General features: G+C 72.2%; 107 protein-coding genes and 5 pseudogenes (1 of these 112 running past the window's edge). 62 read left to right on the top strand and 50 right to left on the bottom strand.

All coding sequences use genetic code 11. From position 1 onward, the window contains the following. The 4 genes from AB0F18_RS01475 to AB0F18_RS01460 all read left to right on the top strand — a co-directional run. Positions 1 to 265 carry the 3' end of a LuxR family transcriptional regulator gene (locus AB0F18_RS01475; protein WP_362053427.1) on the top strand. The gene continues 719 nt to the left of window position 1, outside the view, so 265 of the gene's 984 nt are visible here — the last part of the coding sequence; its start codon lies off the left edge, out of view; it ends in the stop codon at positions 263 to 265. Between the two features lie 144 nt (positions 266 to 409). Next, positions 410 to 1,714 (top strand): M48 family metallopeptidase, encoded by a 1,305-nt coding sequence (locus AB0F18_RS01470; RefSeq protein ID WP_362053424.1) that lies wholly within the window; start codon positions 410 to 412, stop codon positions 1,712 to 1,714. Positions 1,715 to 1,736: 22 nt separating this feature from the next. After that, positions 1,737 to 2,195, top strand: coding sequence for a hypothetical protein (locus AB0F18_RS01465; RefSeq protein WP_362053421.1), 459 nt, complete (start codon positions 1,737 to 1,739; stop codon positions 2,193 to 2,195). A gap of 206 nt (positions 2,196 to 2,401) precedes the next feature. Further along, the gene (locus AB0F18_RS01460; RefSeq protein ID WP_362053418.1) at positions 2,402 to 2,935 is read left to right on the top strand and encodes a type 1 glutamine amidotransferase domain-containing protein; all 534 of its coding nucleotides are present in this window, start codon (positions 2,402 to 2,404) and stop codon (positions 2,933 to 2,935) included. Between the two features lie 37 nt (positions 2,936 to 2,972). Here the strand turns inward: AB0F18_RS01460 and AB0F18_RS01455 are convergent, their stop codons facing one another. Continuing rightward, positions 2,973 to 3,851, bottom strand: coding sequence for a glutathione S-transferase C-terminal domain-containing protein (locus AB0F18_RS01455; RefSeq protein ID WP_362053415.1), 879 nt, complete (start codon positions 3,849 to 3,851; stop codon positions 2,973 to 2,975). A 488-nt stretch (positions 3,852 to 4,339) separates the two neighbouring features. On the opposite strand from AB0F18_RS01455, the gene AB0F18_RS01450 reads away from it, so the two are divergent. From AB0F18_RS01450 to AB0F18_RS01415, 8 genes are all read left to right on the top strand, one after another. After that, entirely contained in the window at positions 4,340 to 5,299 is a 960-nt protein-coding gene (locus tag AB0F18_RS01450) for an ABC transporter permease subunit (protein ID WP_362053595.1), read from the top strand. Then, a complete protein-coding gene (locus AB0F18_RS01445) occupies positions 5,296 to 6,081 on the top strand; it encodes an amino acid ABC transporter ATP-binding protein (protein WP_362053412.1) in 786 nt (261 codons plus the stop codon). Before AB0F18_RS01450 ends, AB0F18_RS01445 begins: the two co-directional genes overlap by 4 nt. A gap of 62 nt (positions 6,082 to 6,143) precedes the next feature. Beyond that, positions 6,144 to 7,160, top strand: coding sequence for an ABC transporter substrate-binding protein (locus tag AB0F18_RS01440; protein ID WP_362053409.1), 1,017 nt, complete (start codon positions 6,144 to 6,146; stop codon positions 7,158 to 7,160). Between the two features lie 146 nt (positions 7,161 to 7,306). After that, positions 7,307 to 8,440: an LLM class flavin-dependent oxidoreductase gene (locus tag AB0F18_RS01435; protein WP_362053407.1), complete on the top strand. Its 1,134-nt coding sequence runs from the start codon at positions 7,307 to 7,309 to the stop codon at positions 8,438 to 8,440. Between the two features lie 21 nt (positions 8,441 to 8,461). Next, positions 8,462 to 9,847 carry an NtaA/DmoA family FMN-dependent monooxygenase gene (locus AB0F18_RS01430; RefSeq protein WP_362053404.1) on the top strand — a complete coding sequence of 462 codons (1,386 nt, stop codon included), beginning with the start codon at positions 8,462 to 8,464 and terminating at the stop codon, positions 9,845 to 9,847. Positions 9,848 to 9,930: 83 nt separating this feature from the next. Then, positions 9,931 to 11,049, top strand: a complete 1,119-nt coding sequence (locus tag AB0F18_RS01425) for an LLM class flavin-dependent oxidoreductase (protein WP_362053401.1) — start codon at positions 9,931 to 9,933, stop codon at positions 11,047 to 11,049. 76 nt (positions 11,050 to 11,125) lie between these two features. Then, positions 11,126 to 11,620: a hypothetical protein gene (locus AB0F18_RS01420; protein ID WP_362053398.1), complete on the top strand. Its 495-nt coding sequence runs from the start codon at positions 11,126 to 11,128 to the stop codon at positions 11,618 to 11,620. Between the two features lie 77 nt (positions 11,621 to 11,697). Next, a complete protein-coding gene (locus AB0F18_RS01415) occupies positions 11,698 to 12,180 on the top strand; it encodes a hypothetical protein (protein WP_362053395.1) in 483 nt (160 codons plus the stop codon). 138 nt (positions 12,181 to 12,318) lie between these two features. Here AB0F18_RS01415 and AB0F18_RS01410 read toward each other — a convergent pair whose 3' ends face one another. Continuing rightward, entirely contained in the window at positions 12,319 to 12,660 is a 342-nt protein-coding gene (locus AB0F18_RS01410) for a HopJ type III effector protein (protein WP_362053392.1), read from the bottom strand. 549 nt (positions 12,661 to 13,209) lie between these two features. Then, entirely contained in the window at positions 13,210 to 14,430 is a 1,221-nt protein-coding gene (locus AB0F18_RS01405) for a TerD family protein (protein ID WP_362053389.1), read from the bottom strand. A 595-nt stretch (positions 14,431 to 15,025) separates the two neighbouring features. On the opposite strand from AB0F18_RS01405, the gene AB0F18_RS01400 reads away from it, so the two are divergent. Continuing rightward, positions 15,026 to 15,214 (top strand): DUF3117 domain-containing protein, encoded by a 189-nt coding sequence (locus AB0F18_RS01400; protein WP_362053592.1) that lies wholly within the window; start codon positions 15,026 to 15,028, stop codon positions 15,212 to 15,214. A 33-nt stretch (positions 15,215 to 15,247) separates the two neighbouring features. Here the strand turns inward: AB0F18_RS01400 and AB0F18_RS01395 are convergent, their stop codons facing one another. After that, complete coding sequence (locus tag AB0F18_RS01395; protein WP_362053386.1) at positions 15,248 to 15,781, bottom strand: winged helix-turn-helix domain-containing protein; 534 nt, start codon at positions 15,779 to 15,781, stop codon at positions 15,248 to 15,250. Positions 15,782 to 15,907: 126 nt separating this feature from the next. Between AB0F18_RS01395 and AB0F18_RS01390 the strand changes: the two genes are divergently transcribed. The 3 genes from AB0F18_RS01390 (at position 15,908) to AB0F18_RS01380 (ending at position 18,717) form a co-directional block, all read left to right on the top strand. Further along, positions 15,908 to 17,128, top strand: coding sequence for an MFS transporter (locus AB0F18_RS01390; protein WP_362053383.1), 1,221 nt, complete (start codon positions 15,908 to 15,910; stop codon positions 17,126 to 17,128). Positions 17,129 to 17,405: 277 nt separating this feature from the next. Next, on the top strand, positions 17,406 to 17,786 hold the full coding sequence (locus AB0F18_RS01385; protein ID WP_362053380.1) for an SH3 domain-containing protein: 381 nt from the start codon (positions 17,406 to 17,408) through the stop codon (positions 17,784 to 17,786). A gap of 241 nt (positions 17,787 to 18,027) precedes the next feature. After that, the gene (locus AB0F18_RS01380) at positions 18,028 to 18,717 is read left to right on the top strand and encodes an HAD-IA family hydrolase (protein WP_362053589.1); all 690 of its coding nucleotides are present in this window, start codon (positions 18,028 to 18,030) and stop codon (positions 18,715 to 18,717) included. Between the two features lie 79 nt (positions 18,718 to 18,796). On the opposite strand, the gene arsM is transcribed toward AB0F18_RS01380, so the two are convergent. Both arsM and AB0F18_RS01370 read right to left on the bottom strand, forming a co-directional pair. Beyond that, entirely contained in the window at positions 18,797 to 19,660 is an 864-nt protein-coding gene (gene arsM, locus AB0F18_RS01375) for an arsenite methyltransferase (protein ID WP_362053377.1), read from the bottom strand. A 269-nt stretch (positions 19,661 to 19,929) separates the two neighbouring features. Then, positions 19,930 to 20,232: a hypothetical protein gene (locus tag AB0F18_RS01370; protein ID WP_362053374.1), complete on the bottom strand. Its 303-nt coding sequence runs from the start codon at positions 20,230 to 20,232 to the stop codon at positions 19,930 to 19,932. A 554-nt stretch (positions 20,233 to 20,786) separates the two neighbouring features. Between AB0F18_RS01370 and AB0F18_RS01365 the strand changes: the two genes are divergently transcribed. After that, on the top strand, positions 20,787 to 21,143 hold the full coding sequence (locus tag AB0F18_RS01365; protein WP_362053372.1) for a hypothetical protein: 357 nt from the start codon (positions 20,787 to 20,789) through the stop codon (positions 21,141 to 21,143). Positions 21,144 to 21,268: 125 nt separating this feature from the next. Here AB0F18_RS01365 and AB0F18_RS01360 read toward each other — a convergent pair whose 3' ends face one another. Continuing rightward, on the bottom strand, positions 21,269 to 22,786 hold the full coding sequence (locus AB0F18_RS01360) for a protein kinase (protein ID WP_362053369.1): 1,518 nt from the start codon (positions 22,784 to 22,786) through the stop codon (positions 21,269 to 21,271). A gap of 497 nt (positions 22,787 to 23,283) precedes the next feature. Here AB0F18_RS01360 and AB0F18_RS01355 point away from each other — a divergent pair, with 497 nt between their 5' ends. The 4 genes from AB0F18_RS01355 to AB0F18_RS01340 all read left to right on the top strand — a co-directional run bounded on the left by AB0F18_RS01355 (position 23,284) and on the right by AB0F18_RS01340 (position 26,343). Continuing rightward, positions 23,284 to 23,529 carry a hypothetical protein gene (locus AB0F18_RS01355; RefSeq protein WP_362053366.1) on the top strand — a complete coding sequence of 82 codons (246 nt, stop codon included), beginning with the start codon at positions 23,284 to 23,286 and terminating at the stop codon, positions 23,527 to 23,529. A gap of 231 nt (positions 23,530 to 23,760) precedes the next feature. After that, on the top strand, positions 23,761 to 24,675 hold the full coding sequence (locus tag AB0F18_RS01350; protein WP_362053363.1) for a hypothetical protein: 915 nt from the start codon (positions 23,761 to 23,763) through the stop codon (positions 24,673 to 24,675). A 65-nt stretch (positions 24,676 to 24,740) separates the two neighbouring features. Next, positions 24,741 to 24,959: a hypothetical protein gene (locus AB0F18_RS01345; protein WP_362053360.1), complete on the top strand. Its 219-nt coding sequence runs from the start codon at positions 24,741 to 24,743 to the stop codon at positions 24,957 to 24,959. A gap of 97 nt (positions 24,960 to 25,056) precedes the next feature. Further along, positions 25,057 to 26,343 carry an MFS transporter gene (locus AB0F18_RS01340; RefSeq protein ID WP_362053357.1) on the top strand — a complete coding sequence of 429 codons (1,287 nt, stop codon included), beginning with the start codon at positions 25,057 to 25,059 and terminating at the stop codon, positions 26,341 to 26,343. A gap of 101 nt (positions 26,344 to 26,444) precedes the next feature. On the opposite strand, the gene AB0F18_RS01335 is transcribed toward AB0F18_RS01340, so the two are convergent. The 5 genes from AB0F18_RS01335 to AB0F18_RS01315 are packed head-to-tail and all read right to left on the bottom strand — an operon-like array spanning position 26,445 to position 33,868. Continuing rightward, the gene (locus tag AB0F18_RS01335; RefSeq protein ID WP_362053354.1) at positions 26,445 to 29,009 is read right to left on the bottom strand and encodes an acyl-CoA reductase; all 2,565 of its coding nucleotides are present in this window, start codon (positions 29,007 to 29,009) and stop codon (positions 26,445 to 26,447) included. Next, on the bottom strand, positions 29,006 to 30,154 hold the full coding sequence (locus AB0F18_RS01330) for an acyl-protein synthase (protein ID WP_362053351.1): 1,149 nt from the start codon (positions 30,152 to 30,154) through the stop codon (positions 29,006 to 29,008). Before AB0F18_RS01330 ends, AB0F18_RS01335 begins: the two co-directional genes overlap by 4 nt. Further along, positions 30,151 to 31,311, bottom strand: a complete 1,161-nt coding sequence (locus AB0F18_RS01325) for a GNAT family N-acetyltransferase (protein WP_362053348.1) — start codon at positions 31,309 to 31,311, stop codon at positions 30,151 to 30,153. The genes AB0F18_RS01330 and AB0F18_RS01325 overlap by 4 nt, the downstream gene beginning before the upstream one ends. Beyond that, entirely contained in the window at positions 31,308 to 32,606 is a 1,299-nt protein-coding gene (locus AB0F18_RS01320; RefSeq protein ID WP_362053345.1) for an MFS transporter, read from the bottom strand. Before AB0F18_RS01320 ends, AB0F18_RS01325 begins: the two co-directional genes overlap by 4 nt. Further along, a complete protein-coding gene (locus AB0F18_RS01315; protein WP_362053342.1) occupies positions 32,603 to 33,868 on the bottom strand; it encodes a phenylacetate--CoA ligase family protein in 1,266 nt (421 codons plus the stop codon). Before AB0F18_RS01315 ends, AB0F18_RS01320 begins: the two co-directional genes overlap by 4 nt. A 244-nt stretch (positions 33,869 to 34,112) precedes the next feature. Here AB0F18_RS01315 and AB0F18_RS01310 point away from each other — a divergent pair, with 244 nt between their 5' ends. Then, positions 34,113 to 35,018 (top strand): endonuclease/exonuclease/phosphatase family protein, encoded by a 906-nt coding sequence (locus AB0F18_RS01310; protein WP_362053339.1) that lies wholly within the window; start codon positions 34,113 to 34,115, stop codon positions 35,016 to 35,018. Between the two features lie 26 nt (positions 35,019 to 35,044). Here the strand turns inward: AB0F18_RS01310 and AB0F18_RS01305 are convergent, their stop codons facing one another. Genes AB0F18_RS01305 through AB0F18_RS01285 form a run of 5 tightly spaced genes read right to left on the bottom strand, consistent with a single transcriptional unit; the run spans position 35,045 to position 38,841 of the window. Then, positions 35,045 to 35,371, bottom strand: coding sequence for a zinc-binding dehydrogenase (locus AB0F18_RS01305; protein ID WP_362053336.1), 327 nt, complete (start codon positions 35,369 to 35,371; stop codon positions 35,045 to 35,047). Positions 35,372 to 35,378: 7 nt separating this feature from the next. Further along, entirely contained in the window at positions 35,379 to 35,795 is a 417-nt protein-coding gene (locus tag AB0F18_RS01300) for an alcohol dehydrogenase catalytic domain-containing protein (protein ID WP_362053333.1), read from the bottom strand. Then, positions 35,792 to 36,691 (bottom strand): hypothetical protein, encoded by a 900-nt coding sequence (locus AB0F18_RS01295; RefSeq protein WP_362053330.1) that lies wholly within the window; start codon positions 36,689 to 36,691, stop codon positions 35,792 to 35,794. The genes AB0F18_RS01300 and AB0F18_RS01295 overlap by 4 nt, the downstream gene beginning before the upstream one ends. Continuing rightward, a complete protein-coding gene (locus tag AB0F18_RS01290; protein WP_362053328.1) occupies positions 36,688 to 37,701 on the bottom strand; it encodes an SPFH domain-containing protein in 1,014 nt (337 codons plus the stop codon). The genes AB0F18_RS01295 and AB0F18_RS01290 overlap by 4 nt, the downstream gene beginning before the upstream one ends. A gap of 54 nt (positions 37,702 to 37,755) precedes the next feature. Continuing rightward, positions 37,756 to 38,841: an endonuclease/exonuclease/phosphatase family protein gene (locus AB0F18_RS01285; RefSeq protein ID WP_362053325.1), complete on the bottom strand. Its 1,086-nt coding sequence runs from the start codon at positions 38,839 to 38,841 to the stop codon at positions 37,756 to 37,758. 87 nt (positions 38,842 to 38,928) lie between these two features. On the opposite strand from AB0F18_RS01285, the gene AB0F18_RS01280 reads away from it, so the two are divergent. Next, a complete protein-coding gene (locus tag AB0F18_RS01280) occupies positions 38,929 to 39,624 on the top strand; it encodes a response regulator transcription factor (RefSeq protein ID WP_362053322.1) in 696 nt (231 codons plus the stop codon). Continuing rightward, positions 39,617 to 40,726, top strand: coding sequence for a HAMP domain-containing sensor histidine kinase (locus AB0F18_RS01275; RefSeq protein WP_362053319.1), 1,110 nt, complete (start codon positions 39,617 to 39,619; stop codon positions 40,724 to 40,726). Before AB0F18_RS01280 ends, AB0F18_RS01275 begins: the two co-directional genes overlap by 8 nt. Before the next feature lie 43 nt (positions 40,727 to 40,769). Here the strand turns inward: AB0F18_RS01275 and AB0F18_RS01270 are convergent, their stop codons facing one another. Both AB0F18_RS01270 and AB0F18_RS01265 read right to left on the bottom strand, forming a co-directional pair. Beyond that, positions 40,770 to 41,186 (bottom strand): SRPBCC domain-containing protein, encoded by a 417-nt coding sequence (locus tag AB0F18_RS01270; RefSeq protein ID WP_362053316.1) that lies wholly within the window; start codon positions 41,184 to 41,186, stop codon positions 40,770 to 40,772. Beyond that, positions 41,183 to 41,497 carry a metalloregulator ArsR/SmtB family transcription factor gene (locus AB0F18_RS01265; protein WP_362053313.1) on the bottom strand — a complete coding sequence of 105 codons (315 nt, stop codon included), beginning with the start codon at positions 41,495 to 41,497 and terminating at the stop codon, positions 41,183 to 41,185. Before AB0F18_RS01265 ends, AB0F18_RS01270 begins: the two co-directional genes overlap by 4 nt. A gap of 216 nt (positions 41,498 to 41,713) precedes the next feature. Here AB0F18_RS01265 and AB0F18_RS01260 point away from each other — a divergent pair, with 216 nt between their 5' ends. The 3 genes from AB0F18_RS01260 (at position 41,714) to AB0F18_RS01250 (ending at position 45,670) form a co-directional block, all read left to right on the top strand. Then, positions 41,714 to 42,595: a GNAT family N-acetyltransferase gene (locus tag AB0F18_RS01260; RefSeq protein WP_362053310.1), complete on the top strand. Its 882-nt coding sequence runs from the start codon at positions 41,714 to 41,716 to the stop codon at positions 42,593 to 42,595. A 192-nt stretch (positions 42,596 to 42,787) separates the two neighbouring features. Beyond that, positions 42,788 to 44,038 carry a glycosyltransferase family 2 protein gene (locus tag AB0F18_RS01255; protein WP_362053308.1) on the top strand — a complete coding sequence of 417 codons (1,251 nt, stop codon included), beginning with the start codon at positions 42,788 to 42,790 and terminating at the stop codon, positions 44,036 to 44,038. 408 nt (positions 44,039 to 44,446) lie between these two features. Beyond that, complete coding sequence (locus AB0F18_RS01250; RefSeq protein ID WP_362053306.1) at positions 44,447 to 45,670, top strand: glycosyltransferase; 1,224 nt, start codon at positions 44,447 to 44,449, stop codon at positions 45,668 to 45,670. Positions 45,671 to 45,749: 79 nt separating this feature from the next. Here the strand turns inward: AB0F18_RS01250 and pgm are convergent, their stop codons facing one another. Next, positions 45,750 to 47,390, bottom strand: coding sequence for a phosphoglucomutase (alpha-D-glucose-1,6-bisphosphate-dependent) (pgm, locus tag AB0F18_RS01245; protein WP_362053303.1), 1,641 nt, complete (start codon positions 47,388 to 47,390; stop codon positions 45,750 to 45,752). 419 nt (positions 47,391 to 47,809) lie between these two features. Here pgm and AB0F18_RS01240 point away from each other — a divergent pair, with 419 nt between their 5' ends. From AB0F18_RS01240 to AB0F18_RS01225, 4 genes and pseudogenes are all read left to right on the top strand, one after another. Continuing rightward, positions 47,810 to 47,974, top strand: coding sequence for a hypothetical protein (locus tag AB0F18_RS01240; RefSeq protein ID WP_362053300.1), 165 nt, complete (start codon positions 47,810 to 47,812; stop codon positions 47,972 to 47,974). Next, positions 47,931 to 48,029: pseudogene (locus AB0F18_RS01235) on the top strand (lipase family protein); the annotation flags it as partial. The gene AB0F18_RS01240 and the pseudogene AB0F18_RS01235, both read left to right, overlap by 44 nt. Positions 48,030 to 48,175: 146 nt before the next feature. Then, a complete protein-coding gene (locus AB0F18_RS01230) occupies positions 48,176 to 49,228 on the top strand; it encodes a permease (protein ID WP_362053297.1) in 1,053 nt (350 codons plus the stop codon). Continuing rightward, a complete protein-coding gene (locus tag AB0F18_RS01225) occupies positions 49,225 to 50,025 on the top strand; it encodes a TIGR03943 family protein (RefSeq protein ID WP_362053294.1) in 801 nt (266 codons plus the stop codon). Before AB0F18_RS01230 ends, AB0F18_RS01225 begins: the two co-directional genes overlap by 4 nt. Positions 50,026 to 50,063: 38 nt before the next feature. On the opposite strand, the gene AB0F18_RS01220 is transcribed toward AB0F18_RS01225, so the two are convergent. Together AB0F18_RS01220 and AB0F18_RS01215 are read right to left on the bottom strand one after the other, a co-directional pair. Continuing rightward, complete coding sequence (locus AB0F18_RS01220; RefSeq protein WP_362053291.1) at positions 50,064 to 50,786, bottom strand: VOC family protein; 723 nt, start codon at positions 50,784 to 50,786, stop codon at positions 50,064 to 50,066. A 29-nt stretch (positions 50,787 to 50,815) separates the two neighbouring features. Then, positions 50,816 to 51,373, bottom strand: coding sequence for an ester cyclase (locus AB0F18_RS01215; RefSeq protein ID WP_362053288.1), 558 nt, complete (start codon positions 51,371 to 51,373; stop codon positions 50,816 to 50,818). Between the two features lie 126 nt (positions 51,374 to 51,499). Between AB0F18_RS01215 and AB0F18_RS01210 the strand changes: the two genes are divergently transcribed. After that, the gene (locus AB0F18_RS01210) at positions 51,500 to 52,132 is read left to right on the top strand and encodes a helix-turn-helix domain-containing protein (RefSeq protein ID WP_362053285.1); all 633 of its coding nucleotides are present in this window, start codon (positions 51,500 to 51,502) and stop codon (positions 52,130 to 52,132) included. A gap of 6 nt (positions 52,133 to 52,138) precedes the next feature. On the opposite strand, the gene AB0F18_RS01205 is transcribed toward AB0F18_RS01210, so the two are convergent. Then, the gene (locus AB0F18_RS01205) at positions 52,139 to 52,813 is read right to left on the bottom strand and encodes a helix-turn-helix domain-containing protein (RefSeq protein WP_362053282.1); all 675 of its coding nucleotides are present in this window, start codon (positions 52,811 to 52,813) and stop codon (positions 52,139 to 52,141) included. Between the two features lie 75 nt (positions 52,814 to 52,888). Between AB0F18_RS01205 and AB0F18_RS01200 the strand changes: the two genes are divergently transcribed. Further along, positions 52,889 to 53,734, top strand: coding sequence for a class I SAM-dependent methyltransferase (locus AB0F18_RS01200; RefSeq protein WP_362053279.1), 846 nt, complete (start codon positions 52,889 to 52,891; stop codon positions 53,732 to 53,734). A 149-nt stretch (positions 53,735 to 53,883) separates the two neighbouring features. Continuing rightward, positions 53,884 to 54,375 carry an EF-hand domain-containing protein gene (locus AB0F18_RS01195; RefSeq protein WP_362053276.1) on the top strand — a complete coding sequence of 164 codons (492 nt, stop codon included), beginning with the start codon at positions 53,884 to 53,886 and terminating at the stop codon, positions 54,373 to 54,375. A gap of 62 nt (positions 54,376 to 54,437) precedes the next feature. On the opposite strand, the gene AB0F18_RS01190 is transcribed toward AB0F18_RS01195, so the two are convergent. From AB0F18_RS01190 to AB0F18_RS01180, 3 genes are all read right to left on the bottom strand, one after another. Next, on the bottom strand, positions 54,438 to 54,983 hold the full coding sequence (locus AB0F18_RS01190; protein ID WP_362053273.1) for an EF-hand domain-containing protein: 546 nt from the start codon (positions 54,981 to 54,983) through the stop codon (positions 54,438 to 54,440). Positions 54,984 to 55,144: 161 nt separating this feature from the next. Continuing rightward, on the bottom strand, positions 55,145 to 56,533 hold the full coding sequence (locus AB0F18_RS01185; protein WP_362053270.1) for an NAD(P)/FAD-dependent oxidoreductase: 1,389 nt from the start codon (positions 56,531 to 56,533) through the stop codon (positions 55,145 to 55,147). 147 nt (positions 56,534 to 56,680) lie between these two features. Next, entirely contained in the window at positions 56,681 to 57,316 is a 636-nt protein-coding gene (locus tag AB0F18_RS01180; protein ID WP_362053267.1) for a TetR family transcriptional regulator, read from the bottom strand. Positions 57,317 to 57,405: 89 nt separating this feature from the next. On the opposite strand from AB0F18_RS01180, the gene AB0F18_RS01175 reads away from it, so the two are divergent. After that, positions 57,406 to 58,932: an FAD-dependent monooxygenase gene (locus tag AB0F18_RS01175; RefSeq protein WP_362053265.1), complete on the top strand. Its 1,527-nt coding sequence runs from the start codon at positions 57,406 to 57,408 to the stop codon at positions 58,930 to 58,932. A gap of 81 nt (positions 58,933 to 59,013) precedes the next feature. On the opposite strand, the gene AB0F18_RS01170 is transcribed toward AB0F18_RS01175, so the two are convergent. Next, positions 59,014 to 59,958, bottom strand: coding sequence for a LuxR C-terminal-related transcriptional regulator (locus tag AB0F18_RS01170; protein ID WP_362053262.1), 945 nt, complete (start codon positions 59,956 to 59,958; stop codon positions 59,014 to 59,016). A gap of 241 nt (positions 59,959 to 60,199) precedes the next feature. On the opposite strand from AB0F18_RS01170, the gene AB0F18_RS01165 reads away from it, so the two are divergent. The 4 genes from AB0F18_RS01165 to AB0F18_RS01150 all read left to right on the top strand — a co-directional run bounded on the left by AB0F18_RS01165 (position 60,200) and on the right by AB0F18_RS01150 (position 62,647). Then, positions 60,200 to 60,592, top strand: a complete 393-nt coding sequence (locus AB0F18_RS01165) for a hypothetical protein (protein ID WP_362053259.1) — start codon at positions 60,200 to 60,202, stop codon at positions 60,590 to 60,592. Beyond that, a complete protein-coding gene (locus AB0F18_RS01160; protein ID WP_362053586.1) occupies positions 60,570 to 60,779 on the top strand; it encodes a L,D-transpeptidase in 210 nt (69 codons plus the stop codon). Before AB0F18_RS01165 ends, AB0F18_RS01160 begins: the two co-directional genes overlap by 23 nt. Before the next feature lie 273 nt (positions 60,780 to 61,052). Continuing rightward, positions 61,053 to 61,256, top strand: coding sequence for a cold-shock protein (locus tag AB0F18_RS01155; RefSeq protein WP_362053256.1), 204 nt, complete (start codon positions 61,053 to 61,055; stop codon positions 61,254 to 61,256). A 953-nt stretch (positions 61,257 to 62,209) separates the two neighbouring features. Beyond that, positions 62,210 to 62,647 (top strand): ATP-binding protein, encoded by a 438-nt coding sequence (locus AB0F18_RS01150; protein WP_362053253.1) that lies wholly within the window; start codon positions 62,210 to 62,212, stop codon positions 62,645 to 62,647. Positions 62,648 to 62,896: 249 nt separating this feature from the next. Here AB0F18_RS01150 and AB0F18_RS01145 read toward each other — a convergent pair. Next, positions 62,897 to 63,070 (bottom strand): annotated as a pseudogene (locus AB0F18_RS01145) (maleylpyruvate isomerase N-terminal domain-containing protein); the annotation flags it as partial. A gap of 327 nt (positions 63,071 to 63,397) precedes the next feature. Here AB0F18_RS01145 and AB0F18_RS01140 point away from each other — a divergent pair. After that, on the top strand, positions 63,398 to 63,520 hold the full coding sequence (locus AB0F18_RS01140; protein ID WP_362053251.1) for a hypothetical protein: 123 nt from the start codon (positions 63,398 to 63,400) through the stop codon (positions 63,518 to 63,520). Positions 63,521 to 64,256: 736 nt separating this feature from the next. Here the strand turns inward: AB0F18_RS01140 and AB0F18_RS01135 are convergent. Further along, positions 64,257 to 64,925: a TetR/AcrR family transcriptional regulator gene (locus AB0F18_RS01135; RefSeq protein ID WP_362053248.1), complete on the bottom strand. Its 669-nt coding sequence runs from the start codon at positions 64,923 to 64,925 to the stop codon at positions 64,257 to 64,259. Between the two features lie 57 nt (positions 64,926 to 64,982). On the opposite strand from AB0F18_RS01135, the pseudogene AB0F18_RS01130 reads away from it, so the two are divergent. Further along, positions 64,983 to 66,424: pseudogene (locus tag AB0F18_RS01130) on the top strand (MFS transporter). Further along, the gene (locus AB0F18_RS01125) at positions 66,421 to 66,816 is read left to right on the top strand and encodes a cupin domain-containing protein (protein ID WP_362053245.1); all 396 of its coding nucleotides are present in this window, start codon (positions 66,421 to 66,423) and stop codon (positions 66,814 to 66,816) included. Before AB0F18_RS01130 ends, AB0F18_RS01125 begins: the two are co-directional and overlap by 4 nt. A gap of 321 nt (positions 66,817 to 67,137) precedes the next feature. Here AB0F18_RS01125 and AB0F18_RS01120 read toward each other — a convergent pair whose 3' ends face one another. Both AB0F18_RS01120 and AB0F18_RS01115 read right to left on the bottom strand, forming a co-directional pair. Beyond that, positions 67,138 to 67,443: a hypothetical protein gene (locus AB0F18_RS01120; RefSeq protein ID WP_362053610.1), complete on the bottom strand. Its 306-nt coding sequence runs from the start codon at positions 67,441 to 67,443 to the stop codon at positions 67,138 to 67,140. A 49-nt stretch (positions 67,444 to 67,492) separates the two neighbouring features. Next, a pseudogene (locus tag AB0F18_RS01115) lies at positions 67,493 to 68,404 on the bottom strand (MFS transporter); the annotation flags it as partial. A 61-nt stretch (positions 68,405 to 68,465) separates the two neighbouring features. On the opposite strand from AB0F18_RS01115, the gene AB0F18_RS01110 reads away from it, so the two are divergent. Next, positions 68,466 to 69,455 carry a DUF5937 family protein gene (locus AB0F18_RS01110; RefSeq protein WP_362053242.1) on the top strand — a complete coding sequence of 330 codons (990 nt, stop codon included), beginning with the start codon at positions 68,466 to 68,468 and terminating at the stop codon, positions 69,453 to 69,455. Positions 69,456 to 69,553: 98 nt separating this feature from the next. Here AB0F18_RS01110 and AB0F18_RS01105 read toward each other — a convergent pair whose 3' ends face one another. Then, complete coding sequence (locus AB0F18_RS01105) at positions 69,554 to 70,246, bottom strand: hypothetical protein (RefSeq protein WP_362053239.1); 693 nt, start codon at positions 70,244 to 70,246, stop codon at positions 69,554 to 69,556. Between the two features lie 101 nt (positions 70,247 to 70,347). Here AB0F18_RS01105 and AB0F18_RS01100 point away from each other — a divergent pair, with 101 nt between their 5' ends. The 3 genes from AB0F18_RS01100 to AB0F18_RS01090 all read left to right on the top strand — a co-directional run bounded on the left by AB0F18_RS01100 (position 70,348) and on the right by AB0F18_RS01090 (position 71,754). Continuing rightward, a complete protein-coding gene (locus AB0F18_RS01100) occupies positions 70,348 to 70,779 on the top strand; it encodes an Hsp20/alpha crystallin family protein (RefSeq protein WP_362053236.1) in 432 nt (143 codons plus the stop codon). Positions 70,780 to 70,876: 97 nt separating this feature from the next. Beyond that, positions 70,877 to 71,272 (top strand): DUF2267 domain-containing protein, encoded by a 396-nt coding sequence (locus AB0F18_RS01095; protein WP_362053233.1) that lies wholly within the window; start codon positions 70,877 to 70,879, stop codon positions 71,270 to 71,272. Between the two features lie 77 nt (positions 71,273 to 71,349). Then, the gene (locus AB0F18_RS01090; RefSeq protein ID WP_362053583.1) at positions 71,350 to 71,754 is read left to right on the top strand and encodes a DUF2267 domain-containing protein; all 405 of its coding nucleotides are present in this window, start codon (positions 71,350 to 71,352) and stop codon (positions 71,752 to 71,754) included. Positions 71,755 to 71,977: 223 nt separating this feature from the next. Here AB0F18_RS01090 and AB0F18_RS01085 read toward each other — a convergent pair whose 3' ends face one another. The 4 genes from AB0F18_RS01085 to AB0F18_RS01070 are packed head-to-tail and all read right to left on the bottom strand — an operon-like array spanning position 71,978 to position 74,458. Beyond that, a complete protein-coding gene (locus tag AB0F18_RS01085) occupies positions 71,978 to 72,889 on the bottom strand; it encodes a phosphotriesterase (protein WP_362053230.1) in 912 nt (303 codons plus the stop codon). Further along, positions 72,883 to 73,467 (bottom strand): DUF4865 family protein, encoded by a 585-nt coding sequence (locus AB0F18_RS01080; RefSeq protein ID WP_362053227.1) that lies wholly within the window; start codon positions 73,465 to 73,467, stop codon positions 72,883 to 72,885. The genes AB0F18_RS01085 and AB0F18_RS01080 overlap by 7 nt, the downstream gene beginning before the upstream one ends. 14 nt (positions 73,468 to 73,481) lie before the next feature. Next, positions 73,482 to 73,871: a cupin domain-containing protein gene (locus AB0F18_RS01075; RefSeq protein WP_362053224.1), complete on the bottom strand. Its 390-nt coding sequence runs from the start codon at positions 73,869 to 73,871 to the stop codon at positions 73,482 to 73,484. An 11-nt stretch (positions 73,872 to 73,882) separates the two neighbouring features. Then, complete coding sequence (locus AB0F18_RS01070; RefSeq protein WP_362053221.1) at positions 73,883 to 74,458, bottom strand: TetR/AcrR family transcriptional regulator; 576 nt, start codon at positions 74,456 to 74,458, stop codon at positions 73,883 to 73,885. 516 nt (positions 74,459 to 74,974) lie between these two features. On the opposite strand from AB0F18_RS01070, the gene AB0F18_RS01065 reads away from it, so the two are divergent. Further along, positions 74,975 to 75,400 carry a subtilase-type protease inhibitor gene (locus tag AB0F18_RS01065; protein ID WP_362053218.1) on the top strand — a complete coding sequence of 142 codons (426 nt, stop codon included), beginning with the start codon at positions 74,975 to 74,977 and terminating at the stop codon, positions 75,398 to 75,400. A gap of 62 nt (positions 75,401 to 75,462) precedes the next feature. Beyond that, a complete protein-coding gene (locus AB0F18_RS01060) occupies positions 75,463 to 77,514 on the top strand; it encodes a hypothetical protein (protein WP_362053215.1) in 2,052 nt (683 codons plus the stop codon). A 115-nt stretch (positions 77,515 to 77,629) separates the two neighbouring features. Here the strand turns inward: AB0F18_RS01060 and AB0F18_RS01055 are convergent, their stop codons facing one another. Beyond that, a complete protein-coding gene (locus AB0F18_RS01055) occupies positions 77,630 to 78,517 on the bottom strand; it encodes a DUF2268 domain-containing putative Zn-dependent protease (RefSeq protein ID WP_362053212.1) in 888 nt (295 codons plus the stop codon). A gap of 322 nt (positions 78,518 to 78,839) precedes the next feature. Here AB0F18_RS01055 and AB0F18_RS01050 point away from each other — a divergent pair, with 322 nt between their 5' ends. The 3 genes from AB0F18_RS01050 (at position 78,840) to AB0F18_RS01040 (ending at position 79,455) form a co-directional block, all read left to right on the top strand. Further along, positions 78,840 to 79,061 (top strand): hypothetical protein, encoded by a 222-nt coding sequence (locus AB0F18_RS01050; protein WP_362053209.1) that lies wholly within the window; start codon positions 78,840 to 78,842, stop codon positions 79,059 to 79,061. Beyond that, positions 79,048 to 79,209: a type II toxin-antitoxin system RelE/ParE family toxin gene (locus tag AB0F18_RS01045; RefSeq protein WP_362053580.1), complete on the top strand. Its 162-nt coding sequence runs from the start codon at positions 79,048 to 79,050 to the stop codon at positions 79,207 to 79,209. The genes AB0F18_RS01050 and AB0F18_RS01045 overlap by 14 nt, the downstream gene beginning before the upstream one ends. Before the next feature lie 84 nt (positions 79,210 to 79,293). After that, positions 79,294 to 79,455, top strand: coding sequence for a hydrophobic protein (locus tag AB0F18_RS01040; protein WP_362053206.1), 162 nt, complete (start codon positions 79,294 to 79,296; stop codon positions 79,453 to 79,455). Between the two features lie 146 nt (positions 79,456 to 79,601). Here the strand turns inward: AB0F18_RS01040 and AB0F18_RS01035 are convergent, their stop codons facing one another. Further along, positions 79,602 to 80,369 carry a polysaccharide deacetylase family protein gene (locus AB0F18_RS01035; RefSeq protein WP_362053203.1) on the bottom strand — a complete coding sequence of 256 codons (768 nt, stop codon included), beginning with the start codon at positions 80,367 to 80,369 and terminating at the stop codon, positions 79,602 to 79,604. 152 nt (positions 80,370 to 80,521) lie between these two features. Next, positions 80,522 to 81,397 (bottom strand): hypothetical protein, encoded by an 876-nt coding sequence (locus AB0F18_RS01030; RefSeq protein ID WP_362053200.1) that lies wholly within the window; start codon positions 81,395 to 81,397, stop codon positions 80,522 to 80,524. A 359-nt stretch (positions 81,398 to 81,756) separates the two neighbouring features. On the opposite strand from AB0F18_RS01030, the gene AB0F18_RS01025 reads away from it, so the two are divergent. Next, positions 81,757 to 82,173, top strand: coding sequence for a GNAT family N-acetyltransferase (locus AB0F18_RS01025; protein WP_362053197.1), 417 nt, complete (start codon positions 81,757 to 81,759; stop codon positions 82,171 to 82,173). A 24-nt stretch (positions 82,174 to 82,197) separates the two neighbouring features. Here the strand turns inward: AB0F18_RS01025 and AB0F18_RS01020 are convergent, their stop codons facing one another. After that, a complete protein-coding gene (locus tag AB0F18_RS01020) occupies positions 82,198 to 85,059 on the bottom strand; it encodes a peroxidase family protein (RefSeq protein WP_362053194.1) in 2,862 nt (953 codons plus the stop codon). 254 nt (positions 85,060 to 85,313) lie between these two features. Between AB0F18_RS01020 and AB0F18_RS01015 the strand changes: the two genes are divergently transcribed. The 3 genes from AB0F18_RS01015 (at position 85,314) to AB0F18_RS01005 (ending at position 91,708) form a co-directional block, all read left to right on the top strand. Then, entirely contained in the window at positions 85,314 to 87,104 is a 1,791-nt protein-coding gene (locus tag AB0F18_RS01015; RefSeq protein WP_362053191.1) for a thiamine pyrophosphate-binding protein, read from the top strand. Between the two features lie 85 nt (positions 87,105 to 87,189). Further along, the gene (locus tag AB0F18_RS01010) at positions 87,190 to 88,578 is read left to right on the top strand and encodes a hypothetical protein (RefSeq protein WP_362053188.1); all 1,389 of its coding nucleotides are present in this window, start codon (positions 87,190 to 87,192) and stop codon (positions 88,576 to 88,578) included. A 100-nt stretch (positions 88,579 to 88,678) separates the two neighbouring features. Then, positions 88,679 to 91,708 carry a patatin-like phospholipase family protein gene (locus AB0F18_RS01005; RefSeq protein ID WP_362053185.1) on the top strand — a complete coding sequence of 1,010 codons (3,030 nt, stop codon included), beginning with the start codon at positions 88,679 to 88,681 and terminating at the stop codon, positions 91,706 to 91,708. Here the strand turns inward: AB0F18_RS01005 and AB0F18_RS01000 are convergent. After that, positions 91,705 to 93,126 (bottom strand): alpha/beta fold hydrolase, encoded by a 1,422-nt coding sequence (locus AB0F18_RS01000; RefSeq protein ID WP_362053182.1) that lies wholly within the window; start codon positions 93,124 to 93,126, stop codon positions 91,705 to 91,707. The genes AB0F18_RS01005 and AB0F18_RS01000 overlap by 4 nt on opposite strands. Positions 93,127 to 93,220: 94 nt before the next feature. Between AB0F18_RS01000 and AB0F18_RS00995 the strand changes: the two genes are divergently transcribed. Beyond that, the gene (locus tag AB0F18_RS00995) at positions 93,221 to 94,372 is read left to right on the top strand and encodes a YbdK family carboxylate-amine ligase (protein WP_362053179.1); all 1,152 of its coding nucleotides are present in this window, start codon (positions 93,221 to 93,223) and stop codon (positions 94,370 to 94,372) included. A gap of 2 nt (positions 94,373 to 94,374) precedes the next feature. Here the strand turns inward: AB0F18_RS00995 and AB0F18_RS00990 are convergent, their stop codons facing one another. The 6 genes from AB0F18_RS00990 to AB0F18_RS00965 form a co-directional block, all read right to left on the bottom strand. Further along, positions 94,375 to 95,166: a 2OG-Fe dioxygenase family protein gene (locus AB0F18_RS00990; protein WP_362053176.1), complete on the bottom strand. Its 792-nt coding sequence runs from the start codon at positions 95,164 to 95,166 to the stop codon at positions 94,375 to 94,377. A gap of 115 nt (positions 95,167 to 95,281) precedes the next feature. Further along, positions 95,282 to 96,250 carry an ABC transporter substrate-binding protein gene (locus AB0F18_RS00985; RefSeq protein WP_362053173.1) on the bottom strand — a complete coding sequence of 323 codons (969 nt, stop codon included), beginning with the start codon at positions 96,248 to 96,250 and terminating at the stop codon, positions 95,282 to 95,284. A gap of 1 nt (position 96,251) precedes the next feature. After that, entirely contained in the window at positions 96,252 to 98,291 is a 2,040-nt protein-coding gene (locus AB0F18_RS00980; RefSeq protein ID WP_362053170.1) for an ABC transporter permease subunit, read from the bottom strand. Between the two features lie 70 nt (positions 98,292 to 98,361). Further along, entirely contained in the window at positions 98,362 to 99,477 is a 1,116-nt protein-coding gene (locus AB0F18_RS00975; RefSeq protein WP_362053167.1) for a glycine betaine/L-proline ABC transporter ATP-binding protein, read from the bottom strand. Next, complete coding sequence (locus AB0F18_RS00970) at positions 99,474 to 101,006, bottom strand: GMC oxidoreductase (protein ID WP_362053164.1); 1,533 nt, start codon at positions 101,004 to 101,006, stop codon at positions 99,474 to 99,476. Before AB0F18_RS00970 ends, AB0F18_RS00975 begins: the two co-directional genes overlap by 4 nt. Beyond that, a complete protein-coding gene (locus AB0F18_RS00965) occupies positions 101,003 to 102,535 on the bottom strand; it encodes an aldehyde dehydrogenase family protein (protein WP_362053161.1) in 1,533 nt (510 codons plus the stop codon). Before AB0F18_RS00965 ends, AB0F18_RS00970 begins: the two co-directional genes overlap by 4 nt. Before the next feature lie 390 nt (positions 102,536 to 102,925). Here AB0F18_RS00965 and AB0F18_RS00960 point away from each other — a divergent pair, with 390 nt between their 5' ends. Beyond that, positions 102,926 to 103,423 carry a DM13 domain-containing protein gene (locus AB0F18_RS00960; protein WP_362053577.1) on the top strand — a complete coding sequence of 166 codons (498 nt, stop codon included), beginning with the start codon at positions 102,926 to 102,928 and terminating at the stop codon, positions 103,421 to 103,423. Here the strand turns inward: AB0F18_RS00960 and AB0F18_RS00955 are convergent. After that, a pseudogene (locus tag AB0F18_RS00955) lies at positions 103,410 to 103,889 on the bottom strand (response regulator transcription factor); the annotation flags it as partial. The gene AB0F18_RS00960 and the pseudogene AB0F18_RS00955 overlap by 14 nt on opposite strands. A gap of 6 nt (positions 103,890 to 103,895) precedes the next feature. Here AB0F18_RS00955 and AB0F18_RS00950 point away from each other — a divergent pair. Next, a complete protein-coding gene (locus AB0F18_RS00950) occupies positions 103,896 to 104,075 on the top strand; it encodes a DUF6223 family protein (protein ID WP_362053574.1) in 180 nt (59 codons plus the stop codon). 4 nt (positions 104,076 to 104,079) lie between these two features. Here the strand turns inward: AB0F18_RS00950 and AB0F18_RS00945 are convergent, their stop codons facing one another. Both AB0F18_RS00945 and AB0F18_RS00940 read right to left on the bottom strand, forming a co-directional pair. Next, on the bottom strand, positions 104,080 to 105,471 hold the full coding sequence (locus AB0F18_RS00945; protein ID WP_362053158.1) for a Mucin-2: 1,392 nt from the start codon (positions 105,469 to 105,471) through the stop codon (positions 104,080 to 104,082). Between the two features lie 95 nt (positions 105,472 to 105,566). Then, positions 105,567 to 105,782: a hypothetical protein gene (locus AB0F18_RS00940; RefSeq protein ID WP_362053155.1), complete on the bottom strand. Its 216-nt coding sequence runs from the start codon at positions 105,780 to 105,782 to the stop codon at positions 105,567 to 105,569. A 173-nt stretch (positions 105,783 to 105,955) separates the two neighbouring features. Here AB0F18_RS00940 and AB0F18_RS00935 point away from each other — a divergent pair, with 173 nt between their 5' ends. The 4 genes from AB0F18_RS00935 (at position 105,956) to AB0F18_RS00920 (ending at position 110,351) form a co-directional block, all read left to right on the top strand. Next, positions 105,956 to 107,722 carry a diacylglycerol kinase family protein gene (locus AB0F18_RS00935; RefSeq protein WP_362053152.1) on the top strand — a complete coding sequence of 589 codons (1,767 nt, stop codon included), beginning with the start codon at positions 105,956 to 105,958 and terminating at the stop codon, positions 107,720 to 107,722. Positions 107,723 to 107,763: 41 nt separating this feature from the next. Continuing rightward, entirely contained in the window at positions 107,764 to 108,744 is a 981-nt protein-coding gene (locus AB0F18_RS00930) for a YihY/virulence factor BrkB family protein (RefSeq protein WP_362053149.1), read from the top strand. Positions 108,745 to 108,821: 77 nt separating this feature from the next. Continuing rightward, complete coding sequence (locus AB0F18_RS00925) at positions 108,822 to 109,640, top strand: phosphatase PAP2 family protein (protein ID WP_362053146.1); 819 nt, start codon at positions 108,822 to 108,824, stop codon at positions 109,638 to 109,640. Positions 109,641 to 109,871: 231 nt separating this feature from the next. Then, positions 109,872 to 110,351 (top strand): hypothetical protein, encoded by a 480-nt coding sequence (locus tag AB0F18_RS00920; RefSeq protein WP_362053143.1) that lies wholly within the window; start codon positions 109,872 to 109,874, stop codon positions 110,349 to 110,351. Positions 110,352 to 110,471: the final 120 nt, after the last annotated feature.

Below are 110,471 nucleotides of genomic sequence, written 5' to 3'. Positions count from 1 at the left end.
CTCGGCACTGATCGCCCTGTTCGAGCAGACCTGGCAGCAAGCCCTGCCCTTCCACGGCCGCGCCACCCGCCCGGCCGGCCTGCCGCCGGCCGACCGCCGGCTGCTCCGCCTCCTCGCCGGCGGCGCGGGCGATGACGTCATCGCCCGCGAACTGGGCATCAGCCGCCGCACCTTCTTCCGCCGGCTCCAGATCCTCATGGCCCGCCTGGGCGCCGAGAACCGCTTCCAGATGGCCCTCCAGGCCCAGCGCAACGGCTGGCTGTGAGCCACTGCGCCGGGCCGCCCGGACCAGGGCTGCGCCCGGCGGCGATGTGTCAGCCGTCCGTGCGAATACCGCTGTCAGGGCGTCTGGCCGCGTCGGCTACCCTGCCGTAGCCGCGCACCTGGGGAGGCCGCGGGGGAGGGAATCATGGAGCACGACCTGGCCGTCCAGGTAACCGAGAGACAGATGTGTCCCGAGTGCGGGCACGCACTCGTCGCCGGCGACGAGCGGTTTCCTCGCTGGTGCGCGGCCTGCGACTGGAACGTGGACGGCGCAGGCCCGGATGCTGCCGAGCCGGGCCGGCTCGCCGCGGCCAGGCGCCGCCTGGCGCGGCGGCACGGCGAGGAACTGGCGGCCGCCATGTCCGGCGAAGCGACGAACCGGCCGCGGCGAGACGCAGCCTCGCTGCTCGCCCTCGGGCTCGCCCTGCTGGTGCACGGCGTCACCCTGGCGCTGGCGGTGGCCGGGCTGCTGCTGGTCGTACTGGGCTGGGAGACGGTGGTCCAGCCGATCGGCGGCGTCGCACTGATCGTGGTGGCGTTCGTGCTGCGGCCCCGGATGTACCGGATGCCGCAGGACGGGCCCGTGCTGTACCGGGCCGACGCGCCCCGGCTGTTCGAGTTGATCGACGACGTGGCCACCGTCACCGGCACCGCCGGGGTCCATGCCGTGGTGATCGGCGGCGACGTCAACGCCGCGGTGACGGCGTACGGATGGCGCCGGCGCCGCGTGCTGTACCTGGGCCTCGGGCTGTGGGAGGTCCTCGCCCCGCGGGAACGGATCGCTCTGCTGGGCCACGAACTCGGCCACTTCGCCCACGGTGACGTCCGGCACGGGCTGCTCCTCCGCCAGGCACTGCGTTCCCTGGTCCTGTGGGTGGAAACACTGGCCCCCAGCCGCGCGCACACCCTTTGGGACACCCTGTTCAACGTCATGACCTACCTGCCTCGCTACGCGGCGTACGGACTGCTGGTGCTGCTCGACCACCTGACACTGCGCGCTGCTCAGCGCGCCGAGTACCAGGCCGACGTGAGCGCGGCGCGGGCCGGTTCGACCGACGGCGCGGTGGGGCTGATGGACCGGCTCCTCGTCGCCGACTCCGTCCAGATGCTGATGCGTCGGGAGTCGGTGGCCGCCCAGATGACGGGCGGGGCGGCCGGGCGGGCCGCCCGGGAAGCGGCCGAGCGGGGATTGTGGGAGCGGATCACGGCGCACGTGACCTCGATCCCGGCCGATGAGTACGAGCGGCTGCTCCGGGTTTCGGCACGGCGCGGGCACGGCGTGGACGACACCCACCCGCCGACGCACCTGCGCCGCCAGTGCCTGGCGCGGGGCGAACCGCACCCGGGCCACGTCGACTTCGGCGACGAGCGGGCCGCAGCAGTCGCCGCAGAACTGGCCCCGGCCCGAGCCAGGGTGGCCCGGCAGGTCATCCTCAGCCACACATGCTGACGTCGTGAAAGGACGTACACACATGCGCAGGACAACAACCCTCACCATCGGCATGCTCGTAGCCGCTGTGCTGCTGACCGGGTGCGGCAGTGAGAAGAAGGACGCCGGCCCGGCCAAGGCGGGAGGCTCCCCGAGCGCCTCGTCGAGCGGCGGGTCGAAGGGCTCGGCTCCGGACAAGAAGGGCCTGCCGCATCAGGTGGTCTTCGAGGTGGGCGGCACGGGCGCGGCGCAGGTCATGTGGAGCGGGAACACCAACCACTTCGAGCAGGTGACGCTGCCTTGGACCAAGACGGAGCCCATGCAGCTGGTCGACGCCGAGCTCAAGGTCGGCATCACCGTGTCGGTGGTGCCGGGCTCGGTCAAGGGACCGGATGGGATGTTCATGCCGGCCCCGTGCACCATCAAGGTCGACGGCAAGCAGGTCGCCGACAATCAGGACGGCAAGTCGGCCGAACCCTGCACGTACAAGCTCAAGGACTGACGGCCGTCCCAAACCCGCGGAACGTTCGAGAGTCCGATCCGCGTCGCGCCGTATGAGTGGCGTGGCGGCGGGTAGGCGCCGCACAGGCCCACCTCGCCGGCCACGGCAGCCCGTCCCTGCTCACCCGTGGCCACGCACGGCTACCGCCCGTGTTGACGCGTTCGCCCGGGTCTCCCGCAATCCCGCTACGAAAGGACGTGAGCACGATGCGCATCGCATTCCTGACGGCGACCGAAGGCGTCGAGGAAGTCGAGCTGACCCACCCCTGGAAGGCGGTTCTCGGGGCCGGCTGGACCCCGCGACTGGTCTCGACGAAGCCGGGGGAGGTCCAGGCGATGCGTCACCTGGACAAGGCCGGCACCTACCCGGTCGACCGGGTCCTCACCGGCCGTACGGACGAAAGCTTCGACGCACTAGTCCTGCCCGGGGGAGTGGCGAACCCCGACGCGCTGCGGATGAGCAGGACCGCGGTCGACTTCACGCGCGGCTTCTTCGAGGCGGGCCGGCCCGTGGCCGCCATCTGCCATGCGCCCTGGCTGCTGGTGGAGGCCGACGTCGTTCGCGGACGGACGCTGACCTCATGGCCCAGTCTGGCCACCGACATCCGCAACGCGGGCGGTACCTGGGTCGACGAGCAGGTCCACATCTGCCGGGCGGGCGCCGGCCCACTGGTCACCAGCCGCAAGCCGGGCGACCTGGACGCGTTCTGCGAGGCGTTCCTGAAGGTCTTCGAGGGCTGAAGCCGGCTACGGCGGGGCGGACCCCGCCGGGCCGGGGTCAGCTCCCCGTCGTGTTCACGGAGGCGACCGTTCGCGGTACGTGGCTCGCCCAGTCGACGATCCGTACCGCCGCACCGGCGGCCTCCGCGCCCCGGCAGCGCGCGTGGTGCCTGCGGGTGATCCCGTCCAGGTCGAGGTGGGACCCGAAGGCGGGATGCGCCGCCAGCCGTCGTGCGTACGACCACAGGTGCGGGTGGTCGGTGATGATGCGGTAGACCGCTGCCGCGTCCAGATGCCAGCGGTGCACCGTGTCCAGCTGCACCAGCGTCACCCACAACCGGACGTCCGCGGCGGTCGGTTCCCCGCCGAGCACGTGCTGCGCGGATGAGAGGTGCCGCTCCAGTGAGCCCAGCCCGCGCAGCAGGGTGGCCAGAGCCGTGTCGCGCGCCGCTGCGTCGGCCCCGGCCTCTCCGGCGCGCTGCGCCGCTGCGCTGATGTCGTGTTCGCAGAGCCGGCCGATGGCCCCGATCCGTTCGTCGGCGCCCTCGGGGTACAGGCGCGGGCCGGAGGCGCCGAACCGCCGGGCCAGGTCTTCGAGGATGGCCGGCGTGTGCGTGCTGACGATCCGCCCGGTCCAGCTGTCGCTGAGCACCGGCGCCGCCGCGGGTCCCGGATGCTGGTGAGAACTGGCCTCGTACAGCGGGCGCAGGGCCAGGTACCCGCCGCCGGGTGCGTCAGGCACGCCCGGCAGCAAGGTCATCGGGACGATGTCCGCCAGGCCGAGCAGGCTGTGCGTGATGGCGATCTGCAGACAGTGCGGACAGGACAGCGCGAGGTGGAGCCGGTAGCGGTAGGGCACGGCGGGGTAGCCGCTGCGGGCGTCACGGCCGATCCTGCTCGGGAAGCGGGGCACGGCATTCAAGGAACCGGCGGGCATGGGTCTCCCTGGGAGTGTTCGGTCACGGGCATGCGACACGACGGCCCGGGACGCCTCGGCGTCGACCGGGACCCGGCGGGGGACGGCGCGGGGGTCAGGGGCGCGTGGGCGCGGGACCGCCACGGTGCAGGGGATTCGCCGCGCTGCACACGCGGAGCAGGTCGATGTGGCGGCGGGACGTCAGCAGTCGCACCGGCAGGACGGCGAGAAGGACCTCAGCCGTGCCGTGACCCAGCGCAGAGCACCCCATAATTCCCTACCAGTTCAGCAGGATTCGCCGCTCTGGAGTGTCGACGCGCGCCCGGGGCGCTGTCAAGACCGGGCACCGGTTGTTGCCGCCGCATGGCGACTTCATGGCAGTCCCACGGCCTTCCGTCCGGGCGGCCCGGAAGTGCCTAGCATCCCCGGCATACCTCGGCCCCACGGACCCGGAGCCGTGGCCGTCCCGTCCCAGTGACCGAACCTGCGGAGTGCCCTTGACCGAATCGATTCTCCTGACCGCGCCGTCCGGTCCCTCCGGACGTCCCGGCCCGCCCGCTCCGGCAGAGCGGGTGGTGCCGCTGCGGCGGCCCGGCCGGTGGGTCGCCACCGTCGTCGTGCTGGTGCTGGCCTCCCAGGCCGCACACGGGCTGCTGACCAACCCCTTCTACCAGTGGGACCGGTTCGCCTACTGGGTCACCCGGCCGGTGATCCTGGACGGCCTGCTCGTCACGCTCCAGGTGGCCGCGTACAGCGCCGTCCTCGGGCTGCTGGGCGGCATCCTGCTGGCCCTCGGCAGGCTGTCGGCCAGCCCGGTACTGCGGACGGTGAGCTGGACCTACATCTGGCTGCTGCGCTCCGTGCCGCTGATCGTCGTCCTGCTCTTCCTCTACAACCTCAGCGCCCTGTACCCCACGCTGAGCCTCGGGGTGCCGTTCGGCCCGGCCCTCCTCACCTTCGACGAGTCGAAGCTGGCCACGGACATGGCCGTGGCGGTGGCCGGACTGAGCCTGGCCGAAGCGGCGTACGCGGCGGAGGTGGTCCGGGCCGGGCTGCTCTCCGTGGACCAGGGCCAGCACGAGGCGGCGGCCGCGCTCGGGCTGCCCAAGCGGTACCAGTTCACCCGGATCGTGTTCCCGCAGGCCCTGCGCTCCATCGTGCCCGGCTACGTCAACCAGCTGATCGGGCTCGTCAAGGCCACCTCGCTGGTGTTCTACGTGTCACTGCTGGACCTGTTCGGCTCGGTGCAGAGCCTGGGCGCCACCTACCCGGGGGACGTGGTGCCGCTGCTCCTGGTCGCCACCGCCTGGTACGTGGTCCTGACCAGCGTCGTGTCCGTCGTGCAGTTCTACGTGGAGCGGTACTACGCGCGCGGGGCACTGCGGACCATGCCGCCCACCCCCCTGCAGCGGGCCCGGGCGGGCCTGCGCGAGCTGGGGGCACGCTTCCGGAAGGAGACCGCGCGATGACCACCACCGCCACGACGAGCCCGCCCGCCGGCATCGAGGTGCACGACGTGCACAAGTGGTACGGCCACCGGCGGGTCCTGGACGGAGTGAGCCTGCGCGTCCGGCCGGGCACGGTCACCGCGGTGATCGGACGCTCCGGCTCCGGCAAGTCGACCCTGTTGCGGATCGTCAACCATCTGGAGAAGCCCGAGGCCGGGCACGTCAGCGTGGGCGGCGAGCTGATCGGCGTACGGCGGCACGGGAACCGGCTCAAGGAGCTGAGTGAACGCGCGATCCTCGCCCAGCGCGGCCGGATCGGGTTCGTCTTCCAGAACTTCAACCTGTTCCCCCACCTCACCGTCCTCGACAACGTGGCCGCGGCGCCGGTGGCGACCGGGCGGCTGCCCCGGCCGGAGGCCCGGGCGCTCGCCCGGGAACTGCTGGAAAGGGTCGGGCTCGGCGGCTGGGCCGACGCCTACCCGCGACAGCTGTCCGGCGGCCAGCAGCAGCGGGTGGCCATCGCCCGCGCACTCGCGCTGCGGCCCGGCGTCATCCTCTTCGACGAACCGACGTCCGCGCTCGACCCGGAACTGGTCGGCGAGGTGCTGGCCGTCATCAAGGACCTGGCCGTCGGCGGGACCACCCTCCTGATCGTCACGCACGAGATCGGCTTCGCCCGCGAGGTGGCCGACGAGATCGTCTTCCTGGACGACGGCCGGGTCGTCGAACAGGGCCCGCCGGAGCAGGTCCTGGACCACCCGGTCCACCCCCGGACCCGGGAGTACCTGAGCAAGGTGCTCTGACCGCGCACTCCCGTACACCCACGCTCACTTCCCCCCCCGCGAACCGAAGGAACGACACCCCCATGCACCGCCTGAACCCATTCCGCAGGACCCTCACCACCGCGGCCGCCGCCGCGACGCTCGTCACCGGCCTCACCGCCTGCGGCGGCGAGAGCCCGGCCGTCGGCACCGGCGCGCCGGCGGGCCCGGCCACGGTCGCCGTCGGCGCCCTGTCCAACGGCGCCGCGCGGCAGACCGACATCACCGTCCCCGTGGACGAGTCGCTGCGCGCACAACTGCCCCAGGCCGTCCGCGAACGGGGGGAACTGGTCATCGGGGTGGGTGCGCTGCCCGCCGGGTTCCCGCCGCTGGCGTACGTCGGCAGCGACCAGAAGACCCTGACCGGCGCCGAGCCGGACCTCGGACGGCTGGTGGCCGCCACGCTCGGGCTGAAGCCGGTGGTGAAGAACTCCACTTGGGAGAACCTGTTCGTCGGCATCGACAGCGGCCGGGTCGACGTGGCCTTCTCCAACGTCACCGTCACCGAGGAGCGGAAGAAGAAGTACGAGTTCGCTTCGTACCGGCAGGACAACCTGGCCTTCGAGGTGCTGAAGGACAACCCCTGGAACTTCGGCGGCGACTACCGCAACCTCGCCGGGAAGACGGTCGCGGTGGCCCGGGGCACCAACCAGGAGAAGATCCTCCTGGAGTGGCAGGCGAGGCTGCGGTCCGAGGGAAAGGACATCGACGTCAAGTACTTCCCGGACAGCAGCAGCACCTACCTGGCACTCAGCGGCAAGAAGATCGACATCACCTTCGTGCCGAACCCGTCCAGCGCCTACCACGTGACCCAGGCCGCCGGCAGCGGCACGCCGACCCGGAACGCGGGCCGGTTCTCGGGTGCGGGGGAGACCCTCCAGGGGCTGATCGCGGCGACGGCCAAGAAGGACAGCAAGCTGGCCGGGCCCGTCGCGGCGACGATCAACCACCTGATCCGCAACGGGCAGTACGCGAAGCTGCTGGCGGCCTGGAACCTGTCGGAAGAGGCCGTGGAGACCTCCGAGGTCGATCCGCCCGGCCTGCCCCTGACCAACTCCTGAGCCGCCGATGCCACCCCGCTACCGGGCAACAAAGCTGCCAAATTCCCTTAATACTGCGTGCATTGAGCCTCCGTTTCGTGCCACGTAGCGTCTTCCGAAGGCGGTCCCTCCCTTCATCAAGGTCGATCAGAAAGGCCTTCTTCGACGTGTCCGAACTGCACCTCGCCGTCGCGCTCGACGGCGCCGGCTGGCACCCGGCTGCGTGGCGGGAGCCGGGCGCCCGGCCCACGGAACTCTTTACGGCCCGGTACTGGGCCGATGTCGTCGCCGAGGCGGAGGCCGGGCTGCTGGACTTCGTCACCTTCGAGGACGGTCTGGCCCTCCAGTCGTCCCGGGCGGCGGAACCCGACGGCCGCACGGACCGGGTGCGGGGACGGCTGGACGCGGTGCTGACCGCCGCCCGGATCGCACCGCTGACCCGGCACATCGGCCTCGTCCCGAGCGTGACGGCCACCCACACCGAGCCCTTCCACATCTCGAAGGCGATCGCCACGCTCGACTACGTCAGCCGGGGACGGGCGGGCCTGCGCGTGCAGACCTCCGAACTGGCCAACGAAGCACGGCACTTCGGGCGCAGGGAGTTCCCGCCACCGGTGGGCGAACTGGCGGAGGAAGCCGCCGACCACGTCGAGGTGGTGCGGCGGCTCTGGGACAGCTGGGAGGACGACGCGGAGATCCGCTGCACCGCCACCGGCCGGTTCGTCGACCGGGACAAGCTGCACTACATCGACTTCGAGGGACCGCACTTCAGCGTCCGGGGCCCGTCGATCACCCCGCGTCCGCCGCAGGGCCAGCCCCTGGTCACGGCCTCGGCCGGCACGGTCGCCCCCCGCGCCGCCCTGGTCGACCTCGTCTACGTCACCCCGCGCGACCTGGACGAGGCGCGGGCGGCGACCTCGGTTCTGCCCCCGCCGCCCGGCCCCCGGCACGTCTTCGCCGACCTCACCGTGTTCCTGGACGAGGACGGCCCGGCGGCCGCCGCCCGCCGCGAACGGCTGGACGAGCTCGCCGGCGGCCCGGCCCCCGCCGACGCCGCCACGTTCGAAGGGACCCCGGCCGAGCTCGCGGACCTGCTCCAGGAATGGCGGGAGACGGGCCTGACGGGTTTCCGGCTGCGGCCGGGCGTCATCGCCCACGACCTGCCGGCCATCACCCGCCGGCTGGTGCCCGAGCTCCAGCGGCGCGGCGCCTTCCGGAGCACGTACGAGGCCTCCTCGCTGCGCGGGCTGCTGGGCCTGGAACGCCCCGCCAACCGCTACGCCGCCGCCCTCTCGGCCTGACCTCGGATCCGGAAGGACACCATGAGCACCAAGCCGCTCAAGCAGATCCATCTCGCGGCCCACTTCCCCGGCGTCAACAACACCACGGTGTGGAGCGACCCCGCCGCCGGGAGCCACATCGAGTTCGACTCCTTCGTCCGCTTCGCGCAGACCGCCGAACGTGCCAAGTTCGACTTCCTCTTCCTCGCCGAAGGGCTCCGCCTGCGCGAACAAGGCGGGAAGATATACGACTTGGACGTGGTCGGCAGGCCCGACACCTTCACCGTCCTTGCCGCGCTGGCCGCCGTCACCGAGCGTCTCGGCCTGACCGGCACCATCAACTCCACCTTCAACGAACCCTACGAAGTGGCCCGCCAGTTCGCCTCCCTCGACCACCTCTCCGACGGCCGAGCCGCCTGGAACGTGGTCACCTCCTGGGACGCCTTCACCGGAGAGAACTTCCGGCGCGGCGGCTTCCTGCCCCGCGAGGACCGCTACACCCGCGCGCGGGAGTTCCTGGCCACCGCGACCGAGCTGTTCGACTCCTGGGACGGCACCGAGATCACCGCCGACCCCGTATCCGGCACCTTCCTGCGCGACGCGCGCGCCGGAGCCTTCGCCCACCAGGGCCGCCACTTCGACATCGAGGGCCGGTTCAACGTGCCCCGCAGCCCCCAGGGCCGCCCGGTGATCTTCCAGGCCGGCGACTCCGACGAAGGCCGCGAGTTCGCCGCCGCCCGCGCCGACGCCATCTTCGGCCGGTACGGAACCCTGGAGGAGGGCCGGGAGTTCTACGCCGACGTCAAGGGACGCCTGCCCCGCTACGGCCGCCGCCCCGAGGAGCTGCTGATCCTGCCGGCCGCCACCTTCGTCCTGGCCGACACGGACGCCCAGGCCCGCGAACTCGCCCACGAGGTACGCCGCTCCCAGGTCAGCGGGGCCACCGCGATCAAGTACCTGGAGCACGTCTGGAACCGCGACCTGTCCGGCTACGACCCGGACGGACCGCTCCCGGACGTCGACCCCGACCCCGGCGAGAACACCATCGCGCTCGGCCGCGCGAGCGTACGGCAGTTCCGCGACCCGCTGGCCACCGCCCGGCAGTGGCGCGAGCTCGCCGAGGCCAAGAACCTCTCCATCCGCGAGCTGGTGATCGCCACCACCGCCCGGCAGACCTTCGTCGGTTCTCCCGCCACCGTCGCCGACTCCCTCAACAGCCTGGTGCAGGGCGACGCCGCCGACGGTTTCATCCTGGTTCCGCACATCACCCCGGACGGACTGCAGGGCTTCGCCGACACCGTCGTCCCCCTCCTTCAGGAACGGGGCGTCTTCCGCAGCGAGTACACCGGCACCACCCTGCGGGACCACCTCGGACTCGACGTGCCGGCGGCCCGGCCGGCCGACGGCCGGCAGGCCACGGCCTCGTGAAGGCGGTTCCAGTCCGAGACCGCGCCGGTGCCGCGCCGCGAGATCCCCGATCCCCCTTCGCCGACCTGTAAGGAGCCCTGGCCATGTCCGGCATCCCGCTCGGAGTCCTCGATCTCGTCCCCATCACCTCCGGCTCCACCGCGGCCGACGCCCTGCGCAACAGCATCGACCTGGCACGGCAGACGGAACAACTCGGCTACTCCCGTTACTGGTTCGCCGAGCACCACCTCAACCCCGGTGTCGCGGGGACGTCCCCGGCCGTGGTGCTGGCCCTGACCGCCTCCGCCACCTCCACGATCCGGATCGGCTCCGGGGCCGTACAGCTCGGCCACCGCACGGCCCTGTCCACGGTCGAGGAGTTCGGTCTGATCGACGCCCTGCACCCGGGCCGCCTCGACCTGGGCCTGGGCCGCTCCGCCGGCCGGCCGCCCCTGCGGGCCGCGGAAGCGGAGCCCTTCGTCGGACACACCCCGAACGGGCTGCGCATCCCGGAGCCCTTCTCGTTCGCACACTTGGCGGCCCATCCCCGGTTCGTACTCCAGCAGAAGCTGCTGAACCTGCCCGGTGCCCAGCCGCAGGACTACGGGGAGCAGGTCGACGACGTCCTCGCGCTGCTGCGCGGCGAGTACCGGTCGGCGGAGGGCGTCGAGGCGCACGCCGTCCCCGGCGAGGGGGCCGACGTACAGGTGTGGATCCTGGGCAGCAGCGGCGGCCAGAGCGCCGAGACGGCCGGCCGCAACGGCCTGCGGTTCGCGGCGAACTACCACGTCAGCCCGGCCGGCGTGCTGGAAGCGGTCGACGGCTACCGGGCCGCGTTCAAACCCTCCGCCGAACTGGACCGCCCGTACGTGACCGTGTCCGCCGACGTGGTCGTGGCCGAGGACGACGCCACGGCCCGCGTACTGGCCGCCGGATACGCACCCTGGGTACGCAGCATCCGCACGGCCGAAGGCGCCATCCCCTTCCCGTCCCCGGCCGAGGCGGAGGCGCTGACCGGCGCCTGGACGGACGCCGACCGGAAGCTGGTGGCCGACCGGGTGGAGACCCGGTTCGTCGGCTCGCCACGGACCGTGGCCGACCACCTCGAACGACTCCAGGAAGCCACCCGAGCCGACGAACTGCTGATCACCACGATCACGCACGACCACGCCGACCGGGTCCGCTCCTACCGCCTCCTGGCCGAGGAATGGCGCCGCCGCTGACACATCCCCTGACCATCCGCAGCGGAAGCCGCCCGGAAGGTTGGCCTGCCGTGTACCGGTGGTACACGCTGTGCCCATGGCGAGACGATCACAAGTCCGGGCGGGTACGGCGGGCGGCTGCCTCCTCAACGGATGCCTGGCCCTGCTGGGTCTGCTGCTCGTGGCCGCCGTCGGCGGCTGGATCTGGCTGGATGCACAGCCGGCGCGTGACGAGGCCCGGGCGCGCAAGAACCTGCGGGAGAACGTCGAGGCGTTCCGGGACCGGCTGGGCGGGGCAGCGGCCGACGGCAGCCTGCCCGACACGGAGATCGCCCAGGTCTTCCGCCCGTCGAAACCCGCCAGGGGCCTCGTGGGCGTGACGCGGCAGGGCGGGGCCGTCACCGTCACCGCGGAGCTTCTCGGCCAGGGACCGCCGCGGGCCTTCATCTTCGTGTACGAGCGGTCGGTGGCGGGCTGTTACGCCTTCGAGGTACCGCCCCCGGCCGCCGGGGCCCCGCGGCCGTCGGTCCGGGAACTACCACGGACGGCGTGTGCGGCAGACCCGGCCGTGCACCCCGGATCCGATCGCTGAAGGGGCCGCCGGCGATCTCGGCATAGCGCCGCAGGTCGGCGTGGAGGGGGGAGGTACAGTGACCTCGGAGGAAGACTATGCAGAGCCAGCCCATAGCCGAACGGCGCTGGAGGATCGACCGCCTGTGGTTCCTCGCCCCCGCATCAGGGCTGGCAGCCGTCTGGCTCGCGCTCTATGAGCGCGCACCCGCCGCGGTTCCGCCGCTCCAGTTCTACATCCTGTGCCGAACGCCAGGTTCCCTGAGGGCCCTCTCCCTGGGTTCGTTGCTGTTCATCGTCACGGCGGCGGTTTTGTCCGTCACCGCAACGGTCCGCGCCATAAGAACACCTTCCCGCCGCCCCCTGCGACCGATGCTTCACCTGGTCGCCACAATCGTCCTCCTCGTGGGAGCTGACGGCGCGGACTACCTCGGAAGTGGCATCGCCTACCGTACGGCGGTGAACAACGGCGCGGAACTCGCCAGCTGCGAAGGTGCCTACCACGTCACCCCGGGCTGGTTCTTCTTCCTCCCGCCGGAAGCCCGCGGGCAGTGGCCTGGCCACACAGGCCATCCGATGTGAGCCGGCCTGCACCCCTGTAGGCGGGCGACTCGCCCTGGCGCGCCCCGGTGTCGGCTGGCGGCCGCTGACGAAAGCGAGCGGGCCATCGTCAGCGTTCCGTCCGCTGCGGCCGCGCTCAGCCGACCCTCTGCCCGCTGCTCAGCTCTTGCGGGCCAACGGTTGCCCGGCGAAGCTCACCCCAGCCAGGCCGTGCGCCATGAGGTTGCGGATGTTGCCGTGATCAGTGTCGTTCGGCGTCGCCAGCACACTGCGGTAGTGCTCACCGAATGCCAGCAGAGCCTCCTGGTCGCTCAGTCCTTCCAGCAGGGCCAGTCCCAGGGTCTTGCAGGAACCCTCGTTCTCACCCGCGGCGTTTTCCAGTTCACCGTTGCGGAACGCCTGCGGCTGGTACTCGTAATGCGCGGCGATGAAGGCCAAGGTGTCGGCGAACTCGTGCTCACCTGACGCGAGGCTTTTCCGCAGCGAGTTGAGATCAGTCATGTCGGCTCCCCTGGGTTGGACAGACGACCGATTGCCGTCCGTGACCGGACGACAGTACCCCGATTGGGGCGAGCCGCTAAGGATCGCGCCACATGTCGGAACGTGCGGCATCTCCGCAGGTCACGACGTACGACTGTGCGACCCACCGAGAGCCGGTTTCGCTCCGGGCGGTCAGTGGCCCGTCACGATGAGGGGGCGGCCTCGTCGCGGGTCGGTCCGGCCGCGGCAACGTCTCCCCTGAACCGGGCCCCGCGGTAGGCCCGGACGGTGTGCCGGGTGAGGGTGTGGGTGGTCATGCGGTGCTCCGTCGGTTTAGGAGGTGGGCTGGTCGGGCCGGGCCGCGTTCAGGTACCGCTCGATCCGGTGCTGGTTTTCGACCAGCCGCAGGCACAAGTGCCTGAACTGGGCGAGGTCGTCGTCGGTGAAGCCGAGCGAACGGCTGCGGCCGCCTCCAGCGCGAGTGGGTCACCGCCGAGCGCGAAGGCCCCCATCGAGGCCCGGACCCCGGGGTCGTAGAGGAAGCCGCCGGGGTCACGGGGAGCGCCTCGGTCAGTCCTTGCTGGCGGTGTGCCAGCTCATTCCCCAGCCGTATTCGAGGTCCGCGGCCTGCTGCTTGAAGACGCCCGGTGCCAGAACCAGGTACTTCGCCTCCCGCCGCACGATCAGCTCACCGCCCACGTTCTCGATCAGCGCGATCGCGGCGACCGGCGAGGGAACGGTGCATTCGTCCAGGCGCACCTCGATCGGGGGCCCGGCGGGCGGATACAACGTGGCGACACCGTGCAGTCCTGCGAAGCTGGACGCTCCGTCGTAGATGACCACGAACACCAGGAGGCGTTTGATCTCCGCCGTGTGATCAAGATTGATCAGCAGGTTCTCGCCGTCTGCACTGCCGCCGGTCCGGTCGTCCTGGTCGAGCAGCACGTACGGCGCCTGGTCGAACGAGCCGAACTGGTTGTTGATGGGGTGGACGATGCCCTTCGTCCCGTTCTGCAGCTCCCACAGACAGGACAGGTCCAGATCGACGTCCTCAAGCCGGACGGCGTCCTTGCCCTTGTTCATCCAGCCCCGCGGAGGCTTGGGCGCGCTCCACGAGAGGTTGACCCGCATGGACCCCGACGTCGCGCCTTGCTTCGTCAGCGACACCGCGGGCGAGGCCTTCGTCAACGTGATCTTCGACAGTCGCACCGGCTGGGGCGTCGGCGCGGGCGGCGTGTGCCGAACCGGCGGCTCGGGCGGAGTCGCGGGTTCGTCGACGGTGATGCCGAAGTCGGTGGCCAGCCCGGCGAGACCGGAGGCGTAGCCCTGGCCCACCGCGCGGAACTTCCACACACCGTTGCGCCGGTACAGCTCACCGAGCACGAACGCCGTCTCCGACGTGGCGTCCGTGGGGTCGAACCGCGCCGCCTCGGCGCCGCTCTCCGCGTCCAGCACACGCACGAACAGACCGGACACCTGACCGAACGTGCCGTCGGTGGAAGCCGCGAGCACCACGGTCCCGATGTCCTGCTCCACCGCCGACAAGGTGACACCGATCGTCTCGACGGTGCCCGTGCCGTCCTGGCGCTTGCCTTCGTGCCGGACGGCCCCGCTGGGATGCGCGGGCTGGTTGTAGAAGACGAAGTCGTCGTCCGACCGCACCTTGCCGGCTGACGTCAGCAGCAGAGCGGACACGTCCACGTCCGGGGATCCGGGGCCCGCCCGCCACCCCAGCTCCACCCGAACCCTGAGACTCCCCACCGGAACGTTGGCACCCTTTTGCAGACCCATGTGGCTCCCCCTTCCGCGACCGACCCCGACGCCCGCAGCGTACGAGGTTTTCCGGCGCGTCTTCCCCGAAACCGGGATTGCCGCTGCCCGGTTGTCCGGCGGCTCGCCGGGCTGACGTGAAGTCAGTTGACGGACGGCGGCGAGCCGGTGGCGGGGTGGGCAGCTCGGGCGGTCGGCTGGGCCTGTTTGCCGGGACGGCTCACAGGGCCGTCCGGTCGACACCCGGTGCGGGGAGGGGGAGGATGGGTGAGGTGGCGCCTTTGTGATCGTTCCGGCGCCGCCGGGGTGCCGCAGCCGTGCATTCGTTGTCGCGCTGTGGCTGGAGGGGCCATTTCTGGAGCACCGGTGGGGCGGCTTGCCCCCGTGTTTCCACGGCGCCCTCCGCTCATCGCCAGGGAGGAGCCCCATCATGGCTCGGCGCATCCGACGCAGTGCCTCCGTTTCGCTCGTCGCCGCATCGTTCCTTCTGGGAGCCACGGTCGTCCTCACGCCTGCCGCCACGGCGACACCCGCCGCGGGCACGTACGCGGTGAAGACGGAGGGCCAGGCGACGTGGGCAGGGTCCCTTGACGACGGTGGATTCCCTCAGGCCAGGATCAGGCCGCGTACGGGCGACGGCCCGCTCGAGGCCGTCAAGGAAGGGGAGAACATCGTCATGCGGGTACCGCTCGAAGGCGGCGGCCGGCTCGTGGTCGAACTGACCCCGGAAGAGGCCGATGCCCTCGCCGACGCACTCAGCGACGCGGCGGAACCCGAGCAACCTCAGCAACCCGAGGAACCGTAACGGCGAAACCGAGCCCCGCCGGGCTGTGCGGGGTCAGCCGGTCCTGGGCGGGTCCGGACGTGTCGTCGTGTCCTGGAGGGGGAAGGCCATCATGCTAACGCCCAGGGGGATGGTGCCCGGTGCGTGAGGTGGCTGGGCGGCGTCGTGGAGCTCGACGGCGAGCTCGGTGAGTCGTCGTCGGACGTCTTGCCATGTCCGGGGATCCACCCATAGCTCGGCGTCTACGGTCACGCCCTCGCTCGCCTCCAGCCGGCGGCCGGCGCGGTCCCGGAGGGTGTGCGCCATCGTCTCGGCCAGCATCGGGGCCCCGTCGTGCTGGTCGGACAGCGGGGTGCCGCGGACGGTGCGGTAGCGACGCTCCCTGCCACCGCGACGCGTGCGCTCCTCGGCCAGCTCGACCAGGCCCACCGCGTCCAGGCGGCGCAGGTGCTGGCTGGCCAGCGCGTGCGAGACGTCCAGCTCGCGGGCGAGCTCGGCGGCCGACATCGGTCCCGGCCACAAGAGGCTGAGCATCCTCAGCCGCAGCGGATGGGCGAGGGCGCGCAGTACGGGGTCGGTATCGGTCACGTAGGCCAGTAAACCGCAACCGGCGCCATCTTGGCCCTACCCCCAATCAAATGATTGGGGGTAGGGTTCGCGATCAAGCGCACAACACAACGGGGGACGCGGATGAGCTGGCGCACGCTCAAAGTAGTGAGGGACCGCAACGCAGGTCTCTATCTGGGCGGGGTGATCGTCTCCGGGTTCGGCGACTCGGCCATGTCGCTCGCCGCCGGCATCTGGGTCAAGAGCCTCACCGGTTCCAACAGCCTTGCCGCGCTGGTCGGTTTCTGCCTCTGGCTGCCGACCTTCGCGGGCCCGGTGATCGGCACGGTGGCGGACCGGGTGCGCCGCCGTCCGCTCCTGGTCGCCACCAATCTGATCCTGGCCGTCGTCATGACCGCGCCGATCGCCGTGCACTCCGCATCGGACGTCTGGCTGCTGTTCGCGGTACTGACCCTGGTGGGAGCCGGAATGGTGCTCACGGACGCGGCGGCGACCGCGCTCGTGGCCGCTGCCGTTCCCCAGGAGCTGCGCGGCGACTTCAACGGACTGGTGTACACCGCGCTGGAGAGCACCAAGCTGCTCGCCCCACTGGCCGGGGCGGGCCTGTTCACCGTCTTCGGCGGCCCTGTGGTGGCAGTGCTGGACGCGGTCAGCTTCGTACTGGCCGCGGCCGCCTTCCGGTTCATCCGAGCAAAGGAAGCCGTCCCCGCCACCCGTGAGAAGCGGGCATGGACCACCGAGACCGCAGAAGGGGCCCGCTACCTCTGGCGCCACCCGGTGCTGCGTCCACTGGTCCTCACCGGCGGGACGGCCATGGTCCTCTCCAGCCTGAGCAGCACGGCCACCTTCGCCATGCTCGACACCGGGCTTCACCGGTCCCCGGCGTACGCAGGCGTACTGACCACGCTGCAGGGGCTCGGGTCGGTCGTCGGCGGGCTGACCGCCGGCGCGCTGATGCGCCGGATGTCCGAGCGCACCTTCTCGGCGATCGGACTCGCGCTCTTCGCCCTCGGCGTGCTCGCGCGCGCAAGCCCCTGGCTCCCGTTCGTACTCGGCGGCAGCCTGGCCATCGGGCTGGGTCTGCCCTGCGCACTCATCGCGGCCATGACCGCCGTGCAGCGGGAGACCCCCGGCGAACTGCTCGGCCGGGTCGCAGCAACGGCCAACACCCTGATGTTCGCGCCCACTGGGCTTGCCCTGCTGGCCGGCACCGCGATGGTGGCCGGACTCGACTACCGGGTGCAGCTCCTCACCGCCGGGTCCCTGGGTTTGACCTGGGCCGCCGGGCTCGCCCTGGCCGGCCGCCACGGCGGTCTCGGCGACCGGGCCCCGCTCCAGCGCGACCGGCTGCCCGCCAGTGCGGACTGAGGGTCCCCTTTGAGGCGGACGAGTTCGGTCACTGATTCAATTACCACGCCCGCCTCACCTTCCGCTTACTGACTCCGTTATTCGACTGCCGTTTCCACCCCTGCTCCGTCGGTCCGGTGCCGAATTGGCCGATAGGCGACCTTCCGGGGAACGGCGAGTCGTGTAAAGGTCAGACGATCCGGAGCGCCGTGGTGATTCTGAACGCCACGGGACTCCGGGAAAAGGAACGCGCGCACAAGATCCCTACTTGCATCGTCATGCGCGGCATCTGCTGAGCATGACCACGAAGGAGGAAATTTTGCGTCTGTTCAAGGGACTCGGAGTGGCGGTAGCTGCGACTGCGGCAGTCTTCGTGACCGTTTCGCCCACGTCGGCATCCGCTCAGCAGGCGAGCGAGTCGGTCATCCCGGGAGCCGCTGCCTGCGGCGTCACTCCTCACAACCGTGACACCAGGCCTTACGCGCAGTTCTTCACGCAAGACGTGAACCTCCGCAATGGGCCGGCCTGGGGATGCCAGATCGTCGACACCGCCAAGGTGACAAACCAGGTCGACTTATGGTGCACGACTGACGGATTCACCTACGTTCGTACGGCGTCAACGAAATATGGCTGGGTTTCCAACCTCTATCTGTCGGCGGGTAACATCAAGCCCTGCTGATGTGCAGAGTGCGGGAAATACCGCACCGCGGTTTGCAGGGAAGCGCAATCCTGCTTCCCTGTAAACCCTGCCGGGCCGAGCCGGTATCGCCGGCGAAGCGCAGGACGATCCGGAGCAGCCCTGAGACGCGGTGGCAGGAGGCGGCATGGTCTGCCGGCCCAAGGTCTGTCCCCCAAGCTGCCTGTTCAGGGCCTGATGGCATGATCGGCACGTGATCATTGAACCCCGCCTGTCCGGTGCCATGAGGTATGTCCTGTTCGATGTCGATGGCACGTTGATCGATGCCCTGGACAATCAGCGCCTGGTCTGGCGAACGTGGGCAGAGCGATACGGGCTGGACCCTGATGAGGTCTATCGAGTGGCGCTACGAACCCGGCCGATGGAGACGTTCGCGCAGGTCGCTCCGGACCAGGATCCTCAAGAGTGCCTCGCCGCATTGCACGAGCTGGAGGACGAGGACGTCCGCACCGGGGCCTATGCGGCTTTCGAGGGTGCCTCGGAACTGCTCAATGCTTTGCAGCCCGGGACCTGGGCGCTGGTCACGTCCAACTATGAGCACCGAGTGCGTGGTCGTTTCGCACGGACGGACTTGCCGGTTCCGGAGGTCGTGGTGGACGCGGCCGCCGTGGAGGAGGGCAAGCCGTCGCCGGTGCCGTATCTGCAGGCGGCCGCGCGGCTCGGTGCCGAGCCGAAGGACTGCCTGGTCATTGAGGACGCCCCCTCCGGGGTGCAGGCCGGGCTGCGTGCCGGGATGACGGTGTGGGGCGTCAACACCCCCGCAGCGGTGGACGGCGTGCATCGCCACTTCGGCACCTTGCGCGAAGCGGTCGGCGACATCCTCGCCTTCGCTTCGGGATCCTTCCCTCACCGGCTGGAGGGGGCAGCCGCAGTGGAACCGAAGCTGCGGGCCGCACTGGACGCCAGAGCCTAGGACAGCGGCCGACCGCCAAGGCCCGTCCGGCTGACCCCGCGCGGCGAGAACGTCGGCCCTCCACGGTGTTGGCGGGGGCTCAGCTCGTGCAGCCGCAGCCTGCGGCGGTCTTGGCTTCGCTGAGAGTGGTGTCCGGGTCCGTGGCTTCCTCGGTGGGGGTGCAGCAGGCGGTGACGCCGCAGCAGGCGGCCGCGGCGTGGGGCTTGACCGCGCGGACGATGGCGGAGTGCATGCCGTCCGCGACGGGGTGGGTCGGGGTGATCTCGACGCCCGTGAACCCGGCCGCTTCCAGGCCCCGCCGGTACTCCGTGAAGGACAGGGCGCCTGTGATGCACCCGACGTAGTCGCCGCGCTCGGCCCGCTGTTCGGGGGTGAGGGTGTCGTCTGCGACGACGTCGGAGACACCGATGCGGCCGCCGGGCTTGAGGACGCGGAAGATCTCGGCGAAGACGGCCGGCTTGTCGGTGGACAAGTTGATCACACAGTTGGAGATCACCACGTCGATCGTCGCCGCCGGGAGCGGGATGGCCTCGATGGTGCCCTTGAGGAACTCCACATTGCCCGCGCCGGCCTTCGCCGTGTTGGCCAGGGCCAGGGCCAGCATCTCCTCGGTCATGTCCAGCCCGTACGCCCTGCCCGTGGGGCCGACGCGGCGGGCGGACAGGAGTACGTCGATGCCGCCGCCGGACCCGAGGTCCAGGACGCGTTCGCCCTCGTTCAGGTCGGCGACGGCCGTGGGGTTGCCGCAGCCGAGGGAGGCGGCGACGGCCTCGGCGGGCAGGGCGTCGCGGTCACCCCGGGTGTAGAGGGCGGAGCCGAAGTTCTCGTCGACTTCGACCGGCTGCGGCCCGCAGCAGGCGGTGCCGCCTTCGGTGACGGCGGTTGCCGCGGCGGCGTACCGCCGGCGGACGGTCTCGCGCAGATCGGTGGGCTGGTCATTCATGGCGCACTCCATGGCGGACAGGCATCCCGAGCAGGCTGCTTCGATATTCTTCTACTCAAATCTGCGCCCTGGATCGAAAAACGTCAACATAGAAGCATGTCGAAATAAGGGCTCGTGGTCCTCGGCCGGGCACCGGCGACAGCCTTGCCAGAGGCGCGAAACTGAGCACCTCCACGACCGGCGGCAGCCCCGGGCACCAGAGGCGAGTGGCTCGGTCCCCGGCCCATGTGCCGGCCCTCCCCGTTGCAGCACGCGGAGCGGTAGTCGGGTCAGCGGCGGCGGGCGGTCAGCTGGCCTTGGGCGTAGGGATCGGCTTCGGGGGTGTACGGGCCGCCGTGGCCGGCGAGGAGGGCGGTGATCCGATGCCACTCCGTCAGAGCCGCCCGAGTGGGCGCGTCGGCTTCAGCCGCGTCGCCGACGGTGTCCAGGACGCGCGCCAGTGCGGCCGCCGCCTGATGGTGGGTCATTCCATGGGCCTGGGCCCGCACCCGGTTGCGGGCCTCGACCTCGCCGGGCGACGGCTCGTGCGGTTCCAGTTGTGCCTCGACAACGGTCTCGATTTCGTCGGACATGGCCCCCTCTTCCGTTTGCCGTGGACGCCTCTACCCTGAGGCCGGGCCGGTAATCGCCCCGTTTCGGCGCCGGCTCCCCCCTCGCCGGCACCGCGCGGGACGAGTCCCTGGGGGGCGCAGCAGGGTGCGGCGGCGTCGTGCGGCTCCGGGGCAGGGCCGGGTATGCGGCCTGGTGGGGGCCCGGGAAGTCGGGGGACGGCTGCCCGGGCCCGTGTCGCGGTACCGCGGGGGAGCGGTATGCATGTCGTGCGACTCCTGGAGGAACGATTCCCCGGCCGGAAGGTCACGGGATCCTCGGCATCCTCTTGATGCAGCCCGGGCCCGGTCCTGGTTGGCGGCGTGGCTGCGCACAGATCACCCGCCCGGGACGTTTCCGAGTGCCGGCTCACCCCTGAGCGTGACTACGCATCGTGCTAGTTCGCGTGCACCGAGTAGCGTGCGGGCGTGGTGGCGATCTTGAACCCGCTCTCTCCGGACGCGTGGTGCAGCCCAGGCCCGCCACCCTCCCGCACGACCCCCTCGGCGCGAAGACGCCCCACCACCAAGGAGTCCACGTGAACCTGCGCAGGAAGCTCACCGTCCTGGCCATGACCACCGCGCTGACGGCCGGCCTGACCGCGATCGGCTCCCCGGCCTCCGCCGCCGAGTGCGGCGTCCGTTCCGACGGCCGGCTGTACTGCAGCAACAAGGCCGGAGCCAAGGGCTACGCGGACCGCTCCTACCGCTCGGCGACCCGCGGCACGCTCGTGACGACGTTCAGCTGGTTCCAGTGCTGGGGCCACGGCGACCCGCACCCGGGCGGCAACGACATCTGGTACTGGACCCAGCTCGACAACGGCGCCTGGGGGAACGTGCCCGCCGTCGACGTCAGCACCGGCCAGGACCCGGCCCCCGGCCTGCGCGAGTGCTGACCGGCACAGGAGTGCCGCCGGCCCCGTGCTGAGCGGAGTCGCGCGCGGATTGCGGGTGTCGGCACGCCGGAGCGGGGCGGTCGGTGTTCGACCGCCGTTCCGCGCCGCCGCGTGGCGCGGCCGGGTCATTCCCCGTTGAGCCAGCCGCATACGTAGTACTGCTGGTCCGCGTTCCGCTCGATGATCCATTGGTTGAGGACGTCGCCCGCGAGTGCCCCCGTCTCGGGGTCCCGTCGGGTGATCTTCGCTTCCACGCTGAGCTCGTCCCTTCCCGGCGGGATCTCGTAGTGCTGGAGTTCCCAGCGGTCCACGTAGTAGCCGTTGAGGGCGAATCCGAGCAGGGTCGAGCGCAGCCGGGGGCAGGTGCCTTGGCGCAGGGAGGTCATGTCGTGGTCGGCGAGGCCGTTCATGTAGAGCGCGAAGACGCGCTCGATGGCCTGGCGGTCGAGGGGCGTGTGTGTCGGCCTGCGCGTGGGGGTGGGGGTGGGGGTCGGTGTGGGGCTGGTACTGGGTTGGGGGACGGACGGCGTGGGTGCGGCAAGGGGGGAAGACGGGGCCGGGGACTGGTGGTTGGGCGCGGCGGAGTCGGTGGCGCGGGTGCGGCCGGCGTCGTCGGGGGAACCGGATTCCGGTAACCACCAGGGCATCGCGATCAGGGCGGCCACGACCGTCGCCAGCCCGCCCAGCACGTACCGCCGGGCAGGGCGGGCGGGGCCGGGCGCGAGCGGGGTCGGCCGTCCCTCCCCGGGGCCGTCGCCCGGCGCCGAACCCAGCCGTAGCGTGGACCGGGATGCCGGCGCGGGGTCCGGCCGGGAGGGCTCGGCTTCGCCCGCCGGTCCGGCGAGCAGGTCGTACGCCTCCTCGGCGGTGAGGCGTTGCGCCGGGTCCTTGCGGAGGAGGCCCGTCAGTACGGGGGCGAGCTCCCCGGCGCGGACGGCGGGGGCGGGTTCCTCGGTGGCGACGGCGACGAAGACGGCCCAGGAACCGGAGCCGTTGAACGGAGGGTGCCCCTCCACGGCGGTGAACAGCGTCGCGCCCAGGGACCACAGGTCGGTTTCGGCGGTTGCCGGGAGACCGCGCATCTGCTCGGGGGCCATGTAGACCGGGGTCCCCATCAGGGCCCCCGACCGGGTCAGACCGGGCTCGCCCTCCACGGCGGCGATCCCGAAGTCGGTCAGCACCACCCGGTCGCCTTCGAGCAGGACGTTGGCGGGCTTGATGTCCCGGTGGATGACACCCGTTGCGTGCACGGCGCGCAGAGCGTCCAGGACCTGTCGGCCGATCATGGCCACGCGGGCGGGCGGAAGCGGGCCGTCCTCCTTGACCAGGTCGTCCAGGGAGCGGCCGCGGACCAGTTCCATCACGATCCACGGGCGGCCGTCGTCATCGGCTATCCGGTCGTGGACGGTGATCACCCCCGGGTGTTTCAGCCTGGCGGCCGCGCGCGCCTCGCGGTCCAGGCGGTCGATCCATGCCTTCCGCTGGGAAGCGTCGAGGTCGTCGGGGAGCCGGAGCTCCTTGAGCGCGACCTCCCGGCCGAGTTGCTCATCATGGGCCCGCCAGACGGTCCCCATGCCGCCCTGGCCGAGCAGTGCGGCCAGCCGGTACCGGCCCGCCAGCAGTCGTCCGCGATCGTCAGTCACGACCGGAACCTAACCCAACGCCTCTGGTCGCGAGAACGGCCCCCCTGATCATGCGCGGCGCCGGCCTCGCCGCGCAGCCGCGGAGTACCGTCCTGGGCGACGTGGGCCAGGCCGGCAACTCCTGGCTGATACAGGAGCGATGGCAGTCCCAAGCAGAGCCGAGCGGCCCGGGCGTCGGGCCGCCCAGTCGCCGGCCTCGTACGCCTCGACCAGGCGAAGCACACCGGAGCGGACGGTGGGGTGTGCGCGGGCCAGCCGGTCCGCGGTGACGTCCACGTTGTCGGCGACGTCGATGGAGCGGCCGATGTGCGGGGGTCCCCGATCCGGCGGCGGGCCCGGCCGATGCGGGAGTACGCAGACCCGCACCTCGCCCTTCACCGGTCGGCATGCGGATGCGGTTCCGGAGCGGTACGTTCACAGGGACCCCTGCGCGGGATCCGCCCGATCGAGGAGCGCGAGCACGATGATGCGCTCCGCCGTCCGGAGAGGACATACCGATGAAGGGACGACTCGCCTTCGCCGCTCTCGCCACGGCGGTTGTCGCCGTACTTCCCGCCGCCGCGTCGGCTCAGGCCGCCCCGGTCCAGCCCAGCGGGGACTGTGCGGCGCTCATCAGCCTGATCTCCGACCCGAACGTCTCCGTCCAGGAGAAGAAGCAGGCGGGCCGGGACTTCGTGAACACCCACACCAGGGATGAGATCAACGAGTGCCGCCGCAGCTACCAGGGCGGCATCCCGCAATAGCGCGCGACCCCTGGTTGGCCCCTGGGCGCTCCACTTGGCCGGCCTGTTCGGACCGCAGCCAAGGCTCAGGTCGACGCTTTCGTAAACCGCCATTCGGCTGGTACATCCCCGCGCTCGGACGCGTGCGCGCATGATCGGGCCGCCGCTCGGTGAAGCTCGATGGGTCTGGCGGCGGTGGGGAGCCGGAGTGGTTCCGTGCCGCCGCTTTCCCGAGACGGAAGGCCAGCCGCGATGATGCTCATCAACCAGCTCGCGCTCGTACCCGAGACCAAGATCAACCAGATCAGCCCTTCACAGCTCAACCGCGTCGCAGCCGCGCTCCAGAAACAGGCGAGCCGCGACTTCGCACCGCTGTGGCAAGTGAACGCGACAGTGGACGCCTTCGACAGACTGGAGGACGTTCCCGTCGGGTACTGGCCGCTGATCGTGGTCGACGACGTACCCGACGCGGCAGGGTTTCACACGGACGAGAACGGGCAGCCGTTCTCCCTGATCGAGTTCAGCGACAGCTGGTCGCTGACCGCGAGCCACGAGATGCTGGAAATGCTGGCCGACCCGTTCGGGAACCGTCTGGTGTCCGGCAAGTCTCCCCACCCCGACCAGGGACAGGTCGAGTTCCTCGTGGAGGTCGCCGACCCCTCGGAGGCCGAGGAGCTCGGCTACACCGTCAACGGCCAGCTCGTCTCCGACTTCTTCACCCCGCGCTTCTACGACCCGGTCACCGTCGCAGGCGTGCGCTACAGCTTCGGCGGTCACATCAAGGCACCGCGGACGATCCTGCGCGGCGGATACATCAGCTGGCGGGACCCGGTCACGGACGAGTGGTGGCAGCAGACCTGGTTCAAGGGCAAGGAGCCTACGTTCCGCAAACTCGGCAAACTGTCGGGCAGCGGCAGCATCCGCGAGGCCATCGACGCCCAGACCAAGACCGTCAGCCGTTTGGCCGCCAGTGGCCCCTCCTCCCAGCCCTACCGGGCCGCGCAGACCCTCACGGCCCGCGTCAACGAGTCCACCAGCGCCCGGGCCGACGAATGGCGCGCCCAGATGGAGCGGCTGAAGGGGGCGAACCCGGCGGCGAATGCCTTCAAGGGCAAGGGAACGGCCAAGACCAAGGCCAAGGCCAAGACCAAGGCCAAGGGGAAGTAAGCGGGAGCGAGGAGGACAATCGTTCCCGTACGACCCTCAGCCACCTGCCAGGGAGGAGGCCGTGAGTGAGTGAGGACGCCCAGCAACGCAGGGAGCGCGCGGATCGCCTGCGCAAGATGATCCGACGGCCCGAGCGCGAGCCAGAGCCGCCGGAGCAGGAGAGCCTGAAGGTAGGCGTCGAGCGCCGTATGCGAGAGCTCGACGCAGCCGACCGTGAAAACCGCCGGAAACGCCAGGGTGACCACGATCGCCCGGCATCCGGGGGCGAAGACGGCGAGCCCTGAGGACGCCAGGCCTCCGCTGACCCTTCAGTGGTCGAGCCGTGTCCGAAAGGCCGAACCAAGCTCTTTAAGGGCGGCTCCCGGCGGGCAGAGCGTGATCATGACAGAGATCGCGACGCACACCCCCGCTCCACCGCGCCACCCCTTACGCCAACTGCTGGCCGCCTCGGTCGGCAACGCCGTCGAGTGGTACGACTGGTACGCGTACACCTTCCTGGCGACCCACATCGCACGGCAGGTCTTCCCGCCCGGCGCGGGCAACTCCCTCGTCCCCCTGCTCTCCACCTTCGCCGTCTTCGCCGTCGGTTTCTTCATGCGCCCGGTCGGCGGGCTCCTGATGGGCGCGATCGCCGACCGGCGGGGCCGGCGCACCGCGCTGACCGTGACCATCCTGCTCATGGGCGGCAGCAGCCTGCTGGTCGCGCTCACGCCGACGTACACGGCCGTCGGCGTGCTCTCCCCGGTCGTCCTCGTGGCCGCGCGGCTGTTCCAGGGCCTTTCCGTCGGCGGGGAATTCGCCGCGTCCACCACCTTCCTCGTGGAGTCCGCCGGGCCCGGCCGCCGAGGCCTCTTCTCGTCGTTCCAGTACGTCTCCACCTCCCTCGGCCAACTCGCCGCCTCCGGCTCGGCCGCGCTGCTCGTGGCCGTGCTCCCCGAGGACGCCATGAACGGTTGGGGGTGGCGCCTGCCCTTCCTGCTCGGTGCCGTCTTCAGCCTCGCGGGATTCTGGATCCGGCGCGGCGCCGAGGAGACCCTCACCGCCCACCCCGCCGCGGCCCCCCGGCCGCGGCTCTTCGACGCGCTGCGGCACCATCCCCGTGCCTCGCTGCTGATAGGCGGCATCACGGCCGGCGGCACCCTCGCGTACTACACGTGGACCTCGTACCTGCCGATGTACGCCGAGCTGGAGACCGGCATCGCCAAGCGCGACGCCCTGCTCGCCGGGACGCTGTCCCTGGCGTTCTTCGCCCTGCTGCAGCCGGTCGGCGGCCTGCTGTCCGACCGCTTCGGACGCAAACCGTCCCTGCTGTTCTTCGGACTCGGCTTCGCCCTGTCCGTCGTACCGCTGACGCGCGCCCTGGACGGCTCGTTCCTCTCCCTGCTGCTCGTCCAATGCGCCGGCATGGTGCTGCTCACCGGCTTCACCTCGATCTCGGCGGCCGTGAACGCGGAGGTCTTCCCGGCACGGGTACGGGCGGCGGGCATAGGCTTCCCGTACTCGCTGACGGTCGCGCTCTTCGGCGGCACGGCCCCGTACATCGGCACGTTGCTGCAAGAACTGGGCCGGCCGGGCCTGTTCCCCTGGTACGTCGCCGTGCTGTGCCTGTGTTCCTCGGCGGTGTACCTACGGCTGCCGGAGAGCGCCCACCAACCCCTCGACCGCTGACGGCCGCATCACCCCCGGGGTGGAGCATCCGACGCGTGCGAACCCGCTGGACAGGACCCCCCGGCCCCGGTCTTCGGACCAGGGCCGGGGGAGGGCACCGCCTAGCGGCGTGCGTCCACCACCGCGAGGAGTTTGCCGCTCGTCGGGCTGCGGTCCAGCGAGGCGCCGTCGACCGCCTCGACCACCAGGTCCAGCAGCCGCTCCGACACCGCCGAGCGGAGCTCCGGGTAGCCGGACAGGAAGACCTCCCGCAGCCGCTCCGGGTCCGTCGCCGGCGCCTGCTCCACCCGTACGGTCAGCCGCTCGCGCGCCTCCGTACCGTCGAGCCTGATCTGCAACTCGCCGCGGTGACCGCCCCGTTCCTCGGCCAGGGCCAGGAAGCGGCGGTGGTTGAGGAAGTACGTGGCCACGCGCATGACGTCACCGGTGCGCCCCATCAGTTCGAACCGGGGCGCCTGCCGGCCGCAGGGGCAGCGGCCGGGGACCTCCCGGCCGAGGTCGCCTATCAGGTAGCGGCCCAGGTGCTGGCCGCGCCGGGCGTGCGTGGTGAAGACCAGCCGGCCCGTCTCGCCCGGGGCCACGGGCCGGTCCTCGGCCAGGTCCACGATCTCCATGGTGTGGAGGTCGGCGTGCAGGTGGTGGACGCCGCCGGAGCTGTCCGCGCACTGGTAGCCCAGCGGGCCGAGGTCGGTGCTGCCGTAGGTGATCGAGCGGATGACCTCGATGCCGAACCTCACCTTCAGCGTGCGCTGCTGCTCCTCGGTGAAGTGCTCCCCGCCGTAGAAGACCTTGCGCAGGCCCCCGTACGCGCGCAGGGCGTCCGCCTCCGCGTGCAGCAGCTGCCACAGGTAGGAGGGCATGCCGAAGAGGGTGTCGGCCCGGTGTTCGATGAGGGCCTGTGCCGTGGCCCGGTGGTCCGGTCCTGCGGACAGGGGCAGCTGCACCCCGCCGAGCCGTTCGAGTACGGAGAAGAAGCTGATGAAGCTGCCGTACATGCCGCCGCAGTAGAAGAGGTTGGCGGTGCGGCCCCCGACCGGGTCGTAGCCGGCCGCGAGCAGGCCGCGGGCGGCGGCGTGCATCTGGGTGTCGTAGTCGTCGTAACTGAACACCGACAGGGCGGGAGCGCCCGTGCTGCCGCCGCTGCGGAAGTAGAGCTCGGCATCGGCCCGGGCCAGCTCCCGGGCCGGCTCCTGCACGTCCTCCTTGCCCAGCAGGGGCCCCGTCGGCGGCGGCAGGACGACGGGCCGGACCAGGTCGTCGAGGCAGGCGGTGGTGGCGAACCGGCCCGGGTCGGCCTGGACCGCGACGCGGCGGCTGTAGCGCTGGAGTGCGTAGACGCCGTCGTGCGGCTCGCCCGCGTAGCTCTCCAGCATGGCGCCGACGGGCGTGACGCGGGTGACGCCTGCGGCCAGGGTGGTGCGGGAGAGCTCGGCGATGTCGGACCGGCTGCCCGCGAGGCCCGCCGTCTGCAGGTAGCGGCGCATCGGGCGCAGGGTGGCGATCAGCCGCTCGCGGGGCAGCGGCTTGACCCACACGCTGCGGTGCAGCGGCGAGGCCGTGAGCGGCGACCGGCTGTCGGCCATGACCCGCCACGAGCCGTCGGGCGCGGCGAACACACGGGTCAGGCCGAGGTGTTCCTCCAGCCGGGCCATCAGCTCGGTGGTGGTCAGCTCGGCCGCCTCGGCGGGGTCCGGTTCGCCCGCCGAAGCGGCGCCGGCGGCCGGCGGGCGGGCCGCGAGGACCGAGGCGAAACGCTCGGCGAAGGCGAACACCTCCTTCTCGTCCTCGGTGTCGAGGTAGACCACCTGGGGGCTGGAACAGGCCTGCTGCTCGTGCAGGCACACATCGTCCGCGAGGGCGTCGAGCGTGCCGGCGTCCGACCAGGCGTCGGCCGTCAGGTAAGCGAAGGAGATCCGGTGTCCCCACTCCACCAGCCGGCATCCGGCCGGCACATGGGCCGCCACCCCTTCGACGGCGCCTTCCCCGCCCCATACGGCGACGGTGTCCGCGGGCGCGCACATCAGGCGCAGCCACTCCTGCCGGGAGGACGGGAAGCGCAGGACGACGACCCGTGCGGCGAGCGCGCCGGTGGGATCGAGGGCCGCGAGCTCGGCCATCAGGTGCTGGGTGAAGAGGGTGTCGGCGCTGCTGGTCTTGAGGATGTTGACGTTCCCGGCGAGCAGCCCCTCGACGATGCTCAGCGGTGCGACCGTCGCGGCGTTGCCGGGGGCGATGTGGGCGACCAGGCCGACCGGTGCCCACGCCTCGTAGACGGTCTCTCGGGGATCGGCCCGGTTCAGCCGGCCGGGAGTCGCGCTGCCGAGTTCGCGGCGCAGCTTGCGGGTCAGCTCCCGCCGGCCCAGCAGGCCACCGAGCTCGGCCAGGACGGCCGGGTCCTCTCCCGGGGGCAGGTGTGCGGCGAGCCGGGTGTGTACGGGGTGGGCCGGGTCGCCCAGGGCGGTGGCGAGGGCGTCGCAGGCGGCCAGCACGGTCTCGGTCTCCAGCACCGTGGCCAGCGCGGCTTCGACGGCGGCCGGGAGGGCGGCGAGGCGCCGCCCGGCCTCCTCGTCGCCGATGAAGGCACCCTGCCAGTAGTGGTGCGCGCCGCCGTCGCCGTGCTGCTCGTACGCGTCCGCGGTCGCGGTCATGGTCTTCGTCACGGTCACGCCATGCCCTTCATCAGTTCCGCTGCGGCCACCGCGCAGCTGCGGTTGCGGCTCACCCCGGCACGGCCGTGGACGGTGAACCAGGGGGTCTGAAGCTCGCACCCGCAGGCGTCGCCCGGCTGGAGGGAAGCGAGGTCGCCCATGACCACGCTCTGGGCCGGCACCGAGGTGATGTACGGCGAGACGAGGTGCAGGTAGCCCCGTTCCCCGTACGGCAGGGGTTCGAGGGTGCGCGTGGAGCGGATCGTGACCCGCGACCACACGGGGGCGTGCAGCCGGTGGTGGTCGCACTCGATGTACGGGATGCAGTGCTCCACCGACCCGAAGGTGTCCCGGATCCGCTCGCCCGGGATGCCGAGCTGCTCGGTGACGCGGGCGTACAGCTCCTCCTTCTCGATGCGCCGGTCGGCGTGCCCCTTCCAGCCGCCGCCGAGGACGACGAGGGAGCCCTCGGGCAGGCGCAGCGGGGGCAGCCCCATGGCCCGCATCCGCTCCAGGGTGAAGAAGAGGAAGGCCGGGAAGCCGAGGATGCGGACCGGCGCGTCCTCCCGCTCGAAGCGGCGCAGCGCGGCGATGCACCCGAACGGGTCGAACTCGTGGTCGCCGCCGGTGTTGCGCAGTGCGTACGCGACGCTGCGCGCCGGGGCGAAATCGCACAGGTAGTTGTCGGTGAAGGCGGTCCCCAGATTGAGGGAGGGGGCCGGTTCGTAGCTGTACAGGAGGTAGTTGACCTCCTGGTCGGGGGTGATCCAGCCGTTGCGCTCGAAGATCCGGGCGACCATCCGCTGGGCGGAGCGGATGGTCCACTGGTCGAAGAACATCTGCGACTTCTGACCGGTGGTGCCGGAGGAGGTCAGGTGCAGCTCGACGTCCTCGCGCGGGATGGAGAGGACCTCGTGCCGCTTGAAGAAGTTCGCGTGGACGAGCGGCGTCCGGTACGGCTGGGCCGGGGGAGCGGCCTCGTACAGGGAGCGGAAGAAGGGGGAGCGCTCGACGTGCCAGGCGTTGGTCTCCGCCATGGCGGCGGCGAACAGCTCGTCCTCCGCGGGCCCGAAGGCGTACGGGTCGGTCACGTCGCACAGCTGCTGTACGTGCGGCAGGAGGGCCGGGTCGGGTACGGCGACCGGCGCGAGATGGGGGTTCATGGGGCAACCTCGGATGACGTGGGCAGGTGTGTCGACGCCCAGGCCGACACGTAGCAGTCCAGATAGGGCTGGAGGGGCGGTTCGACGGCGACGCCGCGGAAGTCGATGCGCTCGCTGGAGCGGGACAGGACGGCGTAGTCGTGGAAGCCGTCGCCGTCCGCGCGCATCGCGGGGTAGACGGCCCCGGCGACGAACCCCTCGGAGAGGAAGGCCGAGAGGACCTCTTGGTGTGCGAGGGGCACCAGCGCCTCGACGTAGCCCGCGCCCGCGCGGGCCAGGGCCCGGGTGACGGGTTCGAGGCACGCGGCCGCGGCGCCCGGGTCGGGGTGGGCGGTCAGCAGGGAGCAGTACCCTCCGGCGCGGTTGAGGTAGGCGTAGACCTCGAACCGGCCGTCTTCGGGGGTGAGCAGCACGTTCGGGGTGTGCAGCGGGTAGAACCAGCCCTCGGCGCTCGGGAACCGCTCGCGGAAGCGGCGGCGTACGAAGGCCGGCGCCTCGATCATCTCCAGCCGCTCGTCGGGGCCCTGTCCCGCGGGCGGCGCGGGGTGCGGGCCGGCGGCGGCCCGCACCCCGGGGTAGCCGATGCCCAGCGCGGCCTCGGCGGTGCGCAGCAACGGCAGGAGCGGGGCGGGTACTTCGGTGACGGGGATCCGGCGCTCCAGCACCCCCGCGGAGTGACGCGCGTAGAGTGCGAGGCTTTCGCGGCTGCGGAGATCCACGGCGTTGGGCAGGATGCCCAGCGGGCGGAAGCCGTTGCGTGCGACGACGCGTTGCGGGCCCGCGCTGACGGTGCGCACGGTCGCGTACACCGAGTCCAGCCGCCCCGTGTCCAGCATCCCCGCGCACAGGGCCTCGGTGAGGGTGGCGGCCAGCCCCGCCGAGCGGTGCCCGGGGTGCACGGCGATGCCCTCCAGGCGGCCGATGCGGCTGCCCGCCTCACCGTGGATGGCGGCGGACGCGGTCAGTGCCCCGGTGTCGGGGCAGCGGCCGACGAGCCACAGGGAGTACGGGTCCTCGATGAGCCGGGCCATCTCGGCCGGGTCGGTGCCGAGGGCCACGGGGTAGTGCGGTCCGTAGACGGCGTAGTAGAGCTGGCGCAGTTCGGCGATGTCCGAGCAGGCGGCGGGGGTGATGACCGGGGTGATGACGGGGCTCACTGCTCGCCTCCGGCGTGCTGGGCCGCGGCAGGCGCGGGCGCGGGGGACTTCAGCAGGGCCAGCGCGCAGGCCGCGGGGAGCAGTCCGGCGCCCTGCACCAGGCACAGGGTCTGCGGGGAGAGGAAGTCCCCGGCGAAGCCGAACGCCAGGGAGGCCACCGGCAGGGAGGCGCCCAGCACGGCCTGCATCACGGCGAAGAAGCCGGGCTTGTCGGCCGGCGGCACCAGCCGCTGGAAGAGGGCCACGAAACGGACGCTGACGGCCCCGGCACACCAGCCGGCCACGGCCAGGCAGCCCGCGATGACCAGACGGTGCCCGACCAGCCCCGGCAGCGCGAGGGCGAGGGCCATCAGGCCCAGGCACCAGGCACCGGCGACCGTGGGGCGTCCCGGCACGCGGGTGCCGGTGAAGGAGCCGACGAGCGCGCCGGCGCCCAGCGAAGCCTCCAGCAGGGCCACGGTGCCACCCCCGCCCGCGAGGACCGAGCGGGTGTAGAGGGGGATGACGACGAACACGGCGGTGGTGAAGAGGTTCGCCGCGGTGAAGCAGATCAGGATCCGCCGTACGTAGGGGAGTTCCCCGAGGATGCGGCGCAGCGTGCGGCGCTGGGGCGGGGCCGGGGCGTCGGCTCCGGCGCCCGGCACGGCGGTACGGAAGCGGGCGCCCGCGACGAGGAGGGCGGCGCCGAGGTAGGCGGCCGCGCAGCCGGCGGCCAGCCCGGCCACCCCGGCCCGGTCGACGGTCAGGGCGCCCAGCAGCGCTCCACCGAGGCCCGCCAGGGACTGGGTGGACAGCTCGAAGCCGGTGGCGGTCTCGATGTCGGCGTCGTCGACGAGTTCGGGCACCGAGGTGGTCAGGCAGGGGTCGAAGAACGCCTGGCACGTCGCCAGGGCGAGACCGGCCGCGTACACGGTGGCGAGCGGCGGCCCACCGCCGTACGCCCACACCGCGAGCGCACCGGAGGCGCCCCCGGCCAGGGCGGCGGCGGTCCGCAGCACCGAACGGTGCGCGAACCGGGCGACCGCTCGGGCCACCACGGGCGCCAGCGCCACGGCGGGCAGGGTGCAGGCGGCCATGAACAGCCCGGAGGCGAGCCCCCGCGCACCGTGCACGGCGTAGGCGACGATCCACCAGGCCACGCCGACCTGGAACATCCGCACGGCGGCCTGGGTGAGGATCTGGCCGAGCCACACCGCGCCGAAGGCGCGGTTGCGCAGGACCAGCGGAGCGCGCCGCCGGCCGGCCCCGGTCTCGGTCCCGGTCTCGGTCTCGGTCACGGGTGAGGTGGTGGTCATGCGGTCGGCCTCTCGTCGAGGACCCGGACGAGCTTGCCCGAGCGCGGGTTGACGGCGAGGTCGCGGTGGCGCACCCACTCCACGGCCATCGGGTGCACGAACCTGGCGCGCACGCTGTCCGGATACAGCGGCCGCACGTTCTCCAGCTCCGCGACGACGGCCCCGGCCAGCTCCTCCCGGCCGTGCTCCGCACCGGGTGCCGCGGCCAGCCGCAGGACGAGCCCGTCACGGCCGTCCCAACGGCGGACGACGAGCTGCATACCGACCACGTGCCCCGCGGTGTCCGCGGCGGCCACGGCGTCCTGGGCGTCCTGGGTGTAGAGGGAGACGGGGCCCACCCGTACGCCCTCCTCGGCGCGGCCGAGTATCCGGAAGTGCCCGGGCCCCGTACCGGTCCACTCGGCCCGGTCGCCCGCGGGGTAGCGGATGATGGGCATGAGGCGGCGGAAGAGGCTGGTGACCACGACCCGGCCGGGCCGGCCCGGTTCGGTGATGGGCTCATCGGTGGAGTCGTCGAGGATCTCGACGACCGAGTACGGCGTGAAGGCGCGGTGCACCCGGGCGTCGGAGCCGGGTACGGGGCGGCCGAGCAGGCCCGCGTCGACGCTGGCGTACCCGACGGAACGGGCCTCGGCGCGGGGGAACGCGGCGGCCAGCAGGCGCCGCTGGTCGTCGAAGAGGGCCTCGCCGCCGAAGAGGAGCAACTCCACCGCGTCGAGCCGGACCCCGGATGACACGACCTGCTCGGCGAGCCGGCACAGGGTGGTCGGTGTTCCGGCCAGCACCTGGGCGGCGAGATCGCGCAGCGTGGGGATCGTCGACTCCAGCGGCGCGCCTCCGCCGACGGGCAGGCGGACGTTGTCCACGGGCGCGTGGGCGAGGGAGTCGAGGACGAAGAGGAAGCTGGCGTAGAGCTCCCCGGCGTAGAAGAGGTCGGCGACGCGGTGCCCCGGGCGCAGACCCGTGTCCACGAGCCCCTGGCCGAAGGCGGTGACGAACGTGCGCCACTCGTCACGTGTGTAGACGGAGAACTTGGGGGACCCGGTGGTGCCGCCGGTCTTGTAGACCGTGGCTTCGCTGAGCGGGCCGGTCAGCACGCGGCTGTCGTGAAGGGTGTTGGCGGCCCAGAACGCCTGCTGGTCGACCACCGGCAGGTCGGTGAGGCGGTCGGCGTGCGGCGGCAGGGACGCGTAGAGGTCTTGATAGAAGGGCGAGTTGTGACGGGCGAAACGTATGAGGTCCGAGAGTTGCTGGGCGGACATGGGCCTTTGCCTAGGTGACGGAACGGGATGGGCGCCGCGGCGCGGCGGGAGCGAGAACTCTCCGGCCGGATCGGCCGGTGCGAACGGGGACCCCCCGGTGCCCCGTGTCTGCTCGATGCGCGCCAGAACTTGACGCACAGTCACAATCATGAAACATCAATGTGCCTGTCACCAAATTGGGCAAGGATTTCCGGCCAGTCGACCTGTATTCGTAAGAATTTCAATCAAACGATGCACCTCGATCATGCGTCGAGTGCACCGTGTGATGATGTCCGTCCACTCCGGGGAGGCGATGGTGCTGAGAAAGGGCGCGCGGTGGGCCGCGGGCATGATGACCGCGGTCTGCGTGGCGCTCCTCCTGGGCCCCAGCGCACCGAGCGGCGCCGCCGCCCGCGCCAGGCCGCTGCCGTCAGGCGCCGCCGAGGAGGTCGTACCGGACCGGGTCGGCACGTGGAACATCTGCAACCCGTGCGGCGGGAGCGGGCACGACTTCGGCCGGGCGACGGAGATCGCCACGTACGCGCCGCAGGTCATCGGCCTGCAGGAGGCGTGCGTACGTGACGTCGAGGAGCTCCGCACCTACCTGGAGGAGGTCTACGGGCTGGTCTACCGGGTCGAGTACGGGACGGTCCTGCGGAACTGGAACCGCTGCGGGGGGCTGCCGTGGCGGCCGGACGGCTTCGGCCAGGCGATCCTCTCGGCAGCGCCGATGACGGACCGGGTGAGCGTCGAATACCCCGACGGCGGCTCCGAGGACCGCGGTTACCTCGCCGTCACCACGCTGGTGGGCGGCCGGCCCGTCCGCGTTTTCAACACCCACCTCGCCGAGCGCCGGCAGGGAGAAGTACGCGCGGGCCAGGTGGGGGTGCTCGCCGCGGAGGTCGCCCGCCACGAGCGCGCGATCGTCCTCGGCGACTTCAACGCCGTGCCGCACGCGCCCGAACTCGGCCCGATGTGGGCCCTGGCCCTGGACACGGACCCCGGCTGCCGCCCCTCCACCGCCGGCGCGGGCGCCTGTACGACGACCACCGACTGGAACAGCAAGTTCGACTACGTGTTCCTGCGCGGCATCACCCCCCGCACGCACGGCGTCCGCCCCAGCCCGTACTCGGACCACCACCTGCTGTACACCGACCTGAACCGGACCTGACGGCGGGGGAGCGCCGGCGCTCGTGATCAATTCGCCCGGGGAGTGAGGACGATCTTTCCTGTCACGCGGTTGGACTCGCTGAGTTCATGGGCTCTGGCGGCCTCTGCCAGCGGCAGGACCCGATCGACGGCGACCCGGAGGCCGCCCCGTTCCACCAGGTCGGTGATGTGTTCCAGATCCGCGCCGGACGGGGTGAATCCGAACTCGACGAACCGCAGGCCGCGTGCCTCGGCCTGTTCCCGGACGGCAGTCCGGTCGGGACCGGCGCCCCGTACGTCGACGAGGATCCCGCCCGGCGCGAGCGTCTCCAGCGACCGGGGCCCGTACTCGCCGCTGATCGGGTCCAGGACCACGTCGACGTCACGAGCGGCCTCGGCCGATGCCCACCGGCGCGGCGGCGAGTGCCTCCACCGGTGCGAGGGCGTACTCGGCATGGGCGCCGTGGGGCGGAAACGCGCAACCGTACACCTCATCACCCGGCTTGAACCGCGCCGTCCGGCCGTCGCCGACGGCCACCACCACTCCGCACAGGTCGAGCCCCACCGTGAACGGCGGGGCGCCGAACTTCCGCACCGCCCCGGAACGGACCTTCCAGTCGGCCGGATTCACTCCGGCCGCGTGGACGCGCACCAGCGCCTCGCCGCGACCCGGCGTCGGCAGGTCCGTCTCGACGACCTCCAGAACCTCCGGGCCGCCATAGCCGCGCTGCCGGCGCAGTCCTCGCCCCGCGGTGCGCCCGACCCCGGCCGTCCTGCCGTGGCCCGGCGGGGTGTTCACGTCACCAGGCGCAGCGACGTCTCCGCGATGCCCAGCCGTATGCTCTGACCCCAGGTCAGTTCCAGGGCGTCGGCTTCCATCCCGTCGCCGAAGACCACGATCCGGTCCGTTTCCACGGTCAGCCGCAGCCCCTGACCCTGCCCCAGCTCACCGGAGACCCGTGAGGTTCCGGTCGCGGGTGAGGGCCAGGCCTCGCGTACGAACCACAGGAGCCGCCGCTCGCACGGTGCGGGCAGCTCCGCGGTGCTGCCGCGCTCCAGCCACAGGGAGCGGAGCCAGCCGGTCGCTCCCGTACCGGTGCCCACCAGTACCCCGGAGGATGCCTGGGCCTCGCCCGGGCCCTCCTCGCCCTCGGGGCCCAGGCGGTAGCGGGCGGTCTGGTGGCCGGGCGGGCCCAGGTAGATCTCGTTCAGCGCGAGGAGGCGCTGGGTGTCGTCGGCGACGGCCTCGACCATGGTCAGCTCCTCCGCCAGGCCCCCGGCGGCGATCGCGGCGTGCAGCAGGGCGGCCGTGTCGGCGCTGCGGTGACGGACCAGGATCCCGGGGTTGCGCCCCGGGTCGGTGTCGATGCCCACCACCGGCTGCCCGCGGAGGTACTTCGCGGTGTTGGCGACCAGGCCGTCCTGCCCGACCACGACCACGACGTCCTCCGGGCCGAACAGGAAGCGGTCCAGGTCCGCCCGCTCCACCCGGGTGCTGCGCCAGGTGAGCGGCACCGCGGCCGCCACCTCCCGCAGCGCCTGTCGGGTGCGGTCGTGGCGGCGGAGCACCTCGTCGACGGAGCGGCCCCGGCTGGAGAGGAAGAACGCGGCCTGCCCGTGCGTCCCGTGCCGCGCGAGCAGCTCCTCGTACTCGGTCCTGCGGTGTACGAGCACCGCCCGCGGGGCCAGGCTCACTCGCCCGCTCCGCCGTCCGGACGTCCGAGCCGGGCGAGGAGTCCGGTGAGGACGTCGGGGGAGAGCGTGATGCTCTCGATCCGCGGCATGTTCTCCGCCAGCCGGGTCGCCGCCAAGGCGTGCAGCGTGCCCGGGCCGGCCTCGTCGTGCACGCGCAGCCAGGCGGCCTGGGCCTCGGCGCGCGCCGCTCCCGTCTCACGGGCCGCCTCGGCGTCCGCGCGGGCCAGGCGGACCTTGCGGGCCGCCTCGGCTTCGGTCCGCACGGCGTCCGCCGCCGCCTTCTCCTCGGCCTCGCGCCGGGCGTTGATGCCGCGCTGGTCCACCAACTGCTCCTCGCGCCGGGCCAGTTCGATCTGGCTGCCCAGCTCGTTCTCGGCGATGGCCCGCTCGCGCTCGACGGCCACGGCCCGCCGTTCGTAGGTGGCCCGGTCCGCCTCCTGCTGGATCTGCTCGCGGGCCGGGGTGCGCAGGGCGCGCTCCACCTCCGCCTCGGGGCGGATCGCCACGACCCGGACGGCCACCACGTCGATGCCGGTGGCCGGGAGCCTGGGCTCGGCGGTGAGACCGTCGGCGACCCGCTGCCGCACGGATGCGACGCCATTCACCAGAGCGGCGGCCAGCGGGGTCCGGGCCAGTGCGTCCAGCGTGTGCTGCTGCGCGGTCTCGGTGAGGAGGGTGGCGATCTGCTCCAGGGGCGCGCCGCGCCAGCTGCCGGTGTCCGGGTCGACGGAGAAGTCGAGCCGGTCGGCGGCCGCGGCCGGGTCACTGATCCGGTAGGTGACGGTGGCCTGCACCGTGACGTCCTGGAAGTCGGCCGTGCGGGCGTGGAAGGCCATGGCCAGCTCCCGGTCGTCGACGGGCACTTCGGACAGCGCCGCCGACAGCGACCGGTACCAGAAGCTGAGCCCCCGGCCGTCGTGGACCAGCCGGCCGCGCCTGTGGTGTCGGATGTGGGCGGTGGGCGCGGAGCGCAGATGACGCCAGCCGAGGCGCCGGGTGATGTCGGCCATGGCCAACCCCCTTCATTTCGTCAATGCGACGATAAGGGGGAGCGGGTTATATCGTCAAGAGGACGAAAAGCCTCGCGGCTTCGCCGGCGTCCAGCTGATGCCGGCCACCACCGGCAGGTGATCGCTGCCGGTGGCCGACAGCACCCGGGACTCCTCCACGTTCACCCCCCTGACCAGGATCTGGTCGATCCGCGCCACCGGGAACCTCGCAGGCCAGGTGAAGCCGAAGCCGTCCCCGGCCTCCGTCTGGGCCGAGCGCAACTGCGAGGTGATGCCGTCGAGCGCGCGGTCATCGGCCGTGCCGTTCAGATCGCCGAGCAGTACCACCCGTTCGCTCCGCTCGGCCGAGAGGGCTTCGCCGAGCGCCCTCGCGTTGCGGTCCCGGCTCTCCGTCCAGAAACCGCCCCGGGGCATCAGACGTACGGATCCCAGGTGGGCCACGTACACCGCCAGCGGCCCCTGGTCGGTGGCCACCGTGGTGCGCAGGGCCCGGTTGGAGGCCAGTTTCACGTCGGCCGGCTTGGCGGCCCCCAGCGGCCCGGCGTCCATCTGCGTGTCGACCGGCCGGGTGTCCGACAGCGGCAGCTTGCTCCACAGTCCGACCGTGCCCTGCACCGTGCGGTGGGGGTACGCCTCCGCCAGGCCCTTCTCGTACGCGCCCAGGGCCTGCGGGGTCAGCTCCACCAGGGCCAGCACGTCCGCACCGGAGGCGGCCAGGGCGCGGGCGGTGCCGGCCGGGTCGGGGTTGCCGGCGTCGACGTTGTGCTCGGCGACGGTGAGGTCGGCGGGGCCGCCGGTGTAGGAGCGGTCGCCGACCAGCCCGCCGAAGAGGTTCAGCCACACCGCGACGGGCAGCACCAGCGCGGCCAGCGCGGAGGCGGAGCGGCGCCGCAGCGCCCAGACCAGCAGGACCGGTACGCACAGGCCGAACCACGGCAGGAAGGTCTCGACCAGACTGCCGAGGCTCCAGCGGTCCGTGATCCGCGCGTGCAGCAGCAGGGTCAGGGCGAGCAGCACCGCCAGCGCCGCGAGCACCGGTCCGCGCTTCCAGGGGCCGGGCCGAGCGGTCGCGCGCACCGCCCTGCGGATGCGCGCGGCCGCTCGGGCGGTGGTTCGTTCTGACGGTGCCGTGTGCAACATGGCGCCAGTCAAGACGACACGGTGTTGCCGGCACGTATGCGGTTCTCGATACGCCGACGATATGCGCCGGCTCGTAGCATCACTCCCATGCGCGTGCTGATCGTCGAGGACGAGCCCTACATGGCGGAAGCCATCCGCGACGGCCTGCGCCTGGAGGCGATCGCGGCCGACATCGCGGGTGACGGCGACACCGCTCTGGAGATGCTGGGCGTCAACAGCTACGCCATCGCCGTCCTCGACCGCGACATCCCCGGCCCCTCCGGTGACGAGGTCGCCGAACGCATCGTCGCCTCGGGAAGCGGCATGCCGATCCTCATGCTCACCGCGGCCGACCGTCTCGACGACAAGGCCTCCGGGTTCGGCATCGGCGCCGACGACTACCTCACGAAGCCCTTCGAGATGCGGGAGCTCGTGCTCAGGCTCCGGGCGCTCGACCGCAGGCGTGCGCACACCAGGCCCCCCGTGCGGGAGATCGCGGGCCTGCGGCTGGATCCGTTCCGCAGAGAGGTCTACCGGGACGGCCGCTACGTGGCGCTCACCCGCAAACAGTTCGCGGTGCTCGAAGTCCTCGTCACCGCGGAAGGCGGTGTCGTCAGTGCCGGGGAACTCCTGGAACGCGCGTGGGACGAGAACGCGGACCCCTTCACCAACGCGGTGCGCATCACCGTCTCCGCCCTGCGCAAACGGCTCGGCCGGCCCTGGCTCATCGCCACCGTGCCCGGCCACGGCTACCGCATCGACACGGAGCCCGGCACCGGAACCGGGGGAGCGGAGCGTGGATAGGGCACCCGGTCCGAGCGTTCGCCTCAAGCTGACCCTCAGCTACGCCGGATTCCTCATGATCGCGGGCGTCCTGCTGCTCGCCACCGTGTGGGAGTTCATCCTGCGCGATGTCCAGGTCGTTTCGAGCAGGCCCGGTGAATTCGTGCCCATCCGCTCCGTCATCCTGCGCGACTACGCCCCGGCGACCGCCGGGGTGCTGGCCTTCCTGCTGGTGTTCGGCCTCCTGGGCGGGTGGACCCTCGCGGGCCGCATGCTCGCCCCGTTGAACCGCATCACGCACGCCACCCGTACGGCCGCGGACGGATCGCTCTCCCACCGGATCCGGCTGCCGGGCCGCCAGGACGAGTTGCGCGAACTCGCCGACGCCTTCGACACGATGCTCGCGCGGCTCGAAGCGCACGTCACCGAACAGCGGAGGTTCGCGGCGAACGCCTCCCACGAGCTGCGCACCCCGCTGTCGGTCTCGAAGGCGCTGATCGACGTGGCCCGCGCCGATCCGGGCCGCGCCGCCGACCCGCTCATCGACCGCCTCCACGCGGTCAACGCCCGGGCCATCGAACTCACCGAAGCGCTGCTCCTGCTGAGCCGAGCCGACCGGCGGTCCTTCACACCGGAACCCGTCGACCTGTCCCTCATGGCGGAAGAAGCCGCCGAAACGCTCCTTCCCCTCGCGGAAGAGCACGGCGTCACCCTGGAGACCGACGGCGACATCGCCCCCACCCTCGGATCGCCGGCGCTCCTGCTGCAACTGACCACGAACCTCGTGCACAACGCGATCGTCCACAACCTGCCCGAACACGGCAGCGTGCGGGTGACCACCCGCATCCGCCCCGAGACGGTGGTGCTCACGGTCGAGAACACCGGCGAGCCGATCACCCCGGAACTGGTCTCCACGCTCACCGAGCCGTTCCAGCGCGGCACCGAACGCGTACGCACCGACCACGCCGGCGTCGGGCTCGGCCTGGCGATCGTCCAGAGCATCACCCGTGCCCACGACGGGACCCTCACCCTCACCCCGCGTCCCGCGGGCGGGCTCCACATCACGGTGGAACTGCCCGTGGCGCCCCCGGACCAGGGCAGCGGTGCACCACCACGACCGTGATCGCCGGGGGAGAGGGCGGCGGGATCCGCCGTAGGGAGACGGGTCAGGCGGTCCGGGCCAGGGCCGCGGCGAGGTTGTCGAGGACGTGGGGCCAGCCCTTGCCCATGCCTGCGAGCGCCTGTCGCCCCATGGGGGAGTCGAGGTCGAAGCCGGTGTGGGCGAGGGCGAGGAGGGTGCCGCCGTCTCGCGCGTGCAGGATCCACGTGATGGTGGTGTCGAGGGTGCCCTCGGCGAACCGGTAGGCCAGCAGGCGCTCCTCGTCCACTTCGGTCACTTCGCAGGACTGGTGGCCGAAGTTGTTGCCCATGTCGAGGGTGAAGCGGTGCCCGACGACGGGCTTGATGTCGCCGGCGGCCCACCAGCGGGCGTGCAGCTCGGGGTCGGTCAGGGCCTTCCACACTGCCGCCGGGGGGTGGGGCAGGAACTTCTCGCAGGTGATCGTGTCGTTCTCGGTCGTCATGTTCCGCTTTCTTCGTCCAGGAGATCGGACAGCGCCTGAAGGCGCTGCTTCCAGTAGCGCTCGAACGGATGCAGCCACTCGCTCACCTCGGCCAGCCGGGCCGGTTCGAGGTGATAGAAGCGGTGCCGGCCACGCGGCTCCTCCCGTACCAGTCCGGCGGTACGGAGCACCGCCAGGTGCTCGGAGACGGCGGGCCGCCCGAGCTCGAACATCCCGGCCAGCTCGCCGGTGGAGCGAGGTCCATCGCGCAGGCTTTCGAGCAGTCTGCGGCGCACCGGATTCGCCAGCACGCCGAACACATCCGTAGGCATGACCGCAATATAGGTCGGAAATCTCCGACGCGTCAAAGATTTCCGACGCATCCTTAATCCGTTGTCGAGGGGCCGAGCGCCCGGCTAGGTTCATCCAGCCGCCTGCATCGGGGCAGGCCGGCGCTGTCGACGAGGAGGTGTGGAGCGCATGCGCAGGATTGCCCACGAGTTGAGCTCGCGTACTGACCATCGCCACCTCCTCACGACGGAGACACCTTGTCCCTTCGCATCACCCCACTGACCGACCCCGCTCACGGGCCGCACGGCCCGCGTCTCGCCTGGCTGGCGTCGGACGCGGATTCCATCCCTGTCGGGGCGGCCTTCCTGCGGCTGTTCGCCGACCCCGGACAGGAGCACCTGGCCGAGCTCGACCTCCGTGTCCATCCCGCGGAGCGCCGCAAGCGCGTCGGGTCGAGGCTCCTCGACACCGCCGTGGCCACCGCCCGCGACCATGCCCGGCGCTGTGTTGTCGCGCAGGCCGAGGCCGGATCGCCCGGCGACCGTTTCCTGGTGGCGCGCGGTTTCCGGAAGGTCCTCACCTTGCGGTACACCCGCTTGGCACTGGCTGACGTGGATATGGCCCTCCTCGCCGAGATCACCGAGCGTCCGCATCCCGGCTACCGGCTGATGTCATGGCGGGGGACCGTCCCCGACGACCTCGCCGAGACGTTCGCCGCCTCACGCCGCGCCATGGACGACACGCCCATGGAGGACACCGACTGCGGCACCGTGACCTGGGACGTGGACCGTGTGCGGGCCGCGGCCAAGGCCGTCGAACAGCGCGGCGACCACCTGCACACCGTCGTCGCCGTCGACGCCGCCAACGGCTCGATAGCCGGGTTCACCGAACTCGTCATCCCCGGCAACGGCACGGGTGACGGCCAGCACTACGGCACCGGTGTGCTGCCCGAGCACCGTGGACACGGCCTCGGCCGATGGATGAAGGCCGAGTCGATCCGACAGGCCCGTGCGGACTATCCGGACCTCGACGGCCTCCTGACCGACACCGCCGACAGCAACACGCACATGAGACAGATCAACGACGGTTTCGGCTACACCCCCACGCACACGACACACCAGCATCAGCTCGACCTCTAGCGGCGAGCGGACGGGCCGGACGGGACATCAGCCCGCCCGGCCCGTCCCTGCTTTTGACGCACCCCCGGCCTGCGCAAGCCGGCCCAGCACCCCGGAACACGGGCTACGTCGTCCTCCTCATCAGCACCCTGCTGGGCGGACCCTCGGTGTCGTCACCCTTCCTGCCGTCCGCCCAGGCGCCGCAGAGCCCCGATGTCAGGGGCCCGGCAGCGCGGACCACCCCGAGTCCCGCCATCGGCAAGCCCGCGAGCGGCAGCCGGAGCCCCCGGCCGTCCCCCACCCGCGCCACGGCGTCCCCCACCGCCGCACCCGGCAGGACAGCCGGAACCTCTACCGACACAGGTCCGGCGACCGGCGCCACCGCCGGCCCCGCCCCGACGCCGGCCAGTACGGCGCGCGGCCGTTCCGGTACCGCACCGGGCCAGGGCGGCAAGCCCACCGCCCACCCCTGATTCCGCACCGCCAGGCAGGAAACCCCCCTTGTCCAAGAACCCCCGTCGTAGCAGGGCCCGCGGCCGGCACGGCACCGTACGCAACGTTCCGCTGCGCACCCACTGGCTGCTCCTGACGACGCTGGTCCTCACCCTCTCGACCGCGCTGCTGCTCCAGGGCTACACCCAGCACCTCTTCGACACCAGCGCCGACGGGGCGGCCCGCGACCGAGGGCCGGCGTCCACCGTGCCCGCGGCCCTGCTGCGCGTCGGCGGCGTCAGCGACATCACCCTGGCCGAGGACACCGACCTCACCATGGCCCTGTGCCGAGACGGCTGGCGGGTCGTCTACGAGGAGCGCGCCAAGGCATGGACGGAGGCGCCGGCCTCACTGGGCGCCTTGTGGAAGCAGCGCTACCGCTGGTGCTACGGCACCCTGCAGGCCATGTGGAAGCACCGCGGCGCCCTCACCCAGCGCGGCCAGGCGGGCAAGCTCGGCCGACGCGGCCTGATGTACCTCCTGATGTTCCAGGTCCTCCTGCCGCTGCTCGCGCCCGTCGTCGACGTGTTCGCCGTCTACGGCCTCGTCTTCCTCGACCCCATGCGCATCGTCGGCCTGTGGACGGCGTTCCTGCTCCTGCAGGTGCTGATGGGCCTGTACGCGTTCCGCCTCGACGACGAGCGCCCCGGCCCCCTCTGGAGCCTCCCCCTCCAGCAGTTCGTCTACCGCCAGCTGATGTACCTCGTCGTCATCCAGTCCGTCTTCACCGCCATCGCCGGATCGCGCCTGCGCTGGCAGCGGATGGAGCGCTACGGCAGTCTCCAGGTCCCGCCCGGGGGCACGACGCAGCCGCCGGCCCCGGCCCCGGTACCGGCGCAGCCCCCCGTACCCGCGCCGGCGCCCGCGCCCGGCGACGGCTACGACACCGATCCGGGATGGGCGTACCCTCCTCACTCGCCCCACCCGGACCAGCAATGGCCCACGCCGACGATCTACCAGGAGTACCACTGAACGCTGACGTCACGGGGCCGTGCCGCCGCGCGGGACCTCCGCCCGTCGGGCGGCCCCGGCCGGTCAGTCCCTCCAGTGCAGGGGACCCAGACGGATCAGGCGGAGCTGGGCGCGGGCGGTCCGGGCGGCGGCCGACCAGTCCTCGCCGCGCGGCGAAGCGGCGAGGAACGCCGACGCAGTCATGAAGTGACGCGCCGCACCACGGCGCCGGCGCGCCGCCCGGCGTCGCCGGTCGCGGCCAGGAGGCCCCGTACCGTCACGTCCGGGCTGGCCAGGGCCTCTTCCACACAGGGCAGCCGTGTCCCTTCCCTCTTCACCGTATAGCGCACCGGGGGGCTTGCGGCAAGGCCCAGGTCGTACCGCACGATGGCCGACCGAAGCCACAACCTGCGGGAATGGGGAGCAAACGTGCGTGTGCTGTTGTCGACGTGGGGGTCGCGCGGGGATGTCGAACCGCTGGCCGCCCTCGCGGTGCGGTTGCGGGAACTGGGAGCGCGGGCGCAGGTGTGCGCACCGCCCGACGAGGAGTTCGCGGAGCTGCTGGCCGGGGCCGGTGTGCCGCTGGTACCGCTCGGCCCGCCGGTCCGCTCGGTGGTGACCGCCGAGAGGCCTCCGACGGCGCAGGACGCCTTCCGCCTCGCGCCGGAGCTGGTCGCCGCACGGTTCGCCACCCTCACCGCCGCCGCTGCCGGTGGATGCGACGTCCTCCTGGCCACCGGCCTCATGCCGGCCGGAGCGCGCGACGTGGCCGAGCGGCTGGGCATCCCGTACGTCTTCGCCTGCTTCCACCCCTTCGGACTGCCCTCACCGCACTTCCGCCCCGGGCGCCGGCCCGGCACGCCCTCCCCGCCGGAGGAGAACGACCTCAAGGTGCTGTGGCGGCAGGACTCCCAGCGGGTGAACGCGTTGTACGGGGCGGCGCTCAACCAGCACCGGGCGGAGGCCGGCCTGCCGCCGGTGGACGACGTCCGGGACCACGTCCTCACCGGCCGGCCGTGGCTCGCGGCGGACCCATTCCTCGGCCCGTGGCGGGACATGACGGACCTCGACCTCGTCCAGACCGGGGCCTGGATCCTCCCGGACGAACGGCCCCTCCCGGACGGCCTGCAGGTGTTCCTCGCGGCCGGTGAGCCCCCGGTGTACGTGGGCTTCGGCAGTATGGGCCCGCACCGCTCGAAGGACCTCGCGCGGCTGGCCGTCGAGGCGGCCCGCGCACACGGCCGCCGCGTCGTCCTCGCCCGCGGCTGGGCCGGCCTGGCCGTGGCCGACGACCGGGACGACTGCTTCGTCATCGGCGAGGTCAACCACCAGGCGCTGTTCCCCCGGATGGCCGCCGTGGTGCACCACGGCGGTGCGGGCACCACCACGGCGGCGGCCCGGGCCGGCACGCCGCAGGTGGTGGTCCCGCAGATCGCGGACCAGCCGCACTGGGCCGCCCGGGTCGCCGAGTTGGGCATCGGTGCGGCCCACACCGGCCCGGCCCCCACCGTGGAATCGCTGTCGGCCGCGCTCGCCACCGCCCTGGCGCCCGGAACCCGGCGACGGGCGGCCGCCGCGGCCGCCGAGGTACGCACCGACGGCGCGACGGTCGCCGCGCGGCTGCTGCTCGACGTGGCCGCCCGGGGAAGGTAGCCGCAGGCGCGGCGCACCGCGGCGAGCGCAGGGCGCACGGGGGGCGCACGGCTCACGTTCCCTCGTGCCGCACGGAGGGTCAGGCGGACAGGGCCGCCGAGACGACCGAGCGCGCCGCTTCCTGGACCTCGGCGAGGTGTCCGGGGCCCCGGAACGACTCCGCGTAGATCTTGTAGACGTCCTCGGTGCCCGAGGGGCGGGCCGCGAACCAGGCGGCGTCCGTGGTCACCTTGATCCCGCCGAACGCCGCGCCGTTGCCCGGGGCGCTGGTGAGGACGCCGGTGACCGGGTCTCCGGCCAGCGTGTCCGCGGTGACCTGCCGCGGGGACAGCCGGCCGAGGACCGCCTTCTCCTCCCGGGTGGCCGGGGCGTCGATACGGGCGTACGCCGGCGCGCCGAACCGTTCGGTGAGCGCGCCGTACCGCTCCGAGGGGCTCTGCCCCGTCACCGCGAGGATCTCGGAGGCGAGCAGGGCGAGGAGGATGCCGTCCTTGTCGGTGGTCCACACGGACCCGTCACGACGGAGGAAGGAAGCCCCCGCGGACTCCTCACCGCCGAACCCGAGGGTGCCGCCGGCCAGGCCGTCGACGAACCACTTGAAGCCGACCGGGACCTCCACCAGCTCCCGGCCCAGATCGGCGGCCACCCGGTCGATCATCCCCGAGGACACGAGGGTCTTGCCGATCGCCGCGGAGGCCGGCCATCCCCCGCGGCGGCGGTAGAGGTAGTCGATCGCGGTGGCGAGGTAGTGGTTGGGGTTCATCAGCCCGCCGTCCGGGGTCACGATGCCGTGCCGGTCGGCGTCGGCGTCGTTGCCGGTCGTGACGTCGAACCGGGCCCGGCCCTCGATCAGGGAGGCCATGGCGTACGGGGAGGAGCAGTCCATCCGGATCTTCCCGTCCCAGTCCAGCGTCATGAACCGCCAGGTGGGGTCGGTCTCCGGGTTGACGACGGTGAGGTCGAGGCGGTGCTCCTCCGCGATGCGTCCCCAGTAGGCGACCGACGCGCCGCCGAGCGGATCGGCGCCGATGCGCACGCCCGCCGCGCGGACGGCGTCCAGGTCGAGCACGGAGGGCAGGTCGCGGACGTAGGCGCCGAGGAAGTCGTACCGGCCGGTGGTGGGGGCCGCGAGGGCGCGCGCGTACGGGAGTCTGCGGACCTCCTTCAGACCGCCGGCGATGATCTCGTTGGCCCGGTCCTGGATCCAGCCGGTGGCATCCGATCCGGCGGGACCGCCGTGCGCCGGGTTGTACTTGAAGCCGCCGTCTCCGGGCGGGTTGTGCGAGGGGGTGACGACCACCCCGTCGGCCAGTGCACCGGTGCGGCCGCGGTTGTGCGTGAGGATGGCATGGGAGACCGCGGGCGTCGGAGTGCAGCCGTCCGCGGTGTCGATGAGGACCTCCACCCCGTTGGCGGCGAACACCTCGACCGCCGTCACACGGGCGGGTTCGGACAGCGCGTGCGTGTCGGCGCCGAGGAACAGCGGCCCGTCCACGCCCTGTTGGGCCCGGTACTCGCAGATGGCCTGGCTCGTCGCGGCGATGTGGTCCTCGTTGAACGCGGTGGCCAGGGAGGAGCCGCGATGCCCCGAGGTACCGAAGCCGACGCGCTGGGCCGGATCGGCGGGGTCCGGGTGCAGGGCGTAGTACGCGGTCACCAGCCGGGGCACGTCGACGAGGTCCTCCGCCCGTGCCCGCTGCCCCGCTCGCTCATTCGACATCGGTTCGCTCCTTCGTCCACTCGGGACCCCCGGCGGGGGCCGCGCCGCTCCACGGTCTTGCCGGAGGCGGACGCGGCCGGGATCCACCTCCTCCACGCGGCCTACCCAGTGAGGACGACTCCCACCGGCCACGTTCGCCGCTCCTCCTTGCCCGAGGAGGACGCCGGAACCCGGACGGAAGGTGTACCCGATCCGTAGCCACGGCGCGGCCGAGGTGTGCCGTTCGGGTGGTGGGCGATCGTTTCTGCCCTCCCCGATCGTGTGGCAGGGGCCAGGCGCGGGGTGGCTAGCGTCGCGGCCACCGCTCCCCGCTCGGTTGCCGCCACCCCTACGCCGCTGCCGCGGGCCGGCCGGCACAGGCCCGCATCGCCCGGGGGCCGGCCCGGGCGGGAGGAAACCGACGACGGAAGGGCAACCCCGTGTCAGCACCGACCCGAATCGACCACGACGCGCGCACGCACAGCACCCGGCTCGCCTACGGCATGGTCCGGGCCGCGGCCCTGGCCTACCAGGACGAGGCGACCGTTGCGGCGACGGCCCGCGGGCTGCCGCCTGTACCTCGAAGACCCGCGCCTGCAGGCTGACGGCATCTACACCTACGGTCAGCCCCGTACCTGCGACAGGCTCCTGACCCGTGCGGCCCGCGGCTGGACCGCCGCGGAGCCAGCCCTCCCCGATGAATATGATTGTCGTCGGCTAGGGTGTGCCCGCTCGCGCCGGGCCGCCTCCGGGCGGGCTGGGCACGTTCCGCCGCACCGCGGTGGACGAGGAGCGAGGGGCGCAGCGTGGTTGAGGGCTCGGCGAGCACTGCGACGGGGCCACCGCCACCACGTCCAATCGCCCCGCAGGGCGGCGGGGCGGACGCGCAGCCGGCAGGCCGGGCGAGGACCGGAACGGTCGGCGCGGCCCTGGTCGGGGCCGCGGTGGCGGCGGTGCTCGCCGGACCGTGGCTGGAGCGGCATTTCGGGCTGGCGGCGCTCGGAGCCTGGCGCACGCTGCTGGTGGCCATCGTCATGCAGGGCGTGCCGTTCCTGCTTCTCGGGACCGTGGTCTCGGCGGCCATCGGCGCGTTCGTCCCCGCCCGGGTCTTCTCCACGATCCTGCCCCGCAACCCCGTCCTCGCCGTTCCGGTGGCCGGTGCCGCCGGCGTGGTGCTTCCAGGGTGCGAGTGCGCCTCGGTGCCGGTCGCGGGCAGTCTGATGCGCCGGGGCGTGGCTCCCGCGGCGGCCCTGACGTTCCTGCTCGCCGCGCCCGCCGTCAACCCGGTGGTGCTCGTCTCGACGGCGATAGCGTTCCCCGGCAAGCCGGAGATGGTGGCCGCGCGGTTCGGTGCCTCGCTCGTCACCTCGGTCGTCATGGGCTGGCTGTGGATCCGCTGGGGGCGCGAGGAGTGGCTGCGGCTGCCGACGGGGCACGCGGAGCACGCGCCCGGCGCGGGCCGGCTGGAAGCCTTCCGGCGCGGGCTGCAGCATGACTTCCTGCAGGCGGGCGGTTTCCTGGTGGTCGGCGCCATGGCCGCGGCGACCTTCAACGTCCTCGTGCCGCCGTCCGTGCTGGAAACCTTCTCCGGGGCTCCCTGGCTGGGCATCCTCGTCGCGGCGGTACTCGCGGTCCTGCTGTCGGTCTGCTCGGAGGCGGACGCGTTCGTCGCGTCCTCCTTCACGGGCTTCTCGCCCACCGCCCGCCTCGCCTTCATGGTGGTGGGCCCCATGGTCGACCTGAAGCTGATCGCCCTGCAGTCGGGAGCCTTCGGGCGGGCATTCGCGGTGCGGTTCTGCGCCGGCACGTTCGTCGTGGCGATCCTGTGCTGCGTACTCGTGGGAGGCGTACTCCTGTGACCGGACAGGCCCCCGCCCGCGGGGAACACGCTCGCCTGCTGAGCGGCCTCGGCTCGCCCCTCCTGCTGGTGCTGACCGGCACCGGCCTGCTGCACACGACCGTGCGCAGCGAGGTGTACCTCCGGTACGTCAAGGAAGGGCTGCGGCCGTACCTCGTCGCGTCCGGACTCCTGCTGCTCGCCCTGGGTCTCGCGGGCCTCGGAGTCGAACTGGTGCGCCGCCTGCGGCAGCCGGACGACGACACGGAACGGCGCGACGACCACGACCACGACCACGAGCACGGACACGGACACGGGAGTGGGAGGCACGTCTCCTGGCTCCTCGCCGTACCCGCGCTCACCCTGCTGTTCGTCGCCCCGCCGGCGCTCGGCTCGTACACGGCCTCGCGGGACGGAGCCGCGGCCGGCATCGAGCAGACCGCCTACCCGGAACTGGCGGACGCGCCCGTCACGCCCTTGGCCCTGGAGGAGTTCATCGGTCGTTCCGTGCACGCGCCGAAGACCCTTCGAGGCCGCGAGATCAGGCTGCTCGGCTTCGTCTCCGCGGGCGAGAGCCCGGACACCTGGTACCTCAACCGCCTGAAGCTCAGCTGCTGCGCGGCCGACGCACGGACCCTGCACGTGAAGATGCACGGCGCGCAGGCACCGGACAACGACACCTGGGTCGAGGTCACGGGCGTCTGGCAGGCCGGGGAAGTCCCTGTCGAAAACCCCGTCCCCACCGTGGAGGTCGGAATCCTGAAGCCCGTCAGCCCACCGCGCAACCCCTACCACGACGCGCCGCCCACGGACGACTGAGCCGGGCCCTCCGGAACGCCCCGGGCCCCGTCGCACGCTCAGGGCTGTCGCGGCCGCCGTACGGAGAACTCGTTGCCGTCGGGGTCGAGCATCAGCGCCCGGCCGCCCTCGCCGGTGCCGGTGCGCTGAGCGCCGAGCGAGACCAGGCGGCCGATCTCCGCCTCCCAGTCGGCGCCCGTGGGAAGCGCCAGCTCCAGGTACAGCCTGTTCGTGCCGGTCTTCGGCGCCACGGGAGGACCACCCCACGTGATCTTCGTACCGCCGTCCGGCGACTGGATCGCGGTTTCCTGGTCCTGGTCCCAGACCAGAGGCCACCGCAACGCCTCGCTCCAGAAGTAGCCGACCTCCTGCGTACCGTCGCAGGCCAGCGCTCCGATGAAGCCGGTGCCGGCGAGGAACGTGTTGCCCGCCTTGATGACACAGAACTCGTTGCCGTCCGGATCGGCGAGCACCACATGTCCCTCTTCCGGGAGTTGGCCCACGTCGATGTGTCTCCCGCCGAGTGCCAGCGCCCTGGCCACCGTCTGCTGCTGGTCCTCCGGGGAGGCGCTCGTCAGGTCGAAGTGCGCCTGGTTGGGGCCTGTCTTCGGTTCCTGGCCCGGCAGGAAACGGATGCGGAAGCCGGCGGCGTCAGGGGGCAGGATCGCGAGGCCGTCGTCCGCACCGTCGGCCAGTTCCCAGCCGAGGAGCCCGGACCAGAACCGTGCCAGGTCCGACGGCCGGGTCGCGTTGAAGCAGATCGCGAACAGTTGACTGGTCATTCCGAGCATCTCCGTTTCTCCTACTGACACTACGTGCGCGCGTGGGCTGCGGCGCGGGCCGCCACCGCCGTGGTCCGGGTGGCGGCTCGGGCGGCGCGGCCGGTCAGTTTCCAGGCGAGGGCGCGCAGGGCGAGGGGGCCCGGGGGGAAGACGCCGAGCTGGCCGAGCAAGGTGACGTCATCGCGCACGGCCTCGTGGCGCACCACTTTGCCGTCGCGCAGGCGCAGCACATGGACGTGCTCGAAGTCGATGAGGGCGCCCGTCGGCGGGATCGCCTGGTCGAGAGCGCCGTCGCGGTAGAGGACGAAGGGACCGGTGTGCTGTCCCTGCATCCGCAGCCGCACCCATGCCTGATCGCCTTCGTGGGCCACGCCGAGGATGGGGAATCGCAGGTCGCTGAAGGCGGAGCGCATCCAGGCTCCCGAGGCCAGGACCCCGGCCGCGCCCGGGAGCGAGCAGGCGGGGGGAGAGACGGTCGCCTCTCGGTTGCTGAAGTCGTCATGGATGTACTGGGCGGCCAGTGCCGCCTCCCCGGTCTCCAGGACCGTGAAGAGGCCCAGGGCCGCGTCCGTGGCTCCGTTTCCCATGGAGAATCCCGTCTCTCTCTTCCTCTTCCAGGTTCCTGAGGCCTCGTCCGGCCTCGGACCGATATTGAGGTTATGCATAGCCTATTGAATAGATCAAGGGTTTCTCCTTCTGGCTACACTGGCCCCATGCCAACGAAGCGCACCTACGTATCTCCCCGGAGGGAACAGGCTGCCGCGCACACGCGCGATCTGATCCTGCGTTCGGCGATCGCCTTGTTCGCCGAACGCGGCTACGGGCGTGTGACTGTCGCGGACATCGCGGCCGGGGCCGATGTCTCGCCCAAGACGGTCTTCGCGAGCGTCGGCAGCAAGAGCGACATCCTCAACGAGATCGTGGATGCGGCCGTGCACGCTTCCGGCTACGAACGAGCCATGCGGTCAGTGCGCGCCGCGCAGGACCCCGATTCCGTTCTGGAAGCGGTGGCCCGCGGCACCCGGGCCGGCAACGAGGGCCAGTTCGCCGTGCACGAGGCCATCCGAAAGGCGCTGCCGTCCCATGAGGACGGCGAGGCCTTGTGGGAGCGTGCCACGGCGGACTACCGCGACGCGCTGCGCGCGGCCGCCCGCCGTCTCCACGCCCTGGCGTCATTCCCGCACACCCAGGAGGAGACCGCCGACCTGCTGTGGTTCTGGTTCGGCCCGGCCGGCTGGCGCACCCTGGTGGCGGAGACCGGCTGGAGCTGGGACCGGGCGGAGGCATTCCTCCTTCGCACCGCCATCGTCACACTGCGGACCCCGTTCCACGGGCAGGAGGCGTGAGGCCCGTCAGCCCGTCGGCGTGCGCCAGGAGAACCAGTGGGGGAAGGCGGCCGCGAGCCCGGGATCGCCGCTGATCCGGACGTGTCCGGCGCGCCGCGCGGCCTCCAGCGTGGTGGTCCCGGCGATCACGCGGTGCATCTCCACCGAGTCGGCGTTGACCCACACGTCCACCTCGTGCCCGGGATGGACACGGCAAGCGCTGACATCATCCGCAGGACGCGACAGCACGAGCCACCCCCGCTCCTCCTGCTCAACCCCCTCCCGCCCCAGCGCGAGCTCCACGACGACACGGCGCTGGGGCAGCGCCTCGGTGCGCACGAACTGCCGCAGCCGCCACACCAGCCAGCCCACGTCCAGCTGGTCACGCACGGGATCACCGAACGCCCAGCGACGGGCCCAGTCACCGAGCTGCCAGACGAGGGGCTCAAGGGCCGCCCCGGCGGAGGTCAGCCGGTACGCCGGACGCCCGCCCGCGTCCAGGTCGCGCACGACCAGCCCGTGGGCCCGCATCCGGCGCAGCCGCGCCGACAGCAGACTCCGGCTGATCCCGGGCAGCCCGCGGTGGATGTCGTTGAAACGCTGCGAGCCGAGCAGCAGCTCACGCAGCACGAGCAGGGTCCAGCGGTCCCCGACCGCCTCCACCCCCGCCGTCACCGGGCAGTACTCCATCCGCCGTTGCACTCCAACCCCCTTGGCCCCCTGACCGGTCCACATCTTGTACCGCCCCTCACCGGCAGAACAAGGCAGGCTCGTCCCATGAGCACCTCACCGACCATTACGACCTGGGCAGCGGGCGACTACCCGGCGATGGCCCGCCGCCTGGCCCCGGCGGCCGAGCGGGCCGTCGCCGCGGCCGCGCCCGGTCCCGGCACGACCGTCCTCGACGTCGGCTGCGGCACCGGCAACGCCGCCCTCGCCGCCGCCCGCTGCGGCTCGGCCGTCACCGCGGCCGACCCCACCCCCGAACTCCTCGCCATCGCCGCGCAACGCGCACGGACCGAGGGACTCTCCATCGCCTTCCACCACGCCGACGCCGACCACACCACCGGCGCGTACGACCGCGTCCTGAGCGTCTTCGGGGCCATGTACGTCCCCGACCACCCCCGGACCGCACAGATCCTGATCCACCGCTGCGCCCCCGGCGGCCGGATCGTCTCCGCCGCCTGGACGCCCGACGGCCTGATGGCGGCCACGAACCGCGCCACCAGCCCCTACCTGCCGCCGCCCCCCGCCGGAGGCCGGCCTCCAGTGGGCTGGGGAGACGAGGGGTACCTGCGCGCACTGTTCACCGGCCATGAGGTGACGGTGACCACCGAACACGTCCCGTTCACGTTCGAGTCCCCGCTCGCAGCGGCCGAGTTCTGGGTCCGCACGGCCGGGCACCTCCAGGCCGAACGCGAGCGTCTCCTGGCCGACGGCAACGCATGGCAGGACCTCCACCATGACCTCGCCGACGTCTTCACCGAATGGAACCGGGCCGAGGGAGCGGGGATACGCGTGGAATCGGCGTACCTGCTCGCGCAGATCCACCCGGCTCCCGCCGGGGCCGACCGAGAGCCGAAGGCCGGCGGTGTGAACGCGGGTTGTGGTGCGAACGGGTGATGAGACTTCGGCGTATCGATTCGCCGTGGTCCGCCGCTTCTAAGGTCGCTCTCAGCACCTCAGAGTGAGCGACGAGGTGCCGACTCAGACAACCCGGAGGCCCTGTGTCCCAGTCCGTGTCCGATTCTCCGCAGCACCGCATTTTCGCCATGCTGGATGTGGACGGTGACGGTGTGGTCACACACGCCGAGTACCTGGGGCGGGTGGCAAGGGTGGCCTCGGCCATGGGCCGGGACGCCTCCCATCCGGTTGTCGTCGCGTCGCGGGCGGCGCATGAGGCGGTCTTCGCGGACATGGACGGTGACCACGACGGCCGCGTGACGTTCGAGGAGTACCGCACGTGGGTGGGTCATGACGCGTTCGAGCGTTCCTGTCGCCCTGCTCTGGGTTCCCTGTTCGACATCGCGGACGCCGACGGTGACGGGCGCCTGGAGCGCGGGGAGTTCATCCGCATGCGCACGGCGGCCGGAAACGCCGAGGCGGATGCCGCGGCCGCCTTCGACGACCTGGACGCCGACCATGACGGGCTGGTCGACCGCGACACCTACCTGGCGGGGATCAGGGACTTCGTCACCACTGGTACGTCGCCCATGGCCGCCTCGTACGGCACGGGCCGACCTCTGCTCGACACCGCTCACTAGAGCACAGCGCGACTACGGCTGCCCGTTTCCCGGGCGGCGCTGAGGCCGCCGTGGCGTGCGCGTCAGACGCGGCCCAGGATCCGGTTGCCGGGGGCGGTGGGATCGGTCGAGGTGAAGAACTCCATCGCGGTCTTCAGCCACTCGTCGAGCGTCAGCCGGCCGTCGCCATCACGGTCGAGGGTACGGAAGGCTTCCTGCGCTTCGGCCGCCGGGACGCCGATGGAGGCGTAGAGGGTGATGAACTCGTCACTGTCCACGATGCCGTCGTCGTTGCGGTCGGCCAGGGCCAGGTCGGCCTCGATGGAGGGGCGGACCATGTGCGAGATCCGCTGCGGGTCCGTCGAGCCGGCCAGCGCTGCCGCGAAAGCGTCCTTCGTGATGCGGCCGCTGTGGTCGGCGGGCACGAGCTCGGTGAGCGTGCGCCAGTAGTGGGCCTTGGCGTCACGCAGAGCGCGCGCCTTGGGAGAACTGGTCGGCTCGCCCGCGCCCTCCAGAAGCCGGTCGGCGAGCTCTGCGAAGTCCGCCTCGGTCACGTAGCCGTCGCGGTCGGTGTCCAGCAGGTCGAAGCGGTGGGCGAACTTGCGGCGCAGCACGTCATTTTCGGGCATGAGGTCACTCCGAAGGTCTGGGCAGGGGTGGAATGCGCAGCCGGACCGTTGCCGGTGCACGGTTGCCTTCTACCGGACCGGAGCGCCTCACCGTCCGGGGCGCGGCGACGCGGTCCCCCGGATGGCGCACCGCGTCACCGGGGGCATCCGGGCTCACGGCATCAGGGGGCGGGCAGCAGGCGGGGATAGGGGTCGAGGACCAGGACGAGGCCGCCGGGTGCGTGCCGGGGATCGGTGGGCAGGGAGAACATCTGACTGGTGCCGTGGCCGCCGAGCCCCTGGGCACGATGGCCCTGGCGGGGGCGTCGCAGCTCGGCGTGGAGGACGTCGACGGCCTCCTCGGACGCGTCGTGCACGTCCTCGATGCCGGTGACGATGTTGAGGAACGACTCGTGCAGCCGCGTCCCCCGCAGGTCGCGGCGGCTGAGGGTCTGGGCCTTGCGGAAGTAGGCGTCGCGCCCGTCGTGGATGCGGTAGAAGGCGCTGACGAGGATGAGGAGACGCTCGTAGGCGTGACGGTAGGCCGTCTGGTAGAAGCGCCGTGCCGCGGCCTCGTCGACCTCGCCCCGCAGGACGCTGCCGATGGCCGCGGCGGACAGGAGCCCGCTGTACATCGCCAGGTGTACGCCTGTTGACAGCAGCGGGTCGAGGAAGCAGGCGGCGTCACCCACCAGGAAGTGGCCCTTGCCGCAGAAGTCGCGGCTCACGTAGGAGTAGTCGCTCTCCACCTTGATCGGTGTGACCAGGCGGGCCCCAGCGAGCATCGCCGCGAGCTGCGGGCAGTCACCCAGGGCCTCGTGGTAGACGGCGTCGATCGAGCCGAGCCGCTCTTTCGCCCCCTGGAACGAGCGCTTGCCGGTGACGAGGCCGACGCTCAGGGTCCCGTCATGGAGGGGGATGGCCCAGAACCAGCCGTGCCCCGGCAGGGAGAAGACCCCGATGGCGCCGTCCGGTGCCGAGGCGAGAGGGGCCGCTCCCCGCCAGTAGCCCCAGGCGGCGACGTTGCGGAAAGCGTCGTGGAACCTCCGGGTGCGCAACTGGCGCGCACCGAGAACCCCGGCCCGGCCGGATGCGTCGATGAAGTACCGGAAGGCGGTGTCCCCTTCGTGGCCCTCCCCGGTGGCCCAGGTTGCGGTGGTCGCCCGGCCCCCGGGCAGCGCCACGCGCCGCACCCTGGTCCCCTCCCGCACGACGACGCCCTGACGGCGGGCGTGCTCCAGGAGCAGGTGGTCGAACTCCCCACGGATCACCTGGAAGCTGTACGGGGCCGGCCGGCCCGGTTCGTCGAAGCCGAGGGACCATTCCTCGCCGCCCCAGCCGTAGAAGGCGCCGGTCTTGCGGACGAAGCCGTGGCGCTCGACCACCTCCCGGGCACCCATGGCGTCGAGGACGGGCAGCAAGGAGGGCAGCAGGGACTCGCCGATGTGGTAGCGGGGGAAGCGGTCCCGTTCCAGTAACAGCACGTCGAATCCTTGCCGCGCCAGCAGTGTGCCTGCTGTCGCGCCCCCTGGGCCTCCGCCGGCGATCAGGATCTGTGTCCGTTCGCGCATGTCTCTCCGTAGGCTGGTCGCGACCCCGCTGTCAGTGACACGCTGGTTCCCGCGACCAGTAAAGAGCCGGTGCAGGCCTCCCCGGAAGCCCCAGGTTCGGCCACCCTCGGTGCGGCGTCCGCAGTGGCGGCCGGCCGGTCCGGGTCGTCAGCCGGGAAGGACTTCGGCCAGGCCCTCACCGAGGAGGCGGAAGGCCCGGTCGGCGGCGGCGACGGCCTCGGGGTAGACCTCGTCGGCCGGGCGGCCCGCCTGTACCTGCTGGCTGTTGCGGTCGGCGAGGGTGCGCAGGACGGCGATGATCTGGGTGGCCGCGAGCCGCGCCGTGAGCTCGTCGGCGCCGGCCTCCTCCAGCGCCTGCGCGAGGGCCGCGATGCCGCGTCCCGCGTACCGCAGCAGCCGGTCGCTGAGGCTCGCCGTCGTGCGCAGCAGCCGGGCGAAGGCCACGGCCTCCGGGTCGGAGGTGAGTCCGGTGTTCGGGTCCCGCCGGGCCAGGGCGTCGAGCTCGTGCGCGTGCAGGGCGGCCAGCGGGCTGGTGCCGGCCGGGCGGGCGCGGACCACGCGGGCCGACTCGTCCTCGTGGTCGTCGAACACGTGCAGGACGAGGTCTTCCTTGGTCGGGAAGTAGGTGAACAGCGTCCGCTTGGAGACCTCGGCCGCCTCGGCGATCTCCACGATCGACACCTCGTCGAAGCCGCGGCTCAGGAACATGCGCAACGCCGTTTCGAAGATCGTCTGCCGGGTGCGCTGCTTCTTGCGTTCCCGCAGTCCAAGTTGTTCAGCCATGTGCACAGGATAGGCAGTCGGGGTACCGAGGAGAAAGTTGCACCGGGTATAGTTATCTACCAAGTGAGGGAATCTTCCGAGGAGGCTCCATGAACGCGCAGGTCACCGACGTCGTCGACGTCATCGTGGTGGGGGCGGGCGGCGCCGGACTGACGCTCGCCACCGAACTGGCGCTGGCCGGCGTGCCCACCGTCGTGCTGGACCGGCTGCCCGGCCGCAACCTCCAGTCACGCGCCGGGGCGATCCAGCCCCGGACCGCCGAGATGCTCGCGCTGCGCGGTCTGCTGGAGGACGCCCTCGGCCGCTCGATCGACTACCAGCTCGTCGGCGGGCACTTCGCCGGACTGCCCGTCCCGCTGGACTACACGGCGTGGGACACCCGCTATCCGCATCCCGTCCTGCTCCCGCAGGACCAGCTGGAGGCGGTGCTCGAGGACCGGCTCGCCAAGCTCGGCGGCCACGTGCTGCGGGAGCACCGGCTCACCGGTCTCCGGCAGGACGCGGACGGCGTCACGGTCACCGCGAGCACGCCGGCCGGCGCCGAACGGTCGCTGCGGGGCCGCTACCTCGTCGCCTGCGACGGCGCCCACAGCAGCGTCCGCAAGCTCGTCGGAGCCGCGTTCCCCGGCCAGGCGGCCACCCTCCGCATGGCCACCGCCGATCTGCTCCTCACCGGAGACGTCGACGACAGCTCCAGCGGACACATCAGCTCGCGGATCCACACCTCGCCCGAGGGCCACTTCGCCATGATCACGCCCCTGACGAACGGGCTGCACAAGCTCGTCTTCAGCGGCCCGCGGACCATGGAGGCCGAGCGCGACGCCCCCGTGACGCGGGATGAGGTGCGCGAGGTGCTCCGTGCCACCCACGGCGGCGCGCTCGACGTCGCCGAGATCCGCTACTCCTCCCGGTTCAGCAACGCCAGCAGGCAGCTGGAGCATTACCGCCACGGGCGGGTGTTCTTCGCGGGGGACTCCGCCCACATCCACTCCCCGGCCGGCGGCCAGGGGCTCAACCTCGGCGTCCAGGACGCGTTCAACCTCGGCTGGAAGCTCGCCGCCGTCCTGCGCGGCCGGGTGGGCGAGGAACTGCTGGACACCTATGAGACCGAGCGGCACCCCGTCGCTGCCCGGGTGCTCGCCCTCACCCGGGCCCAGGGCGTCGTCATGGGGCCCCAGCGCGACGGCGGTCTCGGCGAGTTGCGCGACGTGCTCACCGACCTGCTCCGCCTGCCCGACGCCAACCGGTACATGGCCGGGGTGATGGCCGGGCTCGACCTCTGCCTGCCGTCTCCCGACGCGGCCGCCCATCCGCTGCTGGGCCTGCGGATGCCCGACCTCGACCTCGTCGTCGGCGGTGAGGACGGGGGCGAGGAACAGCGGGTCCGGTTCAGCGACCTGACGCGCGACGGGTGCGGCGTCCTGCTCGTCCTCACCGACGCCCCTCTCACCGCCGCGTCCCCCTGGAGCGACCGGGTCAGCCGTGTGCGGGCCCGGGCGGAGTCCGGCGCGGCCGACGCCGAGGCGATACTCGTCCGTCCCGACGGGTACGTCTGCTGGGCCGGCGGCACCGGTCTCACCGAGACGCTCACCCGCTGGTTCGGCCCGGCCGCTTAGTTCATGAGGCGGCCCAGGTGCGTCCGACGGTCCGGGTGGCGCGGCGGGGCTGTGTCCCCGCGGCCATGGGGCGGGGTTTCGTCACAGGGGCGGCGAGTTTCGTGACGGATGTGCGGTGTCGGGCTGCGCACGGGCTTCTCCTGGGGATCGCCGTGTGCGGTAGGCGCGGGAGCGGCACTTGGGGGAGCAGTAACGGGCCGGCCGCCCGGCGGACCGCCCCGGGGGCCGTGCGGGCAGGGCCCCGCCGCAGGCCGGGCACGACGGTACGGAGCCGGGCCGTGCGGTGTCCGGGGCGGCTTCCCCTCCGGGCGCGGGCGCGGGTGCGGGTGTGGGCGGGGATGCCGGATGGTGGGTGAGTCCCTGGCGTTCGGCGATGACGCCTGCTTCGAAGCGACTGCGAGCGCCGAGGGCCTCAAGGAGTTCGGAGACGTGTCGGCGGCAGGTCCGTAGCGAGATGCCGAGGCGGCGGGCGATGCTGTCGTCCTTGAGGCCTTTGGCGAGCATGACGAGGATCGTCTGCTTCATGGTCTGGGAGACGCCCTGTGCGGCGTGGGGGCCCGTGGCGTAGGGCGTGGCAGCGGCCCAGTCCCGCTCGAAGACGTCCAGGAGGTAGGCGAGCAGATCTGGTTCGCGGATGATCAGGGCGCCGCCGGACCGGGCGGGGAGCAGCGCCAGGGCCTGGTCCACGATGATCATCTGCGGGAGCACTTCGGGCAGGGTGCGGATCTGCGCGCCGGCGGCCACGAGGTGCTCGGCGTGGGTGCGGGTGGGCTGGTCGAAGCGGGTGGCGTGCTGGTAGAGGCTGCGCATGCGGATGCCGCGTTCGAGGAGGGCCAGGTCGCGGGGGAGTGCTTCACGCAGTGCGGCGGGCGGGAAGGCGCCGCCGTGCTTGGAGACGAGGACCTCGCTGTGGCAGGAGTCCGTCACCCCCGCGGGCCCCGGAACCCGCACCCGGACCGTCGCCGGGCTCGCCTCGTACGTGGACAGCCGTACCAGCGCCAACTGCTCGGCCTGCTCCCGCGTCACCGGCGCACCGTCCGCCGCTCCCGGCCCCGACGGCCCCGCAGCCACACGCGGCCGCCAACACCGCCGTCACGGGCACGGACAGCAGCCACCTCCACACGCGCACCCCCGCAGCACACCACCCCCGCGCCCCCGATGGCCGACTCCCGGGCGCACGACACACCGGGGCGTGCTCGATGCCAGACACAGCGGAAAACACAGCGGACACCGAACGCGCCCGCCAGGGACGAGGAGGCCATGAGCGATGGGAGCACTCCGCCGCGGCCGGCGCAGCGGCCCCGGGCAGGCCCTCGCCACAGCGGGCCTCGTCACGGCCCTCCTGTCCTGCGCGGCCGCCCCGGCAGCGGCGACCGGCCTGCCCCGAACAGCCCCGGACCGCGACACCCCCTGCACCGCCGACACCGGCCCCTATCAGTGGGAGCCGGAGGAGTACCTCGCGCTGCCCTGCGACGGCCGCCAGTCACCGGCCGACTGCACCGCCATCCGGGCCTTCCAGCAGCGCGAGGGACTCGATCCGGCCGACGGCTCCGCGAACCTGGCTACCTACCGCGCCTCCCTGGTGATCGAGGAACGCCGCCACCCCAACAAGGACGGCCCGCGAGGGCCGGCACACGATCACCCGCCGCGTCATCGATGACGTCTCCACCCTCTACGACAACGCCCCCATGCCCTACGCCCAGTACTTCTCCGGCGGCCAGGCCTTCCACGGCGTCCACGGGGACCTCTTCAACGGGGGCGGCTCCGCCGGCTGCATCGACATGCGCCTCACCGACGCCGAACGCCTGTGGAACACCACCGAGACTGGTGACACCGTCGTCGTCTGAGGTCGCAAACCCGCGACCGCCTGACCAGCCCCACGGCCCCGAGCGCGGCAGCCCACCCCCGAACAGCCGCCCCCGATCTCGCGGGACACGAAACGCAGCCATGCGAACAAGAGGTGTGCAGACGTGTACCGTCTGGGTCAGCTGTCGTGGTTCGGACGTTCCCTGCCCCGCCGAGACGTCGGTGTTTTGCTGTGCTGTGCCGCAGGAACCAGGGCGATCACCTCCGCCTCCCGCACGTCGCGGAGAGGCGTTCATCGACTGGAAGGCATGGATATGGCTACGGGAACTGTGAAGTGGTTCAACGCCGAAAAGGGCTTCGGCTTCATCGCGCAGGACGGCGGCGGCCCGGACGTCTTCGCCCACTACTCGGCGATCAACTCCTCGGGTTTCCGGGAGCTCCAGGAGGGCCAGGCCGTGACGTTCGACGTCACCCAGAGCCAGAAGGGCCCGCAGGCGGAGAACATCAGCCTGGCCTGACCCCCTCCACCCCCGGAACCGCAGCCACCGCGTTCGAAGCCTAGGCGGCTCGCACAGCGGACGAGCCCGCAGAGCGCGAGCGGCGCCGGACAGAGGCAGAACGGGACCGGCGGCCCTCAGGGCCGACCGGTTCCGCGGCAGGCCGTCCGGCGGCGTACGACCCGGTACCACGGTCGACCGGAGTGCGCGCGAGGCGTGCGGCCCTTCGGCAGCAGTCGCAGTACAGGAGGCCGGCCGCCGCGACAGCGCTGCCCGGGCCCTCTGCGCGTGCCCACAGCTGCGTGCTGTCAGGTGAGATCGCCGCGTCGGAGGAGAAGGCGTCCCCGAGGGCCCCAGCGCACCGCGTCGATGACCGTGACCGTATTGGAGTACACGCGGCTCCGGCCCGATACGGGCACCTTGACCGGCGTTCCGTCATCCGCGGCGGTCCGCGCCCCGCGTACGGGCCGGAGGCCGGGTGGGACGGTTGTGCCTGCGCGGGGCTCACCGCTCCGAGAGCGGCTGCGCGGCGATGCCACTCCGCATCAGCGTCCTCCCGCGCACGGGCCGCGGGCGGCCGGGCCTCCCGGCGCCGCCGGGCGTCCACGCCCGCAGGAACCTCCTGGACCACCTCCTCGGCCAACTGATGGCCACCCAGGGCGTGGTGTGCGAACCCCACCCTCCGATCTCGCCATGCGTGATTGCGCGAGGGGATACGGCGGCGACGGCGGCACTGTTGAACACGAGGCACATGACTGACCAGCGGGGCGCTGTGCCGGCGACCGGACGACGGGGGAGTGCCGTGACGATGGCCCGCGGACGGCATCCCGGGGGAGACGGTGAGCGTCGAGGATCACGGCGAAGGGGCCCGGCTCCCCGATGCGATGCGATGCGATGCGATGCGGTCGGGCGTGATGGTCCGGCTCGCGCGTGCGGGGCACACGAGAGGCATACCGGCCGATGGGAGGAGAGACATGACGCAGGACCGCTCAGTGAGGGCTGTCGGGTGGGCGCGGGCGCTGCCCGTCACCAGCGGCGTGAAGGTCGCGAGGGAATGGACGCGCGATCACCTGAGGACCCTCGGGTGGGAACGGACGGCACCGGACCTGGTGGACTCGGTCGTGCTGACGGTGTCCGAGCTGGTCACCAACGCACATGTGCACGCCCGCAGCGGTGCCCAGCTCATCCTCACCTGGGACAGCCGGTGTCTGCACGTCACGGTGCACGACGCGTCGAGCCGTGTGCCCGAGCAGCACCACCCCGACAGCGGAGCCCTCGGGGGGCGTGGGATGCTCCTGGTCGACGCCCTCGCCGATGGTTGGCAGACGCGCCCCTGTCCCAGAGGCAAGAACGTCACCGCCTGCTTCCAACCGCCCGCGCCGTCACGGCCGGGTTCTGCTTGTTCGAGGTGAGGACAGCCAGCCCGTAGGGGGCCGTGCGCGACACTTCGGGCGAGCCGGAGCAGCCGAGCCACGCCGACCGTGCCGAACACGGAACACGCAGGGAGGGTCCGTGCTGCTCGCAGCGCCTGGAGCTTCTGCGGGCACGGAGCCTGCGGTGGCCGCCGCGAGTCTCCGATCAGGGGGAAGGCGATGATGACCGCACAGATCGGCGGCTTCACGGGCGATGGCCTCCTGGCCGGAGCCGAGGGAGGAGCGACATCCCAGGGTGAACTGGGCGTCGTAGGTGTGCACCGAGGTCTCCTGGAGCCGGTGCCGGGCGACAGCACAGGAGTTCTTCGGCGACTACGACGTACCCACCACGTCCAGCAGCCGCGATCCGGGTTGTGTTGACTCGGCCAACCAGCCCAGCAGGGTCTTGCGCTGCTACGGCGCAGCCACGGCGGTGCGTTCGCCAGCGGCCAGTCCACGGGATGCCTCCTGGCGTTCACGGCACGACAGGTGACGAGGCGACCTGCCGAGCCTCCGCGACAGCCGGAGCGACAGCGCCCGTGAGTTCGAGAGCCACCCGCCCCGAGCGCAGCACGGTCTACTTCCTCGGCGGCGGCCTCCTGGAGCTGTTCGGCCGTGCCAACGAGCCGCCCGCGACCGGGCTGCGGCGGTGGCTCCAGGTGGAAGACCTGGAGGCGGCCCACCGTCAACTCCACGAGAAGGGCGCCAAGGGCTCCGTGTCACCGCTCGGTACCGGGGCATGCGCGTCACATGACTCCGAACACGACAATTCCCTGGGCTTGGGCCGCCCCGTCCGGCCCCGTCTGGCTCCACCTGCTGGTGATTGCCTTCGCCGTGCTCGTCCTGGTGGCCACCCTGACCCGGGACAGGTAGTCCTTCCATGCTGTTCCTGGCCCTGCTCGTACCGCCCCTGCTGTTGTGCGGCGTCCTCGCTCTCGCCCGCTACGAGGAGTACATGCTGGGCCCGGCGGGACGCAGCACCCCCGCCCCCACCCCTCGGCTCGGACACCCGCACGCCGCACCGGATGCCGCAAAGCACCGCCGCGCGTCCGGGCACCCGGCGCCCTCACGTTCCGGAGGCAGACCCAGGCCCCCCGCAGGCACCGGAGCGAGCCGTCCCGCGGCCCACGCTTCCGGCCCGCCGGCAGGTACGTCCCGCGCGGCTGCCTGAAACCGGGCGCCGAGCTTCCGCGTGACGCCAGGTTCGTCCCGGAGAGGGAAACCCTGCCCGGCGTCCGGACCGCTCGACTTGGCGCCACCGTCCCGGGCCTGAGCGTCCAGCCGATGCGCAGCAGCACCTGTGCCGCGCTTGGCACCCGCCGTCGAAGTCGCCGGAGGGCAAGGGCAAGCCCCAGGGCACCCTGGGACACGAACGGCAACGCCCTCGACGGCCTCCACGCCAGGACCCGCCCTCACCCAGACGTGGAAGGGCCACACCGCCGTAGCCGACGGCACCACACCTCCGTCGCACACGGCCTGACCCCGTCGCGGTCGCCAGCGGACCCTGCAACGCCGGCCGCGCGCCCGCGTCGCCGGCCGGCCCGAACTCGTCGAATGCGAACGTGCGGTCGGTCCGGGAGGCCGGGCGTGCACCGCCGGTGGCGAGTCGTCAGCGGGGGGCGAGGAGGCCGTCGACCAGGGCTCGGAGACCGTCCAGGTAGGTGTCCTCGGCGGTCAGCGGTGCCCAGCGCTCCGCGACTTGTGCCAGACGGGGCACCTCGCGCGGGTCGAGATCGGCGAAGACCTGCTCCCGGTAGGTCGGGCGGTCGTCGTCCGCGCGCCGCCGTGCGGCCGTGGCCCGGACCACGATCTCCCCGGCGGTGTAGTACCAGATCGCACGATAGCCGTGCACGGCCCGGTCGGGGGAGAGGCCGCACGCGACGAGGCCGTCGACGATCTGCTCGACGAACCACAGTGCGGACGTGGACATCAGGTCGTCGGCGGTCAGTACTTCCACGATCCAGGGGCAGGCGGCGAGCGCCTCGTGGACGGCGGTGGCCGCGACGAGGACCCGCTCGCGGGGGTGGGCGGGAAGTTCCGGCCGGCGCAGGGTGCGTGCGGCGTAGTCGTCCAGCAGGAGGACGAGCAGTTCCTCCTTGTCGCGGACGTGGTGGTAGAGCGCCATCGGCGTACTGCCGACCTCGGACGCCAGCCGCCGCATGGTCAGCCGGTCGACGCCTCCGTCGGTCACGATCCGGCGGGCGGTCTCGATGATCTCCTCACGGGAGATCCGGGGAGGTCGGCCCAGGGCCTTGCGGGGTGCGGGCGGTTGCGGCATGTCCCCATCATCCCCCAGGTGTCGACAACGACGACTCCCGGCACTAACTTTTCTTACATGTACAAAAATTCTCGCGGGAGGCCCGGACTGGTGCTGGCGGCAGCCGCCGTGGCCCAGTTCGTCGTCGCCCTGGACATGTCCGTGGTCAACGTCGCCTTACCTGCGATCCGGACCGCGTTGGGAATCGCGCCGCTCGACCTGTCGTGGGTCGTCCACGTGTACGCGCTCACGTTCGGCGGGTTCCTGCTGCTGGGGGGCCGGGCCTGCGACCTGTACGGCCGGCGTCGTCTGTTCGTGCTGGGGATGACCGTCTTCGGACTGTGCTCGCTGGCCGCTGGGCTGGCCCAGGCCCCCTGGCAACTGGTCGCCGCCCGCGCCGGACAGGGCGTGGGCGCGGCCGCGGCCGCGCCGGCCGCGCTGGCGATGATCACCACCACCTTCAGTGAAGGCCCCCGGCGCGTCCGGGCCCTCGGGGTGTGGAGCGCGGTGAACGCCGCGGGCGGCGCGCTGGGCGTGCTGGCGGGCGGACTGCTGACCGAGTACGCGGGCTGGCGCTGGGTCATGCTGGTCAACCTGCCCATCGTCGCGGCGGCTCTGGCGCTGGTTCCGGCAGAGGCACGGGCCGCCGAGGCATCGCCCGTCCGGCGCGAGAGGCTGGACGTGACGGGCGCCGTCCTTGCGACCGGCGGGGTCGGGCTGCTGGTGCTCGGCGTCGTCCGCACCGACACCGTGGGCTGGGGCTCCCCGGTCACCTGGGCCACCCTCGCCGCCGCAGCCGTGCTGCTGGCCGCGTTCGTCCTCGCCGAGTCAAGGGTCGCCGCACCACTGCTGCGCCTCGGCCTGCTGCGCAGCCGCTGGGTCGCCGGCGCGAACGTGCTGGTGTTCTGGCCGCGGCCGGGCAGTTCACGGCGTTCTACTTCGTGTCCCTGTACATGCAGCAGATCCTTGGCATGGGCGCCGCGGCGACCGGAACGGCATTCCTTCCGTTCTCCGCCGGCCTGGTCGCGGGGACCGTCGTGGCGACCCGCGTCACCGCGGTACGCACCCCCCGCGCATGCCTGGTGCCCGGTGCCCTGCTGGCCGCCGCGGGCCTGGCCTGGTTCGCCCGCATCAGCCCCGACGGCGGCTTCCTCACCGACGTGCTCGGCCCGTCCCTCGTCACCAGCGTCGGTGCCGGACTGGTCCTGGCACCCGTCGCCGCGGCCGCGACCACGGGCGTCGCCCCATGCGAGCCCGGCATGGCCTCCGGCCTGATGAACAGCTCGCGCCAACTCGGCGGCTGCCTCGGCCTGGCCACCCTCGCCGCGCACCACACCGGCACGGCCACCGGCCCTGCCGCGGTCAACGACGGCTACACCCTGGGCCTGGCCATCGCCGCGGCCATCTTCGTACTCGCGGCGATCGTGGCGATCGGCGTGCTGCCGCGCCGACGGCCCGTCACACCTCTTCCGCAGCACATCACTTCTGCGGACCGACAGTTGGAAGGAACACAGTCATGACGACCGAGACCGTCGACCTGTTCGCCTCAGCGCTGCACTTCCACCCCGACGGCGATGTCCGCTCCGTCGAACGCCAGATGACGAGCGGTGGCTCCGGAGCCTGGCAGGTCGCCACGTTCCACGTCGAGACCGACGCGGACGTTCACGCCGACCACTGGGAGATGCACCCGGAGGCCGAGGAAGCGGTGTGCTGCCTGACCGGCCGCATCCGTTTCTACTTCCGTCCCGATGAGCCAGGCGGCGCTGAGGAGATGGTGCGGTTGCGGGCGGGCGCCGCCGTGATCGTCCCGCGCGGTCGCTGGCACCGCCTGGAAGTGGAGGCCCCCAGCGACCTGATGTCGATCACCCTTCGCAACGGCACCCGCCTCGAGAAGCGCACCGAGACCCCTTGAGCGGTTTGTGGCCCGGCGGACCTGCCGCCGGGCCACTCCAACGAATCCCAATGGGCCGCCCTGCCGCCGAGAACATCACCCGGCCCTGACCCCACCAGAACTCGCCCCGCCCTATCACCGCAGGCCACGGCCCAGGGCCGACCATGTCAGCAGCCTGGGGCCGGGCGCAGGCGTACGTCGCTGTCCGCGCGACCGTGCTGGAGCGGACGGATCAGCTCCGCCCGGAAGCCGACAGGTGGATCCACGCGGACCCGGCCGGCCGTCCCTTCCGACTCTGCCCGCACCGAACCCCGTGCCGCGCGCAGCCCCGAAGCGGCCGGGCTACGGGTTCGTTCCCAGGACGGTCATGCGCCGGATCGGCGACAGTGCGACCGGGATCCACACGCAGGCCAGGCATGCGGCCGAGGCCCCCAACGCCCAGCGGATACCGACGGCCGTGGCCAGAACACCGGCGGTTGCGGCGCCCAGCGCGACCGCACCCGTGAAGAGCACGCGCATGGTGCCGTTGACCCGGGCCATGAGGCCGGGCGGCGTGACCTGCTGGCGGAAGGTCATCATCAGGACGGAGTCGAAGCCGACCTTGAGCACGACCAGCGCCCACCCTACGGCCGCGACGGGCCCGGGCACGGGCCGGCCGAGCAGAGGGATGGCGGCGGCCAGGGGGGGCGGCCCCGATGCCGACGAGCAGCACGGCTCGTCCCGCGCCGAGCCGGTCCGCCAGCCTGACGGCCGTCATGGCGCCCACCAGGCCACCGACGCCGCCGGCGCCGAGGAACAGTCCGAGGGTCCCCTCGCTCCATCCGAGCTCGGTCAGTGCGAGGACGGGGAGCAGCGTTGTCACGCCGGCGGTGCCGAGGTTGACCATCGAACCGGAGATCACCACGGTACGCAGGACGGGCTGGCGGGCGACGAACGCGACGCCCTCGCCGATCTCCTGCAGGAGGCGCCGTCGGGGGGCGTCACCGGCCGGACGCCCGTCAACGGTGAGAGTGGACAGCCACGCTGCGGACCACAGGTATCCCGCGGCCATGACGAGCAGCACCGTGGGTGCGCTGAGCAGTCCGGCCGCCCACCCGGCCAGGGGCGGGCCCGCGACGATCGCCGCCTGGGTGATCGTGGCCAGGCGTGCGTTGGTGCGGGCGAGCAGGGCGTCCGGGGCCAGGTCCTTGACGAGGCTCTGGGTGCCCAGGTCGAAGAACACTGTCGCCACGCCCTGGACCACGACGACCGTGAGGAGGTGGGCCGTCGTCAGACGCCCGGTCCACGCGGCCACGGGAACGGTGACCAGCGCCGCCGCCCGCACCAGGTCTGCGCCGATCATGACCGGACGGCGCCGCACCCGGTCCAGCCACGCGCCTACCGGCAGTCCGAGGATCACGAAGGGCAGCGTCAGCGCGGTCTTCAGCAGCGACGTCCCTCCCGCTCCCGCGTGCAGCACGGTCACCGCCGTCAGCGGAACGGCCACCTGGCCGATCTGGGCACTCCACAACGCCACCCCGGACGCCGTGAGATACCGGGTGCGGTCCTGTGAGGAAGGGGCCGCCGGTCGCGGTGCGGGTCCCGTGGTTGCCTCGGCTGTCTGTGTCATGGCAGGCAGCCTGCGGGAACCGATCACCCGCCTCAACGGATTCACGCTAGGGTGAATCCTCGTGACGTCCACGTTCACCCTGTCCCTGAGTACGGCCGATCTGAGCAGGCTGCGCTGGGCCGTCTCACCAGCCTGGGAACTGCTGGCATCCATCAGGGCGCTGGCCCGGCCGGCACGCCGGGCGATCCACCTGCCATGGCTGTCCGAACACCGGCACGACCCGCTCCTCGCCGGCCCGGGGACGTCAGCGGCGTACGACCTCACCGCCGGCCCCGCGACCCACCTGCCCGGGTTCCTCGCGCCCACCCCGCTGTCACCCCTGACCGCGCTCGACGACGAACTCGAAGAGGTGCGCCGTACCCCCGCCGAGGTCGTCCGGCGTGACCTGAGCGCGGTGTTCGGGGACGACCTGCCGGCCGGCCTGGCACCGATGCTCCAGGCACCCCGACGCGAAATGGAAACGGTCGTCACCGACCTGCGCGGGTACTGGCAGCGCACCCTGGCGGCGCACTGGCCGAAGATGCGCTCCCTGCTGGAGTCGGACATCCACTTCCGGGCGCGGTCCCTGACCGAGCGCGGACCCGCGGCGATGTTCGCCGGCATCCACCCCGACCTGACCTTCGACGAGACCACCGCAACCCTGCGGATCGCCAGCCGACAGGCGGCACTTCACGATCCGCACCGCTCCCTTGAGGGACGCGGCCTGGTCCTGGTGCCCTCGGCGTTCGCGTGGCCGACCCTCTACTTCAAGACATCAGAACCCTGGGTCCCCGTGATCCGTTATCCCGTCCGCGGTATCGGAAGCCTGTGGGAAGCGCCCGCCGATACCGCCGACCTGGCGCCGGCGCTCGGTGCCACCCGCGCCCTGCTCCTGGGCCTCCTCGAAACTCCCGCCGGGACCCTGGAGCTCGCCCACCGGACGGGGCTTGCTCCGGGTGGTGTCTCCGCCCACCTGGCCAAGCTCGCCCGAGCCGGCCTCGTCGCACCCCATCGAACGGGGCGGATCGTGCTCTACGCCCGAACGGCCAGAGGCGAAGCCCTGTACCGCTGAGGCAGGTCCGGGTGGGTGCTACCAACTGGTGGAGTGCGGTCCCGTGGTGCGCGGTGCGAGCGTTGCGGACGGTTCCACACGGTCGGGACCGGGAGCGTTCAGGGCTGTCCTGGGCCGGTGCGGCGTCGTCGGTCGCTGGTGTGGCGCAGGCGGTCGGTTTCGTGGACAAGGGTGGTGATGCGGTCGGCGAGGGCGGGGTCGCCGGAGCGCACGTGCTGTTCGGCGGCGGTGAGCGGGTCGACGAGGTCGGCGGGGTCGCTGCCCGCGAGCGCATCGCGGACCTTGGCGAGCGAGGCGCGGCCCGAGGCGTCGCGGGGCGGCAGGGCGGTGACCTGGCCGGCGAGTTGGCGCAGGTCGGCGGCGTGATCGCGGGCCCAGGTGTCCACTGCGCGCTGGGCGGCGCGCCCGTCGCGGGTGGCCTGGACGCGCTGCTCGCCGGTGCTGCCGTCGGCGCCGGGGCGCAGCCTCAGGTAGCGGCGTTCGGCGGCCTGCCGGCTGGCCACGCCGAGCGGTCCGGCGAGGTCGGCCCAGCTGGCGCCGGCGTCCCGGGCGGTCTCGATCAGGCCGGACTCCCAGCCGGCGAGCTGCTCACGGACCTCGCGCAGGAGGAGGAGCGCGGCCAGGGCTTCCCGGGGGTCGTCCGGCGCGTTGCCGGCCGGGCGGTGGGCGTCGCCGAGTTCCCGCTCGATGGCGGCCAGGGCGGCCGCGGCCGCCAGGAACGAGGCCGGCGACCCGGCGGGCCGGGAGTCGGGTGGGGGAGCAGCGGGCACGACGCCTCCACGTGGTGTCATCCATTGGATGCCGAGCATTGTTGTCATCGTTTCGATGACATGGTACAACAGTGGTACCTGAAGCGCACTGGCACCCAATGCAGACACATCAGGAGGTTCCCATGCTGATGCGCACCGACCCCTTCCGTGAGCTCGACCGTCTCACCCAGCAGCTGACGGGACCGGGCACCTGGTCGAAGCCGTCCGTGATGCCGATGGACGCCTACCGCGACGGCGACGCGTACGTGATCGCCTTCGACCTCCCCGGCGTCGCCGTGGACGCGATCGACATCGACGTCGAGCGGAACATGCTCACGGTCAAGGCCGAACGCCGGCCGACCGCCAAGTCGGACCAGGTCCAGATGGAGCTGTCCGAGCGGCCGCTCGGGGTGTTCTCCCGCCAGATCATGCTGGCCGACACCCTCGACACCGAGCACATCGACGCCGACTACGAAGCGGGTGTCCTGACCCTGCGCATCCCGATCGCCGAGCGCGCCAAGCCCCGCAAGATCACCATCAGCGGCGCGAACGACCGCAAGCAGCTCTCGGGCTGACCCACATCAGACCCCGCCCGAACGGGCGGAGGACGGGATGCTGCGCCCTCCCCCTCCGGCAGCCCGTCCTCCGCCCCCACCCCTTGGGGGCAGCGTGATGACACTGGGATGGGAAGCGTTCATCGACCGCGTCCGCGAACGCGGTGAATACGACACCGTCGAGGAAGCCGACCGCGCGGCCCGCGTGGTCCTCGCCCTCCTCGGCGCCCACGTCGTCGGTACCGACCGGGCCGAACTCGCCGCCCGTCTCCCGGAAACCTACGCCCTGATCCTGCTGAACCCGCTCCAGGCCGCCGAACCGCTCTCCCCGGAGCGCTTCGTACGCGCCACCGCGGCCTGGATCGAAGGCGCCTCCCACGCCACGGCGGCATGGGACGTCAGCGCCGTCCTCAGCGTGGCGGCCGACGCGGCCGGCGAGGACCTCACCCGCCGGATCCTGCTCCAGCTCCCCGCCGGCTACGACCTCCTCTTCGGCCGCCCCCAGCCCTCCTGAACCCACGACCTCCCCGACACGAAAGGCAAGCGGCACCCGTGTCCCACCCGACTGAACCACTCCCGCAGGCCCCGCAGATGACGTACGGGCACATGCTGGAAACCGTGAGGTACGAAGGCGCCTACCCCACCCGCGAACGCGCCGAACAAGCCGTCCGCAACGTCCTGACCGCGCTCGGCCGGCAGCTCACCGGGGACGCCCGCGCCGAACTCACCGCCCGCCTCCCCCTGGAAGCCGCCCTCACCCTCACCGCCCAGGTCCCCGACGCCCGGCAGCTCACCGGCTGGGGCTTCGTCAAGGACCTCGCCACCCGCACGAACGCGACCCCGGCCACCGCCCGCTGGGAAGCCGGAACGGTCCTGACCGTCCTCGCCCGCCTCGCCGGACCGGCCCTCCTCGACCGCATCCTCCACCAGCTCCCCGACGGCTGGGCACTCCTCTTCGGCCAGGCACAGCTCCTGCGCCCCCAGCCCGCCGCCTGACGAACCACGTCAGCTGAACGACGAAACTGGACGGCCCCCGCGCGCGTCCTGGAGGGCGGCCGGTTTCCCAGGCGTACCCCCGTCCGGGGCCTGGGCCCGGCCATGCATGCGGCCTCGCCAGGCGCGGCGGCCTGGAGGTGGGAGCCGGCCTGGCCCAGGCCGCGCACCAGCGCCGACCCGTACGTCGGCCTCCGGCTCATCCGGGCGGGCCGGACCGGCCGGCTCAGGGCCAGTCGGCGGCGAAGGCCCGGCCGGGGTTCCGCGTGAGGATGTGATCCACCAGCTCCGCACCCAGGGCGGCCACCAGCCGGGGGCGAACCCGGCGCAGCAGGTACGGCATCCCGGGGCCGCCGTCGACCGAGCGCGCCCCGGAGACGACGGTGTCCCCGCCGAGCAGCAGCCGATGCCCGAAGCCCGCCTCGGCCAGCGCCTTTACCGCGTCGGGCATCCGCCAGTCCGTGGCGTGATGGGCGAGCGAGGGACCGTCGAACGCCAGATAGCAGCCCGCCTCCGCGGCCTCACGCTGCACCACGCCGTCGGGGGAGCGGTTGAGGTGTCCGAGGACCACTCGGTGGGGTGGGACCTCCAGCTCGTCACACAGCAGGTCGAGTACGTCGAGTGCGCCCGTGCCGTGCTCCAGGTGGACGGCTATGGGCGCGCCGGTCTCGTGGTGGGCCTCGGCCGCGGCGGCCATCGTCCAGTGTGCGTGCGCGTCGAGGGCGTGGAAGCCGCCCGCGACCTTGATGAGCCCGGCGCGGACGCCCGATGCCCCGATGCCCGTGGTCAGTTCGGTGACGAAGACGTCGGCGAGCCCGCCGCGCACCGCGTCGAGGAACTCCGGTTCGTAGTGGGCGGCTTGATGCAGCCCGGTCGCGCACACCACGTGCACCCCGGCCGCGCGGGACAGCGGCGGCAGGTCCGCGGTCCGCCGTCCCATGCCGTACGGCGTCCACTGGATGACGCTCGCACCGCCCGCGGCTCGGAACGCGGCCAGTTCGGAGCGTGCGGCCGCGACGTCGTCCAGTTCCCGGCCCGGGAGCTTCGGGCTGCGGAGGAAGAGGTGGTCATGGGCGTCGCACACGCCGAGGTCCTCGGGGCGCACGTCCCCGAGGACCGTGCGGACGCGGTCTACCACTGCCGTCCGCGCGGCAGTACGTGCCTCCCGGGCGCCGACACGTGCAGCACCTCGAAGACGTCGCCCGGGGCTTCGGGCGCGTGGTGGTCCCAGAGCGAGAAGTGGACCAGCTCCCAGCGGTGCGAGTCGACGGCCGCTGCGGCGAGTACGGCGCCTTCCCGCGAGGCCAGCCGCCCCGCTTCGCGCACGGCGTCCTCCATGAAATCGGACAGCGGCACGCCTTCCGGGACCCGCTGCCGCCGGCGCACCGCGGCGACGGCGGGAGCGCTGGCCGCGGCGCCCTCCTCGTAGGCCAGGCCCGTCCACTGCCGTACGTCGGGCCGCCCGAAGTCATTGACGGGCCCCTGGAAGGCGCCTCCCCACAGGAAGGTGTTCATCCCCTCCATGGTGTTCCAGAGGTAGAACGGCGCGTACTGGTTGACCGGCGAACCGTGCACCCCGCGCTCGCGCATCAGGTACGTCTTGAAGCCGAGGCCGTCCCAGTCGTCGAGGGCGTGCCCGAGGCGGGAAACACGGTCGCGGATGATGTCCATGTCGTAGTCGGCGGGCAGGGTCATCTCGTACTGCATGGCGTGCATGGTGAGCTCCTGTCTCAAGCGGGGTAGTGGCCGACGTGTTCGTGCCACTCGACGGTCGAGCCGTCCTCAGCCGCCTCCACGACGGCGAGGTGCGTCATGAAGGTGCCGGGAGCGGCGCCGTGCCAGTGCCGTTCTCCGGGCTCGATCCACACGGTGTCGCCGGCCCGGATCGCCGCGACGTCACCGCCCTCGCGCTGGACCAGTCCCTCGCCCTCCAGGACGTACAGGACCTGGCCGTGCGGATGGCGGTGCCAGGCGGTGTGCGCGCCGGGGGCGAAGTGCACGCTGAACATCCGCAACCGGGACGGTGACTCCGGGGCGGCTATCTCGTCCAGCCACACCGTGCCCGTGAAGTGCTCCGCCGGGCCCTGCCGGGTGTCGGGCCGCTTTGTCGTGATGTGCATTCGGGGACTCCTCAGGATGCCGGTCGAAGAAGGGAGAGCAGACCGCGTACGCCCGAGTCGAAGGCCGCGGGCGAGCCCGACGCGCGGGCCAGGACGTAGCCCCCTTGCACCGTGGCGAGGACCGTCGCGGCGATCTCCCGCGCGTCGAGGGACCGGGCGAACTGGCCCTGTTCCTGGCCCTCTTCGACGATGCGGGCGAGCTGCTCACGCAGCCAGGCGATCGTCTCGTCCACCGGGGCCCGCAGATCCTCGTTCGCGATCACGTCCGGGTCCATCGTCAGGCGGCCCACGGGGCAGCCGCGCAACACGTCGCGTTCGCGCTCCAGATAGGCCCGGATGCGCTCGTACGGTGTCCCGGGCGTATCCAGCGCGCTCTGCGCGGCGGCGCGCAGCTCCTCGGCGGTGCGGCGGATCGCGGCCAGCGCGAGGTCCGGCTTGCCGTGGAAGTGGTGGTACATGCTGCCCTGGCCCGCGCCCGCGCGCTCCTGGATGGCCTTGGGGCTGGTGCCCACGTAACCGCGTTCCCACAGCAGCTCGCGGGTGGACTCGATCAGTCGGTCCTGAGTGCTCATGCGGGTACTGTACATACTAGTAGGTACAGAAGCGAGCCGCCGGGCACCCGTAGCCGCGCATGCGCCTGCTCGCGCTCGACGATCCCGCATCGGACCCCGCCCTCGTCGAACGGTTCGGCCGCGACCTGGTCATGCACCGCTTGATCACCCTGGCGGCCGCCCGCCCATGAGGTCCCCTGGCCGGCGATACGTAGCACCGTCACGACCCCGCACCCCGGGGCTTGAAGACCCCGAATCGTGGCATGACGAAGGTGCTGCGATGGCGCCCCAGGCCGTTCTCTTCGGCAGCCCGTGCGGCTTCGGGCAGCACATCAGTGGCGATCAGGACCGATGAGTCACGGATGCGGCCCTTCGCTTTCGCGGGCGCCGGCGCCGGGGGCGGACACCTGCACCGCCGGTATTCGGACCGGCTATCCGAAATTCGATCCTCGGTGTGCGGCCTCCCTTCGAATCTGGAAGTCTCGTCCCTGTCGGGCCGTCGCAACGGCCTTCAAGGTCATTCAACGCCTGTGATCCGAAAGGAATTTGATCATGCGTCACCGTCTGGCCGCCGTCTCCGCCGCCGCCCTCCTGTGCCTCGGCGCAGCCGCGGGCGCGGCGCAGGCCGCGCCCGCGAGCCCGTCCGCTCCCTCCGCCATGGTCCTCACCATCACCCACGGGGACGACGCGGCCTCGGGAACGGTCCTGCGGGCGGCCGTCCTCAGCTGCGCCTACACCGCCGAGGGCACGCACCCCGACCCCAGGGCCGCGTGCGACGCCGCGAACGCCACCGGCGGCCGGTTCGACCGCCTGCTGGCCGCCCCGGCCACGGGCCGCGCGTGCCCCAAGCGCCTGGACCCCGTCACCGTCACGGCGGACGGCAGCTGGCAGGGCGGCCGGATCGCGTGGAAGCACACCTTCGTCAACGCCTGCGTGATGTCCGCGACCCTGAACGGCAATCCGCTCTTCGCGTTCTGAGCCGCCCGGGTAGTCGAGCCGTTTCCATCATGTGCGGCAGCACCCTGCGGTAGAAGTACCACATGATGCCTGTAGAGGAAGCCCGGGACGAACTCAAGCACCTGCTGAGCCGTTGCGAACGCTGGTTAAGCGACGAGGACGGCCCGGGCGGCCTCCTCACCGACGAGGCCGGTCTGGCCGACGACGCCGCCCGCATGGAGGCCCTGCGCACCCGCGTCCTGTCCTCCATGCTCAACGTGGCCCTGCTCGGACGGCAGTCGTCCGGCAAGAGCTTCCTGATCAGCGGCCTCCAGGGTGGCCTGGAGTACATCCCCATCACCGACGAGGACGGAATGCCGTCGGCGGAGTTCCTCGGGGTCCTTCCGTCGTCGGCGCGCCCGACCACCGCATGCCCGTGCACGGTCGTCCCCGTCGGGGACGAGCTCTCCGTGACCGGCACGGGCCGGGCACTGCTGCGCGCGAGGTTCGCCGGCGGCAGGGTGGAGGACATCGGCACGGACCTGCCGCCCGCCGTGGTCTCCGCGTACGGGGCGGTGGACGGCGACCTCACCAACCGACACCGCGAACACATCAACCTCCGGGTCGAATCGATCGAGCTGCTCCTCGCCGACGCCCGCCTGCCGGTCAAACTCTTCGACCTGCCCGGCTCGGAGTCCCCGATCGAGGAACACGAGATCATCATGCGGGAGGCGTGGGCCAAGGCCGACTGCTTCATCTACGTGAGCCATGCGACCTCGGCCCTCACCGCCAACGAGCTCCAGCTCATCCGGGACCTCTACGCCCACCACATGCAGAGCAACGCGAACAAGAAGGTGCTGTGGGCCCTCAGCGGGATCGACCTGGCGACCCAGCGGGAACAGGGCCAGGCCGCCTGGAAGAGCGTGCTGGCCACGAACAACGCCTACCTGCGCACGCACTTCGGCTCCCCCGGCGGACAGTTCATCGGTGAGGGGTTCCTGCCGGTCTCCGCCGCCTGGGAGGCCGAGGGCGCGTTCAAGAAGGCCCAGGGCGAGGACGGTGACACCCTGGTCCGGCTCAGCGGCATGGAGGCCCTGCGCGACCACCTGCGGAACCTGATGGAATCCGGCGCGGGGCACGCGCACCTGCGCCAGGTCGCCGACGAGGCGCGCTGGCTCGTCCGGCGCCGCCAGCGCCAGCTCGCCGACATGCTCGACACCCACCAACTGGCCGTTGAGGACCTGCAGGTCCAACAGGACAGCCTGCGCGCCCGGATCGCGGGCGCGGAGCGCTCCCTGGAACGCATCCGGACCGAACTCGGACGCGAGCTGCAGCGCAGGATCCGCGCGGCGCGGGGGCCCTTCAGCGGCCTGGCCGACGTACTGCACCAGCAGCTCGACCCGCTGATCGACCGCGGCAACCTGAGCGCCGAGCACGCCAACGAGGTCGACGTCCTCCAAGTCCAGCTGTTCAGCCGGTGGATGACCTCGCCCGACGGCCCGGCCACCTTGTGGGAACGCGAGCTGCGGGCGTTCGACGTGAGCGCCCGGCAGCTGCTGCGCGCGGAGCTCGGGCTGGACGCCGGCTCCCAGCTGGTGGCACCGGAACCGCTCGACACGAGCTTCTTCCCGATGCGGACGGACGGCCGCCAGCCGTTGACGGCCTACGGGGTCGTCCAGGCCGCGGCGAACACCCTGGGTGTCGCCAGCCCGCTCGCGGCCGGGGCCGTATGGCTCACGACCAGCCTCAGCCTCGCCACCATCGCGGTTCCCGCGGGCGCCGCCGTCCTGACGGCCATCGCCATCGCCAAGATCACGGACCTCCTCAAGGACCGCGAGTCCCAGGTCGAAAGGGCGCGCCAGGAGCGCAAGGAGATGATCGACGAACACGTGAAGCAGGCCCGCAGCGCCTTCGAGCGGGTCACCCAGAGCCAGGGCCGGCTCCTGATCGACGCGGTCGAGCACCACCACGGGCAACACCAGACCCGCCTGAAGTCGACGCTGGTCCAGATCATGGAACGCATCAACGCGGAGGACACCGTCCGCAGCCGCGCCGTCATCGACCGCCTCACCCCCGTCAACCAGACCGGCCAGGCGCTCGTCACCGAACTGCAGGACCTGCGCGACGCCCTCGGCCACGACCTCAGCGGCCGATGAGCCGACGGGCACCGGGCCCGAACCGCTCGTAGGCGGTGTGCCTGGACCGTTCCTGGGCGGGACGGGGTGGGACGGTCCAGGCCGGGCGAGGGACGCCGCGTCCTCGGGCTGCGGGTTACGCGCTGGTCGGTATGCCCGCGTTCGTGAGGATGTCTCGGGCGGGCAGGGCGGTGCTCTGTGCCGCGGTGAGCCCGGAGGCGGTGAGGTGGGCGTCCACGATGCGCAGGCCGGCCGCGTATCCGGCGGCGTCGGGCAGCCCGACGGGTTCGCAGCCCATGCGTCGGGCGGTGGCGTCGCCGTACACGTACGGGGGCAGGTTCGACATCCCGGCCACGTCGACCGCCGCGGTGACCTTGGCCTGTGCCTCCTCCAGTTCCCGGCCGGACAACGTCGTCGCCCAGGGCCCCATCGCGTCTTCACCGGCCAGCTCGCGTACGAACGCCTCGGCCAGCCCCTCGGCCACCACCTGCTCGCCGACCGTGACCGTGACCGGATTCCAGACCACGTTGGCATAGCGCACGTTGTGGTGGAGCTCGTGCGCGGCGGCGTATCCGATCTTGGCGAGGCTGGTCTCGGTGGGCCACATCGTCAGCTGGATCGCCCCCGGAATGCCGCCCATCCCGAAGTAGCCGCCGTTGCGGACCGTCAGCAGCTCGTCGTCCGGGTCGCCCAGCGCGAGGACGACGTGCACGGTCTCGGCGGCCTTGATCCCGGGCACGGCTGCGCTGAGCCGTGTCCACGCCGCGGCGAGGCAGTCCTCGATCCGGTTCCACACCTGCGCGTCCTGCATCTGCCGCAGGGCCGCCAGGTAGCGAGCATCGTCCACGTCGATCCGGAAGCCGCTGCCCGCCTGGTGCATCTGGACCATGTCCAGGTCACCGATTGCGGACATGGCGCTTTGCAGGGGGCTGAGCATCTCGCGCAGGGCATCGGGCCGTTCCCCCAGGGGGCGCTGGAGGAGATCGAGCATGGCGGACGCCGTGTCATGAACAATGATCTTCATGAGATGGGACCGTAGGACCTCCCCCTACGTGAGGATCAAGCCGCCGCGGGTGTCAGAGCTGTGGGGGAATCTCGGGGCGTGTTGCGGGCGAGGGACGAGCGCGGTCGTCAGGTCGGCCGCCGTGGACACACCGTCACAGCCCCGAGACCCTGCGTGGCCCCCGCGCGCTCGCGCGTGACCGTTTCGTCCCCGGACCGGTGTTCGGCCCTCGTGCGACGTTCGAACCGGCGTATTTCGGGTAGAACGGTCTGTTCGACCCGTGCCGCGCCGCCAGGACCCCGCGGTGGGCCGGGCGACGGGTACCCGACGAGGCGGTGACACGATGTCCCAGTGCAAGATCCCCGACTACCGCACCGGCCACCGCGGCCGGCACTGGACCCATGCCCTGCGCAGCGCCCAGAAGGCCGGGGCGGTCGTCGTCACGGACGAGACCGGTGAAGCGGTCCGCTACACCGGCGAACGCAGCGGCCCCGGCCGCTTCCGTCCCTGGGTGACGGTTTCGGGCGAACGCTACGACAGTCACGAGGTCCATCCCGAGTGGTAGGTGCCGGGGCCCTCGTTGCAGACCGTACGGCTCGCCCGACCTCCGGCGCATGCACGCCGGCCGGTACCGGCTGCTCTACCGGGTCACCGCCGACGGCGACGCCAGGGGCACGGCGATCACGGTGCTCCACGTCGGCCGCGTCGCCTGACGCCCCCGCATGCGCGGGTTCTTTCGGCCGGGCGGTGCATGCGAGGGAGTTCCGGGGGCATGCGAGTGCGCGGAGGTGATGGTCATGGTCCCCCTGCTCCTCGTTCTCCTGCTCGTCCTGATTCTGTTCGGTGCCGGTTTCGCGCTGAAGATCCTCTGGTGGGTGGCGATCGCCGTGCTGGTGATCTGGCTCGTCGGATTCGTCGCCCGGCCGAAGGACGGCAGCGGCCGTTGGTACCGCTGGTAGCCGCAGCCGGCCCGCCACGAGCACAGCCCGGGCCGGTGGGGCCCGCACGGTGACGGCGGCGGCATCCTCATCCGCGGAGGGGACGCTTGACCGGCCGGGCCGCACTCGCGGACGTGTCGTCCTCTGCGGCGCCGGCCACGTCGTCGTTACGGAGCCGCCGTGAGGAACTCGCGCAGGTCCACGACCGCGTACTCCTCCTCCAGGGCCGCGTCGATGATCCGGGGCAGGGCCTCGGCGTCGAGTACCACCCCGTCGCCCGTGCTGCTCCCGACGTGCATCTGCAGGACGGCCCCGGGCTCCAGCGAGTCCACCGCCCTGCGGACCGCCTCGTGCACGGTCATGCCGCCGGCCGGCCCCAGGTAGCCGTTCGTGTCGCTGGTGAACTCGATCGCTGCGTAGCCCAGGTCGTTGACGTCCGCAACCGAATCCTCGGTCGTGGAGCTGTACGGGAACCGGAAGAACGGCAGGGGCTCGGCCCCCGACGCCCTACGGATCGCCGCATCCGCCGTGCGGACCTCCCGCACCCGCTCCTGCGTACTCAGGTCGTCGAAGTACGGGTGGCTGTTGGAGTGGTTGCCCAGCCCGTGTCCCGCCTCGGCCATCGCACGCACGGCAGCCGGACATGCCTCGGCGTACATTCCCGTGGGGAAGAACGTGGCGGGTGCCTTCCGCCGGCGCAGCTCCGCCAGGACCGTGTCCAGGCCGCTCTCGTCCCACGCGGCGTTGAAGGTGAGCGCCACCACCCTGCGCGACGTGGGCAACCGCCGGATCTCCTGCCCGAGCAGCGCCGCCGGCGGCCGGGGGCCGGCAACGGTATCGGCCCCGCGCCCCCGGGCGGCCGGCGCGGCCAGAGCGCTCGGGCCGGGGACCAGCCCCGCGGCCAGCAGCGCCGCCAGCGCGGCACGTCGTCCCACATCCACCACGGTCACTCCCTCGGACACCGCGCCGCCCCGCGTGGCGCTCCCACGAGTGTGCGAGAGCAGCGGGCGAGGACCCGCGCAGCCGTGCCGGGCAGCCGGGTGATCTCCGCGCGCCGCACCGACCGGGCCCGCCCCCGACCGGCGGTTCACGGGCGCCAGTCGGCCTCCAGGTCATGGGAGTCCGTCTTGGTGAGCTGGGTCAGTGCGGTGCCGTCGGCCCGTACCAGGTAGAGGTGTTCGGGGTCCGCATCGTCAACGCCACCCCTGGTGAAGACCAGACTGTTGCCGTCCGGGGACCAGGACGGGTTCTTGTCGTTGGCGCGGGCCGCGGTGATGCGGTGGAGGCCGGTGCCGTCGGGGCGGACCAGGTAGAGGTGGGCGAAGCCGGAGGAGTCCACTCGGCTGAAGGCGATCCGGTTCCCGTGCGACCAGTCGGGCGTCCAGTCGTGGGAGCTCGGCCCGGTGACCGCGGTCTGGGCCAGGGTGGACAGCCGGATCTTCATCACCCGGCTGTGTCCGCCCGCGTCCGCTCGGCTGAACGCCAGGTACTTGCCGTCCGGGGACCACGTCGGATGGAGGTCGTCAGCCGCGGTGTGAGTGAGCCGGGTGGCAGGAGTGCCGTGGATGTCGGCCACGTAAATCTCGCGCTGGGTGCCGACCGGCTTGGCGTAGGCGATCCGCTTGCCGTCCGGGGACCACGCCGGGTCGGAGGCGCCCTTGGTGCCGGGGACGGCCTTCAGGTCGCTGCCCGTGGTGCTCATCGTCCAGATGCCGTCGATGGCGCCACCGGATCCGTAGCGGACGAAGGCCACCCGTTTGCCGTCCGGGGACCAACTGGGCATGACCTCGCTGACGGTGGGGGTGTGGGTGAGCTTGACGGTCGTGCCGCCACTGGGGGAGATCGCGTAGAGGTCCTCCGTGGGGGCTGCCGCGGTGTAGCGGGCGAAGACGATCGGGCGGCCCCCCGCCGCCCCTGCCGCCCCCGCGTCTCCTGCGGCGCCGAGGGTCAGGGATGCGGCCACGGCGACCGCCGTGGCGGTCACCACCGCCCAGCTGCGCCGTGTCGTGCCGTTCGCTCCGGTCCGGCGGATTCCCCGCGCCCTTCCGGCGGATCTTCCCTTACCAGTGGTGCGGTGTTGGCGGCGTGTCAAGATGCCCACCCCATCTCTCCCTGCGGCCTGCGGCGGGCCGCTCCGGCCCGCAACATCCCACCGATGGGGCTCCGTGGAAAGCAGGGGAACCGGGCCGTACGAGCCCTGTGACATGTTCCGTACATCGCTGTCACACGCCGGCGCGACCCCCGGGGCTCAGGCGCCCGGGTTCGGCTCTGCTCAAGGGAAACGCGGTGCAGGTCGTGGCGAGATCCGGCAGGATCGCGTTCATGGAGATCCGCCGCATCACCACGGCCGAGGCCGTCCTTGCCGCCGGGCATCTCTTCGATGTGCCCCCTGTGCCGGAGGCGACCGAGAGGTTCCTGGCGGACGAGCGCCACCACCTTCTGGTCGCCTACGTCGATGACGTCCCGGCAGGGATGGCCACCGGCGTCGAGATGACGCACCCGGACAAGGGCACCGAGATGTTCCTGTACGAGCTGGGTGTGGACGAGCCGTTCCGCGGGCGCGGTGTCGGCCGGGCCCTGGCGTCGGCGCTCGCGGACCTGGCGCGCGAACGGAACTGCTACGGCATGTGGACCATCACGGACGAGGACAACGTGGCGGCACGAGCGACGTACCGCCGTGCCGGAGGCGTCCCGGAAGAAGGGCAAGTGGCACTCGCCTGGTCCTTCGACCAGGCGTAGATGCCTGGGATTCTTCCCGCCCACTCATCCGCGGCCTCCCCCGGCGCCTTTCGCGGGAGCCACACGCCAGGGTGCGAAGGCGCTCGCCGTGCGGGGCAGGCAGCCCGCCAGTTCGGGGCAGTGCCGCAGTACCACGCTGGTCATGCCGTTGCGTGCGATCCAGTCCATGCCCAAGGGCGTATACACCTCGGGCCGGAAATCGACCGTGAGGAAGCGGTCGCTCTGCAGGCGTCGGGTCGCCATCAGGATGAAGATGCGGAACGCCGTGTCGCTGAAGCCGAAGCCGTGCGGCGGGTTCTCGGCGAAGAGACCCACCATGGTGTCGATGTGATCGACATCGCGGTAGACCTCCTTCAGGCGCGCGACGGTCTCCGCATCGGAGGTCAGGTCTTCGAAGCGCCGTAGGCGCGGCTTGTGCAGGCCGGCCCGGAAGTCGTTGTACCGGGGAACCCCGCGGCGCCGGGTCCGCACCAGGTCGACCACGGACAGGTCGATGATCTCGCCGTCCCGCTCGAACGCCTGGAGCGCTCGCGGAAAGTTGTGCAGGGTGATCGCGCCGGGATGTGCCGTGCCGAGCGAGTACAGCGAGTTGGCCAGGCCGGTCTTGCGCATCAGGAGTTCCGTGGCGGACCCCTGGAGGTCGTTGAACCCGAGGGTGTCCAGACGTCGGCCGAGCCGGTGGTCCACGATCTCGAAGTCATCGGGGAGCAGCGGGTGCATGCGGTAGACGGTGACGAAGTCTTCGGTGAGGGAGTACGGAGCGGCGTGATGGTCCGGCAGGGTCTCGGGGATGCCGGTCAGCGAGTGTGATTCGAAGAGCCACAGACCCAACTGGTCGAGCCATTTCTTCGGCGGGCCCTGCCAGTTGGTCTTCAGACCGATGTCGATCACTTCGGTGGCGAGGATCGCGGGAGTCCACTCCACGGTGTGGATCTTCGCGATGAGCGCCGAGACGACCAGTCGCGCCGTGTGGTAGACGCGTTCCTCGTCCAGGCGCGGGTATTCCTGCCGCAGGGCCTCACACACGACATTGTGTTCGCGGGCGAAGAGGGTCTGCATCGCGCTGAGGCCGAACCACCAGCTTTCCGCGAACCCGGTGAGCGGGAGGCCGTTCGGCCCGACCGGAAGGTGGCCGTCGTCCAGCCTCAGGGTGGCGCCACCGTCCGGTTCTCGCAGCGACATGCCGGTTTCCTTGTCGCCGCCGTAGATCTCCGAACCGTCCCACCAGTGGGACGCCGCATTGGCGAAGAGCGTGGGTGGTCCCTGGCCGTCGGCCGGGTGCAGCCCTTCGTTCTCGGCGAAGCGCATCACCTTCTCGGGAGGTCCGCCCGGCGTGTTCTTCCACGTGACATCGGGCGGGAGCGGTACCTCGACGGTCTTCGTACCGGTCGGGTAGCGCTTGTGGTTGACCCAGTCGTGTACCTGGAACTGGATCCAGGCGGCGGCCAGGATGTTCAGCGAACGCGCCGGGATGAAGGCGTCGCGGTGCAGCAGTTCCCTGCTGACCGTGACCGGGTTGGGTACGTCGAACAGTTCCGGCTGGTAGACCGGGGCAAGGTTGCGGCCGAAGGCGGCCCCGATGGCGCCCATCGTCGGCGCGGACAGGTCGTTGTAGGTGCCGTCGTAGCTCCGCGCGACCCGCATGCTTTCGTCGATGGCCGCGGGCACGGGCTGAGTCCTGGGCGGGGCCTCGTGGCTGTCGGTGTCGATCAGGTTGGACCGCCGCAGCTGCTGCCGCAGGGCCACGAGGTTCAGCAGGCCGAGGGGTACGGGCAGCCGGTGCCAGGGGACGAACCGGTTGAGGACACGGAAGGCGCCGCGCAGCGGAACGCCCAGTACGGCATTGCGCCGGGGCTGGACAGTGGCGAACCGTTGGCCCAGGCGGTGCGCGCTGCTGGCCTCGTAGGCGGCCTTGCGTGCACGGTTGAGGTTTCCGAGAGGCCGGAACGCCTCCGTGGTGTTCCACGGGTTGAAGGCGACCTGCTCGACCCGTGCGGCTGCGGCCCGGGCCTCGGCGGAGTCGATGTCCTGGCGCGGGATGGTGAGGGTGGCCACCCGCACGGGAGGGGTGTCCCCCTCCTTCCATTCGGCGGTGCCGTCCTCGACGGGTGTGCGCCGGGCATCGACGTAGCGCTGGACGTACAGCTCGAAGACGACGTCCGCCCTCTTCAGCCGCTCCGCGAGTTCGTGGTGCAGATGGTCGGGGTCGCCGGGGGAGGGGTCCGGGGCCGGCGGAGCGTCCCCGGCGGGGCGCAACTGGTACCGGACCGGTCCCGCACCGCCCCACAGGACGGCGCCGCGGCTCCAGTACGTCTCCAGAGCCAGGCTGCGGACCGTGTGGCGCGTACCGGCACGCACGTTGTGGCGCATGCGCGCGGCGGTGGACCAGCCGACGGTGAGCGGCAGCCTGACGAACAGCGCGAAGCCCTTGCGCAGCGTCGAGTCGGCGCCCGCCATCGCCTTCGCGAATTCGACGAATTCGCGCGCGTCGCGTGCGTGCGAGACCGGATGGCTCGTCATGAGGAGGTCGTGCGCCTCGTCCGACCCTGCCGCGATGCGCAAGGCCGCCCCGCGCAGATCGGGGGCGTGGTCGGGCTGACGGGAGCCGTTCGCGTTCGAGAGCCGTACGGTGGCGGGATACTCGGCGCCGGGACTCGCGAAGCCGGTCCGCAGGTCCGACGGCAGGTCGTCGCTGAACCTCAGGCGCGCGTTCTCCGCGCCGAGGACCCCTTTGGCATGGAACGTCCGCGCGATGTCGGCGGCGCCGCTGCGTTTCCTGGACTTGAGCTGGACCCGCATGAGGTCATGGGCAAGCCGCTCGAAATGGAGCCGTTCCGCATCCGGGTTCCCGCCCACGTAGTGCTCGTACTGGCCGATCTCGTCCATGTGTGCCTCTTCGCCAAGGCGCCCCCGGTCGGCCGGACCTGAAGCTGGAGGCCGTGTCGGGGCGACGCTGCGCGGCTGCCCGAGACTGAGCCTGCGGGCACCTCCGTTACACACGGCAACCTTGACGCAGCGGTGCGGTCGCGTCGCGCGGAACGGCGCAGACGGGTGGCGTCGGGACCCGCGCCGAGGCCCCGCAGCCCGCGGCCGTCGCCGGGACGGGCCACGCCGTGTGCAGGAGCGGGATGCAGCGACCAATGGCAAGCTGGATTCTGGAATCCGACCCGCGGCAGCAAATTCGAACGTCAGTCGGAGGGGGCGAGGGAACCGGGGAGAGGGCGATGAGAGTTTACGAAGCCCTGGTCAAGGGACTGGAAGGAATCGGGGTGCGGGCCGCATTCGGGGGCGCCGGAGAGAACGCCGCCGGCCTGATGCTGGCGCTGAAGCACTCACGGCAGATCCGGCCGGTCATCACCCGGCACGAGCAGGCCGCCTCCTTCATGGCCTGCGGGTACGCGATGTACAGCAACGAACTCGGCTTCTGCTTTGCAACCGCCGGACCGGGCGCCTTCAACCTGTTCTCCGGCCTGGCCGTGGCGATGTCCGACTCCTACCCGGTTCTGGCCGTGTCGGGGTACGCGTCGAGAGCGTGGCAAGGGTGGGGATCACTCAACGAAACCTCGGGCCTGAACAGGACGCCCGACTCGCGGGCCATGTTCGCGGCCACGACGAAGAAGTCCTTCCTGCTCACCGATGCCGCGGACACGTGCGATGTGCTTGAGGAGGCGGTCAACACCGCGTTCGAAGGCAGGCCCGGACCGGTCCACATCCATGTCCCCGAGGACCTCACCCACCGCGGCGTCGAGGTCACGAACTTCCGCGACATCCGGCTCCATGTGCCGCCGGTCGTCCCGGATCCGGCGCGCGTGGAGGAAGTCGCGTCGATGCTGGCCGAGGCCCTCGCCCAGCGGAAGCGCATCGTGGCGCTCGTCGGCTTCGGCGCGATCCGCAGTGGGGCGGGAGCGGAGGTCCTGCGGCTGATCGAACGGTTCCGGATCCCTCTGCTCACCACGCTGGACGGCAAGGGCATCGTGTCGGAGGGACACCCGCTGTCGCTGGGCGTCTTCGCGGACAGCGGTCACTCCAGTGCGTGGAAGGCGTTCCGCGAGGCCGATGTCGTGCTGTGCATCGGCAACTCCCTGAACCAGCACGCCACGTTCAACTACCGCGAAGACCTCTTCGCGAACAAGGTACTCGTCCATGTGAACATCTCCGAGGCCGAATTCCGAAAGGCCTACAAACCTGACTACCCCTTGCACTCGGACGCGCGCCTGGCAGTGGCGGCCCTGAACGAGGCCCTGGACGAGAAGGTCGGCGAGGTCCCCGCGGCCGATGTGGCGGGCCGCGACTACGAGGCCCGCCACATCGTCCACCTGCCCGGAAGGATCCATCCGGGGGAGCTGGCCCAGACGATCGGCCGCATGTTGCCCCCGCAGGGGATTCTGCTCGCCGACGCCGGAGCACACCTCGCCTGGCTCGGCTACTACGTGGAGCTGGAGGAGGGACAGAACTTCCGCAAGGCCGGGTCGTTCGGCCCGATGGCGGGGCACGTCAACGGCGCCATCGGCCTGAAGCTCGCGCACCCGGAACGGACCGTCGTCGTCGGTTGCGGCGACGGGTGCTACTCGCTGTCCGGCTTCGAGCTGATGACGGCCGTCGAGCACGAGATCCCCGTCATCTGGGTCATCTTCGACGACGAGGAATTCAAGCTGATCAAACTCTTCCAGCTCACCACCTACGGAGAGACGGGGCTGGTCGAGTTCCAGAACCCCGACTTCGCCGCATACGCGCGGGCATGCGGCGCCGATGGCTACCGCGTCGAGACGCTCGACGCGTTCGAGAAGGCCTTCAGCGCAGCGCTGGCCTCCGGCCGGCCCACCCTGATCGACGCCAGGATCACGCGCTGGGCCGTTCCCCACTACAGCCCGTCCCCCGACGGCGTCATCGCCGGACTCGTGGAGACGGTCGAAGCCCGCCTCCGCGACTGACGCCCGCCATGGTCACCGGTGTGGGGCGGACGTGGCACCCGGGTCCGAGTGTCGGGCCTCGGGCGCGCCCTGAAGGGACCGAGGTATGAACGACCCGCTGAACACCCGCAGCCGTGCCGGGTTCGAGGCCCTGATGAACCAACCGCTGCTCACCTCGATCTGGCATCGCCGCACCCACCGCGTCAGCCGAGGGAGCTCGGTCGAGGCCGGTTCGATGAGCTGGGCCTCCAGCGAACCACGAACCCCGCTCACCGAACTCGAAGAGGCCGTCCTGATCGCCATGACGGGGTGCTCCGGCCTCACCATGCCGGACCGTCCCTTCGCCGATCCGCGCGACGGCAAACCCATCATGGCCAAACCGAACCTCAACATGCCCGGCAGGACCGCCGGCAGCCCCGACAACGCCCAGGGCACACACTTCTTCCTGATCAACGACACCGGCACCTACTTCCTGCGCAAACTGCCTCCTCCGGCCGACGGTACGACGCCGGAGTTCGACGCCGAGACCCTGTGCGCCCGCGCGGCCGAGGCGAAGGTGCGGCTGCTCGACCACCGTCTCGACGTACCGGACGGGAAGCGGGACTTCCCCGCCTACCTCGACTCCAACCGCTTCCTGTCGAACCTGCCCGGCACGACACTCCTGCTTCCCGTGGTGGACCTGTCACGGCAGTACATCAACGGGCTGATGTACCTGCTGACCCAGCCCGAGGGAGCACGGCCGACGATCGTCGACGACCGGAACCTCTACCGTCCGGCCGGCGTGCGGAAGTGGGTGAAGTCAGGATTCCTGAACAAGGACATCAAGCTGCCGTTGGGCGCCATCTGGGCCATGCGCACGCAGATCGAGGCCGACCTCCTGCTCCAGAACCTCATGCTCACCGCCGACGCCATGGGTCTCGGAGCCTGGATCCACGCCTCGCTCGCCCCGCCGATCATGCTGGGTGACCCGAAGTTCCGCGCCGACTACGGCCCCATGCTCGGCTTCGACTGGACCACCCCGAGGTGGAGACCGGCGGACCTGCTGCGCTGGCACGTTCCGCTCCCCGGCTACGCGAACCTGCGGGCGGCCCCCGTCGCCCTGCGCCACAACGGCGAGTACCTCATCAAGGCGATGTGTCCGCCCAACCACGGCAGCATGGGGGAGGCGGTCGACGCCGTCGTGGCGGGCAAGTTCGGGCCGAAGGGCATCTATGCCGACGAGGCGTTGTTCGCCCGCATCTACCGCGGGGACTTCGGCAGCCGCTACCTGCACCAGGCCAGTGACTACTCCGCCGACGTCATCGCCTGCACGCGGGACATCTGCACCTACATCTACGAGACGCACGGACGGTTTCCCGCACACTGCGACACGATCCACGTACCGGGCGTCTGGCTTCAGGCCCATCACGTCGAGAACGGCTACTACGAGCGGTTCTTCCGGGGCGGGCTGACCGAGAGCCACCGGACACACGACCAGAACTGGCACGGGTGGTAGGACGCCCGTTCCCTCGTCGGGTGGGGCCGAGCGGGTCCTGTTCCGTCGCGAGTACCGGACAAAACGGCACCAGACATCTCCGGGCCATTACTCTGCGTGCATGCCGAATGCTCAGGCGCAGTTGAAACTTCGGGAAGTACCGGGCTGGGCGGTGGGGCTGTGCCTGTTCGGGCTCGCCGCCGGTCTCTCCATGGTCCTCTGGTACGGGGCGGCTCCGCCGTTCGGGGCCAGGCCCTCGGGGGACGGGGAGCTGCGGCTGCAGTTCGCGGCGACCGCCGCGGGGGCCCGCGGCCTCGTGAAGGCCGGGGGCGGGGCCGAGCTCTTCCAGGACGGGCTCGTGCTGGACTGGTGCTGGTTCATCCCCGGGTACGCGACGGCCCTCGCCGGGGCGTTCGGACTCGGGCGCCTGCTCCTCTACCGGAAGGTCACGCGACTGTGGGCCCTCCGGGCCGTCATCCTCACCCCCGTGGTGGCGGCGGCGGACTGCGTGGAGAACGCCTTCCTCTGGAAGGCCCTGGACCGGATCAAGGCTGACCCGATGGGTCCCGTACTGCCCTTCGCCGACGCCCTGCGCAGAGGACCGGAGCGTGATCTGGAGCGGAACCTGGAATGGGCGAGCCACTTCGCCCAGCTGAAATGGGCGCTCCTCATCCCCCTGGTGGCAGCGGCGCTCCTGACCGTCGGCACCCTCTGTTCCCGCCGGGTGCTGGCCCCTGCCGTGGTGAGGACCACGAGCGAGGGCCGCCCCCGTCCTGTCGTGGAGTACGTGGATCAGCCCGCCCCGGCCGGCGAGGACCTGCCGGACCTGATCCTCCCGCCCGCCGCGCCCCACGACTGGGAACCCTTGTCCGAGTGGACCGCTCCCGACCCGGCGAGGCCACACCTGGCCGCGGACCCGAAGGACAGCGCGTCGGTGCGCCAGCGCAACCGCCGGTACCAGCCGCCCGGCCGCAGGCCCGGGGAGCTCGGCTTCTGCGTCTCCGGCGGCGGCATCCGGTCGGCGTCGGTCACCCTCGGCGCCCTGCAGGCACTGCGCGAGGAACTGCTCAAGGCGGACTACCTGGTGTCGGTGTCCGGCGGCGGCTACACCGCCGGGGCCCTCCAACTGGCCCTGACCGATGCCCGGTTCGTGGATGCGAAGGGGAACCCTTCGGTGCCGCGGCCCGGACTCGCACAGCCCGCGGACGTGTTCGCGCCGGGCAGCCCGGAGGAGGACCACATCCGCCGGCACGCGAAGTACCTGGCGGACATGCCCAAGGAGAAGCTGCACGCCGCCGGGGCGGTGCTGCGGGGAATGGCCGTCTCCTTCGGCATGCTGGCGCTGGTCTTCGCCGTGGTGGGCCAGTTCCTCAACGCGTTCTACTCGCGCCTTCCGCTGACCGACCTGCACCGCTTCGTCCCGCGGGCGAAGGGTTTCCTGCCGCCCTTTCACCTGTACCCGAACGCCTGGCTGCCCGTCCTCGCCCTGTTCGGCCTGGCCGGTCTGGTGTCGGTGGCCTTCGCCTTCGCCGGAGCGTGGACCAAGGCGTCCCGCCCCGCCTGGCTGCGCAGCATCGTGAAGGCGATCGTGGCGATGGCCCTGGCGGTCGCCCTGCTCTCCATCGTCCTCCCGGCGCTGATCTGGTTCTTCGCCTGGCTGGCACACGCACAGGGAGTGTTCTACAAGGACGGCAGAGGGCTGTCGCTGCTCGCCGCGCTCACCGCGGCGGTGACCGCGGTCGGCACCTGGTTCACCGTCGTGCACAAGACGGTGAAGCAGCTGACGCCGGAGGGAGAACGGACCAGCCCGTTCCGCAAGGGTGGCCGCTCCCTCGTCGTCCAGGTCGGCGGCGGCTGGGTGAAAGCCGTGGTGTGCTGGCTGGTGCTGCTCCTGGTCACGTTCTTCTACCTCGCCCTCATGGCCTGGGCCGCCGTCTACGCGGGCAGCTGGAACATCTGGTGGAAGGCCGGGATTCCGTTCGCGCTGCTCGTGCTGTCGCTCGTGATCGACCAGACCACGTTCAGCCTGCACCCCTTCTACCGGCAACGGCTGGCAGGCGCCTTCGCCGTCCGCCGCGCGGTGTTGAAGGGCGGCTCCGTGGGCGCCCTGCCGTACGACTACAACCGCGAGCCGACCCCGCTGCACCCCTACGCGCAGCGGGTGGAGGGCTTCCCCCAGGTCATCTTCGCCGCCTCGGCGGCCGTCTCGCTGCGCAACCGGACCGCGCCCGGGCGCCCGGCCGTGCCCTTCACCTTCGCCTCCGACTACTGCGGTGGCCCCGATACCGGTTGGGTCCGCACCAGCACCCTGCAGGCGACGGCCCCGGAGCTGATCGGGCGCGACCTGACCGTACAGTCCGCCGTCGCCGTGTCAGGAGCGGCCTTCGCCTCGGCGATGGGCTCCCAGACGATGTTCATGGAGCGGTTGCTCGCGCTGTCCAACGTACGGTTGGGCACGTGGGTTCCGAACCCCCTCTACATCGCGGAACTGGCGAAGTACGGGCCCGACCGGATCATGCCGCGGCTTCCCCGGGTACGGCGGCTGCGGTACCAGCTCCAGGAACTGGTGGGCTGGTTCTCCGACACCACGCCCTTGCTGCTGTGCACCGACGGCGGGCACTTCGACAACCTCGGCCTGGTCGAGATGCTGCGGCTCCGCTGCCGGACCGTCTACGTCATCGACTCCTCCGGAGACACCCCACCCCTGGCCACCACCCTCGCCCAGGCCGTGACGCTGGCCTATGAGGACCTCGGCGTGAAGATCACGTTCAACAGGGAGCAGGGCCGGAACCTGCTGGACCTGGTACCCGGCAGCGGGAAACCCCTCTCGCCCGAGACACCGTTGGCCGCCCTGAACGCCCGCTTCTCCGCCACCTGCGTGGTGCGCGGCACGATCGAGTACCCGGAGGAGGTCGAGTTCTCGCCGGGCACGCCGAAGGACACCAAGGGGACGATCATCTTCGTCAAGGCCACCCTGACCCCCGACATGCCGGAGGAACTGCTGAGCTACGCCCTGCGCGAGCCGGCCTTCCCCCGCCAGGCCACCTTCGACCAGTGGTTCGACCACGCCCAGTTCGACGCCTACCGTGCGCTCGGTCACCACCTCGGCGGCAAAGCCAGGGAACTCCGTCCCGACGCCCCGGGCGCTTAGCCCTCCGCCCTCCAGGCCTCCGGGCTGTGCCGGTGATGGCGATGTCCCCCGGCGAGCACCCGCCGCAGCGGGGCCAGGTGCTCGGTGCCGGCGGGGAGTTCCAGCCGGTCCAGCAGGGCGAGCGCGGGCTCCGGTTCGAGCTGCCCGTACACGACGTGGTAGCTCTTCAGCAGGGCCCGGAAGACGGCCGGGTGCAGCTCGGGCACCCGGGCCGCCGCCTCGTAGGTGGCGGCCTTGGCCTTCCACGACACCGGGCCGGAACTCTCCAGGACCCGGCGCGCCCGGCGCAGCAGCGGCTCCGGGGCGCCGGGCAGCAGCCGGTGGCGGTCGTTGCCGAGTACCTCGGCGAAGGCCTCCTCGGCGGTCTGCGCGATGAACCACTCGAGCCGGAGCGAGCCGGTGATCGCCGGGTACTCCCGGACGGCTTCGAGCCTCCGGCGGTAGCCGCCCCAGAGCAGGTCCGCCGGCAGCGGTCCCTCGGGCCCGACGTGGGCCGAGTGGACCTGCCCGGTCACCAGGGAGTGACCGCCGAGCACGTCCATCAGCCCGAGCGCCACCCGCAGCCTGCCCGCCAGGTCGAGCGCTTCGTCGGTGAAGGCCATCGAACCGAGCCCGTTGCACAGGTCCTCGGTGGTGAGGTCCTCGGCGGGCGGCTCCGCGTCGTACCAGGCGTCGTGCCCGGTCTGCGTGATGCCGTCCTCGGCGAGCCAGCGCCGGGCGATCTCGCCGTCCGGTACCTCGGCGAGGAACGCGGTGACCGCCCCGGTGAACTCCTCCGGGGCGCCGGCGTGCACCAGATGGCCGACCGGGATCGTGGTGAGGCGGGCGTCCGGGAGCCGGCGGGCGAGTTCGGTGACGGCCTCCTGCGGGATGTGGCTGTCCGGCCCGCCCGCCACCACCAGGGTCGGGGCCGTGATCAGGGAGAGGCCTTCCAGCCAGGACGGGTCGGGGCGGTCCAGCTGACGCCGGACCGCGCGCACCATCGCCCAGTCGAAGTCCGGCTCCCCCTCGGGCCGTACCGGAGCGACCGGCTCGCGGGGGAGTGGCGCCGGGGCGTCCTCCAGGACCAGCCGGACCACCCGCCACGGGCTGTGCTGCGCGACCAGCTGCGCCACCACACCGCCCATCGAGTGGCCGACCAGGTCCACGCGGTCCAGGCCGACCGCATCCAGGAATCCCAGCACGTCGTCGCGCATCAGCTCCAGCGAGTACGCGCCGGTCCGCTCGCTGCGGCCGTGGCCCCGCAGGTCCAGGGCGTACACCCGGCGGTCCCGCGCGAGTGCCTCCCGTACGAGGGCCCAGTCGTCCGCCGTCCCGCCCAGCGCGGGCAGCAGGAGCAGCGGGTCGCCGCCGGCCGGGCCGGCCACCTGGTACGCCAGCCGGACGCCGTTCACCGTGAGGGTGTGGTGCTCTGTCATCCGGCCGACAGTACGCGCAGCCCTACCGGCCTCATCCGGGTGCCCCGGCCGCGCGGCCACGGCGGGCCGGGGGGTGGCGGGGGATGCTGGGACCATGAGCGACTACAGGTCCGGGCCCGCTGTGTCCGGTGGCGGTGGGGTGGTGACGATCGGCGTGGAGGAGGAGTTCTTCCTCGTCGATCCCGTTACCCGTCTGGTCGTCGCGGCCGGGCCGGCTGTGGCCGGGCGTGCCGCACGCGAGGTGGGTGATCTGGTGACCGAGGAGTTCGCCCTGTGCCAGGTGGAGGGGCGGACGCCGCCGTGCAGGTCGGCAGCCGAACTGCGCGGAGAGCTGGAGCGGGTGCGCGCCGCACTGGTCGCGGCGGCCCGGGCGGAGGGGGTGGCGCTGTGCGCATCGGGCACGCCGGTACTGCAGGAGGAGGGGCCGGTGCGCGTCGCCGGCCATCCGCGCTACCAGGCCGGCCGGGCGCAGTACCGCAGCATGATGGACGACTTCGCGATCAGCGCCCTCCACGTCCACGTGCACCTTCCCGACCGCGGGCTCGCCGTGGCGACGGCCAACCATCTCCGGCCCTGGCTGCCGCTGCTGATCGCGCTGAGTGCCAACTCGCCGTTCGAGCGGGGCCGCGATACGGGTTATGCGAGCTGGCGGTCGGTCATCCGCAGCCGCTTTCCGTGCCTGGGGCCTCCTCCGTACGCGGACTCGTGGCAGGAGCACGAACGGCTCGCCGAAACCATCGCCGGCACCGAGGCCATGCTGGACCCGGACCTGCCGTTCTGGGACGTGCGGCCCAACCCCCGGCTGCCGACCTTGGAGATCCGGGCGATGGACGTACAGCAGGACCTGGACGACACGGTCGCCGTCGCCGTTCTCCTGCGTGCCCTCGTCGTCACCGCCGCCGGCCGGGCGCGGCGTGGCGACCGCGGGCGGGCCTGGCCGGGGGAGGTGCTGCGGGCGGCGTGCTGGCGGGCGGCCCGCGACGGATGGAGCGGTGAAGGCTTCGACCCATGGACCGGCCGGTCCCGGCCGGTCACCGAGCTGGCCCAGGAGATGACGGCCTCCACGCGGGAGGCGCTGGAGGAGACGGGCGACCTGAGCGCGGTCACGGCTCTGTTCGGCCGGCTGGCAGCGAGCGGGGACGGCGCGACCCGGCAGCGGGCCTGGGCCGCGGGCGACAGCGGACCGGAGACGGTGGTGGACCGGCTCGTGCTCGCCACCGCCGCCGGCCGAGCAGCGCCGGGGTGAGGTCAGGGGGCGGCGAGGGTGGTCACCAGGACGTCCCGGTGGCCCGGACGGGCCGGATCCCGCGGCTGCAGCGGCGAGACGGCGTGCCAGGTGGCCCGGTCGTCGCTCAGCAGCAGACTGCCGGGCTCGCTGAGCGTGGCCGACGCGATCTCCGCGCCCTCCGCGTCGTACACGGTGCTGCGGCCGCCCGTCACGTTCCGGCGGCCGATCAGCAGCGAGGACACGAGGGTGACCCCGTCCTTGTGACGGCCCTCGGGCGTCGGCTGGCCCAGGCTGCCGGTCTGGGCGAGGACCCGGAAGGGATGCACCCGGACGATCCACTGTCCGCTGTCGTCCAGGCCCGCGGCCACCTCGCCGAGCGTCCGGATCAACGCCCCCAGCACGGGCTCGCCCCGGAACGCGGCGGTGAGGGGCTCGAAACGGCGCTCGACGTCCACGTACAGCGGATTGCTGGCCTGCGGCTGCACGAACGTCTCGTGCGGCAGCGGGCTGATCTCGCCCGACCGCGACAGCAGGAACCGTCCGATGCGACGGAGCCGGCTCGTGCCCTGTTCGGCCGCGTAGGGGTCCGCGACGAGATCCTCCCAATGCCCGGCCAGTTGCTCCCAGGCCGCGGGACCGGCGCCCAGGCACCGGGAGGTTGCGGCCGCGTCCATCAGGTACCAGCCGCGGCCGGCGACGGCCGCGCGCGCCGCTCCGACCGCAGAACCCACCCCGCCGGCAGCCTCGACGTCCCCGTCCGGCACACCTACGGCTCCCCGGCCCCGCTGCGGGCTCCCGTGCTCACGGTCCATGACTCCAGGCTCCCCCACGGCTCGCCGCCCGGCACCTCCAGTACCCCCCTCCGCCGGCGAGCCGCCCGCGGCTGCGGGCCGCCCCGAGCAGGGCGGCCCGCACCGCCGTGCGCCGTCAGGCGGGCAGCCAGGCCCGCCAGGTCGCGCGGTTCTCCCTCACCCAGCGGGCCGCCGCCTCCTGCGGGGCCAGCTTCTCCTCCGCGATCATCAGTGCGACGTCGTTCTGCATCTCCTTCGTCCAGTGGAACTTCTTCAGGAAGGCGGCCGCGTCACCGCCGTCCTTCGCGAACCGGGCGTTGAAGAACTTCTGCAGCGGGGTGTGCGGGTACGCGCACGCGACCTTCTCCGGATCGGCATCGCAGCCCTTCTCGTACTCGGGCAGCTTCACCTCCGTCATGGGCACCTTCTCGAACAGCCACTGCGGCTCGTACCAGTAGCTCAGGAAGGGCTTCTTCTCCTTGGCGAACTGCTTGATCTGCGTGATCTGGGCCGCCTCGGAGCCCGCGAAGACCACCTGGAGGTCCAGGCCCAGGTTCTTCACCAGCGCCTTGTCGTTGGTGACGTACGACGGGGAGCCGTCCAGCAACTGCCCCTTGCCGCCGCTCTCCGCGGTGCGGAACTGGTCGGCGTACTTGTTCAGGTTCTTCCAGTCGGTGACGTCCGGGTGCTGCTGCGCGAAGTACGTCGGCACGAACCAGCCGATGTGCCCGGTGACCCCCAGGTCGCCGCCGCGGGCGATGGTGCCCTTGCCGTCGATGTAGCGCTCCTCCTGCTCCGGGTGTCCCCAGTCCTCCAGGATGGCGTCCACCCGTCCCTGGCTGAGTGCGTCCCAGGCGGGCACCTCGTCGATCTGCACGGTGTCCACGCGGTAGCCGAGCTCGTGCTCCAGCAGGTACTGGGCGACGGCGACGTTGGCCTGCGCGCCCACCCAGGACTGCGTGGACAGCGTCACCGTCCGCGATCCCGCGGCGTCCGCGTAAGGGGAGGACTGGCGGGTCATGTCGGCGGCGCCGCAGCCGGTGAGGCCGGCCCCCACGGTCAGGGCCGCGGCGGCGGCCAGGGCGGCGATACGGATGCGAGTCATCTCAGGCCTCCTTTCCGGCGGCGGTGCGGCGTTGCGTCGGCTGGGTGACCCGGTCGAGGACCAGGCCCAGGCAGACGATCGCGGCACCGGCGACGAGACCGGTGGCCAGGTCGCCCTGGGCGAGACCGAACACGGCGTCGTAGCCGAGCGCCCCGCCGCCCACCAGGCCGCCGATGACGACCACGGCCAGGACGAGGACCACGCCCTGGTTGACGGCCAGCAGCAGCGCCGGCCTGGCCAGCGGCACCCGGACCTGGAGCAGCTGCTGGCGTCCGGTCGCGCCGAGGGACCGTGCGGACTCCACCGCGCCGACGTCTACCGCCCGCAGGCCCTGCGCGGTGATCCGCACCACCGCGGGCAGGGCGTACACCACGGCCGCGGCGGCGGCCGGCGCGCGGCCGACACCGAACAGCGCGACCACCGGGATCAGGTACACGAACTGGGGCATCGTCTGGAACACGTCGAGGACGGGCCGCAGCATGCGGTCCAGGCGGGCGCTGCCCGCGGCGGCCGCGCCGAGGGCGAAACCGAGCAGCAGGGTCACGGCGAGCGCGGCCAGCACCTGGGAGAGGGTGTCGAGGGCGGGTCCCCACGCGCCGAGGACACCGATCGCGGCCATCGCCAGGACCGCCGTGGCGGCGGTCCGCCAGGTGCCGATGAGCAGGGCGAGGGCGCCGGTCGCCAGCAGGACCGACCACCAGGGCAGCCACTGCAGGCCGGAGCGGAGCGGGTTGAGGACCCCGGTGGTGAAGTGCCCGGCCCAGTCGGCGGTGCCGCCGAGGACCGGCACCCCGGAGTACAGGTGCGCGGTCATCCAGTCCACGGCCCGGTTGACGGGCCCGGCGGTGTCCACGGTCCACGCCTGCGGCCAGCCGAGCCGGCCGGCGAGGTGACCGGCCACGGCGATCGCGGCGACCACGGCGGCCGACGCCAGGGCCACGACGCGGCCGGGTCCGGCGGGGCCGGCCGGAGCCGAGCCGAGCCGGGCGCCCGCGGCGGCGGTGACCCGGTCCAGGACCACGGCGAGCAGCACGATCGGCACGCCCGCGGCGAGCGCCGCCCCGACGTCGACGGAGGCCAGCGCCTGGTAGACGCGGTCACCGAGACCGCCCGCGCCGATCACGGAGGCGATGACGGCCATGCCGAGCGCCATCATGATCGACTGGTTGACGCCGAGCAGCAGCTCCTTGCGGGCCAGCGGCAGCCGGGCCGTCAGCAGCCGCTGCCGGCCGGTCGCGCCGAGGGAGGCGGCGGCCTCCATGACCCCGGCGTCGGCGCCGCGCAGCCCGAGCGCGGTCAGGCGGGCCATCGGCGGGGCCGCGTACACCACGGTCGCCAGGACCGCGGCGGGCACGCCGATGCCGAAGACCAGCACCACCGGCAGCAGGTAGGCGAAGGCGGGCAGCACCTGCATGGTGTCGAGCACCGGCCGCAGCACACGGTTCATCCGCTCGGACAGGCCGGCGGCCAGGCCGAGGAGCGCACCGAGCAGTACGGACGCCAGGACCGCCACCACCATCAGGGCGAGGGTCTGCATGGTGGGGACCCACATGCCGAGCAGCCCGCACACGGCGAACGCGGCGACGGACACCAGCGCGAGGCGCACCCCCGCGAGCCGCCAGGCCACCAGCCCGGCGGCGGCGGTCACCCCGGCCCAGCCGAGGGCGAGCAGCAGCAGGTACACGGCGCGCACGGAGACGACCACGACGTTGCTGACGTGCCCCAGGAAGTAGAGGAAGAGCGGGTGGCCGTCGCGGTTGTCGATGATCCAGTCGCTGGCGCGGCCCAGCGGGGACGACACGTCCACGACGAGCGCCCCGGGCCAGCTGCCGCCGCCGAGCAGGACGGCGCCCAGGACGAGCAGGAGCGCCGCGCCCGCACCGATCAGCCGGCCGCGCCGGCGCCGCAGCAGGGCACGCGGCCCACCGGAACCGGCCTCCGGGCCGGAGCCCGCCTTCGGGTTGCCGGCGGATGCGCCGGCGGGGGCGGCATCGGCCGTCGGCGTACGGCCGGCAGGAGCGGAGGTGGTCGTGGCGCTCATCGGCCGCACCGCCCCGGGCCGGGGACCCGTGCGCTGCCGCACGGCGGCGGCCAGGTGGAAGGCGAGCACATCAAGCCACCGCCTTCCCGGCCGCGGTGGGGACCCCGGCGACCACGCCCAGCAGCACCGACTGGTCGACCACCCCCAGGCACCGCCCGTTCTCGACGACCCGCGCGTTCTCCCCGGACCGGGCGACCGCCTCGATGGCCTCATGGACGGTCGCGGTCGGAGCCAGCGCCGGTCCGGCCCCGGTCTCCTCGGCCCGCGCCGGGCGCATCGCCGAGCGGACCGTCACCACCTGCTCGCGCGGCACGTCCCGGACGAAGTCGCGGACGTAGTCGTCGGCGGGGGAGCCGACGATCTCCTCGGGCGTTCCCGACTGGACGATCCGGCCGTCCCGCATCAGCGCGATCCGGTCGCCGAGCCGCAGCGCCTCACTGAGGTCGTGGGTGATGAAGACCATGGTGCGGCCCTCCTCGCGGTGCAGCCGGACGACCTCCTCCTGCATGTCCCGCCGGATCAGCGGGTCGAGCGCGCTGAACGGCTCGTCGAACAGCAGTACTTCGGGGTCCACCGCGAGCGCGCGCGCCAGGCCCACCCGCTGCTGCTGGCCGCCGGACAGCTGCCCGGGCCGGCGCCGCTCCAAGCCGTCCAGACCGACCTTCGCCACGAACTCCGCGGCGCGCTCGCGCCGTTCGCCGCGGCCCACGCCCTGGATCTCCAGGCCGTAGGCGACGTTGTCGAGGACGGTGCGGTGCGGCAGCAGCCCGAAGTGCTGGAAGACCATCGCGGCCCGGTGCCGGCGCAGTTCGCGGAGCCGGGCCGGGTCCATGGCGAGGATGTCCTCGCCGTCGAGGGAGAGGGTGCCCGAGGTGGGTTCGATGAGCCGGGTCAGGCAGCGGACCAGGGTCGACTTGCCGGAGCCCGACAGGCCCATCACCACGAACACCTCGCCCTTGCGGACGTCGAAGGAGACGTCGCGGACGGCGGCCGTGCAGCCGGTCCGTTCGCGCAGTGAGGCGGCGTCCAGCGAAGCCAGTTCCGGATAGGCGGGGACCTGTTCGGCCTTCGGCCCGAAGACCTTCCACAGGTTCCGCACGGAGAAGACAGCGCCGGATCCGCCCTCCGCGGATCCGGCCGGCCGGCTCTCCGACTGCCCCTTCGGCTGCGTGTTCGACTGGCTCATCGGCTGGTACCTCCCAGCAGTTCGGCGCATTTCTCCCCGACCATCAGCACCCCGATCATCGGGTTCACCGCGGTCATCGTCGGGAAGACGGACGCGTCGGCGATCCGGATGCCGGCCAGGCCCCGGACCTTCAGATCAGGGGTGACGACGGCGAGTTCGTCGTCCTCGGCACCCATCCGGCAGGTTCCGGCCGGGTGGTAGACGGTGTGCGCGACCTGCCGGGCATAGGCGCTGAGCTCCTCGTCGGAGGTGACCTCCGGGCCCGGGCAGACCTCGCGCTTCAGCCAGCCGGCCAGCGGCTCGGCCGCCGCGATCCGCCGGGCGATCCGGATGCCGTCGACCAGGGTCCGGCCGTCGTAGTCGTCCTCGTCGGTGAAGTACCGGAAGTCCAGCGCCGGTTTGACCTCGGGGTCGGGGCTCGTCAGGTAGAGCCGTCCGCGGCTGCGCGGCTTGGGGATGTTCGGGGTCATCGACACGCCGTGGGCGGGTCGTTCGTAGCCCAGCCGCTCCGGGTTGTCGGTGAACGGCACCTGGTAGAAGTGGAACATCAGGTCCGGCCCCTGGGCCGACGGATCCCGGCGGACGAACAGCCCGGCGTCCGAGTCCATCGCGGAGTTCTCCGGTATCGGACCGTGCGTCTCCCACACGATGACGGACTCGGGGTGGTCCAGGAGGTTCTCGCCGACCCCCGGCAGGTCGTGCACGACCGGGATGCCCAGCTTCTCCAGGTCCGCCCGCGGTCCGATGCCCGAGTGCAGCAGCAGCCGCGGCGAGTCCACGGCGCCCGCGCACACCAGCACCTCGCGGCGGGCCCGCACCAGGTGCTCCCGCCCGTCCGCGGTGCGCACGTGCACCCCGGTGGCCCGGGTGCCTTCCAGCTCCAGCCGGAACGCCCAGGTCTCCAGGGCGATGTGCAGGTTGGGCCGGTCCAGGAAGGGGTGCAGATAGGCGACCGAGGCCGAGGAGCGCTTGTTGTCCTCCGGGTGGTACGCCAGGTCGAAGAAGCCGACCCCCTCGTGGAAGGCGCCCTTGTTGAACCCCTCGACCCGGGGGACCCCGAGCGCGCTCTGCGCCGCCTCCACGAAGTCCCGGGCGATGGCGTTCCGGTCGTCCTCGTGGACCGGGACGATGTTGTTGCGGAGCCGGTCGAAGTACGGGTCCATGGAGGCCGCGTCCCAGCCCTCGGCCCCGGCCTCGGCCCACTCGTCCCAGTCGGAGGGGAGGGGCTTGAACGAGATGAGCGTGTTGTGCGAGGAACAGCCGCCCAGCACCCGCGCCCGGCTGTGCCGGATGTGGGAGTTGCCGCGGGGCTGTTCGGTGGTGGGGTAGTCGTAGTCCAGCTCGCCGCCGAGCAGCCCCATCCACCGGCGCAGGGTGAGGACGTCCTCACGGCCGACGTCGCTGGGGCCGCCCTCGATGACGGCCACGCGGACCGCGGGGTCCTCGGTCAGCCGTGAGGCGATCACGGAGCCGGCGGTCCCGCCGCCCACGACGACGTAGTCGTACACCTGCTCGTCCTGGTGGTTCATGCCTGGTCCTTCTGCTGCTCGCCCCGTGCGCCGTCGTCCGGTCCGCCGGCGAACCAGCGCACGGGACGCGGAGAGAGGTTCCGGTAGAGGTGCTTGGCCTCGCGGTACTCGGCCAGGCCGGTGGGGCCCAGTTCGCGGCCGATTCCGGACTTGCCGAAGCCGCCCCACTCGGCCTGCGGCAGGTACGGGTGGAAGTCGTTGATCCACACGGTGCCGTGGCGCAGCAGCCCGGCCACCCGGTCGGCCCGGTCCTCGTCGGCGGTCCACACCGCGCCGGCCAGGCCGAACTCGGTGTCGTTGCCGAGGGCGACGGCCTCCTCCTCGGTGCGGAAGGTCTCCACGGTGAGGACCGGGCCGAAGACCTCCTCGCGCACCACGCGCATGCCGCGGTGGCACCTGTCGAGGAGGGTGGGCCGGTAGAAGAAGCCCGGCCCCTCCGGCCGGGTCCCGCCGGCGCGCAGCACCGCGCCTTCGGCGAGGGCGCCGGCCACGTACTCCTCGGTCCGCTCCCGCTGCGCGGCGGAGACCAGCGGCCCGCACTCCACGCCGGGGTCGGTGCCGCGGCCCAGCCGGATCAGCTCCGCCCGGCGGGCCAGTTCGGCGACGAACCGGTCCCGCAGCGGCTCCTCGACGATGAGGCGGGAGCCGGCCGAGCAGACCTGGCCGCTGTGGATGAACGCGGCGTTGAGGGCCTGGTCCACGGCGGTGTCGAAGCCCTCGGGGGTGGCGCAGGCGTCCGCGAAGACGATGTTGGGGTTCTTGCCGCCCAGTTCGAGCGCGACCTTCTTGACGCTGTCGGCCGCCGCCCGCGCGACCTTGGTGCCGCTGACGAGCCCGCCGGTGAAGGAGACCAGGTCGACGCCGGGGTGCTCGGCGAGGCGCGCGCCCACGGTGTGCCCGGGGCCGGTGACGATGTTGGCGGCGCCGAGCGGGAGCCCGGCCTCCAGCAGCAGCTCCACCAGGGCGACCGTGCTCAGCGGGGTGATCTCGCTGGGCTTGATGACGAAGGTGTTGCCCGCCGCGAGGGCCGGCGCGATCTTCCAGCTGGCCTGGAGGAGCGGGTAGTTCCACGGGGTGATCAGCGCGCAGACGCCCACCGGCTCGTGGACGACCACGCTGCGGATGTCCGGCGAACCGGCGTCGACGACGCGCTCCGCGCTCTCCTTCTCCACCAGGTCGGCGAAGTAGCGGAAGGCGTCGCGCACGCAGTCGACGTCGGTGCGGCCCTCCTCCAGCGTCTTGCCCGTGTCCCGGCTCTCCAGGGCGGCGATCCGCTCCCGATCGCTTTCCAGCCGGTCGGCGACCCGGCGCAGCAGGGCGGCGCGCTCGGCGACCGGCGTACGGGGCCAGGCGCCCGCGTCGAACGCGGCGCGGGCGGCGTCCACCGCCTCGTCGGTGTCCCGGCACCCGCCCTCCGCGACGACCGCGAAGACGGTGGCGTCGGCGGGGTCGATGATCTGGCGGGTCTCGCCGGAGAGTGATGCTCGCCACTCGCCGCCCACGTGGATGGTCTGTTGTGCTGCGGTCACGTCGGGTATTGCCTTTCGTTCCTTCAGATCCCCCGCCGGTTGCCCGGAGGATCAGGGCGCCCTGTCGGCCGCCTGGAGGCCCGGCTGCCCCCGTCTTCGGAAGGCATGCGGAAAGCAATGCATAGAGTGATCCTCTTCACGGAACATAGAGGTGCAGAAGCAGACATTCAGGGCAGACGGAGCCGTGATCCGGGCGGGGCCGAGCAGGAAAAGCCCCCTTCGACACGGCCGGCGAACCTCTTGCAGGGGGCCGTAAGCCTTTCGTCATGGAGCCAGGGGTGTCGGACGAGGACCCGATCACCTTGGATGGCGGATGAAGGCGAACCGAAAGCTTGGAAGGAGGGCGTCGTGGGGCGCGTCACGAGGAAGCGGTGGTGGGCGGCGGGGGTCATGGCCGGGCTGGCGGCGATGGTGGCCGGGCTGGTGTGGTTCAAGCCGTGGGCGCTGTGGGTGGACGAGACGGTGAACGAGGCGCTGCCCTCCCCGCACGCGGCCCCGAGGGCTCCGGCGACGGGTACGCCCTCTCCGGGCGGGCCGGTCACCGTGGCGCAGGGCGCCTTCATCAGCCACGAGCACACCACGACCGGCACCGTGAAGATCATCCGGCTTCCGGACGGTACTCACACGCTCCGGCTCGAAGGCCTGGACACGAGCAGCGGGCCCGATGTGCGTGTCTGGCTGAGTGACGCGCCCGTCAAGGAGGGCAGGGAGGGCTGGGGACTCTTCGACGACGGCCAGTACGTCAACCTCGCCAAGCTGAAGGGCAACAAGGGCGACCAGAACTACCCGCTTCCCCCTGACCTCGACTGGTCGAGGTACGCGAGCGTCAGCATCTGGTGCGACCGGTTCGACGTCTCCTTCGGCGCCGCGGCGCTCAGCCGCACCTGACCCCCGCACAGCCGGAGTTGCGCGGGACGACCAGGCCCGACTCGTAGGCGAGGACCACGAGTTGGGCGCGGTCACGGGCGTGGAGCTTGGCCATGGCCCGGTTGATGTGCGTTTTCGCGGTCAGCGGGCTGATCACCATGCGGTCCGCGATCTCGTCGTTGGACAGGCCGCACGCCACCAGCGCGACGGCCTCGCGCTCGCGGCCGGTCAGCTCGTCCAGCCCCCTCTCGGCCCCGGTTCCGAGCGGCCGGGAGACGTACCGGTCGATCAGCCTGCGCGTGATCGAGGGGGCGAGCAGGGCGTCGCCGCGCGCGGCGACGCGGACGGCGTGCAGGAAGTCATCCGGCACGATGTCCTTGACCAGGAATCCGGCCGCGCCGGCCCGCAGCGCGTCGAAGACGTACTCGTCCAGGCCGTAGTTGGTCAGGACGACGACGTGCACCCCGGCGAGTGCCGGGTCCGCGGCGCCGTCATGGCTCTGGGGGCGGGGCTGACCGGCATGGTCATCGGCGTGGCGAACCTGGCCGTCGCCGACGGTGGCCCCGGCACCGGTAACGGAGTGGTCGGTGGTGCCCTGGCCGTGGTATTCGGGATGATCGCGGCGGTCCTCAGCCGAGTGGCCCTGGCCCGCTCCCGCCGCGCCGGCCGGTAGGCGGTCAGGCGGGAACGCCGGCCCGGTCCAGGACAGCGGCCATCTCGTCCTCGGGGAGCGCAGGGTTGGCACCCGCGCTGGAGGCCAGTTCGGGGACATGAAGCGCCTCGCGGAGCCGGGGGAGCGGGAGGCGCGGGTCGCCGACCGCCGCCTGGCGTGTCCAGACCGCGGGGTCATGGCTGAGCCGTTCGATCAGCGCGGGTGTGGCGGCCGGGTCCCGGACGGCCAGCCGTCGGTAGTTGCCGTCCGGGTGGTCCGCGTAGCGCGCGGCGAGACCCTCGCGGGGGAAGCGGGGGTGCGTCTCCGCCATCCAGGCGGAGAACGTGCCGCCGAGCCGTGCGTACACACGCATCAGGACCTCCTCCGGGGTGTCGGGGTGGTGCACACCCAAGAGGTCTTCCACCATGGGGTCCTCGGTGCGTGCGAGCAGGCACAGGAGGTCGGGCGGCAGGTGGGGGCTCTGGGCGGCGGTGCGCAGGAGCAGCGGGTGGGCGGAGGTCGCGGCCCGTCGCAGCACCTCGGGGTCGGCGAGCCCGTCCCGTACCCACTCCACGTTCCCCCTGTCGAAGGCCCCCACCGTGAAGTCGATCGTCATCCGCCGCGTCTCGCCGAGTTCGGGCCTGAGGGAGACCGCGAGCCGTACGGCCTCGTCGGGGTCGACGGCGAGCTGCTCCACGAGGTCGGTGGGCAGCGACGGGTTCTCGGCGAGGGCGGCCAGGTGCGTCCGCTCGGCGACGCATCGTTCGGCGTCGGCGCGGTGCAGGAGTCCGCGGCGCAGCGCCTCGGCGGCGGACTCCGGATCGCGGAGGAGTTCGGCGGTGACGCGTGCGTCCCGTCGGCACTCCCACAGTGCGGCGGCCCGCCGCACCTCAGGGTCGGGGTCGGCGAGCAGCGCCGACCGCTCGTCTGGCGACAGCCTCTCCCACGCGCGCGCCGCGCTTCGGCGCGCTGCCGGATCGCGGTGCGTGGCCAAGGAGGCCACGAACGACAGCGCGAGATGCGGCGAGTCCAGCAGGGCCGTCCGTACGGAAGGGTCGGGGTCTTCGAGCAGGCGGGCGCACACGCCGTCCGGCAGTGGCGCGACCCTCGTACGCTGGCCGTGCCACGCGGGCCCGTACGCGAGAGCGGCCCGCACCGTGGGGGAAGGGTCGTCCGCGAGCCGGGCCCGCTGCGCGGGCTCGGCCGTGGTGCTCTGCGCGAAGTCGATACGGGCGCCCGGGTTCGGGTGGGCCAGGATCACCGCGACGGCCGCCTCGGGGAGCCCAGCCCGCTGGAGGGCGTGACGGGGCGGGCCGTCCCCGCCGCCGTCGAAGGCGAGCAGGCGCAGCAGCAACGGTGCCGGCAGCGCCGGGTTGCGGGCGAGTCCGTCCAGCGCGGACGCGTGGAACGCGACCATGATTCCCCTACCCCTGTGTCTCCGTCGGCTGGTCCACGGCCATGATGCCCCGCCGGTCAGGCCGTCCGGCGGGCGGGGGCGGATCAGGGGTCGCGTCAGCTCTCTCGACCCAGGGTCCGAGGCGTTCCCAGCAGGAGTTCGTCATCGGCCCCGAAGCGGTCGAAGCCGCCTTCCTCCCAGGCCACGATCACCGAAGCCTCGCCCGTCGTGCCGGTGTCGGTCTTGAGGGCTCGAACCCTGCGCCACCGACCCTCGTAGCCGATCACATCGCCGCGGTTGAGACGGGTGGCTGGCTTCGTCGGCACGCTCATGACGCTGACCCTACGACCCGGGGCCACCTGGCGCACGATCCGGCTCAGGCAGGCCGCTTCGCGTCCTTGCACGGGCTCGGAGCGCGTGGTCTCGCCCGGCGCGCCGCCGCGGCGGCAGCACACCGGCGCGAACGGACACGCATGAGCGGCCCGCAGCGGGTTACACGTCGTCAATGAGGCTTGAACGCAGCGCGCCCGCAGGACCCGGCCGCCTCCCCGTACTGTGGCTGCTCCCGCTACAGACCGCGCTCATGGTCGGTGTGGGGCTGATGGTCACCGGTCCGCTCGCGGACCAGTGGCCGGTGGCGGCGGAGGACGGCATCAGCCGCAGCCTGGCCGCACACCGCGGCGGACCCGCCACGTCCTTCTCGGAGTGGTTGTCCCTGCTGGCCGGCACCCAGAGCATCACCGCCCTCACCGCCCTCGCCGTCGCCGCGATGCTGGTGTTCTCACGGGGGCGCCGGCTGCGGGAGGCGGTGTTCCTGGCCGGAGCCGTGGCCGCGCAGTCGGCGGTCTTCCTGCTGGTCACCCTGGTTGTGGAACGGTCACGTCCGCACGTGCCCCCACTGGACTCCGCCCCGCCGACCTCCAGCTTCCCGTCCGGGCACGTCGGCGCGTCGGTGGCCCTGTTCGGCGGCCTCGCCGTCCTCGCCGCGCTCCGCGCGCGCGGCGAACGGCCATGGCTGCGGCAGGCCCTGGTCGCCGCCCTGCTTCTGATTCCCCTGCTCGTGGCGTTCTCCCGGGTCTACCGGGGGATGCACCATCCCTCCGACGTGGTGGGCGGCCTGCTCAACGGCTCCTGCACCCTCCTCGTCATGACGCACGCGCTGCTGCTGCCCGCCCGGCCCCGGCCGCTCGCGCACGCCGCCTTCGGCGCCGACCCGGCCGAGCGGCTCCCGTCCGCCCGCCCCGCCCGCCACGACGGGGCACCCCGGCGGGCCGTGGTGGTACGTCACCCGCACGGCTGCGGAGCGGAACTGGCCGAGCGCGTGCGGGACATCCTGCGCCGTCACGGCTACGCCGGCCAGGTGTGGACGGAGACGACCGCCGAACACGCCGCCGGCGGCCTCGCCCAGCGGATCGCCGAGGAGGACACCGCCCTCGTCGTGGTCTGCGGCGGGGACGGCACCGTACGGGCCTGCGCCGACCTGCTGGCCGGCACCGGGATCCCGCTCGCCGTGGCGCCCTGCGGCACCGGCAACCTGCTGGCGCGCAACCTGCAGCTGCCCGCCGATCCGGCGGCAGCGCTGGAGGCGGCCCTGTCCGGGGAGACCGCGCGGATCGACGTGGGCCGGGTCCGGGGCGACGGGTTCGGATCCGCCCGCTTCACCGTCATGGCGGGAGCCGGCTTCGACGCCGCCATGGTCGGCGACGCCTCCGAGCGGGTGAAGGAGCGCCTCGGCTGGGCCGCGTACGTGCTGTCCGCCGTCCGCCACCTCGGCGATCCCCGGATGCGCCTGTCGATCCGGCTGGACGGGGGCCCCGTACGGGAGCGCCGCGCCCGCATGGTCGTCATCGGCAACGTCGGCAGTCTGCAGGGCGGGCTGCCCCTGCTGCCCGACGCCAGGCCCGACAGCGGTCGGCTGGAGGTGGTGCTGCTCGATCCCCGCGGAGCCCGCGGCTGGCTCGCGGCGGCGGGGCATCTCACGGCGCGCATGCTGCCCGGCCGGGCGGTGCCCGGGCCCGGGCCCGGCGGCGAGTACGGCACCGTGGCGGGCGGCGCGCTGGAGTACTTCAGCGCCGTACGCGTCGACATCCGCTTCGCCCGGCCCCAGCCGCGCGAGCTCGACGGCGACGGCATCGGCACCGGCACCCGGCTGAGCGCGCAGGTGGAACCGGGCGCGCTGCGCATCTGGCTCCCGCCGCGCACGCCGCACACACCGGGGGAGCAGGGGCGTACGGCCGCCGCCGATCCGGCCGCGCACCCCGTCGGCGGCTGAGCCGGGTTGCGGAGGAACGACTTCGATCAGGGGTGACGGGCATGGGAACCGCGACACGGGTACCGCAACGCCAGGACGTGGCGGCGGTGCCGGCCGAGCTGGAAGCGGAGGGCGAGGAGCTGTCCGCCGAGGAGGCGGTGGCCGCGCTGCGGCGCCACGCCGGCTGGAGCCTCGTACGGGACTCCTTCATCCGCTTCCGGTACGCCGACGGCTTCAGCCACTCCAGGGCGCTGGCCCTGCAGACGGTGCTGGCCATCGTCCCGCTGGCCATCGCGGTCATCGGACTGTCCGGGGCGCTGCACACCGAGGCCATCGGGCGGATCGCGGAGCTGACGATACGGCGGCTGGCGAGCGGGCCGAGCCAGGAGGTGGTGGACGACGCCCTGACGCAGAGCCGGCACCAGCCAGGGGACGGAAGCCGGATGGCCCTCTGGTTCGGTCTGCTGTTCTCCGTCGTGAACGTGACCACCGCGCTGTGCCAGGTGGAGCGGGGCGCGAACCGCATCTACGGAACGGAACGCGACCGGCCGTTCCTGCACAAGTACACCCGAGGGCTGGTCATGTCCCTGCTCGCCGGCCTGCCGCTCGGACTCAGCTTCGCCGTCACCGTCCTCGGCGCCCACCTCGGCCGCGCCGTGGCCGAGGTGTACCACCTCGGCCCGGGCACCCTCCACGCCTGGGACCTGCTGCGCTGGCCCGTGGGCGTCCTGCTGGCCCTCCTCGCCACCAGCGCCATATTCCGGCTCTCGCCCCGCCGCACCCAGCCCGGTTACACCTGGCTGGCCTTCGGTGCGACGGTGTACCTGGTGCTGTGGCTGCTGGCGACGTGGGGGCTGAGCCTGTACGTCGGTGCCGACGGCTCCTTCGCCACCGTGTACGGGCCCCTCAGCGCGTTCGTGTCCCTGCTGCTGTGGTCCTACCTGACCTCCATGGCCCTGTTCCTGGGGCTGGCCTTCGCCGCGCAGCTGGAGGCCGTACGGGCCGGGGTGACCGAACCGGTCACGGAGGACCCCGGCGTCTGAACGCGCCACGCGCCCGGACAAGCTGGGCGGGCAGCCCCGGCGCGCGGCGGACAACACGGAGAGGAAGCACCACGACCATGGCACGCACGGCACGGCCCTCCACCCCGAGGCGTCTGCTCGCCCGGCTCGTCCCCGGCCGCTCGGGGCCCGACACCCGGTTCGGCGCACGGCTGCTGACGACCGTGGCCGCGACCGCCCTCGTGTCGGTGCCCTTCGCGCTCGCCGTGGTGCTGGTCGAGTCGCAGTGGGCGCCGCTGAGCCGGCTGGACCGCGGGACGGCCGAGCGGCTGCACACGGCGGCGCTGGAACATCCCGCCTGGGTGCGGCTGCTCGACTTCCTGACCCACGTGGTGTGGGACCCGGTGACGATGCGGCTGCTCGTGGCCGCGCTGGTGGTGTGGCTGCTCGTGCGCGGCGCCGTGCGGCTGGCGCTGTGGGCGGCCGTCACCGCGACGGCCGGCGGTCTGCTCGGCCTGCTGGTGAAGAACGTGGTCGCACGGGCCCGGCCGCACCTGCCCGACCCGGTCTCCCACGCGCCCGGGTTCTCCTTCCCCTCCGGGCACGCCATGACGGCCACCACCTCCTGCGCGGTGCTGCTGCTGGCACTGCTGCCGCTGGTGCCCCGCCGCCTTCGTCCGCTGCCGTGGGCGTGCGCGGCGGTCTCGGTGGTGGGCGTGGGCTACACCCGCGTGGCGCTCGGCGTGCACTGGGTGAGCGACGTGGTCGGGGGCTGGCTGCTCGGGCTGGCCGTGGTGACGGCGACCACGCTGGCCTTCGAAGCCTGGCGCGCGGACGTCGGGCGGGTCCGCACCACGCCCGCGCAGGGTCTGGAGCCGGAGATCCGTTCCGAGCACCCCGAGCCGCCGGTGGGCGTCCCGGAACGTCCCGCTCCGTGACGAGGGTGGCGAAAGCCGCAGGGCCGGGGGAGGGGCAAGACGTTTCTCTGTATGATCCTCACGCTTCGGGACCTCGCGCGAGGTGTCCGGTGCTTACACCGCCGGCGTGATCGACGCCGATACGGAGGCCCAAGCCCCCTGGCTGGCTTCGGTGTCCGTGGCCGGCCCCACGCTGAGCCAGGCCCTGCGTGCACGGGCAAGCCGCCGTTCTCGGGTACGTCGGTGCCGGGCGTGCTGTACAACGTCGCGCACTCGGCACCGGACCTCGACGGGGTGCCCCGGGCGCTGCGCCCGTTCATCGAGTCGTGCCTGGCCAAGGACCTGGCGGCCCGTCCCACCCCTGAGCAGCTCCTCACGCTCCTCGGCCGGGTCGCGCCCGCCGACCGGCCCTGGCCGCCCGCCGTGCACCGGACGATCGCCGCCCAGCGGGCCGGCATCGACCGGCTGCTCGGCGACACGGACCGCACCCTCGTGCCGGAACCGGCCCCGGCCGCTCCCGCCGACGCGGGAACGGCCGAGCCGAGACCGACGCCCAGCCCCACGAGGCCCCTGCCCCCGCCCCGTCGGCGCACCGGAAAGACCATCGCCCTGGTGTCGGCCTGTGCGCTCGCCGTCGCCGGCATCGGATACGGGGTGTACGCGCTGAAGTACAAGGAGAAGGCCGCCGACAAGGGGATCGCCCGCGCCGCCATCGCGGCCATGCCCCGCTGAGGTGCCGGGCCGGCCCGGCCCCCCCCCCCACAGGCCCCCGGCGCACCCCGGCGCCCGCGCCCCGCCGCGCGCCGCCCGGGGGCGGGGCCCGGCGCCGGGGGCCGGGCGCCGCGCGGGCGC

Origin of the sequence: Streptomyces sp. NPDC029216, from assembly GCF_040648015.1 — a bacterium.
GTDB lineage: Bacteria > Actinomycetota > Actinomycetes > Streptomycetales > Streptomycetaceae > Streptomyces.
This window is presented reverse-complemented; position numbering and strand designations above follow the sequence as displayed.

Bases quoted from the DNA above. Each gene is read 5' to 3' on its own strand.
- AB0F18_RS01470 (WP_362053424.1), top strand. From the start codon at position 410: ATGGAGCACGACCTGGCCGTCCAGGTAACCGAGAGACAGATGTGTCCC.
- AB0F18_RS01465 (WP_362053421.1), top strand. From the start codon at position 1,737: ATGCGCAGGACAACAACCCTCACCATCGGCATGCTCGTAGCCGCTGTG.
- AB0F18_RS01460 (WP_362053418.1), top strand. From the start codon at position 2,402: ATGCGCATCGCATTCCTGACGGCGACCGAAGGCGTCGAGGAAGTCGAG.
- AB0F18_RS01455 (WP_362053415.1), bottom strand. From the start codon at position 3,851: ATGCCCGCCGGTTCCTTGAATGCCGTGCCCCGCTTCCCGAGCAGGATC.
- AB0F18_RS01445 (WP_362053412.1), top strand. From the start codon at position 5,296: ATGACCACCACCGCCACGACGAGCCCGCCCGCCGGCATCGAGGTGCAC.
- AB0F18_RS01440 (WP_362053409.1), top strand. From the start codon at position 6,144: ATGCACCGCCTGAACCCATTCCGCAGGACCCTCACCACCGCGGCCGCC.
- AB0F18_RS01430 (WP_362053404.1), top strand. From the start codon at position 8,462: ATGAGCACCAAGCCGCTCAAGCAGATCCATCTCGCGGCCCACTTCCCC.
- AB0F18_RS01425 (WP_362053401.1), top strand. From the start codon at position 9,931: ATGTCCGGCATCCCGCTCGGAGTCCTCGATCTCGTCCCCATCACCTCC.
- AB0F18_RS01420 (WP_362053398.1), top strand. From the start codon at position 11,126: ATGGCGAGACGATCACAAGTCCGGGCGGGTACGGCGGGCGGCTGCCTC.
- AB0F18_RS01415 (WP_362053395.1), top strand. From the start codon at position 11,698: ATGCAGAGCCAGCCCATAGCCGAACGGCGCTGGAGGATCGACCGCCTG.
- AB0F18_RS01410 (WP_362053392.1), bottom strand. From the start codon at position 12,660: ATGACTGATCTCAACTCGCTGCGGAAAAGCCTCGCGTCAGGTGAGCAC.
- AB0F18_RS01405 (WP_362053389.1), bottom strand. From the start codon at position 14,430: ATGGGTCTGCAAAAGGGTGCCAACGTTCCGGTGGGGAGTCTCAGGGTT.
- AB0F18_RS01385 (WP_362053380.1), top strand. From the start codon at position 17,406: ATGACCACGAAGGAGGAAATTTTGCGTCTGTTCAAGGGACTCGGAGTG.
- AB0F18_RS01380 (WP_362053589.1), top strand. From the start codon at position 18,028: ATGAGGTATGTCCTGTTCGATGTCGATGGCACGTTGATCGATGCCCTG.
- arsM (WP_362053377.1), bottom strand. From the start codon at position 19,660: ATGAATGACCAGCCCACCGATCTGCGCGAGACCGTCCGCCGGCGGTAC.
- AB0F18_RS01370 (WP_362053374.1), bottom strand. From the start codon at position 20,232: ATGTCCGACGAAATCGAGACCGTTGTCGAGGCACAACTGGAACCGCAC.
- AB0F18_RS01355 (WP_362053366.1), top strand. From the start codon at position 23,284: ATGAAGGGACGACTCGCCTTCGCCGCTCTCGCCACGGCGGTTGTCGCC.
- AB0F18_RS01350 (WP_362053363.1), top strand. From the start codon at position 23,761: ATGATGCTCATCAACCAGCTCGCGCTCGTACCCGAGACCAAGATCAAC.
- AB0F18_RS01340 (WP_362053357.1), top strand. From the start codon at position 25,057: ATGACAGAGATCGCGACGCACACCCCCGCTCCACCGCGCCACCCCTTA.
- AB0F18_RS01330 (WP_362053351.1), bottom strand. From the start codon at position 30,154: ATGAACCCCCATCTCGCGCCGGTCGCCGTACCCGACCCGGCCCTCCTG.
- AB0F18_RS01320 (WP_362053345.1), bottom strand. From the start codon at position 32,606: ATGACCACCACCTCACCCGTGACCGAGACCGAGACCGGGACCGAGACC.
- AB0F18_RS01315 (WP_362053342.1), bottom strand. From the start codon at position 33,868: ATGTCCGCCCAGCAACTCTCGGACCTCATACGTTTCGCCCGTCACAAC.
- AB0F18_RS01310 (WP_362053339.1), top strand. From the start codon at position 34,113: ATGCGTCGAGTGCACCGTGTGATGATGTCCGTCCACTCCGGGGAGGCG.
- AB0F18_RS01290 (WP_362053328.1), bottom strand. From the start codon at position 37,701: ATGGCCGACATCACCCGGCGCCTCGGCTGGCGTCATCTGCGCTCCGCG.
- AB0F18_RS01285 (WP_362053325.1), bottom strand. From the start codon at position 38,841: ATGTTGCACACGGCACCGTCAGAACGAACCACCGCCCGAGCGGCCGCG.
- AB0F18_RS01280 (WP_362053322.1), top strand. From the start codon at position 38,929: ATGCGCGTGCTGATCGTCGAGGACGAGCCCTACATGGCGGAAGCCATC.
- AB0F18_RS01270 (WP_362053316.1), bottom strand. From the start codon at position 41,186: ATGACGACCGAGAACGACACGATCACCTGCGAGAAGTTCCTGCCCCAC.
- AB0F18_RS01265 (WP_362053313.1), bottom strand. From the start codon at position 41,497: ATGCCTACGGATGTGTTCGGCGTGCTGGCGAATCCGGTGCGCCGCAGA.
- AB0F18_RS01255 (WP_362053308.1), top strand. From the start codon at position 42,788: ATGTCAGGGGCCCGGCAGCGCGGACCACCCCGAGTCCCGCCATCGGCA.
- pgm (WP_362053303.1), bottom strand. From the start codon at position 47,390: ATGTCGAATGAGCGAGCGGGGCAGCGGGCACGGGCGGAGGACCTCGTC.
- AB0F18_RS01220 (WP_362053291.1), bottom strand. From the start codon at position 50,786: ATGACCAGTCAACTGTTCGCGATCTGCTTCAACGCGACCCGGCCGTCG.
- AB0F18_RS01215 (WP_362053288.1), bottom strand. From the start codon at position 51,373: ATGGGAAACGGAGCCACGGACGCGGCCCTGGGCCTCTTCACGGTCCTG.
- AB0F18_RS01210 (WP_362053285.1), top strand. From the start codon at position 51,500: ATGCCAACGAAGCGCACCTACGTATCTCCCCGGAGGGAACAGGCTGCC.
- AB0F18_RS01200 (WP_362053279.1), top strand. From the start codon at position 52,889: ATGAGCACCTCACCGACCATTACGACCTGGGCAGCGGGCGACTACCCG.
- AB0F18_RS01195 (WP_362053276.1), top strand. From the start codon at position 53,884: ATGCTGGATGTGGACGGTGACGGTGTGGTCACACACGCCGAGTACCTG.
- AB0F18_RS01190 (WP_362053273.1), bottom strand. From the start codon at position 54,983: ATGCCCGAAAATGACGTGCTGCGCCGCAAGTTCGCCCACCGCTTCGAC.
- AB0F18_RS01185 (WP_362053270.1), bottom strand. From the start codon at position 56,533: ATGCGCGAACGGACACAGATCCTGATCGCCGGCGGAGGCCCAGGGGGC.
- AB0F18_RS01180 (WP_362053267.1), bottom strand. From the start codon at position 57,316: ATGGCTGAACAACTTGGACTGCGGGAACGCAAGAAGCAGCGCACCCGG.
- AB0F18_RS01175 (WP_362053265.1), top strand. From the start codon at position 57,406: ATGAACGCGCAGGTCACCGACGTCGTCGACGTCATCGTGGTGGGGGCG.
- AB0F18_RS01165 (WP_362053259.1), top strand. From the start codon at position 60,200: ATGGGAGCACTCCGCCGCGGCCGGCGCAGCGGCCCCGGGCAGGCCCTC.
- AB0F18_RS01155 (WP_362053256.1), top strand. From the start codon at position 61,053: ATGGCTACGGGAACTGTGAAGTGGTTCAACGCCGAAAAGGGCTTCGGC.
- AB0F18_RS01150 (WP_362053253.1), top strand. From the start codon at position 62,210: ATGACGCAGGACCGCTCAGTGAGGGCTGTCGGGTGGGCGCGGGCGCTG.
- AB0F18_RS01140 (WP_362053251.1), top strand. From the start codon at position 63,398: ATGACTCCGAACACGACAATTCCCTGGGCTTGGGCCGCCCCGTCCGGC.
- AB0F18_RS01135 (WP_362053248.1), bottom strand. From the start codon at position 64,925: ATGCCGCAACCGCCCGCACCCCGCAAGGCCCTGGGCCGACCTCCCCGG.
- AB0F18_RS01125 (WP_362053245.1), top strand. From the start codon at position 66,421: ATGACGACCGAGACCGTCGACCTGTTCGCCTCAGCGCTGCACTTCCAC.
- AB0F18_RS01105 (WP_362053239.1), bottom strand. From the start codon at position 70,246: ATGACACCACGTGGAGGCGTCGTGCCCGCTGCTCCCCCACCCGACTCC.
- AB0F18_RS01100 (WP_362053236.1), top strand. From the start codon at position 70,348: ATGCTGATGCGCACCGACCCCTTCCGTGAGCTCGACCGTCTCACCCAG.
- AB0F18_RS01095 (WP_362053233.1), top strand. From the start codon at position 70,877: ATGACACTGGGATGGGAAGCGTTCATCGACCGCGTCCGCGAACGCGGT.
- AB0F18_RS01090 (WP_362053583.1), top strand. From the start codon at position 71,350: ATGACGTACGGGCACATGCTGGAAACCGTGAGGTACGAAGGCGCCTAC.
- AB0F18_RS01080 (WP_362053227.1), bottom strand. From the start codon at position 73,467: ATGCACGCCATGCAGTACGAGATGACCCTGCCCGCCGACTACGACATG.
- AB0F18_RS01075 (WP_362053224.1), bottom strand. From the start codon at position 73,871: ATGCACATCACGACAAAGCGGCCCGACACCCGGCAGGGCCCGGCGGAG.
- AB0F18_RS01070 (WP_362053221.1), bottom strand. From the start codon at position 74,458: ATGTACAGTACCCGCATGAGCACTCAGGACCGACTGATCGAGTCCACC.
- AB0F18_RS01065 (WP_362053218.1), top strand. From the start codon at position 74,975: ATGCGTCACCGTCTGGCCGCCGTCTCCGCCGCCGCCCTCCTGTGCCTC.
- AB0F18_RS01060 (WP_362053215.1), top strand. From the start codon at position 75,463: ATGATGCCTGTAGAGGAAGCCCGGGACGAACTCAAGCACCTGCTGAGC.
- AB0F18_RS01055 (WP_362053212.1), bottom strand. From the start codon at position 78,517: ATGAAGATCATTGTTCATGACACGGCGTCCGCCATGCTCGATCTCCTC.
- AB0F18_RS01050 (WP_362053209.1), top strand. From the start codon at position 78,840: ATGTCCCAGTGCAAGATCCCCGACTACCGCACCGGCCACCGCGGCCGG.
- AB0F18_RS01040 (WP_362053206.1), top strand. From the start codon at position 79,294: ATGGTCCCCCTGCTCCTCGTTCTCCTGCTCGTCCTGATTCTGTTCGGT.
- AB0F18_RS01025 (WP_362053197.1), top strand. From the start codon at position 81,757: ATGGAGATCCGCCGCATCACCACGGCCGAGGCCGTCCTTGCCGCCGGG.
- AB0F18_RS01020 (WP_362053194.1), bottom strand. From the start codon at position 85,059: ATGGACGAGATCGGCCAGTACGAGCACTACGTGGGCGGGAACCCGGAT.
- AB0F18_RS01015 (WP_362053191.1), top strand. From the start codon at position 85,314: ATGGCAAGCTGGATTCTGGAATCCGACCCGCGGCAGCAAATTCGAACG.
- AB0F18_RS01010 (WP_362053188.1), top strand. From the start codon at position 87,190: ATGAACGACCCGCTGAACACCCGCAGCCGTGCCGGGTTCGAGGCCCTG.
- AB0F18_RS01005 (WP_362053185.1), top strand. From the start codon at position 88,679: ATGCCGAATGCTCAGGCGCAGTTGAAACTTCGGGAAGTACCGGGCTGG.
- AB0F18_RS01000 (WP_362053182.1), bottom strand. From the start codon at position 93,126: ATGACAGAGCACCACACCCTCACGGTGAACGGCGTCCGGCTGGCGTAC.
- AB0F18_RS00995 (WP_362053179.1), top strand. From the start codon at position 93,221: ATGAGCGACTACAGGTCCGGGCCCGCTGTGTCCGGTGGCGGTGGGGTG.
- AB0F18_RS00990 (WP_362053176.1), bottom strand. From the start codon at position 95,166: ATGGACCGTGAGCACGGGAGCCCGCAGCGGGGCCGGGGAGCCGTAGGT.
- AB0F18_RS00985 (WP_362053173.1), bottom strand. From the start codon at position 96,250: ATGACTCGCATCCGTATCGCCGCCCTGGCCGCCGCCGCGGCCCTGACC.
- AB0F18_RS00980 (WP_362053170.1), bottom strand. From the start codon at position 98,291: ATGAGCGCCACGACCACCTCCGCTCCTGCCGGCCGTACGCCGACGGCC.
- AB0F18_RS00975 (WP_362053167.1), bottom strand. From the start codon at position 99,477: ATGAGCCAGTCGAACACGCAGCCGAAGGGGCAGTCGGAGAGCCGGCCG.
- AB0F18_RS00970 (WP_362053164.1), bottom strand. From the start codon at position 101,006: ATGAACCACCAGGACGAGCAGGTGTACGACTACGTCGTCGTGGGCGGC.
- AB0F18_RS00960 (WP_362053577.1), top strand. From the start codon at position 102,926: ATGGCCGGGCTGGCGGCGATGGTGGCCGGGCTGGTGTGGTTCAAGCCG.
- AB0F18_RS00950 (WP_362053574.1), top strand. From the start codon at position 103,896: ATGGCTCTGGGGGCGGGGCTGACCGGCATGGTCATCGGCGTGGCGAAC.
- AB0F18_RS00945 (WP_362053158.1), bottom strand. From the start codon at position 105,471: ATGGTCGCGTTCCACGCGTCCGCGCTGGACGGACTCGCCCGCAACCCG.
- AB0F18_RS00940 (WP_362053155.1), bottom strand. From the start codon at position 105,782: ATGAGCGTGCCGACGAAGCCAGCCACCCGTCTCAACCGCGGCGATGTG.
- AB0F18_RS00935 (WP_362053152.1), top strand. From the start codon at position 105,956: ATGAGGCTTGAACGCAGCGCGCCCGCAGGACCCGGCCGCCTCCCCGTA.
- AB0F18_RS00930 (WP_362053149.1), top strand. From the start codon at position 107,764: ATGGGAACCGCGACACGGGTACCGCAACGCCAGGACGTGGCGGCGGTG.
- AB0F18_RS00925 (WP_362053146.1), top strand. From the start codon at position 108,822: ATGGCACGCACGGCACGGCCCTCCACCCCGAGGCGTCTGCTCGCCCGG.